97 protein-coding genes and 2 tRNA genes (2 of these 99 running past the window's edge) are annotated in these 115,343 nt (G+C 44.2%); 73 read left to right on the forward strand and 26 right to left on the reverse strand.

What is annotated here, in order from left to right; all coding sequences use genetic code 11:
* The 27 genes from K1Y79_RS18800 to K1Y79_RS18930 form a co-directional block, all read left to right on the forward strand.
* Positions 1-568: the 3' portion of an alpha/beta fold hydrolase gene (locus K1Y79_RS18800; protein ID WP_220251700.1), read on the forward strand. 236 nt of this gene lie to the left of the window's left edge; the window shows 568 of its 804 coding nt (coding positions 237-804); the start codon falls outside the window, past its left edge; its stop codon occupies positions 566-568.
* A 63-nt stretch (positions 569-631) separates the two neighbouring features.
* Positions 632-1,774, forward strand: coding sequence for a glycosyltransferase (locus tag K1Y79_RS18805; protein WP_220251701.1), 1,143 nt, complete (start codon positions 632-634; stop codon positions 1,772-1,774).
* A gap of 4 nt (positions 1,775-1,778) precedes the next feature.
* Entirely contained in the window at positions 1,779-2,924 is a 1,146-nt protein-coding gene (locus tag K1Y79_RS18810; RefSeq protein ID WP_220251702.1) for an ABC transporter permease, read from the forward strand.
* A gap of 57 nt (positions 2,925-2,981) precedes the next feature.
* On the forward strand, positions 2,982-3,404 hold the full coding sequence (locus tag K1Y79_RS18815) for a hypothetical protein (protein ID WP_220251703.1): 423 nt from the start codon (positions 2,982-2,984) through the stop codon (positions 3,402-3,404).
* A gap of 264 nt (positions 3,405-3,668) precedes the next feature.
* Positions 3,669-4,763, forward strand: coding sequence for a glycosyltransferase (locus K1Y79_RS18820; protein WP_220251704.1), 1,095 nt, complete (start codon positions 3,669-3,671; stop codon positions 4,761-4,763).
* A gap of 47 nt (positions 4,764-4,810) precedes the next feature.
* Positions 4,811-5,158 carry a gliding motility protein GldC gene (gldC, locus tag K1Y79_RS18825; protein WP_220251705.1) on the forward strand — a complete coding sequence of 116 codons (348 nt, stop codon included), beginning with the start codon at positions 4,811-4,813 and terminating at the stop codon, positions 5,156-5,158.
* A gap of 24 nt (positions 5,159-5,182) precedes the next feature.
* Positions 5,183-5,635, forward strand: a complete 453-nt coding sequence (locus K1Y79_RS18830; protein ID WP_220251706.1) for a GatB/YqeY domain-containing protein — start codon at positions 5,183-5,185, stop codon at positions 5,633-5,635.
* An 89-nt stretch (positions 5,636-5,724) separates the two neighbouring features.
* Positions 5,725-6,267 carry a CvpA family protein gene (locus K1Y79_RS18835; protein WP_220251707.1) on the forward strand — a complete coding sequence of 181 codons (543 nt, stop codon included), beginning with the start codon at positions 5,725-5,727 and terminating at the stop codon, positions 6,265-6,267.
* Between the two features lie 71 nt (positions 6,268-6,338).
* The gene (locus tag K1Y79_RS18840) at positions 6,339-7,100 is read left to right on the forward strand and encodes an alpha/beta fold hydrolase (protein ID WP_220251708.1); all 762 of its coding nucleotides are present in this window, start codon (positions 6,339-6,341) and stop codon (positions 7,098-7,100) included.
* Positions 7,101-7,312: 212 nt separating this feature from the next.
* Positions 7,313-7,972: a CBS domain-containing protein gene (locus tag K1Y79_RS18845; RefSeq protein WP_220251709.1), complete on the forward strand. Its 660-nt coding sequence runs from the start codon at positions 7,313-7,315 to the stop codon at positions 7,970-7,972.
* 231 nt (positions 7,973-8,203) lie between these two features.
* Entirely contained in the window at positions 8,204-9,091 is an 888-nt protein-coding gene (locus tag K1Y79_RS18850) for an NAD kinase (protein WP_220251710.1), read from the forward strand.
* Between the two features lie 129 nt (positions 9,092-9,220).
* Positions 9,221-10,087: a type IX secretion system protein PorG gene (gene porG, locus K1Y79_RS18855; protein ID WP_220251711.1), complete on the forward strand. Its 867-nt coding sequence runs from the start codon at positions 9,221-9,223 to the stop codon at positions 10,085-10,087.
* A 231-nt stretch (positions 10,088-10,318) separates the two neighbouring features.
* Positions 10,319-11,080: an isoprenyl transferase gene (locus K1Y79_RS18860; RefSeq protein ID WP_220251712.1), complete on the forward strand. Its 762-nt coding sequence runs from the start codon at positions 10,319-10,321 to the stop codon at positions 11,078-11,080.
* Positions 11,061-13,805 (forward strand): BamA/OMP85 family outer membrane protein, encoded by a 2,745-nt coding sequence (locus K1Y79_RS18865; RefSeq protein ID WP_220251713.1) that lies wholly within the window; start codon positions 11,061-11,063, stop codon positions 13,803-13,805. The genes K1Y79_RS18860 and K1Y79_RS18865 overlap by 20 nt, the downstream gene beginning before the upstream one ends.
* 182 nt (positions 13,806-13,987) lie before the next feature.
* Positions 13,988-14,524, forward strand: a complete 537-nt coding sequence (locus tag K1Y79_RS18870; RefSeq protein ID WP_220251714.1) for an OmpH family outer membrane protein — start codon at positions 13,988-13,990, stop codon at positions 14,522-14,524.
* Positions 14,525-14,588: 64 nt separating this feature from the next.
* Positions 14,589-15,098: an OmpH family outer membrane protein gene (locus K1Y79_RS18875; RefSeq protein ID WP_220251715.1), complete on the forward strand. Its 510-nt coding sequence runs from the start codon at positions 14,589-14,591 to the stop codon at positions 15,096-15,098.
* 178 nt (positions 15,099-15,276) lie between these two features.
* Positions 15,277-15,432, forward strand: a complete 156-nt coding sequence (rpmH, locus tag K1Y79_RS18880) for a 50S ribosomal protein L34 (protein ID WP_012788729.1) — start codon at positions 15,277-15,279, stop codon at positions 15,430-15,432.
* 99 nt (positions 15,433-15,531) lie between these two features.
* Positions 15,532-15,921 carry a ribonuclease P protein component gene (locus tag K1Y79_RS18885; protein ID WP_220251996.1) on the forward strand — a complete coding sequence of 130 codons (390 nt, stop codon included), beginning with the start codon at positions 15,532-15,534 and terminating at the stop codon, positions 15,919-15,921.
* A complete protein-coding gene (gene yidD / locus K1Y79_RS18890) occupies positions 15,921-16,151 on the forward strand; it encodes a membrane protein insertion efficiency factor YidD (RefSeq protein ID WP_220251716.1) in 231 nt (76 codons plus the stop codon). The genes K1Y79_RS18885 and yidD overlap by 1 nt, the downstream gene beginning before the upstream one ends.
* A 115-nt stretch (positions 16,152-16,266) precedes the next feature.
* Positions 16,267-17,934 (forward strand): S41 family peptidase, encoded by a 1,668-nt coding sequence (locus K1Y79_RS18895; RefSeq protein ID WP_220251717.1) that lies wholly within the window; start codon positions 16,267-16,269, stop codon positions 17,932-17,934.
* A gap of 178 nt (positions 17,935-18,112) precedes the next feature.
* Positions 18,113-18,778: an RNA polymerase sigma factor gene (locus K1Y79_RS18900; protein WP_220251718.1), complete on the forward strand. Its 666-nt coding sequence runs from the start codon at positions 18,113-18,115 to the stop codon at positions 18,776-18,778.
* A 65-nt stretch (positions 18,779-18,843) separates the two neighbouring features.
* The gene (locus K1Y79_RS18905) at positions 18,844-19,887 is read left to right on the forward strand and encodes a FecR family protein (protein ID WP_220251719.1); all 1,044 of its coding nucleotides are present in this window, start codon (positions 18,844-18,846) and stop codon (positions 19,885-19,887) included.
* Positions 19,888-19,898: 11 nt separating this feature from the next.
* Positions 19,899-23,381, forward strand: a complete 3,483-nt coding sequence (locus tag K1Y79_RS18910; protein WP_220251720.1) for a SusC/RagA family TonB-linked outer membrane protein — start codon at positions 19,899-19,901, stop codon at positions 23,379-23,381.
* An 8-nt stretch (positions 23,382-23,389) separates the two neighbouring features.
* Complete coding sequence (locus K1Y79_RS18915) at positions 23,390-25,063, forward strand: RagB/SusD family nutrient uptake outer membrane protein (protein WP_220251721.1); 1,674 nt, start codon at positions 23,390-23,392, stop codon at positions 25,061-25,063.
* A 16-nt stretch (positions 25,064-25,079) separates the two neighbouring features.
* Positions 25,080-25,886, forward strand: coding sequence for an endonuclease/exonuclease/phosphatase family protein (locus K1Y79_RS18920; protein ID WP_220251722.1), 807 nt, complete (start codon positions 25,080-25,082; stop codon positions 25,884-25,886).
* Between the two features lie 89 nt (positions 25,887-25,975).
* Positions 25,976-27,364, forward strand: coding sequence for a Gfo/Idh/MocA family protein (locus K1Y79_RS18925; protein ID WP_220251723.1), 1,389 nt, complete (start codon positions 25,976-25,978; stop codon positions 27,362-27,364).
* Positions 27,365-27,374: 10 nt separating this feature from the next.
* Positions 27,375-28,163, forward strand: a complete 789-nt coding sequence (locus K1Y79_RS18930; RefSeq protein WP_236059698.1) for a 3-keto-disaccharide hydrolase — start codon at positions 27,375-27,377, stop codon at positions 28,161-28,163.
* A gap of 77 nt (positions 28,164-28,240) precedes the next feature.
* Here the strand turns inward: K1Y79_RS18930 and K1Y79_RS18935 are convergent, their stop codons facing one another.
* Positions 28,241-28,846: a superoxide dismutase gene (locus K1Y79_RS18935; protein ID WP_220251724.1), complete on the reverse strand. Its 606-nt coding sequence runs from the start codon at positions 28,844-28,846 to the stop codon at positions 28,241-28,243.
* 392 nt (positions 28,847-29,238) lie between these two features.
* On the opposite strand from K1Y79_RS18935, the gene K1Y79_RS18940 reads away from it, so the two are divergent.
* From K1Y79_RS18940 to K1Y79_RS18950, 3 genes are all read left to right on the forward strand, one after another.
* On the forward strand, positions 29,239-29,943 hold the full coding sequence (locus K1Y79_RS18940) for a LuxR C-terminal-related transcriptional regulator (protein ID WP_220251725.1): 705 nt from the start codon (positions 29,239-29,241) through the stop codon (positions 29,941-29,943).
* 155 nt (positions 29,944-30,098) lie between these two features.
* Positions 30,099-30,308: a hypothetical protein gene (locus tag K1Y79_RS18945; protein WP_220251726.1), complete on the forward strand. Its 210-nt coding sequence runs from the start codon at positions 30,099-30,101 to the stop codon at positions 30,306-30,308.
* Positions 30,309-30,455: 147 nt separating this feature from the next.
* A complete protein-coding gene (locus K1Y79_RS18950; protein ID WP_220251727.1) occupies positions 30,456-31,382 on the forward strand; it encodes an SPFH domain-containing protein in 927 nt (308 codons plus the stop codon).
* Positions 31,383-31,445: 63 nt separating this feature from the next.
* On the opposite strand, the gene K1Y79_RS18955 is transcribed toward K1Y79_RS18950, so the two are convergent.
* The 3 genes from K1Y79_RS18955 to K1Y79_RS18965 form a co-directional block, all read right to left on the reverse strand.
* On the reverse strand, positions 31,446-31,886 hold the full coding sequence (locus K1Y79_RS18955) for a nucleoside deaminase (RefSeq protein ID WP_220251728.1): 441 nt from the start codon (positions 31,884-31,886) through the stop codon (positions 31,446-31,448).
* A gap of 14 nt (positions 31,887-31,900) precedes the next feature.
* Entirely contained in the window at positions 31,901-34,030 is a 2,130-nt protein-coding gene (gene ligA / locus K1Y79_RS18960) for an NAD-dependent DNA ligase LigA (protein WP_220251729.1), read from the reverse strand.
* Between the two features lie 1,332 nt (positions 34,031-35,362).
* Positions 35,363-38,689, reverse strand: a complete 3,327-nt coding sequence (locus tag K1Y79_RS18965) for a methylmalonyl-CoA mutase family protein (protein WP_220251730.1) — start codon at positions 38,687-38,689, stop codon at positions 35,363-35,365.
* A 176-nt stretch (positions 38,690-38,865) separates the two neighbouring features.
* Here K1Y79_RS18965 and K1Y79_RS18970 point away from each other — a divergent pair, with 176 nt between their 5' ends.
* The 6 genes from K1Y79_RS18970 to K1Y79_RS18995 all read left to right on the forward strand — a co-directional run bounded on the left by K1Y79_RS18970 (position 38,866) and on the right by K1Y79_RS18995 (position 47,947).
* Positions 38,866-40,299: a glycoside hydrolase family 125 protein gene (locus K1Y79_RS18970; protein ID WP_220251731.1), complete on the forward strand. Its 1,434-nt coding sequence runs from the start codon at positions 38,866-38,868 to the stop codon at positions 40,297-40,299.
* A 97-nt stretch (positions 40,300-40,396) separates the two neighbouring features.
* On the forward strand, positions 40,397-42,178 hold the full coding sequence (locus tag K1Y79_RS18975; RefSeq protein WP_220251732.1) for a MutS-related protein: 1,782 nt from the start codon (positions 40,397-40,399) through the stop codon (positions 42,176-42,178).
* 50 nt (positions 42,179-42,228) lie between these two features.
* Entirely contained in the window at positions 42,229-43,311 is a 1,083-nt protein-coding gene (locus tag K1Y79_RS18980; RefSeq protein WP_220251733.1) for a PA0069 family radical SAM protein, read from the forward strand.
* Positions 43,312-44,174: 863 nt separating this feature from the next.
* The gene (locus K1Y79_RS18985) at positions 44,175-44,762 is read left to right on the forward strand and encodes a DinB family protein (protein WP_220251734.1); all 588 of its coding nucleotides are present in this window, start codon (positions 44,175-44,177) and stop codon (positions 44,760-44,762) included.
* 739 nt (positions 44,763-45,501) lie between these two features.
* Positions 45,502-46,563 carry an AAA family ATPase gene (locus tag K1Y79_RS18990; protein ID WP_220251735.1) on the forward strand — a complete coding sequence of 354 codons (1,062 nt, stop codon included), beginning with the start codon at positions 45,502-45,504 and terminating at the stop codon, positions 46,561-46,563.
* A 184-nt stretch (positions 46,564-46,747) separates the two neighbouring features.
* Entirely contained in the window at positions 46,748-47,947 is a 1,200-nt protein-coding gene (locus K1Y79_RS18995; protein ID WP_220251736.1) for a sterol desaturase family protein, read from the forward strand.
* On the opposite strand, the gene K1Y79_RS19000 is transcribed toward K1Y79_RS18995, so the two are convergent.
* A complete protein-coding gene (locus K1Y79_RS19000; protein WP_220251737.1) occupies positions 47,944-48,432 on the reverse strand; it encodes an RNA polymerase sigma factor in 489 nt (162 codons plus the stop codon). The genes K1Y79_RS18995 and K1Y79_RS19000 overlap by 4 nt on opposite strands.
* Positions 48,433-49,221: 789 nt before the next feature.
* Here K1Y79_RS19000 and K1Y79_RS19005 point away from each other — a divergent pair.
* The 17 genes from K1Y79_RS19005 to K1Y79_RS19085 all read left to right on the forward strand — a co-directional run bounded on the left by K1Y79_RS19005 (position 49,222) and on the right by K1Y79_RS19085 (position 71,653).
* Entirely contained in the window at positions 49,222-51,723 is a 2,502-nt protein-coding gene (locus K1Y79_RS19005) for an SLBB domain-containing protein (protein WP_220251738.1), read from the forward strand.
* Positions 51,724-51,765: 42 nt separating this feature from the next.
* Entirely contained in the window at positions 51,766-52,851 is a 1,086-nt protein-coding gene (locus tag K1Y79_RS19010; RefSeq protein WP_220251739.1) for a hypothetical protein, read from the forward strand.
* Between the two features lie 34 nt (positions 52,852-52,885).
* The gene (locus tag K1Y79_RS19015) at positions 52,886-53,947 is read left to right on the forward strand and encodes an NAD-dependent epimerase (RefSeq protein WP_220251740.1); all 1,062 of its coding nucleotides are present in this window, start codon (positions 52,886-52,888) and stop codon (positions 53,945-53,947) included.
* 2 nt (positions 53,948-53,949) lie between these two features.
* Entirely contained in the window at positions 53,950-55,215 is a 1,266-nt protein-coding gene (locus K1Y79_RS19020) for an oligosaccharide flippase family protein (RefSeq protein ID WP_220251741.1), read from the forward strand.
* Positions 55,212-56,258: an ATP-grasp domain-containing protein gene (locus tag K1Y79_RS19025; protein ID WP_220251742.1), complete on the forward strand. Its 1,047-nt coding sequence runs from the start codon at positions 55,212-55,214 to the stop codon at positions 56,256-56,258. Before K1Y79_RS19020 ends, K1Y79_RS19025 begins: the two co-directional genes overlap by 4 nt.
* Entirely contained in the window at positions 56,242-57,396 is a 1,155-nt protein-coding gene (locus K1Y79_RS29430) for a glycosyltransferase family 4 protein (protein WP_220251743.1), read from the forward strand. The genes K1Y79_RS19025 and K1Y79_RS29430 overlap by 17 nt, the downstream gene beginning before the upstream one ends.
* Positions 57,397-57,422: 26 nt before the next feature.
* Positions 57,423-58,574: an EpsG family protein gene (locus K1Y79_RS19035; protein ID WP_220251744.1), complete on the forward strand. Its 1,152-nt coding sequence runs from the start codon at positions 57,423-57,425 to the stop codon at positions 58,572-58,574.
* A 13-nt stretch (positions 58,575-58,587) separates the two neighbouring features.
* Entirely contained in the window at positions 58,588-59,577 is a 990-nt protein-coding gene (locus K1Y79_RS19040) for a glycosyltransferase family 2 protein (protein ID WP_220251745.1), read from the forward strand.
* Between the two features lie 22 nt (positions 59,578-59,599).
* The gene (wecB, locus tag K1Y79_RS19045; RefSeq protein ID WP_220251746.1) at positions 59,600-60,730 is read left to right on the forward strand and encodes a non-hydrolyzing UDP-N-acetylglucosamine 2-epimerase; all 1,131 of its coding nucleotides are present in this window, start codon (positions 59,600-59,602) and stop codon (positions 60,728-60,730) included.
* A 1-nt stretch (position 60,731) separates the two neighbouring features.
* Positions 60,732-61,811: a glycosyltransferase gene (locus K1Y79_RS19050; RefSeq protein WP_220251747.1), complete on the forward strand. Its 1,080-nt coding sequence runs from the start codon at positions 60,732-60,734 to the stop codon at positions 61,809-61,811.
* A gap of 15 nt (positions 61,812-61,826) precedes the next feature.
* Positions 61,827-63,509 (forward strand): DUF4091 domain-containing protein, encoded by a 1,683-nt coding sequence (locus K1Y79_RS19055; protein WP_220251748.1) that lies wholly within the window; start codon positions 61,827-61,829, stop codon positions 63,507-63,509.
* A 23-nt stretch (positions 63,510-63,532) separates the two neighbouring features.
* Positions 63,533-64,720 (forward strand): glycosyltransferase, encoded by a 1,188-nt coding sequence (locus K1Y79_RS19060; RefSeq protein ID WP_220251749.1) that lies wholly within the window; start codon positions 63,533-63,535, stop codon positions 64,718-64,720.
* An 86-nt stretch (positions 64,721-64,806) separates the two neighbouring features.
* A complete protein-coding gene (locus tag K1Y79_RS19065; protein ID WP_220251750.1) occupies positions 64,807-65,643 on the forward strand; it encodes a class I SAM-dependent methyltransferase in 837 nt (278 codons plus the stop codon).
* A 10-nt stretch (positions 65,644-65,653) separates the two neighbouring features.
* The gene (gene gmd / locus K1Y79_RS19070; RefSeq protein WP_220251751.1) at positions 65,654-66,766 is read left to right on the forward strand and encodes a GDP-mannose 4,6-dehydratase; all 1,113 of its coding nucleotides are present in this window, start codon (positions 65,654-65,656) and stop codon (positions 66,764-66,766) included.
* A 6-nt stretch (positions 66,767-66,772) separates the two neighbouring features.
* Positions 66,773-67,714: a GDP-L-fucose synthase gene (fcl, locus tag K1Y79_RS19075; protein WP_220251752.1), complete on the forward strand. Its 942-nt coding sequence runs from the start codon at positions 66,773-66,775 to the stop codon at positions 67,712-67,714.
* A 147-nt stretch (positions 67,715-67,861) separates the two neighbouring features.
* On the forward strand, positions 67,862-69,433 hold the full coding sequence (locus K1Y79_RS19080; RefSeq protein WP_220251753.1) for a hypothetical protein: 1,572 nt from the start codon (positions 67,862-67,864) through the stop codon (positions 69,431-69,433).
* A 318-nt stretch (positions 69,434-69,751) separates the two neighbouring features.
* A complete protein-coding gene (locus tag K1Y79_RS19085) occupies positions 69,752-71,653 on the forward strand; it encodes an ABC-F family ATP-binding cassette domain-containing protein (RefSeq protein ID WP_220251754.1) in 1,902 nt (633 codons plus the stop codon).
* 58 nt (positions 71,654-71,711) lie between these two features.
* On the opposite strand, the gene K1Y79_RS19090 is transcribed toward K1Y79_RS19085, so the two are convergent.
* Positions 71,712-72,014, reverse strand: a complete 303-nt coding sequence (locus K1Y79_RS19090; protein WP_220251755.1) for a hypothetical protein — start codon at positions 72,012-72,014, stop codon at positions 71,712-71,714.
* Between the two features lie 126 nt (positions 72,015-72,140).
* Between K1Y79_RS19090 and K1Y79_RS19095 the strand changes: the two genes are divergently transcribed.
* The 6 genes from K1Y79_RS19095 to K1Y79_RS19120 all read left to right on the forward strand — a co-directional run bounded on the left by K1Y79_RS19095 (position 72,141) and on the right by K1Y79_RS19120 (position 81,103).
* On the forward strand, positions 72,141-72,749 hold the full coding sequence (locus tag K1Y79_RS19095) for an RNA polymerase sigma factor (protein WP_220251756.1): 609 nt from the start codon (positions 72,141-72,143) through the stop codon (positions 72,747-72,749).
* A 99-nt stretch (positions 72,750-72,848) separates the two neighbouring features.
* Complete coding sequence (locus tag K1Y79_RS19100; protein ID WP_220251757.1) at positions 72,849-73,850, forward strand: FecR domain-containing protein; 1,002 nt, start codon at positions 72,849-72,851, stop codon at positions 73,848-73,850.
* A 68-nt stretch (positions 73,851-73,918) separates the two neighbouring features.
* The gene (locus K1Y79_RS19105; protein ID WP_236059699.1) at positions 73,919-77,344 is read left to right on the forward strand and encodes a SusC/RagA family TonB-linked outer membrane protein; all 3,426 of its coding nucleotides are present in this window, start codon (positions 73,919-73,921) and stop codon (positions 77,342-77,344) included.
* A 13-nt stretch (positions 77,345-77,357) separates the two neighbouring features.
* Complete coding sequence (locus K1Y79_RS19110; protein ID WP_220251759.1) at positions 77,358-78,827, forward strand: RagB/SusD family nutrient uptake outer membrane protein; 1,470 nt, start codon at positions 77,358-77,360, stop codon at positions 78,825-78,827.
* A gap of 14 nt (positions 78,828-78,841) precedes the next feature.
* Positions 78,842-79,672 (forward strand): DUF4843 domain-containing protein, encoded by an 831-nt coding sequence (locus K1Y79_RS19115; protein ID WP_220251760.1) that lies wholly within the window; start codon positions 78,842-78,844, stop codon positions 79,670-79,672.
* A 15-nt stretch (positions 79,673-79,687) separates the two neighbouring features.
* The gene (locus K1Y79_RS19120; RefSeq protein WP_220251761.1) at positions 79,688-81,103 is read left to right on the forward strand and encodes a PKD-like family lipoprotein; all 1,416 of its coding nucleotides are present in this window, start codon (positions 79,688-79,690) and stop codon (positions 81,101-81,103) included.
* A 93-nt stretch (positions 81,104-81,196) separates the two neighbouring features.
* Here K1Y79_RS19120 and K1Y79_RS19125 read toward each other — a convergent pair whose 3' ends face one another.
* A complete protein-coding gene (locus tag K1Y79_RS19125) occupies positions 81,197-81,676 on the reverse strand; it encodes a hypothetical protein (protein WP_220251762.1) in 480 nt (159 codons plus the stop codon).
* Positions 81,677-81,734: 58 nt separating this feature from the next.
* On the reverse strand, positions 81,735-82,133 hold the full coding sequence (locus K1Y79_RS19130; RefSeq protein ID WP_220251763.1) for a nuclear transport factor 2 family protein: 399 nt from the start codon (positions 82,131-82,133) through the stop codon (positions 81,735-81,737).
* A 104-nt stretch (positions 82,134-82,237) separates the two neighbouring features.
* Between K1Y79_RS19130 and K1Y79_RS19135 the strand changes: the two genes are divergently transcribed.
* The 4 genes from K1Y79_RS19135 to K1Y79_RS19150 all read left to right on the forward strand — a co-directional run bounded on the left by K1Y79_RS19135 (position 82,238) and on the right by K1Y79_RS19150 (position 84,925).
* The gene (locus K1Y79_RS19135) at positions 82,238-83,233 is read left to right on the forward strand and encodes an AraC family transcriptional regulator (protein ID WP_220251764.1); all 996 of its coding nucleotides are present in this window, start codon (positions 82,238-82,240) and stop codon (positions 83,231-83,233) included.
* A 33-nt stretch (positions 83,234-83,266) separates the two neighbouring features.
* Positions 83,267-83,686, forward strand: a complete 420-nt coding sequence (locus K1Y79_RS19140) for a MarR family winged helix-turn-helix transcriptional regulator (protein WP_220251765.1) — start codon at positions 83,267-83,269, stop codon at positions 83,684-83,686.
* 94 nt (positions 83,687-83,780) lie between these two features.
* Positions 83,781-84,059: a hypothetical protein gene (locus tag K1Y79_RS19145; protein WP_220251766.1), complete on the forward strand. Its 279-nt coding sequence runs from the start codon at positions 83,781-83,783 to the stop codon at positions 84,057-84,059.
* 77 nt (positions 84,060-84,136) lie between these two features.
* Positions 84,137-84,925 carry a PhzF family phenazine biosynthesis protein gene (locus K1Y79_RS19150; protein WP_220251767.1) on the forward strand — a complete coding sequence of 263 codons (789 nt, stop codon included), beginning with the start codon at positions 84,137-84,139 and terminating at the stop codon, positions 84,923-84,925.
* 171 nt (positions 84,926-85,096) lie between these two features.
* Here K1Y79_RS19150 and K1Y79_RS19155 read toward each other — a convergent pair whose 3' ends face one another.
* Positions 85,097-85,696, reverse strand: a complete 600-nt coding sequence (locus K1Y79_RS19155; protein WP_220251768.1) for a hypothetical protein — start codon at positions 85,694-85,696, stop codon at positions 85,097-85,099.
* Positions 85,697-85,771: 75 nt separating this feature from the next.
* On the opposite strand from K1Y79_RS19155, the gene K1Y79_RS19160 reads away from it, so the two are divergent.
* Positions 85,772-86,560, forward strand: coding sequence for a carbon-nitrogen hydrolase family protein (locus K1Y79_RS19160; RefSeq protein ID WP_220251769.1), 789 nt, complete (start codon positions 85,772-85,774; stop codon positions 86,558-86,560).
* 39 nt (positions 86,561-86,599) lie between these two features.
* Here the strand turns inward: K1Y79_RS19160 and K1Y79_RS19165 are convergent, their stop codons facing one another.
* The 6 genes from K1Y79_RS19165 to K1Y79_RS19190 all read right to left on the reverse strand — a co-directional run bounded on the left by K1Y79_RS19165 (position 86,600) and on the right by K1Y79_RS19190 (position 91,783).
* The gene (locus tag K1Y79_RS19165) at positions 86,600-87,088 is read right to left on the reverse strand and encodes a hypothetical protein (RefSeq protein WP_220251770.1); all 489 of its coding nucleotides are present in this window, start codon (positions 87,086-87,088) and stop codon (positions 86,600-86,602) included.
* Between the two features lie 114 nt (positions 87,089-87,202).
* Positions 87,203-87,274: transfer RNA gene (locus K1Y79_RS19170), tRNA-Arg, on the reverse strand.
* A gap of 88 nt (positions 87,275-87,362) precedes the next feature.
* Complete coding sequence (locus K1Y79_RS19175; RefSeq protein WP_220251771.1) at positions 87,363-89,144, reverse strand: AMP-dependent synthetase/ligase; 1,782 nt, start codon at positions 89,142-89,144, stop codon at positions 87,363-87,365.
* 55 nt (positions 89,145-89,199) lie between these two features.
* Positions 89,200-89,490 carry a 2TM domain-containing protein gene (locus tag K1Y79_RS19180; protein WP_220251772.1) on the reverse strand — a complete coding sequence of 97 codons (291 nt, stop codon included), beginning with the start codon at positions 89,488-89,490 and terminating at the stop codon, positions 89,200-89,202.
* A 379-nt stretch (positions 89,491-89,869) separates the two neighbouring features.
* Positions 89,870-91,102 (reverse strand): MFS transporter, encoded by a 1,233-nt coding sequence (locus K1Y79_RS19185; protein ID WP_220251773.1) that lies wholly within the window; start codon positions 91,100-91,102, stop codon positions 89,870-89,872.
* A gap of 6 nt (positions 91,103-91,108) precedes the next feature.
* The gene (locus tag K1Y79_RS19190) at positions 91,109-91,783 is read right to left on the reverse strand and encodes a FadR/GntR family transcriptional regulator (RefSeq protein ID WP_220251774.1); all 675 of its coding nucleotides are present in this window, start codon (positions 91,781-91,783) and stop codon (positions 91,109-91,111) included.
* A 160-nt stretch (positions 91,784-91,943) separates the two neighbouring features.
* On the opposite strand from K1Y79_RS19190, the gene K1Y79_RS19195 reads away from it, so the two are divergent.
* The 3 genes from K1Y79_RS19195 (at position 91,944) to K1Y79_RS19205 (ending at position 93,459) form a co-directional block, all read left to right on the forward strand.
* Positions 91,944-92,594 carry a tetratricopeptide repeat protein gene (locus tag K1Y79_RS19195; RefSeq protein WP_220251775.1) on the forward strand — a complete coding sequence of 217 codons (651 nt, stop codon included), beginning with the start codon at positions 91,944-91,946 and terminating at the stop codon, positions 92,592-92,594.
* A 142-nt stretch (positions 92,595-92,736) separates the two neighbouring features.
* Complete coding sequence (locus K1Y79_RS19200; protein ID WP_220251776.1) at positions 92,737-93,303, forward strand: MarC family protein; 567 nt, start codon at positions 92,737-92,739, stop codon at positions 93,301-93,303.
* Positions 93,304-93,387: 84 nt separating this feature from the next.
* Positions 93,388-93,459 (forward strand) — tRNA-Arg (locus tag K1Y79_RS19205).
* 427 nt (positions 93,460-93,886) lie between these two features.
* On the opposite strand, the gene K1Y79_RS19210 is transcribed toward K1Y79_RS19205, so the two are convergent.
* Entirely contained in the window at positions 93,887-95,581 is a 1,695-nt protein-coding gene (locus K1Y79_RS19210) for a leucine-rich repeat domain-containing protein (RefSeq protein ID WP_220251777.1), read from the reverse strand.
* Positions 95,582-95,620: 39 nt separating this feature from the next.
* The gene (locus K1Y79_RS19215; RefSeq protein ID WP_220251778.1) at positions 95,621-96,532 is read right to left on the reverse strand and encodes a glycosyltransferase family 2 protein; all 912 of its coding nucleotides are present in this window, start codon (positions 96,530-96,532) and stop codon (positions 95,621-95,623) included.
* Positions 96,533-96,791: 259 nt separating this feature from the next.
* On the opposite strand from K1Y79_RS19215, the gene K1Y79_RS19220 reads away from it, so the two are divergent.
* From K1Y79_RS19220 to K1Y79_RS19230, 3 genes are read left to right on the forward strand one after another with little or no spacing between them, the layout of a single operon-like run.
* Entirely contained in the window at positions 96,792-98,261 is a 1,470-nt protein-coding gene (locus K1Y79_RS19220; RefSeq protein ID WP_220251779.1) for a DUF3375 domain-containing protein, read from the forward strand.
* Between the two features lie 14 nt (positions 98,262-98,275).
* On the forward strand, positions 98,276-98,875 hold the full coding sequence (locus tag K1Y79_RS19225) for a DUF4194 domain-containing protein (protein WP_220251780.1): 600 nt from the start codon (positions 98,276-98,278) through the stop codon (positions 98,873-98,875).
* Positions 98,876-98,903: 28 nt separating this feature from the next.
* Positions 98,904-102,305: an ATP-binding protein gene (locus K1Y79_RS19230; protein ID WP_220251781.1), complete on the forward strand. Its 3,402-nt coding sequence runs from the start codon at positions 98,904-98,906 to the stop codon at positions 102,303-102,305.
* An 83-nt stretch (positions 102,306-102,388) separates the two neighbouring features.
* On the opposite strand, the gene K1Y79_RS19235 is transcribed toward K1Y79_RS19230, so the two are convergent.
* Complete coding sequence (locus K1Y79_RS19235; protein WP_220251782.1) at positions 102,389-103,549, reverse strand: iron-containing alcohol dehydrogenase; 1,161 nt, start codon at positions 103,547-103,549, stop codon at positions 102,389-102,391.
* A 391-nt stretch (positions 103,550-103,940) separates the two neighbouring features.
* Here K1Y79_RS19235 and K1Y79_RS19240 point away from each other — a divergent pair, with 391 nt between their 5' ends.
* Entirely contained in the window at positions 103,941-104,303 is a 363-nt protein-coding gene (locus tag K1Y79_RS19240; protein ID WP_220251783.1) for a cupin domain-containing protein, read from the forward strand.
* A 148-nt stretch (positions 104,304-104,451) separates the two neighbouring features.
* Here the strand turns inward: K1Y79_RS19240 and K1Y79_RS19245 are convergent, their stop codons facing one another.
* Positions 104,452-105,582, reverse strand: a complete 1,131-nt coding sequence (locus K1Y79_RS19245) for an alpha/beta hydrolase (RefSeq protein WP_220251784.1) — start codon at positions 105,580-105,582, stop codon at positions 104,452-104,454.
* Between the two features lie 184 nt (positions 105,583-105,766).
* Here K1Y79_RS19245 and K1Y79_RS19250 point away from each other — a divergent pair, with 184 nt between their 5' ends.
* Positions 105,767-106,135 carry a winged helix-turn-helix transcriptional regulator gene (locus K1Y79_RS19250; RefSeq protein ID WP_220251785.1) on the forward strand — a complete coding sequence of 123 codons (369 nt, stop codon included), beginning with the start codon at positions 105,767-105,769 and terminating at the stop codon, positions 106,133-106,135.
* A 414-nt stretch (positions 106,136-106,549) separates the two neighbouring features.
* Here the strand turns inward: K1Y79_RS19250 and K1Y79_RS19255 are convergent, their stop codons facing one another.
* From K1Y79_RS19255 to K1Y79_RS19285, 7 genes are all read right to left on the reverse strand, one after another.
* Positions 106,550-107,212, reverse strand: a complete 663-nt coding sequence (locus K1Y79_RS19255; RefSeq protein WP_220251786.1) for a YceI family protein — start codon at positions 107,210-107,212, stop codon at positions 106,550-106,552.
* 15 nt (positions 107,213-107,227) lie between these two features.
* Complete coding sequence (paaN, locus tag K1Y79_RS19260; protein ID WP_220251787.1) at positions 107,228-108,886, reverse strand: phenylacetic acid degradation protein PaaN; 1,659 nt, start codon at positions 108,884-108,886, stop codon at positions 107,228-107,230.
* A gap of 39 nt (positions 108,887-108,925) precedes the next feature.
* A complete protein-coding gene (locus K1Y79_RS19265; protein ID WP_220251788.1) occupies positions 108,926-110,005 on the reverse strand; it encodes a tetratricopeptide repeat protein in 1,080 nt (359 codons plus the stop codon).
* Between the two features lie 148 nt (positions 110,006-110,153).
* Positions 110,154-111,395, reverse strand: a complete 1,242-nt coding sequence (locus K1Y79_RS19270; protein WP_220251789.1) for a DUF1015 domain-containing protein — start codon at positions 111,393-111,395, stop codon at positions 110,154-110,156.
* 438 nt (positions 111,396-111,833) lie between these two features.
* The gene (gene serC, locus K1Y79_RS19275; protein WP_220251790.1) at positions 111,834-112,904 is read right to left on the reverse strand and encodes a 3-phosphoserine/phosphohydroxythreonine transaminase; all 1,071 of its coding nucleotides are present in this window, start codon (positions 112,902-112,904) and stop codon (positions 111,834-111,836) included.
* A gap of 182 nt (positions 112,905-113,086) precedes the next feature.
* Positions 113,087-114,028, reverse strand: coding sequence for a zinc dependent phospholipase C family protein (locus K1Y79_RS19280; protein WP_220251791.1), 942 nt, complete (start codon positions 114,026-114,028; stop codon positions 113,087-113,089).
* Between the two features lie 240 nt (positions 114,029-114,268).
* Positions 114,269-114,913: a DUF502 domain-containing protein gene (locus tag K1Y79_RS19285; RefSeq protein WP_220251792.1), complete on the reverse strand. Its 645-nt coding sequence runs from the start codon at positions 114,911-114,913 to the stop codon at positions 114,269-114,271.
* Positions 114,914-115,271: 358 nt separating this feature from the next.
* Between K1Y79_RS19285 and K1Y79_RS19290 the strand changes: the two genes are divergently transcribed.
* On the forward strand, positions 115,272-115,343 hold the 5' portion of the coding sequence (locus tag K1Y79_RS19290) for a TetR/AcrR family transcriptional regulator (RefSeq protein ID WP_220251793.1). It continues 537 nt past the right edge of the window; only the first 72 of its 609 coding nucleotides appear in the window; its start codon is at positions 115,272-115,274; its stop codon lies off the right edge, out of view.

A 115,343-nucleotide genomic window follows, 5' to 3' on the forward strand; every position in this document is an offset into this window, starting at 1 on the left:
ATTACTCATGCTGCAACATTACCACTTTAAGACCTTCTCACTTGCCGGCTACAGCATGGGCGGCAGGGTGTCTCTTTGTGTAGTACAGCAACTGGCAGAAAGGATTGACAGACTTTACCTGCTGGCCCCCGATGGGCTGAAAGATAATCGCTGGCATATGTTTGCCACGCAGACCGCCCTGGGGAAACGCCTGTTTAAGTATTGTACGTACCATCCGCAGCTGTTCTACGGATTGCTGCATCTGGGGCGAAAACTCCGGTTCATCAGCCGTGGCTTCCATAAATTCACTTACAATAGCATGGATACACTGGCCAAAAGGGAACGGGTGTATTTTGTATGGACCTGTATGGGACAAATGCTGCCCGACCGGGATATCTGCAAGCAGCAACTGAAAAAATACCGTGTTCAGACATTGCTGCTCTTCGGAAAATATGACCGCGTCATACCCCCGGCCCTGGGCGTACGCTTTATGGATGGCACCTTCCCCTGTGAAATGCAGGTACTGGAATGCGGGCACCACCTCATTAACGACGATGCCGGTGACGCTATGCTCTCATTTAGTTTTTAACAAATTAATATCAACATACCATCTGCTGCAGAAAAGTAACGCTGCAGCCTATCGCAACAGTTTATGTACATTATATTATCGATCCTGTCTTTGTTAGGTGTTATCTACGGTTATCTGATGTTTCGTTACGGACAGGGTTGGAAACGTCTACAGTCTTTCAAGCCACTCAATTCTGTATCCGGCCGTACCAGGGTCACAGTCATTATTCCTGCCAGGGACGAAGCTGATAATCTTCCGCCTCTATTGCAGGCGTTGAAAGCACAGACTTACCCGGATACATTATTTGAAGTAATTGTTATTGATGATTTTTCTGCGGACGCTACTCCTGATATCGTACGTAATTTTACCGCTGCCAACGTCCATCTGCTGCAACTGAGCCAGCATCTGAGTGCAGCGCAACGTCTTAATTCCTACAAGAAAAAGGCGATTGAAATGGCGGTAGAACGCGCTACCGGGGATATTATTATGACTACTGACGCCGACTGTGTAATGGGGCCGGAATGGATCACCCGTATGGTACAGTTCTATGAAACTTACCAGCCGAAATTTATTGCAGCGCCTGTAAGTTTCTATAAGGAAGATAACTTCTTTAAAGCGCTGCAGTCGCTGGATTTTATGACGATGCAGGGCATCACCGGGGCCCTGGCTGCCCTCAAGGCAGGTACCATGTGTAATGGCGCAAACCTGGCATATGAACGGAAAGTTTTTTACGAGGTCGGCGGCTTTAAGGGAATTGACAATATTGCCTCCGGAGATGATATGCTGCTCATGTTTAAAATATACCGCGCCTATCCGGATGGCGTATTGTATATGAAAAGCGAAGAAGCAATTGTTCGTACCCTGCCCGTCGATACCTTTAGGGCATTCATGCATCAGCGTATACGCTGGTCTTCAAAAGCAGATAAATACGACGATAAACGCCTGATATGGGTGCTGGCGCTGGTATACTTCTGGAATGTAAGCCTGTTGCTGGCCGGCGTTGCCGCTTTATTCATTCCTGGCTGGTGGCCCATGGTACTCGGCCTGCTGATCTATAAAGTGCTGGTGGAATTTTACTTCCTCATACCTGTAGCCGGTTTCTTCGGCAAAACTTCTTTACTGTCAAGGTTTATTCCAGGCCAGTTGTTTCATATTCCTTACATTGTAGTGGCAGGATGGTTAGGGAAATTTGGTTCCTACCAGTGGAAGGGACGAAAAGTTAAATAATACAATGACCGATCATAACACCCATGCATCATTTGGCAACCGGGCCTGGAAACGACTGCGACGTAATAAAGGCGCTGTTGCCGGCATGGTGCTGATCCTCATCGCTGTTATAGTCAGTATACTCGCTTACATCATTGCGCCAGATGGTACTCCGTATGCCAACAGGATGATGCTGGAAACCGGCGGACAAAAACCCGGGTTCCGTATCGCATTGCTGGCCATTAAACAGGACCGGCAGGTGCCCCATACCGGCTTTTTCTCCCGGCTGCTCAACGGGCAACCGGATACCGTTACCTACATCCCTATCCGTCACTGGCGCTTTGAAGGAGCGTCGGTCATCGTAGACCGCTACCTGGACGAAGAAGAAACGATGCCCGAAACATATAGCCTTAGCCGGGTACTGTATGCACAGGAAATACCCGCAGGTACCCGTTTAAAGGAATGGCAGGAAGCAGTGACTGCGCATCACATACTTACACATACTTACCACCTGGGTTCAGACAAGTTTGGAAGAGATATCCTCAGCAGATTGCTGGTAGGCACCCGCGTCAGCCTGAGTGTTGGCTGTATTGCCGTCCTGATATCGCTTACCATTGGTATACTGCTGGGTGCAATAGCGGGTTATTTCCGGGGAATAACAGATGACCTGGTGATGTGGCTGGTGAACGTTATCTGGTCAGTGCCTACTTTATTACTGGTTTTTGCTATCACTTTGGCGCTAGGTAAGGGCTTCTGGCAGGTATTTATTGCCGTCGGCCTCACCATGTGGGTGAATGTGGCCAGGATTATCCGGGGGCAGGTGCTGGCACTGCGCGAAATGCCCTTTATAGAAGCTACTAAAGCACTGGGCTTCGGCCATACCCGTACCATCGCACGCCACATACTACCCAATATCCTGGGACCTGTGATGGTAGTGGCCGCCGGTAATTTTGCCACCGCTATCGTAGTAGAAGCCGGCCTTAGTTTCCTGGGCGTAGGCGTACAACCCCCGCAGCCATCGTGGGGGCTGATGATCAAGGAGAATTACAACTTTATTATTACACACAACCCTATGCTTGCACTCATTCCGGGACTTGCTATTATGGCAATGGTGCTGGCCTTTAACCTCTTGGGAAATGGCCTCCGGGATGCCATGGATGTGCGGCAGTAAACACTTGGATCGCATTAAAAAAACTATTAATTTTACGTTCATCCACAATTTTTTACTATGCCTTTGAAATCATATCTTTTCGTCGCCCTTGCTTTCGTAGGGCTGACTTTGACAGCCTGTAGCAAGAAAGGAGCAATTGAACCTAAACCAGAGGAAGAAGGATTGAAAGCCGTATTGGAAAATGTAGCAGAAGGTCAGTTTTCCGCAGCGCCTGGCAGCAGTTATACTTTCCAGGTGAAAGTTACCTCTAAGATGCCTGAAATGGGTGTTAACGTTAAAGTTGATGCGATTACAGATCCCGGCGGGATTGTCTTCCCACAAAATCCGGTCGCTACCTCAAAAGATAGTATTATCAACATTACCCTGGTAGGATTGGAGCCGATCCGTACAGTCAAAGTTTCCCTGACTATCACATCTGCCGGTAATGAGAAAAATTCTATTCCCAAAGTATTCTGGATTACCAACAAATCAGATGAATAACGTTTAAATAGTATCAGATATAAAATAGCTTAAAAGAGCCGGATCCTCCACCAGTAAGGATTCGGCTCTTTTCTTATAATAGGGGAGAAGACAGGACGAACAAGCGACGAACAAGCGGCGAAGAAGCGACGAACAAGTATCAGGTCGGGCAGGTGGTGCCAATGGAGATTTTTAATACTATTTTAACCACCTAAGCAATGAATTGTATCCGGGCTATACTTATTTCTCCCTAGCTTTGCACCTGCAGAATAAGTAGCCAAAATTATGCGTATAGGAGTGAATGCTTCCTGCCTGTTGCAGGATAAGCCTGCCGATACAGGTAATATAGTCAGAGAGTTATTGTCAGGGTTATGCCGGCAGCATCCGGAACACAGTTTTATCCTGTTTTTTGATCAGACGCCGCCAGCGGATTTACAATGGCCTGCCAATGTAACTACGGAGGTAATACCCGTAAAGGGACCGCAGGAATGGCGGCGGTACATCTGGCTGGAATGGAAGCTGGTTGCCGCATTAAAGAAGCATCACCTGGATCTGTTTCTCGGGTTGGATGGCCGGATACCGCTGCGTAGCAAGACGCCTGCACATCTGTTGATAACAGATATGGGTTTCCTGCACGGAGCCGCAGGTATTACCGTTGCCGAACAGCGTTTCCTGCAGAAAAACGTGATCAAATATATCCATCAGGCAAAAAAGGTAATTGTTTTATCAGCTTCGCTGAAGACCGACGTTTTGCAATATGCGCCTGAAGCAGCAGGCAAAATTGAGGTGTTAAAACCCGCAGTTGATGCCAGCTACCGCCCCCTTGAATGGGAGGAGCGGGAAGAAGTGAAGGAAACCTATGCCGGTCGGGTAGAATATTTTGCCGTAGTAGGCCGTATTCATCCCAGAAATAACCTGATGCCGTTGCTGAAGGCATTTTCAGCGTTAAAGCGTCGGTTGCATTCCAATATGAAATTGCTGCTGATCGGGTCATCTACCGCAGCCGGCCAGGAGATAACAGACGGACTGGCTAGTTACAAGTACCGGAATGACGTGGTGTTGTTGCCGGATACTGACCAGGAGACCCTGGCAAAAATTGTAGCCGGCGCATATGCACTGGTATATATGCCCCGTTTTGACGGCGTGGCAATGCCTGTATATGCCGCTATGCAGAGCGAGGTGCCGGTAATAGCGCTGGAAGGCCGTGCCGCCAGGGAAGCAGGAGGAGAGGCCGTACTGTTTGCCGACCCTGAAAGCCTGGAAGACCTGGCAGATAAAATGTGCCTGCTATATAAGGATGAACAGCTCAGAAGCCGGTTACTGGCAAATATTAAAAAGGCCGACTGGTCTGTAGCGTTTGAAGCGCTGATTACAGATTAGTCAATTAATACTAAATTTGCGGTTCTTAAAATTGAAGAATAATAATCATGGGAAAAACATCTACCATACAGATTCAGGTAGCCCTGGACGATGACAGGATACCTGAGAAGATAGAGTGGAGAGCGACTGACAGCTCTGAAGCAGACCGTTTCCAGCAGGCCAAAGCAATGATGGTCGCTTTCTGGGATGGTGGTGACAAGACCGCCCTGCGTATAGACTTATGGACTAAGCAAATGATGGTGGATGAAATGGCAGATTTCTTCTTTCAGACAATGATGACCATGGCAGATACCTATCAGCGCGCTACTCCATACAAGGATCAGGCGGATGAACTCCGTGCATTTGCAAAAGACTTCTACAAGAAGTTTGAAGAAAAGCAGAAGCTGGAAAAATAAGCCATAACCTTAAAACAACCACATATGTCATTAGAACTAAATATCAATGCTGCAATTAAGGCAGCGATGCTGGCAAAGAGTGAAGCTGAGCTGCGTGCACTGCGCGCTATCAAGGCGGCTTTACTACTGGCTAAAACAGCAGAAGGTGGTGGGGGAGAGCTGACTGAGGCAGATGAGACAAAACTGCTGCAGAAGCTGGCCAAACAGCGGAAGGATTCGCTGGAAATTTTCCGTCAGCAAAACCGTGAAGACCTGGCAGTAAAAGAAGAGGAAGAACTGGTAGTGATTGAAAAATACCTGCCTAAGCAGATGGATGAAGCTGAGCTGAGAGCTGCTATTTCAGAAATTATCGCAACAACAGGTGCCAGTTCCCCTGCCGATATGGGCAAGGTGATGGGAGCAGCTACCAAACAATTGGCCGGTAAGGCAGATGGTAAAGCTATCTCTGCACTGGTGAAAGAGTTGTTAGCCAAATAATTAGCTACAGGGCAGGGTGAGGGTAGTTTGTTATTCACAACTGCCTTTACCCGGTTCCTGTTCTTTCCCTTTTTTATCCTATTGAAATCATGGGCATAGATATAGTTTTCGCCATCCTCTTGGTCCTGGCTATTTATAAGGGATACAGCCGGGGGCTTATCGTAGCCGTTTTCTCCTTTATTGCGGTTACGCTGGGACTGGCAGCTGCACTGAAATTAACCACAGTCACTGCCCTGTATGCACAGAAGCATTGGGAAATACACACCCGCTGGTTGCCCGTACTGTGCTTTATCGTACTTTTTGTTGGCGTTGTTTTTATTGTCCGGTTCGGAGCTTCACTTATTCAGAAAATGGTGGAGGCCGCTATGATGGGCTGGTTAAACAAATTAGGTGGAATTATATTATATAGTGCTATCTTTATCACAGCATATAGTATCCTTTTATGGATAGCTAATCAACTGTACTGGTTAAGCCCGGAAATCAAGATGCAATCTGTAGTCTATCCTTACATAGCGCCTCTTGGTCCGGCTATGATGAATATCTGGGGCAAAATAGTGCCGTTATTTAAGGATATATTCGAAAATCTTCAGTCATTTTTTGACAATGCAGCTAAGCAAATTGAAGCTACTTAGCTCGCTTCAAAGATTATTTGAATTAATAAAAAGAATTATTTTAGCGCAAAATTGACTTTCAAGCTTTGGCAATGGTTTACGAAATAAAAACACAGGGAAAGTTTAAATACATCGAGGAAGGTGAGGGGGAGCCGTTGGTGCTGCTGCATGGTTTATTCGGTGCAATGAGCAACTTTGGTGGTCTGATCGATTACTTCAGGAACTACAACAAGGTTGTGGTACCGCTTTTGCCTCTGTTTGATCTGAATATTCTGGATACCTCTGTAGCAGGATTAGCGAAGTATGTGCACAGGTTTGTGGAAACAATGGGGTATAAAAACGTACACCTGCTGGGTAACTCCCTGGGTGGTCATGTTGGATTAGTGTACCTGCTGAAACATCCTGAAGCGCCCGTTAAATCATTAACGCTGACTGGCAGCTCCGGTCTGTTTGAGAATGGTATGGGGGAAACTTATCCGAAAAGGGGTGACTACGAGTATATCCGTAAGAAGACCGAGCTCACGTTCTATGATCCGGCAATGGCTACCAAAGAGCTGGTAGACGAAGTATTTGACATTACTACCAACCGCCTGAAGGTGATTAAAATTATCACCCTGGCTAAATCAGCTATCCGTCACAACCTCGGGGAAGAGCTCCGTGAGATCAAGATACCTACGCTGCTCGTTTGGGGGCTGAACGATACGGTAACTCCACCAATGGTAGGAGAAGAGTTTAAGAAACTCATACCTAACTCTGAATTGCATTTCATTGATAAATGTGGCCACGCACCAATGATGGAGAGACCAGAGGAGTTTAACAAGATTCTGCATCCTTTCCTGGATAGCCTGAAATAAACCTACATGAGATAAGATATTAAAACACGAGGCTGCACCATCAGGTGCAGCCTCGTGTTTTAATGCTTAATTCCTGAGCTGTATACCAAACCAATTCTATCCTGCGTTTCGTATATAACTACAAGTCCTCTCCACTTATCATAAATATGCTATCCCTTAACCGGGGTTCGCGATTCTTTTCTTATTATTGTATCATAATAGCTCACAACACAATGCTGGCAAGAGATCTCATATCAACCGTCGTTCCTATTCTGCATCCTTTGGATCCGGGTTCGAGAGCCCTGCGCCTGATGAATGAATATCATCTGACGCAACTGCCGCTCGTGTTGGAGAATAAGTATCTGGCACTTGTAGAGGAAGATGATATCCTCGACCTGGAAGATCCTGAGATAGCATTGGAGAATATGGAATACAATGGCCCTAAACCGGCCGTTACTGAAAACGCACACTTCTTTGAAGCCGTACGGCTGTTTCATGAAATGAAACTGGCAGTACTGCCTGTGATCAGTCACGAGAAGGAATATATAGGCGTGCTTACCAAGGATAGTCTGATGACCGCCCTTGCCCAATATAATGGCGTCAAGGAACATGGGGGTATACTGGCACTGGACCTGGATCCCCGGGATTACAGCCTCAGTGAAATAGCTCGTATAGCAGAGTCAAATGATGTGACGCTGTTAAGTGTAAATACCATCACGTATCCTTCAGGACGGCTGGAAGTACTGCTGAAGACTAACCGCCAGGAGCTACACGGGCTGGTAGCCACCTTCGAGAGATTTAATTATATCATTAAGTATACCATTACTGAAGAGCAGGAGGAAGACCTCCTTAAGAAAAACTATGATCTGCTGATGAACTATATCAGCATGTAATTGTTCTATCATGCTCAGTAAAACGTAAGGCATAGCGGTGAACCGTTATGCCTTTCATTTTTTTACCTGCCGGATAATAGCCGCTATCTGCGCGTTGGCGCTGCAACGTTATAGATTGATTGCTGTTACACATGCGTTTGCAGGCTGTATTTTAGGCTAATATACGCTTCCTGCTAATGTATCCCTGAAGAATAGCGTATCCGGTTAAAAAAGGCTAATTTTACCCCCATTATGCATATTGCTATTTACAGCCGAGGATTTGTTAAAGAAGACCTGCCCATTATACAGTTATTATTGGACGAGCTGGCGCGGGTGGAAATGGAGACGGTGCTTTATCAGCCTTTCCTGGAGTCACTGAGTCCGTATATCAACTTCGCTAAAGTGCCGGATACATTCTGCTGTGCCGGCGACCTGCATGGTAAGGCCGATATTCTGGTCAGCCTGGGAGGTGATGGTACTTTGCTGGATACAGTATGTTATGTGCGTGATACAAATGTGCCGGTGTTAGGTATCAACTTTGGCCGTCTTGGTTTCCTGGCCAGTATTGGTAAAGATGCTATCAACGCAGCTGTACAGGCGCTGAAGCAGCGTACCTATATCGTTGACAAGCGCGCGCTGCTGCACCTGGATTCTAACGTAGGCCTGTTCGGTGAAGTGCCTTATGCACTGAATGACTTTACTATCCACAAGAAGGATACCTCTGCAATGATCAAGATCCATACGTACCTGAATGGTGAATTTCTGAACACCTACTGGTCTGACGGACTGATTGTGGCTACCCCGACCGGGTCTACCGGTTATTCACTGAGTTGTGGCGGTCCGGTGGTATTTCCCGATGCGGGCAGTTTTGTGATTACCCCGGTAGCACCGCATAACCTGAACGTGCGGCCGATCATTGTACCCAACAACCATGTGATCTCATTTGAGGTAGAAGGGCGGAGTGATCAGTTCCTTTGTACACTGGATTCAAGAATGGAAACAATTGATAATACCGTGCAGCTTGCTATTAAGAAAGAAGAATTTAAAATCAGCCTGTTACGGCTGGATGATAGCAATTTTCTGCATACATTGCGGAATAAGTTGTTGTGGGGAATAGACACAAGGAATAGATTAAAATAATTATATCTATCAAGAGAATTGCAAATTAGCGCATTAAGAAATTTCATTACATTTGTTTGATTTATTTAATACCAAAAGCAGGGATAATCGCGTTTTAGGAATTATCGTCGCGTTAAGCAGTACCGATCTATGGGTAAACCTTACTTTTTCTTCAAGTGTTTCTTAAAGTCCGGCCTCGTAGCAGCAATATCCCTGTTCCTGACGCCCGCTTTTGCGCAGAATGAGCTGTCATATACCGGGGAACTGGGTATTTCAGTGGGTGCTGCTCACTATTTTGGCGACCTGAATACCAAAGGGGCGCTCAATGCAGCTAAGCCTTCTGTGGGTATTTACTACAGAAAATACATGAACGACTATATTGGCGTACGTGTACATGGGCGTTTCATGCAGCTGGGATATTCGGATGTTTATAATAAGAATGATTTTCAGCACAGACGTAACCTGAGCTTTAATACAGATGTATTTGAGCTGGGGTTGCAGGGTGATTTTAACTTTTTCCGGTTTGAGCCGGGATCCCAGATATACCGCTTTACGCCCTATTTCACAGGTGGGGCTTCCCTTTTCTACTTTAACCCCTATGCTTATCTGAATGGGTTAAAATACCGTTTACAGCCATTACGTACCGAGGGGCAGGGTAGTGCCATGTACCCGGAGCGTAAGCCTTACAGCCTTACTTCCCTGGCATTTGTGTTGGGAGGTGGTTTTAAGTATAACGTTTCTCGTAAGGTCAACGTGGGGCTGGAGGTATTGTACCGCTTTACCCAGACTGACTACCTGGATGATGTCAGCACGACCTATGCCGGTTCTGCTGTGTTTCCGCCTGATGTTCAGGGACATAGCACGGTAGCCTACCTGTTACAGGACAGGTCTTATGCTACAGGAGACCGTATCGGGGTGGCAGGGCGTCAGCGTGGAAACAGCCGGGATAAGGACCAGTTTGTCACGGCGGAGCTCACAATCAGCATTTTATTTACCTCTTACAGATGTAAATTCTGATTTCGCAGTCATAGACTGCCAGTTGGCAGTTCAATAAGGGCAATTGGCCTATTTTGTTAAATTTTTATTACCGCTGTTTCCCCCAAAACAGCGATCAGCAAAGGGTTTCGCTGTTAAAACTACGTTAAAACCCCGGTCCACTATTTGCCGGGAAAGGCATAATTCTATTTTTGTATCTTTGCAAACTTTACTAAAAATCTGTATCGATATTATAATCCGCCGGAGATACTCATGAGTTTGAAGGATAAATTAGACTTGCAACGGTTACCACGACATATTGCCATCATTATGGATGGAAATGGCCGTTGGGCTAAAGAGCGTGGCCAGGACAGACTTTTCGGACACCATGAGGGGGTCGAAAGTGTCCGTAATATTACCGAAGCCTGTGCTGAATTAGGTATCGGGTATCTGACCTTATATGCTTTTTCAACAGAAAACTGGGACCGCCCCGTTTACGAAGTAAACGGTATAATGGAATTACTCGTAAATACCATCCGAAGTGAGGTAGGCACTCTCATGAAGAACAATATCCGGCTGCATGTCATTGGAGACATGGATATGCTGCCCGGCAATTGTAAAACTGGTATGGAAGAAGCCATGTCCATTACCAGTCAGAATACTGGTCTCAATCTGGTGATGGCGCTTAGCTATAGTGCCCGCTGGGAGATCGTTAATGCCGCAAAGAACATCGCTCAGGATGTTAAAGATGGTAAGCTTGCCCCTGAAGCAGTAACCCCCGATATGTGGCAGAAATACCTTTGTACAGCTACATTGCCCGATCCGGAGCTGATGATCAGGACAAGCGGAGAATGCAGGATCAGCAACTTCCTACTATACCAGTTGGCGTATGCGGAATTGTATTTTACCGACACCCGTTGGCCGGATTTCCGCAAAGAACACCTTTACGAAGCCATCCTCAATTATCAGAACAGAGAAAGGCGCTTTGGTAAAACAAGCGAACAAATACAGCAGAATGAAGAAATTATTTCCTAAGAGCCTACTGGCCATAGTATTATGTTGCAGTGCAGGCATTCGTGTGTCCGCTCAGACCAGAGACACCCTTCCTGCACCTGTACCAACACCTGACCAGCAAGCGGCGGGATTGAATTTATCAGGTCCGTTACAAGCACAACCCTACGAAATCGCTGATATCACCATCGTAGGTACCCAGTATCTGGACAAATCACTGCTGATTTCCCTGTCTGGTCTGAATATTGGCGATAAAGTGGTATACCCTGGTGGCGACCAGTTCGCAAAAGCCATCCAGAGCCTCTGGGGCCAGCGCTTGTTTGCTAACGTTGCTATTTATGTTACCAAAATACAAGACGGAAAGATCTGGCTGGAAATAGAACTCCAGGAACGTCCCCGTCTGAATAACTTCGTTTTCAGAGGTGTTAAAAAGTCTGAAACAGAAGAACTGATCAAAAAAGCCGGCTTACGTAAAGGAGCAGTAGTGACCGAAAGCATGAAACAGAATGCAATCGGCATTATCTCAAAACATTACGCTGATAAAGGCTTCCGCAGTGCCGCCGTCACCATCAACGAAAGAGTAGATACCTCTCAGGTAAATGCCTCTGACCTGGTGATTACTGTGGTGAAAGGTGGTAAAGCCAAAGTAAATGATATCTACATTGTAGGTAACCAGAATATCAAGGATGCCAAGGTGAAAAAGAGAATGAAAGGTACAAAAGAACGTACCCGCCTCACCCTGCACCCTGTTTATGAACCGGTTTATGTGGATTCTACTGAACTGCAGGAAAACTATTGGAAAACCTTCGGGTTCCTTTACCCTTCCCGCACCCTCGATCAGTTAGATCCTTACTTCCGCTTCAAATTGTTCGCTTCTGCCAAATTCAACGAAAACAAATACGAAGAAGATAAAGAGAAAGTAATCGCTTTCTATAATACACAAGGTTACCGTGACGCGGTGCTCGTAAGAGACACTACCTACCGTTCCAGTAACGGTGGCGTTAACGTGGCCATGCAGATCGCTGAAGGTAAAAAGTACTATTTCGGTAACATCTCCTGGAAAGGGAACAGCCGTTATAACGACTCCCTGCTGACCCGTGTACTCGGTATCAGAAAAGGAGATGTGTATAACCAGGAGCTGCTGCAGAAACGCTTACTGTCTTCTGAAGGTGGCGATATCGGTGGTATGTACATGGACTTCGGTTACCTGTTCTTCCGTGCAGACCCGGTGGAAGTTGCCATCCATGGCGATACCATTGATTATGAGATCCGTATCTCTGAAGGTCCGCAGGCAACAATTAAAGATGTACGTATTGCCGGTAACGAAAAGACCAATGAACACGTTATCCGTCGTGAGCTCCGTACACTGCCAGGTGAGAAGTTCAGCCGTACTGACCTGATCCGCTCTAACCGTGAGATCGCCAACCTCGGTTTCTTCAACCCTGAGAAAATCGGTATGGACCCGATTCCTAACATCCAGGACGGTACCGTAGATATTAACTATACTGTAGAAGAGAAAGCAAATGACCAGCTGGAACTTTCTGCAGGATGGGGTGGTTACATCGGTCTGACCGGTACTTTAGGTGTGACCTTTAATAACTTCTCCCTCCGTAACATCTTCAGTAAAGAAACCTGGGATCCTTTGCCAAGTGGCGACGGACAGAAACTTTCTGTACGTATATCCTCCAACGGTAAAGCATTCCGTTCCTATAACTTCTCTTTCACTGAACCATGGTTAGGTGGTAAAAAGCGTAACCAGTTCTCTGTCAGCTTCTATAGCAGCTACCAGAACCCGAACGCTTATTCTGCCTATATATATGGTAGCACCCTGTCTAACGACGCATACTTCAAAGTATTGGGTGGTTCCATCTCCCTGGGTAAACAGCTGAAATGGCCGGATGACTTCTTCACCCTGATCTACTCGCTGAACTATCAGCAGTATAAACTGAAGAACTACAACTATTTCAATATTCCAGGTTTCTCCAGTGGTACTTCCAACAACGTCAACCTGAAACTGACCCTGTCACGTTCTTCTGTTAACCAACAGATCTATCCAAGCAGTGGTTCAAACTTCATGTTGTCTGGACAGTTTACACCACCGTACTCTATGTTCAATCCGGACAGAGATTACAAACTGGAATCCATCAAAGATCAGTTCAGCTTCATCGAATACCAGAAATACCGCTTCAATGCTGAATGGTATGTACCATTGAGCAGACCTAAAGGCTCTGACAACAAGGTGTTTGTAATGAAAGTAGCTGCCAAGTTTGGTTACATCGGACGTTACAACAACCGCACAACGTTGTCTCCGTTCGGCCGCTTTGAACTGGGTGGTGATGGTCTGAGTAACTTCGCAATCTATGACCGTGATATCATCTCTCAAAGAGGTTATCCGGTATATTATACCTCCGATCCTAGGATGAATGCTGAAACCGGCCAGCCAAGCGGCTACGAAGGTTTCACTGTGTTCAACAAGTATGTGATGGAGTTACGTTATCCGTTCTCACTGAACCCAAGTTCTACCATCTTTGGTCTGGCATTCCTGGAAGCCGGTAACGGTTACCGTGATGTGAAAGACTTCAATCCGTTCAGATTGCGCCGTTCCGCAGGTCTTGGTATGCGTTTCTACCTGCCGATGTTTGGTCTGCTTGGATTTGACTACGGTATAGGTTTCGATCGTCTGCAATCAGGCAACGGTCTGAAAGACGCAGCGAAATTCACCTTCATGTTAGGCTTCGAACCGGAATAATAGTCAGGCGGCTGGCTGAGTATATTGTAACAGTTGATATTCAGCCAGTCGCATGATAAAATGAAGCAGATAGAATGGACGTAAAGTAGTAGAAGGAGATTGATGTTAGAATAAACTTTAAATTATATATTGCAATTTCGGACCCTGGTATCAATTTGGCAGGTAATTTGAAAACGACAAGTATGAAAAAAATATCCCTCATCGCCGCCGTTCTGTTCAGTTGTACGATTTCGGCCTTTGCGCAACGTTATTGTGTGATCGATACAAAATACATCCTGGACAATGTGCCTGATTATAAGGAAGCACAAGGTAAGCTGGATGCTGTGGCTGAACAGTGGCAGAAAGAAATAGATGCTAAGTTCCTGGAAGTAGACAAGATGTATAAATCTTATCAGGCAGAACAGGTTATGTTGACTGAAGAACTGAAACACAAACGTGAGGAAGAAATAATAGCAAAGGAAAAAGAAGCAAAAGACCTGCAGAAGAAACGTTTTGGATATGAAGGCGATCTTTTCAAGAAACGTGAGGAGCTGGTAAAGCCCGTTCAGGATAAAGTCTATAATGCCGTACAGAAACTGGCAGCGCAGAGAATGTATGACTTTGTATTGGACAAATCAGGTGGTATTACCGTAATCTTCTCCGACCCTAAACTGGATAAGAGTGACGACATCCTCCGTTCCCTGGGTATCAAGAAAGACGCACCGGCTACAGGCGAGTAAATCTTAGCAACCATTTTATAACCTTTGTATTAGTATTAAAAGTTTTTTAAACACAGACAACATCATGAAGAAGTATGTAATTATTGCTTTCGTGGCAGTTTCAGGATTGTTCAGCGTAAATGCAATGGCTCAGTCCAAGGTTGGACATATTAACGCTCAAGCTCTGATCGAGGCTATGCCAGAGGCACAGACTGCACAGAAAACACTGCAGCAGTTTGCAGAGGAGCTGGATAAAGATGGTAAAGGACTGATCGAAGAATATCAGAAGAAACTGGCTGAATTTGACAAAGGTGCGGCTACTATGACTGATAACATGAAGGAGATCAAAACCAAAGAGATCCAGACTGCTCAGAAAAACATACAGGACTACCAGGAATCTGCTCAGCAGAAGATCGAACAGAGACGTGGTGATATCCTGAAACCAATCTACGATAAAGCCCGTAAAGCAATCGAAGATGTAGCTAAAGAAAAAGGTTACGCTTATGTAATCGACAGCTCTGTAGGTGTACTGCTGGTATCTCCTGCAGGCGATGATCTGTCAGCTGCTGTTAAAACCAAACTGGGTATCAAATAATTCGTTATAAGAGTTATTAAACTTTGTATGTCTGCCCCGGAGGCCTTCCGGGGCAGATTTTTTTAGAAAACACTTTACTATTTGATATTTTTCCCTACCTTTGCCTTCCGTTTTAAAAACAGGATTCCGCAATACGGGATAGTGTTTAGTATAGTACAGGTAAAAACAAAATATTAAAATGAAACGTACTTTTCAACCGCATAACAGACGCAGAAAGAGCGTTCATGGTTTTAGAAAGAGAATGGAAACTGCTAACGGCCGTAAAGTATTAGCTTCCCGCAGAGCTAAAGGACGTAAGAAATTAACTGTTTCTGACGAGCGGAAGCTGAAATAAGAACCGCTGTTACTGCGTAAACAACACGAGCGCAGGCTTTGAGGCTGGTTCTTGATAGAACAGAATGTATCGCTATTGGGTTGATAAATCGAACTTGCCATAAAAACTTATTCTTTTAACAAGGAAGAAAGGTTAAAAAGCAGAAAACTCATTGAAACGCTTTTTCGGGAAGGAAAAGCGTTTTCTGTTTTTCCCTACCGTGTAGTTTACATGACGGTAGATCAACCTGGAAATAAATATCCCGTACAAGCCGGTTTTAGCGCTTCTACGAAACGGTTCCCCCATGCCGTAGACCGTAACCGTGTAAAACGCCTTACACGCGAATGCTGGCGCCTGCAAAAGCAGGACTTTTACAACATACTGCAGCAACACTCCCGTCAGCTGCTCGTATTCTTTATCTATACAGATAAGAAAATCGCTCCCTACGCTACCCTGCACCATAAAATTTCGGTAATTTTAAAGAAGCTGGAAAAAGAAATGGTGCAATAATGAAAGTCTTACGATACTTAAGCTACCCGTTTATATGGCTCATCAGGATCTATCAATGGGGGCTATCCCCACTGCTCGGTGCTAATAAATGCCGCTATACCCCCACCTGCTCACAATACGGTGTGGAAGCCCTGCAAAAACATGGGCTGCTCAAAGGCGGTTACCTCACCATTAAACGGATATTGTCCTGCAACCCCTGGGGTGGCCATGGACACGACCCCGTACCTTAAGCCGGAGATGCTCATCTATTAGGATAGATTCCAATGTTTTAACAGTTTATGTTTAATAGATTGACTAAATTTCACAGCAGAAGACTTTTCTCTGTAACAGATAACTGAATGACCTATGCGTGAATTTTTTCGCAGAAAAAGAAGAATAGTGCTGGTATTAGTCCTGCTGATAGGCGGTGGCATGAGTATCATGGCCTATAACGAGAAGGATAAATACTTCGAGATCGCCAAGAACCTCGACATATTCGCCGCTTTCTACCGCGAACTGAACACCTACTACGTAGATGAACTGCCGCCGGAAAAAGTCATGCGTAAAGGCATCGACGCTATGCTGGAAGAAACTGACCCTTACACAGACTTCATCGCAGAAGAGAACCTCGACGAACTCAAATTCATGGCTACCGGTAAATATGGCGGCGTAGGCGTATCTGTCAATACAGACAGTGAAAGAACGGTCATCACCGATGTCTATGAAGGTGGCCCAATGGATAAAGCCGGTGTTAAACCCGGTGATATCATCCTCTCCCTCGACGGAAAAGATATCAAAGGGCTGGACCAGGAAGATATCAGCCGCCTGCTGAAAGGCGCTCCAGGATCCTCCCTGGATATGGTTACCAAACACCCCATTACCGGCGATCAAAACAATAAAAAAATCATCCGTGAAGAAATCAATGTCAAAGCTGTCAGCTTCTCAGGTATGACCAGCCAGGATATCGGTTACATCAGGATGACCCAATTCACTGAAAACAGTGGTGAACGTGTACAGAGCGCCTTTACAGAACTAAAAAAACAATACCCGGGCATGAAAGGCCTCATCCTTGACCTCAGAGGTAACCCAGGTGGGTTACTCGACGAAGCAGTGATCGTAGCCAACATCTTCGTGGATAAGAATAAAACCATTGTCAGCACAAAAGGAAAGGTAAAAAGCTGGGACCGGGAATATAAAACTGAATCGCCCGCTGTAGATGCACACATGCCGCTGGTAGTACTGACCAACCGCTCCTCAGCCTCCGCCTCCGAAATTGTTGCAGGCGCTATTCAGGACCTCGACAGGGGCGTTATTATCGGACAGCGCTCCTTTGGTAAAGGACTGGTGCAAACGACCCGCCCGCTGCCTTATAATGCAAAACTTAAGGTAACTACCGCCAAATACTATACTCCCAGCGGACGCTGTATCCAGGCGATCGACTATTCCCACAGAAACAGCGATGGCGAGGTAGAACTAACAGCCGATTCACTGCGTAAGTCATTCAATACCGTTGCCGGCCGTAAAGTAAGAGACGGCGGCGGTATAGAACCGGATAATGCCGTAGATCCGACCCTGCTTAGCCAGGTAGCCATTACCCTGCTGCGTAAACAGTATATCTTTGACTTTGCCACTCAGTACTATTACAGCCATCCTAAAATTGCTGCTGCCAGTACCTTTGCCCTCAGTGAAGAAGATTTCGCCGACTTTATCAAATATCTCGATGGCAGAAACTATAATTATAAAACCCGTAGCGAGGAAGCACTGGAAACATTCCAGGCTACTGCCAGAAAAGAAAAATATTATGATGCTGTAGCAAAAGAGTTTGAAGCACTGCAGGTAAAGATGAAACATGACAAGAAGCAGGATCTGCTGAAGAATAAAACAGAGATCAAACGCCTGCTGGAAGAAGAGATTGCCAGCCGCTACTATATGCAGCGTGGCCGTATCGAAAAGTCGCTCTCCAGCGATAATGAGGTAACAACTGCCATTGCTGTACTGCATTCACCGGAACGTTATCAGCAGCTGCTGAAATAATTATACTTAACTGACTATCATCAAGTCCATAGATGTGAGCGCCTGGCGAACGTCTATGGACTTTTTTTATGTCATACCCTTGCACAATAGCGGTATATTTAGTTAATTGAATGATAACATAACAAGCAGGTCATTATCAATAATTTTACGTCTTTCCGTCAAGAATGAGATGTATGCTATGCTACACATAGACGCCGCTGTATGGGAAGCCTGCCAGGCAGGAGATAAAGGAGCCTACGCTCAGATCTACAGGCTGTATTATCCCCGCTTGTATAACTATGGCTGTAAGTTGACAGATAATGTTGTGCTGATTGAAGACAGCATTCAGGAAATCTTTGTGCGTTTCTGGATCAACCGTGAGCAGCTATCTGCTATACGGGAGTTCAGAAGCTATCTGTTTGTGTCCTTTCGTAACTATCTCTTCCGGCTATTATCCCAAAGCAGAGAGTTACACGCTGACCTGCCCGATGAAGAGCGATATGTGTTTGCCCTTGAACTGTCTGCCGAGCAGCAACAGATGGCAAAAGAAGAAGAGTACCAGCAACATCATATGCTGAGGAGCGCACTTGAAAGTCTTACCCCCAGACAAAAAGAAGCTATCTTCTTCCGCTTCTATGAAAACATGGAATATGACGAAATAGCCGCCATTCTCCAGATCTCTGTAAAAGCTACATATAAACTAATGGCCCGCGCTATTGAAGTATTGCGTAATGCCTACCATACTATGCCGTTGGTAACAGCTATGATGACATTTGCTACACTGGTCGCTGCTTTAGGCAGTGTGCAATTGTCTGCCGCTATTACGGGCACAACGCTATTTCCACTACCTGAAAACTTTTTATAAAAAAAGTTACCACTCCATGGGGTAAAATAAATACCAGCTGGCTCCTATGATTGTAACAGGCAAACATGGAGCTACCTAAACACTACGACGACTACACAACAGACGATTTTATCAAAGACGACGCCTTCCTGCATTGGGTTCATTATCCCGATCAGGCAAGTGACGAACTATGGCAAACATGGCTTGCCACTCATCCGTATAAGCGGCAGCAGGTAGAAGAAGCGCGTAACTTAATTATACAGCTGCAATTCAAAGAGCAGCTGCCCGATGAATCGGCGATAGAAATGTCACTTGGCCGCAACCTGTTATTGCTTGAAGCTGCTGAAAGAACGATAGTTCCGGTAGCCAAACCTCGTAGCATAAAGCGTCTGCTATGGTGGGCAGCCGCGGCTGCTGTAATTGCGGGTATAATCATCACTGCCGGTTACCTGTTACGCCCGGCTCCGATCACGACTATACAAGCTTATGCCGCCGATGTAAGGACGGTATGGCTGCCCGATAGCTCAATAGTCAGACTAAACGCAGGTGCGGAGATATCTTATCATTCAGACTGGCGGAGTGGTAGTCAACGAGAGGTATGGTTGAAAGGAGAAGCCTTCTTCGATATCAAACCTTCTTCAGCGGGTATTCATGCACCTGAAGAATTTATTGTACACAGCGGCAACGTATTGATTGATGTATTAGGTACTTCATTTAATGTCAGAGAGAATAAGGTATTTACAACTGTTACCTTAAATACCGGTAAGATCAAACTACGTTTTAAAGATCTGCCGGAAACTCCTATGGTGTTAACTCCCGGAGATTTTGTCAAATATGATGTTACCGGAAATAAAATTATCCGGAAGAAAGTAAATCCTGCATTATATGCCGTCTGGAAAGAAAATCATCAGCACCTGGAGAAAATAAAACTACAGGAAATAGCCAGTTACATAGAAGATACTTACAACTACCATGTGAAGATCAGCAGCAGGCAACTGGCACAGCAGGAACTGTCCGGAAGCCTGCGTGTAAAAGATGAAGCTTCTTTGCTGGAGACATTAGCATTTGCATTAAGCCTGAAAATAGAAAAGGAAGCAGATACACTTTTCATACGATCCAGTAACCAATAAAAATATCAGATATGCTCGCAAATGTACCTATTAAAAAGTTGGGCAGATGTACCTTGCTATACGCCTGCCTGATAGGGCCGCCTGCCTATGCGCAGGACCTGGCGCTCGCCAATGATGCTGTACACGCCTCTTCCTCCGGACAAGGCCAGGTACAGACGCTGGGACAGATATTGCAGGATATAGAAAAGAAGCATGCTGTCAGTTTCCTTTGCAGATCTGAATTGCTGCAGATGAAGATTAATAAGGGCAGAGAAAGTTTCAGAGATAAGACTTTTGCCCGTATACTGCAATCGCTTATCAAACCATATGGTTTGGAGATGAAACAGATTACGCCACAACAATTCGCTATCTCTGCTGATGACATTAATACAGCGCCTGTATCTGCTGATGCAGCAACTGTATCAATCGGAGACATCAGGAATGTATGGAGTGGTAATAGTACAGCCACTGGTAATACATGGAAAAGTATAGCGTTTGTACGTGTAACTGGTACTGTAAAGAGTGCCACAGGTGTACCATTGCCCGGTGTTACTATCATGGTCAAAGGCGCTGCTAACGGCACCGTTACTAATGCTGATGGCCGCTTTGAGATCAGTGTGCCAGGCAATGATGCTGTGCTTGTATTCTCTTACATCGGATACTTCCCTAAAGAAGTAACTGTTGACGGTCAGCAAACTATTGATGTAGTATTAAGTGAAGATTCCCGCCAGTTAAATCAGGTGGTAGTGGTAGGTTTTGGTACGCAAAAGAAAGTGAACCTTACAGGCGCTGTGAATATGATAGGGGAGAAGGAGCTGGAAGGAAGACCGGTTACTTCTATGTCCAATGCCTTACAAGGCTTAATGCCTGGTCTGACGGTAGTAAGCAACAGTGGGTTCCCCGGCGATCCGAAAGCAACAATCAGGGTGCGTGGAATCGGTACTACCAACAACTCAAATCCTTTTATACTGATTGATGGTGTGCCGGGTGATCTCAACTTTCTGAATCCGACAGATATTGAAAGCGTATCTGTATTGAAAGACGCTGCTTCCGCAGCTATATATGGGTCGCGCGCAGCAAATGGTGTGATACTTGTCACGACAAAAAAAGGCAAGCTGAATCAGGCTCCTACAGTTACTTACAACGGCTTCTATGGTATGCAGCGTCCTTATGCGCTGCCTAAGATGGTGGGCGCAGCAGAATATATGTCTATGCTGAATGAAGCACAGCGTAACGTAGGTTTGCCCGAAACATATACATCAGCTGATATTCAGAAAGCTATAGATGGCACTGACCCTGACTTCTTCGCAAATACAAACTGGCCTAAAACCCTGATTAAATCACATACGCCCTTACAGGAGCACAACCTGAGTCTGAACGGCGGGGCACAACATTTATCTTACTACCTGTCTTATGGCAGGATGGACCAGAAAGGCTTGGTAGTAGGAGATCAGTATAAAGCCCTGCGCAATAACCTGCGTGCTAGAGTAAATGCATTGACCTTGTTCAATGTACTTGATCTGGATGCCAACATCGGTTACATTGACCGTACGCAGAATCAGCCGGCAGGTGGTACCGATGAAAACTCAGGACCTATTTATACCGCGCTGACGATGTCGCCGCTGAATCCTGTTAAATTCAGTAACGGTACCTGGGGATATGGAGGCGGCTCGAGCAACCCTGTAGCCATTGCTACAGATGGCGGCTATAACAACTTCAAGTCGCAGGAACTGACAGGCAATGTCTCCGGAAAACTCCACCTGACGCCTAACCTGGATATCACCGGACAATACGGTACTAATATCATTAATCAGCGACGCGCTACCTTCAGTCGTAAAATAGATTACTACTATCCTGATTCAGGAGAGTTCTGGTATACTAATGCTACCAGTAATAGTCTTGAGATGAGAGACTATACCAGCCGTATGAGCAATCTCTCGTTACTGCTTAATTATAGCCTCCAGGTACAGCACCATCATGTGAAATTATTGGGCGGTTACCAGCAGGAGACCTTCAGATATGAGTCCTTTGCTGCCAGCAAACAGAACTTTGTAAGCGATGATGTACCTGTGTTCAATCTGGGCTCTGATAATCCTAATTCATCAGGAGATGGCTACCAGTACGCGTTACGCTCCTGGTTTGGTCGTATGAATTATGACTTCAAAGAAAAGTACTTACTGGAGTTCAACTTCCGCTATGATGGTTCGTCCCGGTATGCAAAAGATGAGCGGTATGGCATATTCCCATCGGCTTCTGCCGGCTGGCGCTTTACACAGGAGAATTTCCTGAAAGAAAATACTGCTATGCGCTGGCTGAATGAAGGTAAGCTGAGGGTGTCTTACGGTAACCTCGGTAACCAGTTTGGCGCAGACGGAACAGCTTATTCCGAATGGTACCCTTACCAGCAGGTGGTGACAGGGGTAGGTACTATGCCTATCGGTAATATTCTTACCAGAGGCCTGGCGCAGACTAACCTGGCTAACCCGCTGTTGAGATGGGAGAAAGTAAATATGCTGAACATCGGTGTAGATCTCGCCTTCCTGAATAACCGGCTGACAGTTAGTGCTGACTGGTTCAACAAGCGTACGATGGATATACAGCTGAAGGTGCCGCAACCAGACATCCTCGGACTGGAAGTACCTGATCAGAATGCAGGGAATGTTTCCAATAAGGGCTGGGAAGTGATCCTGGGCTGGAATGATCATATCAGCGACTTCTCTTACGGACTTACTGCGCAGTTATCAGACGTAAGAAATAAAATAGAGAATCTGGGTGGTGCACCGCCGGTATTGGAAAACAGGATCCGTCAGGTAGGATATCCGATTGATGCGTTTTATGGTTACAGAACGGATGGGCTGGCACAGGAAAGCGATTTCACTAAGGATCCTGCTACGGGAGCGCTTACGCCTAATTTCGCCATCTTCGATGCTGACCGTGGTAAAGTAGCGCCTGGCGACCTGAAATACAGAGATCTGAACAATGATGGTAAGATCACGGCAGATAAAGACCGGGAAGTAATAGGTAATGCTTTCCCTCGTTATACTTACTCGCTGAGAGGTAATATGAGCTGGAAGAACTTTGACTTCTCTTTCTTCCTTCAGGGTGTTGGCAAGGGTAATGGCTACGTGGGAAGTATAGGCATACATACTTTCCAGGCCTACGGGTCTTACCCGCAGGAAGTACATAGAGACCACTGGACGCCAGAGAATCCGGATGCATGGTATCCTCGTTTTACTTTCCTTGATACACGTAACACCACCGCCAGGCAGTCAGACTACTGGATGCAGAACGCTGCCTACCTGCGCCTCAAGAATATACAGCTGGGATATAACCTCTCAGCACCATGGCTTAGCAAAGCCAGGATACAGCGGGTAAGAGCGTACGTGTCTGCAGACAACCTGCTTACAAAAACCAACTTCTTCTATGCATACGATCCTGAGACAGTATCTACCAGCGGAGGCGAGTATCCACAGGTAAAGACCGTCGTGTTTGGTATTAATGTCAACTTTAAATAATTACAGTAATGCGTTGTAAATATATTGTATACGGTATCCTGCTACTGGCGGTAACAATTGCCGGCTGTTCAAAGGATTTTCTCAACCGCTCTGCACTGGACGCTATTACCAGTGAGCAGTTCTGGAAAACAGAGCCCCAGTTGAAAATGGCTGTTAATGCCTGCTATGATTACCTGAAAGGTAAGAATGTGGTGGATATGGAGAACATGGGAGATAACACTATTTACCCACCATTAAGCGACTATCAGAATATCTCTACCGGCAACTTTGATTTTACATTGAATACCCTGAATAACGAATGGGTCAACCAGTATAAGGGTATCCGCCGTTGTAATCACTTCCTGGAAAACTACCAGAAAGCAGAAGGTATTAGGGAGGCTACTTTAAAGCAGTATGCTGGTGAGGCGCGTTTTCTGAGAGCTTTTCTGTATAGCTATCTTACATTCTTCTTCGGAGATGTACCGCTGGTTACTAATACCCTCAACATCGGCGACGAGCAGGTATATGGTCCGCGTACGCCAAGACTGGAAGTAGTTGATTTTATACTCCAGCAGCTGGATTCAGCCGCTGCCGAACTACCACTTAGTTATGGTGCTGCCGATCTGGGACGCATTACTAAAGGTGCAGCCCTGGGGTGGAAATCCCGCGTAGCATTGTTCTACGGCAGGTATGATGTGGCAGAAGCAGCCGCAAAAGCGGTAATGGATCTGAATGTATACCAGTTGTATGATAATGGAAATACAGCCACCAGCTATAATGAGTTGTTCTCCCACAAAGGTAAGCTGGCTGCAGGCGCTAACAAAGAGACGATTCTTGCCCGTTTATACCTGTTGAATGTGTCAATGCACAATATGAGCCGTGAAGCACAGGTGCCGGATCAAACGTCCCGTTTTAATCCTACCAAATCGCTGATAGACGCTTATCTATGTACCGACGGAAGACCTGTGGATAAGTCACCGCTGTATAATGAAGCTGCGCAGACAGCCTACGCCGATGTGTTTAAAAACAGGGACCCCCGTATGGTGCAAACCATACTGGCTCCTGGCAGTACATGGGGCGGTAAGGATGACGGAGATGCAGACGCAAATCCAAGTGATATCTATAACCTGCCAAAGTTCAACTCTGATAAAAAAGGCAGCGTGACAGCTACTGGTTATTATTTTACCAAGTATGTTGAAGTATCTGCTGTGGCCACTTACAATAAAGATCCTAATGATATTCATATCATGCGTTATGCCGAAATATTGCTCAATTATGCAGAAGCCAGGGAGATGCAGGGTAAACTGACCCAGGCCGATCTGGATATGACGATTAATCTGCTCAGGGACCGTGTAGGTATGCACCATATTATTATGACAGAGCTGGCCAGCTGGGGTATGGACCTGCGGGAGGAGATCCGCAGGGAGAGAAGAGTGGAGCTGGCGCTGGAAGGGCAGCGTTACTTTGACCTGCTGCGCTGGAAGAAAGGCGCATTGCTGGCTGAAGATGTTAAAGGAATGAAGAAGTCATTCATACCTGATTATATGCAGCCGTATGTAGCAGGAGTAGCAGTGGATGCAAAAGGATATATGATCATCAATACTAACCGCCGTTTTGTAGATCCTAAAAACTATCTCTGGCCGGTGCCGTTGACGCAGGTACAGCGTAACGTACAGTTAGGACAAAATCCTGGTTGGGAATAATTAAATCATGTGAAGTATGAAATTATGGATAGCATGCGCCACTATGCTGGCATTCGCAGGATGCATGGGAGGCAGAACACTTAAGGGGCAGCGTGTCAAAACGCCGGATACCCTGCGGATATTAAGTTATAATATTCATCACGCCAATCCTCCTTCCCGCCCGGAATATATAGATCTGGATGCCATTGCTCGAGTTATTAATGAGCAGCGGCCCGATTTTGTAGCCCTGCAGGAAGTTGATGTGCGTACAGGGCGTTCGGGTAAAGATGTTGATCAGGCGGCTGTATTGGCGCGCAAAACAGGAATGCACAGCTTTTTCGCAAAGGCAATTCCATATGATGGAGGAGAATATGGGGTGGCAGTGCTATCCCGGTATCCGGTAAAGGAAGGGAGGGCTTATGCGCTTCCTTCCGTACCAGGCGTAAAGGCCGAGCAGCGGGCATTATGTACGGTGGCAGTCACATTGCCTGACGGGCGTGAGGTGATGATGGCCAGTACCCATCTTGATGTTACTAGAAGCGATAGTAACCGGGTATTGCAGACAAGGGAAATCAGCCGCATTCTGGGGCAGGCAGGTATGCCGGTGATACTGGCAGGAGATATGAATGCGAAAGCAGGCAGCAGGGCGATAAGTATACTTGATAGCACTTTTACGCGTACCTGTACCGAGTGTCCTTTCACCATACCTGTAGATACGCCTAAAAGGGCTATTGATTTTATCATGTATGCGCCGGCATCAGTATTCCGGGTAATAGGTCACCAGGTAATTACAGAGCGTTACGCCTCTGATCATCTGCCCGTGCTGGCCACACTTGTATTTTAAGAGAAACGCAGGAAAATTATGATTTCCGGCTTTTTAATTATAAATTAAGCATCTCTTCACGTTATCTAAAAATTAAAATAAAGAACCGCATGCCTGACAATGCTAATAACAACTCTCGCAGAGGATTTATTACGAAAGTGGCAAAAGGAGTAGTAGGTGCTTCCATATTTCCCACTATCATCACCGCAGCTGATCGTAAACGTAACCTGGAATCACTCTCCCGTGTTAATGAAAAATATAGTGCTAATGATCAGATACAGGTTGCTCTGATTGGCGCAGGAGGTATGGGTACAGCAGATGCCAATACTGCCGTTACAGTACCAGGTGCAAAACTTGTGGCTGCCTGCGACCTGTATGACGGCCGGCTGGCAGATGCAAAAAAGAAGTGGGGAAATGATATTTATACTACCCGCGACTACAGAGAGATCCTTGAGCGTAAGGATATAGATGCTGTTATCATTGCAACACCCGACTTCTGGCACAAGGACATCTCCGTGGCTGCAATGAACAAAGGCAAATCTGTCTACTGCGAAAAGCCAATGGTACACGATATCTCTGAAGGACCTGCCGTAGTAGCAGCCCAGCAGAAGAACAATAAAGTGGTATACCAGGTAGGCAGCCAGGGTATGAGCTCCTTAGGTAATGAAAAAGCAAAACAGTTACTGAAAGATGGCGCTATCGGAAAACTCAATTATGCTGAAGGTTTCTGGGCACGTATGTCTCCTTTCGGAGCCTGGCAATATCCTATTCCTGCTGATGCCTCTCCGCAAACGGTAGATTGGGCCGCTTACCTGGCAAATGCACCTAAAAGAGACTTTGACCCACTACGCTTCTTCCGCTGGCGCAACTATAAAGATTACGGTACCGGTGTTTCCGGCGACCTTTTCGTACATCTTTTCTCCAGCCTGCATTTTGTAACAGGTTCTATCGGGCCGGATAAAATCATGGCTACCGGCGGACTCCGTTACTGGAAAGATGGTCGTGAGGTGCCAGATATTATGCTGGGAATGTTTGACTATCCTGAGACAGAGGCACATCCTGCATTCAACCTGTCACTGCGTGTTAACTTTGTTGATGGTACCGGTGGCACCAATTACCTGAGAATGGTAGGTAGTGAAGGCTCCATGACTGTTGAGTGGGATAAGGTAACGCTTTATAGAAACAAGAGTTACGCTGCTTCAGACGATCCTTTATTGCAAAGCAAGAAAGAAGCAGATCATGGTAAACAGTATGTATATGACCGCAAGGAAATGTTATCGCCAGATAAGCTGGAGTATGCAGCAGAAGAAGGTTACAAAGGCGCGCACTTCGACCACTTCTACAACCTGTTCAACGCAATGCGTACCGGTGGTAAGGTAAGTGAAGATGCCCTGTTTGGTTACCGTGCAGCTGCACCGGCATTATTGTGTAACGATAGCTATTTTAATAACCGCATTATTCAATGGGATCCGAAAGCCCTGAAATTGATAAACAAATAAACTAATGATCATGATGAAGAAATTATTTGTTCCTGCATTGTCAGTAATGGCCATCGGCGTAATAGCATGTGGCGGTAATTCCAATTCCACCACCCAGGACAGTACAACTGTAACTGCAGATACCTCCTCTGCGGGAGCGCTGGTAACAGATGGCGCAGATAATCTTCTTTCTGATAGCGAGAAGTCAGAAGGCTGGGTATTACTTTTCAATGGTCAGAATCTGGATGGCTGGCATATTTATAAGGGCAAACAATCCAATAGCTGGGTAGCCGAAAATGGTACGCTACACTGCCTGGGAAGTGAGAAAGATAAAAGTGATAAACGTGCCGACCTGACATCTGACAGCACATATGAGAATTTTGAGTTCATTACCGATTGGAAAATAGCTCCACAAGGTAATAGTGGTATTATATACCTGGCGTCAGAAAAATATGATGCAGCTTACCTGAGTGGCCCTGAGTACCAGTTGATCGATGATGAGAACTTCCCTGAAAAACTGGAAGGCTGGCAGAAGACAGGCGCTAACTATGCCATGGATGCTCCGTTGGTAGCTGCAGCAAAACCGGTAGGTGAGTGGAATCATACCCGCATTGTAGTGGATAAAGGACACGTAGAGCACTGGCTGAATGGTCAGAAAACCGCTGATTATCAGATCGGATCACCTGAGTGGACGAAAGCAAAGACGGAAGGTAAATGGAAAGATGCAAAAGGATATGGGGAAACAAAGAAAGGCCATATCGACCTGCAGGATCATGGTAGTGAAGTATGGTTTAAAAACATGAAGATCAAACAGCTCTAAGCGGATCTATGTTCACAGGTATAAATAAAAAGAGGGTGTATAACGCACCCTCTTTTTTATTGAAACGCTGTTAGTAATTACTTGGCAGCTTCGTAGTTTTTAGCAACTTCGCTCCAGTTAACCACGCTCCAGAAAGCTTTCAGATATTCCGGACGACGGTTCTGATATTTCAGGTAGTAAGCATGTTCCCAAACGTCGATACCCAGGATTGGTGTACCTTTTACTTCAGCAACATCCATCAGTGGGTTGTCCTGGTTAGGAGTGGAAGTGATTTCCAGTTTACCGTCTTTAACGATCAGCCATGCCCAACCTGAACCAAAACGGGTAGCGCCTGCGTTAGCAAACTTTTCCTGAAATTCTGCAAAAGAACCAAAGGTACTTTTGATAGCGTCAGCCAGTGCGCCTGTAGGTTCGCCACCTGCGTTAGGACCAATCACTTTCCAGAAGAAACTGTGGTTCCAGTGACCACCACCGTTGTTTCTTACAGCAGGGCTGATCTTACCGGCGCTAGCAACCAGTTCTTCCAGGGATTTATTTTCATTTTCAGTACCGGCAATCGCTTTATTCAGGTTGTCTACATATGCCTGATGGTGCTTACCGTGGTGAATTTCCATTGTCAGTTTATCAATATTTGGCTCCAGTGCATCGTGTGCGTACGGTAAGCTCGGAAGTGTAAATGCCATAACTTATGTTTTTATTGCGTTAATGAATATGTGTCTCTAAAAAGAGTTTTCAAATTTACTGCCTAATATCATAAATATCAAACACAGAAGCGGCCGGTAACTGACTGGTTAGCCTCGCAGCATCCGGCTGCGCATGTGCCTGTTTCGCAGTGTGTGCCCTGCTGAGCGCGTATATGGGTGGTTTCGCCCAATTCGCATACCAATTGTATTGGATATATGCTTTTTTATTTTATATTTACATTAAGCGTTGTAACAAATTTCGTGTTACCTTCCTGTTCGTTTAAACGTGAAAGTTACAATACTATACAATCCTGCGCTAACCGCGGGGTAAGGAGTTTTTACGCCATTCCTGACGAGTTGGTTTCAGCTATTGTTTGTATAAAACTTAATGTATGTTGACAGATTCGGACATGGGCCAGCACTATTCCCTCAACGCCCTACAGAAAGAAAATGAGCTGCTGAAGGCGCGTATTAAGTCACTGGAAAGTCTTTTGAACCACGTCCCCGCCATGTTATATACGCATCAGAACAATACAAAGACAATCAACTGGTGCAACCGCTATATGGAAGATGTAACGGGTTATACAATGGCCGAAATGAATGGTCTGGGATTGGAATTTTTTAAGAAGATCATGCACCCGGATGACTTTGAACTGGCTGTCATAGCCCAACAGTCATTCAAAGAAAACAAAAACATATTCGGGGGAGTTTTAAGATTTCGTAAACGGGGCGCTGATAACTGGCGCTGGCTGACAGGTATTGCCATTCCCTATTCCAGGGATGATGCAGGCGCTGTTCAGGAAGTGATCTGTGCCTTTGTGGATATGACCCTGGCAATGGATACCAATGACCAGCTCACAGAAGCGATGCTGGATGTAATGCGTCGTAAAAATGAAGACCTGATCAATAAACTTACTCCACGGGAAAAAGACATCCTGAAGCTATCAGTCAAAGGGCTGAATAATAAAGAAATTGCTGCTGAACTCAATCTAAGCAGGTATACTGTGGAAACTCATCGTAAAAATATCAGGATCAAGCTGAAAGTTAGAAATACAACTGAATTAATCGCTTTAGCGAGAAAGGTTGGTTATCAGTAATTTATATTTTTCAGCGTATTCAGCAACAACAGGTAAGTTGGTAAAAATACCCAAGCTTGGGTATAGGATGCCTGCGTGAAGTCCACTAATTTAGTGGCATTAAGAAAAACAAAATTTACTAAACGTTAGAAAGACATTCTGAAACCCCTATTGCTATGATTACAGATGAGAGTGCGTTAAGTATTCTGCAACTTGACCGTTCCGCTTCAGCAGAGGATATAATTGCGAGATACGAAACGTTGAAATTTCAATATAAAAAAATCAAAGATGAGACAGGCGATCTCAAAACACGTCTGGCTTATCAGTTAAAGCAAATCGAACTTGATGATGTATATATTTATTTCAGAAGGAAACAAGTAATATAACCCAAACGAATTTAACATTCATTCGTTGTGTTTTTAACTCGGCTTTCGTCCGTTGTTTGTTTCTTTATATAATCTTAACGGTCTCAGACAAAGCTATTTCCATATTGTCGTCTTTTATCATACATTTATACTCATAAACTCCAGATTATGGGTACTGTATACATCATAGCAGGCGGCATCCTACTGCTCGTCATTTTCACCAGTTTCGTAACCGTACAGCAAGGTACGATAGGTGTCACCACAATTTTCGGTAAGTATAACCGGATCTTATTCCCTGGCCTGAACTTTAAAATCCCCCTCATTGAAAAGGTATTTAAACGCATTTCCATCCAGAACCGTTCTGTAGAGCTGGAATTTCAGGCTATCACGGTTGACCAGGCCAACGTTTACTTTAAAGCCATGCTGCTTTATTCCGTATGGAATCAGGACGAAGAGACCATCAAAAATGTCGCCTTCAAGTTCCTGGACGAGCGTAGCTTTATGCAGGCGCTGGTTCGTACCATCGAAGGCTCCATCCGTGGCTTCGTAGCCACCAAACGTCAGTCAGAAGTACTTGGCCTGCGCCGCGATATTACTGAGCACGTTAAAGAGCAGATTGACCAGACGTTGGAGGCCTGGGGGTATCACCTGCAGGATCTTCAGATGAATGACATCACTTTCGATGATGCGATTATGAAATCCATGGCGCAGGTTGTAGCGTCCAATAACCTGAAAGCAGCTGCTGAAAATGAAGGTCAGGCGTTATTGATTACCAAAACCAAAGCTGCTGAAGCAGATGGTAATGCCATTAAGATTGCCGCGGAAGCAGAGCGTCAGGCAGCACAATTACGTGGTATGGGCGTGGCCCTGTTCCGTGAAGAGGTAGCTAAAGGTATGACCATGGCTGCTAAGGAAATGCAACAGGCTAATCTCGATACTTCTGTAATATTGTTCTCTATGTGGACAGAAGCGATCAAGCACTTTGCAGAAAACAGTAAAGGAAACGTTCTCTTCCTGGATGGCTCTTCAGAAGGGATGGAGCATACCATGCAGCAGATGATGGCGATGAATAAACTGATGGAAAAGAAAAACTAAAACAATTATCATCATTGATAAACAAAAGCGGCGTTGTCCTTTAAAGGCAACGCCGCTTTTGCTTTATTTTCTTCTCTGCTCGAAAAAGGTCTTTACCAGCTGAAGACTCTCTTCTTCACAAGGACCTTGCTCTACTTTCGTCTTAGGATGAAAAGGAGAAGCGTCGCCCGCTACTCTGCGGTAACTGTTTTTATCATCTTTTGCCGCATAGACGATCCGGCCTATTTTGCTCCAGTAAAGCGCGCCTGCACACATCAGGCAAGGCTCCAGTGTAACGTATAGCGTTGCCTCCATCAGGTATTTGCTGCCCAGGTAGTTAAACGCTGCCGTTAATGCCAGCATTTCAGCATGTGCAGTGCAGTCATTTAGTTTCTCTACCTGATTACTGCCTTTACCTATTATCTTATCGCTAAGTACTACTACTGCCCCAACTGGTACTTCACCGTCGTCAAATGCTTTACGCGCTTCTCTCAGCGCCTGCTGCATATAATATTTATCATCCATGCTGCTCTTATGCTTTATTCTTCAGCAACCGGTGTTGCCGAGGCTATCATTTTCAGGAAATCATCCTCACTCAGAATGCGGATAGTATTAATCTTCTTAGCTTTTTCGAGTTTGCTGCCCGCATCATCTCCTACAATAAGGAAATTCAGTTTGCTGCTCACTCCACTCAGTATCTTGCCACCTTGCTGCTCTACCATAGCTTCTGCATCGTTGCGTTTCAGCTTGTTCAAAGTACCGGTGAACAGGAAAGTCTGGCCTTCCAGGTTTCCGCCTGAAGGATGATCCGCTTTGGTACTTTTCAGGTTCAGCCCTAATGATTCCAGTTCCTGCAGCATATGGATATTATCATCCAGACGGAAGAACTGACTGATGCTGCCTGCCACTTTAGGACCGATATCTTCCAGTGCAAGCAATTGTTCGGCAGTCCAATCTTTGAAATCCAGGAGGTGATGTACTGCATTGGCCAGCGTTTTTGCAGTTGTCTCGCCTACATAACGGATGCCCAGACCAAAGATGAGTCTATGTAAAGGTTGTGTTTTAGACTGCTCTATAGCGGTTTGCAGGTTGGTCAGCGACTTTTTACCGAAACCTCCTTCCTGTTCCAGCCTACTGAAATCTATTCTGTAGATTCCAGGGATGTCTTTCATCAGTCCGAGATCGTAAAACTTACGGACGTTGCTTTCTCCCAGACTACGGATGTCCATGGCATCTTTACTTACAAAGTGTATCATCCTTTCCAGTACTTGTGCCCGACAACTCAGATTGGTGCATCGCCATACACTTTCGCCTTCAGGTTTGAACAGCTTCTCATTACACACCGGGCACTCTGTCGGGAATTTAATATCTTCTTCAGTGCCATCGCGCATATCTGCGAGTGATTTCACTATATAAGGTATCACATCGCCCGCTCTTTCGACGAGTACGGTATCTCCTCTTTTCAGATCTTTTTCTTTGATTACATCTTCATTAAACAGGGAGATGGAGCCTACAGTCACACCACCAATAGGTACAGGGTCTATTTTCGCTACCGGAGTAATAGAGCCGGTACGGCCTACCTGAAACTCCACATTACGTAGTTTACTGGTAGCCTGCCTGGCTTTGAACTTATAGGCCATTGCCCAGCGAGGGTGATGGGTGGTCATGCCCAGTCTGTCCTGCAACGCATAGTCATTAACTTTGATCACCATACCGTCGATCTCGTAAGGAAGATTATCTCTTTCCTTTTCAAATTCGAGTACATAATCAATAACAGCCTGTATGCCTTTAACCACTTTCATTTCCTTTGCAGGAGACCGGAAGCCGAGGCTGGCCAGTAGCTGGAGTGTATTGCTGTGTGTTCTGATTTCGCCGGGTTCTGTCTTTCCATCTTCCATCACGTGATAGCTCATGTGGTAGAGGAACGCTTCCAGGCCGCGTTTGGCTACTTCCCGCGGATCTACCATACGTAAGGAGCCAGAGGCAGCATTGCGTGGGTTAGCCAGCGGAGGCAGATTGTCAGCTGCGCGCTGATCATTGTATGCTTTGAAAGTATTCTTATTAATAAGTACTTCCCCTCTGATTTCTATGGATTGAATACCGTGGGCAGCAAAGTTAGCACTCAATGGAATAGAGCGTATCTGGCGGATGTTCTGCGTGATATCCTCTCCGGATACACCATCTCCACGAGTGGCACCACGGGTAAACTTATCATTTTCATATATCAGAGATATACTTGCCCCGTCAAACTTTGGTTCAATACAATACTCAATTTCTGCGAGTTTGCTTAGTTCGCGGGCTTTACGATCCCAATCATACAGGTCGTCTGCATTATAAGAGTTTTCCAGACTCAGCATCGGCACCAGGTGCTGTACTGTCGGAAAGTTTTTGGTAATGCCCAGTGCGACCCGCTGTGTAGGGGAGTCGGCACTAATTTTGTCTGGATTGGCAGTTTCCAGTTCTTTCAACCAGGCAAACAACTGATCGTATTCGTAATCGCTTAGTACAGGATCGCTTTGCACATAATAACGCCAGTCATTATAAATAATAACACGGCGAAGGTTTTCCAGGGTCTCATCGAGCTCCTGGATACTTTCTTTTTGCTGCAATTTCCGTAACAGGTCCTTTGCTAATTGAAGCAAAGTGATTTCTATTTCTTTCGTATACATATAAAAATGCTATCAGGACGTAAAATACAAATAGTTTGAAAGTATTGGCCGAAATCATTGAAATTCGCTACTGTGGCTAGTTTGTGTATAATTTCGTACTTTTTACACTTATTATTTTTTAAAAAAAGATGTTAAAAATGTTTTTTATTAACAAAAATTTAATTAAGATTGTGTAACGAAACGAAAGTATCTGAAAGGCCAAAATTTAAGTCTGAATTTCTAAGGTAGCAATTGCCAATTTGAAAACCCGCTAACTAGAAATTCAAAAGAACGAAGAAATGTAGATTTTCAACATATTGCTTTTATATTTTTCCATGTTACGTTAAAACGAAGCTTTTATAATATTCCATGTTGCTTTTATAAATTTCCATGTTAATGCTTTTATGATTCTACGTTAATGCTTTTATGTAATTCCATGTTAGAATATTAGCTTTTATAAGTTCCACGTTTTATAGATTCCACGTAAAATATTATCTAATTCCACGTCAATGAAATCTCTCGATGTGTTTTTGATTCGGTGAGATTTTCTTCCCCTGCATAAATTTTTTATGCAGGGGCATTTTGTTTTAAGGGGTTCCTGAATGCTACTGTAGAATCCGCTGCTCACTTAAGAAACATATCGTAACATTCTTTTCACATATAGATACTTCGTATATGACGCCTCCAATGTTGCTCTTGGCAGGTCAGCATTTTATTTCTTGTAAAACTATGATCGGATATTGTACGGGAAGTGGGAATCTCTTCACGATGAAGTTATGGTGCAGGTCATTTAATATAATATCGGTTGAAAGCTTGTTGCATGAAATCCATGCACATATTATCGACCTGTTTCGGGGAGATCCAGCCTGATTGTTTGATTTTGCCTGTTTACACTTTTCAATGAATGTAAACCTGTTTCAGGACGATTCTATCTTCATCATCTTACGTTCATCCTACGTTCATAAACGTAAGATGAACGTAAGATGATTGAGATAGGATTAGCTATGAAAATCGCGATGCCGGCAAGTAAAATGCCGCCAGAACTACCATTCAGCAGTATGCCTGCGCCGGCGCCGCGTTTGATAAATGTATTTTTGTTAAATGATTGTTTATCAATTATTTATGGAGTTTTGTCTGAGGTAAAAATCAGTAGTTTCCGCATAGATTTCCACCGGTTTTTTACATAGCTTTGTACTGTTGTACTTAACAAAATACATCAGTATTATTGTAAAAATCCGCGTTTGTTAACGCGTCCTTATACATAACTATTCCGTGATTGCCTGGTAGAGTAACCCACTTTGAAAGACAACACGAAATAGCAACGGGTGCAATGCCAGGTACCGGAAAATCGGCTTACATATTCCTCCTGTATTGTCCTCCTACTTCATACAGCGCATGCGTGATCTGTCCGAGTGAACAGTGTTTGACCGTTTCCATCAGCGCTTCAAAGAGATTACCGTTATTGATGGCTACCTGCTGCAATTGCTGTAACGCCGCTGAACTACGTTGTTCATGTCGTGTATGAAAGGCAGCAAGGGTGTTGATCTGAAACTCTTTTTCTTCTGCAGTGGAACGGATCACTTCCTGCGGAATAACAGTAGGGGATCCTTTTTTATTCAGGAAGGTATTCACGCCAACAATAGGATAATCGCCGGTATGCTTCAGTGATTCATAATACAGACTTTCTTCCTGTATCTTATTACGCTGATACATCCTTTCCATGGCACCTAATACGCCACCTCTTTCAGTAAGTCGCTGGAACTCTGCCATGACAGCTTCCTCTACCAGGTCAGTCAGTTCTTCAATAAAGAAGGAGCCTTGTGTAGGATTTTCGTTTTTGGAAGTACCAAGTTCCCGGTTGATGATCAGCTGGATAGCCATCGCCCGGCGTACACTATCTTCTGTAGGCGTTGTAATTGCCTCGTCATAAGCATTTGTGTGCAGGGAGTTACAGTTGTCGTAAATGGCATACAGTGCCTGAAGCGTAGTACGGATGTCATTGAAGTCAATCTCCTGTGCATGCAGGCTACGTCCGGAAGTTTGAATATGATATTTCAGTTTCTGGGAACGGTCATTGCCTTTGTATTTATACTTAATGGCTTTGGCCCATATACGACGGGCTACTCTTCCGATCACTGCATATTCCGGATCCATGCCGTTGCTGAAGAAGAAGGACAGGTTGGGTGCAAAATCATCTATGTGCATACCCCTGCTCAGGTAGTATTCAACATAGGTAAATCCGTTGGCGAGCGTGAAGGCCAGTTGCGTTATAGGATTGGCACCTGCTTCTGCAATATGATAGCCGGAAATGCTGACAGAGTAGAAGTTGCGCACTTTTTTACTGATAAAGTACTCCTGTACATCGCCCATTAATTTAAGGGCAAATTCGGTAGAGAAAATGCAGGTATTCTGTGCCTGGTCTTCTTTAAGAATATCAGCTTGTACGGTGCCTCTTGCAGTAGATAGTGCATGTGCTTTAATTTTTTCGTAAACGTCTTTTTCCAGCACTTCATCACCGGAAATACCCAGCAGCTGCAGGCCGAGCCCATTGTTGCCCGCTGGTAGTTCTCCGTTGTAATGAGGTAATGGATTATCACTGAATTTCTGTTGGATGATGGCAGTTACTTTATCCGTCAGCCCGTTCTCTGCGATATACTTTTCACATTGCTGATCGATGGCTGCATTCATGAAGAAAGCCAGTAGTATTGGTGCCGGACCATTAATGGTCATAGATACCGATGTTTTCGGATCACAAAGATCAAAGCCGCTGTATAGCTTTTTGGCGTCATCGACGGTAGCGATGCTTACCCCGGAATTACCTACTTTTCCGTAGATGTCCGGGCGATGCGCTGGATCTTCTCCATACAGCGTCACACTGTCAAATGCAGTACTGAGACGTTTGGCTGGCTGGTCGATGGATACATAGTGAAAGCGTTTGTTGGTACGTTCCGGTCCGCCTTCGCCGGCAAACATGCGGGTCGGGTCTTCGCCTTCACGTTTCAGCGGAAATACGCCGGCTGCATAAGGAAATTCACCGGGTACATTCTCGGTGAGTTGCCAGCGCAGGATGTCTCCCCAGTCGTTGTATCTCGGCAAACTGATTTTAGGTATGGAAGACTGGGAAAGGCTTTCACTGTAAAGCGGCAGTTTGATGACTTTGTCACGAACCTGGTATTCATAAAAGGCAGCTGTATATTGCTTTTTCAGATCAGCCCATTTATCGAGTAACTGGCGGCATTCCGGATGTAATTGTGTACGAAGGTGGTCGGCAATGTCTTTGAGCATGTTTTGCTGACTTTCATCCAGCAGCTTTGCTGTGCCATCAAGCTGGTACAGACGGGATGCAGTACTACATTGTTCGTCCACCCATTTCCCATAGTCCCGGATGCTTTCATTGATTTCTGCAAGATAGCGTACGCGGGAAGGAGGGATAATCTGTGACTTAGTGGTAGTAGCGTCTGTGGTTTCATGCGTTACATTGCCAAAGCGTACCCCGGTTTTCTCATCAATGACTGCCAGTAGCTTTTCAAATAGCTGGTTGATGCCATGATCATTGAACTGGGAGGCGATGGTACCGATTACAGGGACCTGGTCGTCTGTGGCAGTCCAGAGATGATGGTTGCGTTTGTATTGCTTCCGTACATCGTGCAAGGCGTCAAGTGCACCAGCTTTATCAAACTTGTTGATGGCGATAACATCCGCATAGTCTAGCATATTAATCTTTTCAAGCTGGGAAGCGGCACCATATTCCGGCGTCATTACATAAAGGGCTACATCACAGTGTTCGGTAATAGCCGTGTCGCTTTGTCCGATACCGGAGGTCTCAAGTATGATAAGGTCAAAACCGGCAGTTTTGCAGATGTCGAGCGCTTCCTGTACGTGGGCGCTGACAGCTTTATCACTTTCCCGGGTAGCCAGGGAGCGCATATAGGCCCGCGGGTGGTGGATGGCATTCATACGGATGCGATCACCGAGTAGGGCACCGCCGGTCTTTTTCTTGGACGGATCTACAGAGACGACGGCAATGGTTTTTTCCTCAAAGTTGTGTAGAAAGCGGCGGACCAGTTCATCGGTTACACTGCTCTTGCCTGCTCCGCCGGTGCCGGTAATACCCAGAACAATGCCTGCACCTATTGTTTTGGAAGGGAGGGGCTGCTTCAGGGCGTCGTTTTCTGCAATGGTAATAGCCTGGGCAATCAGTTTGTCATTGCGGGAGGGTAACTCCTGCAAATGGCCGTTCAGTCCCTGGGTAGTGGCAAAGTCACACTGCCGGATCACGTCTTCGATCATCCCTTCGAGGCCCATTTGCCGGCCATCGTCGGGGGAATAGAGGCGGGTGATGCCATAGCTGTGTAATTCTTCGATTTCGGTGGGAAGGATGGTACCACCTCCTCCGCCAAATATTTTGATATGGCCGCATCCTTTCTCGCGGAGCAGGTCATACATGTATTTAAAAAACTCGATGTGTCCGCCCTGATAAGAGGTAATGGCAATACCTTGAGCGTCTTCCTGGATAGCGCAGTCCACAATTTCTGCGGCAGAGCGGTTATGTCCCAGGTGGATCACTTCCGCCCCTTTTGCCTGCATAATACGCCGCATGATGTTAATAGCTGCGTCATGGCCGTCAAAAAGGGAAGCTGCCGTTACAATTCGGATCTTGTTTGATAGATTATCAGTCATATTGTTCTGGTGTTTGAACGTGGTTACGGCAACGTGGAGCCGGTAAAGTTTGTAATTTACGAAAATCGTAACTGTGGAATATTGCCGTATTTTTTTATTTTCACCCCATTATTCACGTTTATGAGTTGCAGGTCGTAGAAACAGAATGCAATCGTAATAGAAAATCTATACTAGAAATGGTGGCAAGAAGAGATTTTATCAGGAACAGCAGTTTGCTGGCCGGCGCAGTAGCGCTGGGTTTTCCAAAAGCGGTATTCAGTAATCCGGTAGGTTATGTATCTCAGCGTCCTCCGCTGGCACAACGTAAATTTACCAGTCAGGCGGTAGAAAAAGCGATCACTGCAATCAAAAAAGAGATCGCAGATCCTAAACTGGCCTGGATGTTTGAGAACTGTTTCCCAAACACCCTGGACACTACCGTACAGTTTAAGACAGAAAATGGTCGTCCGGACACCTTCGTACTGACCGGTGATATCCATGCTATGTGGCTGCGTGACTCTACCGCACAGGTATGGCCTTATCTGTCCCTGATAAAAGAAGACGATAAACTGAAACAACTGATTGCAGGTGTCGTGAACAGGCAGACAAAATGCGTATTGATCGATCCGTATGCAAATGCCTTTAACGAAGGACCAACCGGAAGCGAATGGGAGTCCGATCTGACAGAGATGAAACCTGAACTGCACGAGCGCAAATGGGAAATCGATTCTCTTTGTTACACCGTGCGTCTGGCATATAACTACTGGAAGGTGAGCGGCGATACAAGTGTGCTGGATGATACGTATAAAAAAGCGGCAAAGCTGATCGTAAAAACCTTCAAAGAGCAGCAGCGTAAAGAAGGTAAAGGCCCATACAAGTTCCAGCGTAAAACTCCGATCCAGTCAGATACTGCGCCAAATGGCGGTTACGGTGCACCAATGCAACCTGTAGGTCTGATCGTTTCATTGTTCCGTCCTTCAGATGATGCGACTGTGTTTCCATTCCTGATCCCGTCTAACATGTTTGCAGTAGTATCCCTGCATCAGTTGAGCGAGATCAGTACAGCAGTATTCAAGGATGCAGCTTTCGCAAAAGAGTGTACAGAACTGGCAGAGGAAGTAGACAGAGCCATCAAGGCTTATGCTATTGTGGAGCATCCGCAGCTGGGTAACATGTATCCATTGGAAGTAGACGGTTATGGAAACCGCCTGTTCCTGGACGATACCAACGTACCAAGCCTGTTGTCTATCCCTTACCTGGGTTATACTACAGCAGATGATCCATTGTATCAGAACTCCCGCCACTTTGTATGGAGCACATTCCATTGCTGGTTCTACAAAGGCAAGTATGGTGATGGCGTAGGTAGTCCGCACACTGGTCCTGACTATATCTGGCCAATGAGTATCATTATGAAAGCGCTGACCAGCAGCAATCCGGAAGAGATTGCAGAATGTCTGAAAACGCTGCGTAATACAGATGGAGAAACCGGCTTTATTCATGAGTCTTACCATAAGGATGATCCGACCAAGTATACCCGTAAGTGGTTTGCCTGGGCTAACACACTGTTTGGTGAGCTGGTAATGAAAGTAAGCCAGGAATATCCTCAGCTGCTGAAGAGACAGTACGCTTAATTATTATCTGATAAAACGTCTTTCAATATATGCATCCTTCGTAGTGATACGAAGGATGTGTATTTTTGGGACTATTCATAACTAATCCGGACAACTAATGTCTCCACTGGCTTTATACGAACAAAAGATCTACGATTATAAAAAAGAGATAGCAGGCATTCAGCGTCGTCTGAGTGTACTGGGCTGGATAAGGCTGGCTTTCTTTGCCGCTGCACTGTACTTTGTTTATAAATTTCTCAGTACAAGTTTTGATACAGGGTGGTTACCGGGTATCGGACTTACACTGGCGGGATTCATAGCAATGCTGATCAGCTATATGGTGCAACAGGATAAGTTGGCGCTGCTGAAAGCCCTGCTGGAGCTAAATGAAAAGGAGTGGCAACTGGGGGCAACAGGCCAATCCGGATTTGACGATGGGCAACAGTTTGCAGATGAGCAGCATCCTTTTACCGGAGACCTTGATGTATTCGGGCATGCTTCCCTGTACGCACATATTAACCGTACTGGTACACTGATGGGCGCGAAGGCATTGTCTGATGCGCTGAAGGCCCCGTTACAGCAGGAGCAGTTAATCCATCAGTATCAGGATGTGATCAGGGAACTGACGCCTAAGTTTAAGTTCAGACAGCACTTTGCAGCACATGCTGCCCTGACAGCAGAGCAGCCTGAGGATGTTGCAGAGTTACATAAATGGTTGTCGCTCCCTGTTGAATTTGTGAATAACCGTTTCATCCAGGTGGCGAGATGGTTAGCGCCGGCATTATTGATTGGCGGCATCGTGTATTATTTTATAACAGATCAGTACTCGCTGGTATCCTTATTCTTTTGTCTGAACCTGTTAATACTGGGAATGAATCTGAAGAAAGTGAGCAAGCAGCACCAGCTGATCTCTAACAAAGAAAAAACATTTAAGAAATTTGCCTTCCTACTTCGCCTGATCAGTGAAGAAAGTATGGAGCAGGCTGCGTTACTGAAGGAAGAACAGCAGAAAGCGACGATGGCCAACGCGGCTCTGCACCAGCTGGCAAGAATCTGCAATGCTATGGACCAGCGTATGAATCAGCTGGTAGGAGTGGTATTGAATACGTTGGTACTCTACGACCTGCATTGTGTAGTTGCTCTTGAAAAATGGAAGTTAGCGAATAAGGATAAGGTGAATGAGTGGCTCGATATAATAGCGCGGATGGAAGTATGGAATAGCATGGCCACATTTGCCTATAATCATCCGGAGTATATTTACCCGGTGGTAACTGACGATAAATCCAGGCTGGTAGCCACAGGAGTCGGTCATCCGTTAATTCCTGCCGACGAATGCATTCGTAATGGTATCAGTATTGGTGATCCGCAGCAGTTCCTGATCATAACCGGCTCTAATATGAGTGGCAAGAGTACGTTCCTGCGTAGTGTAGGTAGTAACCTGCTATTAAGTTTATGCGGAATGCCGGTATGTGCGGAGCGTTTCAGTTGCAGCCCTATGCAGATCATGACATCCATGCGTATTAAGGACTCTATTGCGAAGCATACTTCCTATTTTCAGGCAGAGCTGCTACGGTTGCAGCAGATAGTGGAGGTATTAAAAGGAGGTAGCAGGGTGTTTATTTTGCTGGATGAGATACTGAAAGGAACGAACTCAGAGGATAAGTTGTCGGGTTCACGCCGGTTGATTGAGCACTTTTTACAGTATAACTGCCTGGGAATGATTGCGACGCATGACCTGGAGCTGGGGCATCTGGAGGATACCTATCCTCAGCGGATACGGAATTATTGTTTTGAGAGTACCATTAAGGATGATCAGCTGTTTTTTGATTATAGGATAAGAGAGGGTGTGGCGCGGAATAAGAATGCTACTTTCCTTATGCAGAAGATGGAAATAATATGATTTGGCAAATAGCTAATTAATTTAGTAATTTTACTAAAAATGTTAGCTGTATGACCTTGCCATTTCAGGAGGGGATACCTGAAAATCCCTACTATAAAGGACGTGGAGCCCAATTGAATCCGAAGAACAGATTTCTCAGGAATGAGTATGTTCAGGAGCATTCGGAGGGTATTGACGAGTGGTGGCAGGCCGATGTGCCTACACAGATCCTGGAAGAGCATGCAAAAACGCTGGTGAACAAGGTAGACAGCCCGGATGTAGGGATGTGGTATTCTATGAATCCATACCAGGGGTGTGAGCATGGCTGTATATATTGTTATGCGCGCAATGCTCATCAGTTCTGGGGGATGAGTGCAGGGTTGGACTTTGAGCGTAAGATTGTAGTTAAGCGCAATGCGCCTGAGTTATTAAAGAAGTTTCTTGATAATAAGAGCTGGGTACCCAAACCTATTTCACTTTCAGGTAATACGGACTGTTATCAGCCGTTGGAGCGGAAGATGTTCCTGACCCGCCAGTTGCTGGCAATAGCGCTGGAGTACAAACAACCGGTTGGCATTATCACCAAAAATTCATTGGTTTTGAGGGATAAGTACATCCTTCAGCAGTTGGCGAAACAAGACCTGGTATGCGTATACGTTTCTATTACAACGATGCAGGAAGATCTGAGGCAGAAGATGGAGCCGCGTACCACCACCGCAGCGCAGCGATTGAAGATTGTGAAGGAGTTGAGCGAACTGGGTATTCCGGTAGGAGTGATGACAGCGCCTATGATACCTGGGTTAAATGATCATGAAATGCCTGCATTGCTGGAGGCAGCTGCAGAAAATGGTGCAAAGTTTGCAGGGTATACGGTCGTTCGCCTGAACGATGCAGTGAAAGTCATATTTAATGACTGGTTATACAAGAACTTTCCGGATAGGGCAGATAAGGTTTGGCATCAGATAGAGGGGCTGCATGGAGGTAATGTAAGTGATAGTGACTTTGGCAGGAGAATGAGGGGAGAGGGCAATATAGCTGACATTATCAGGCAACAGTTTAAGGTACATACAAAGCGCCTGGGTATTAACCAGGAGCGTTTTGAGTTCAATACGTCTTTATTTGAACGTCCGCAGGTGCAGTTAAAACTGTTTTAGGGGGAGCGGGTATATGGGGGATGGTGAGCAGGCGGTGATGTGTGAGTACCGAAGGACGTTCAGGCAGAGAGAAGTAAGTGTATTTGCAGGGCTTTGTGTGTAGGTTACAGTTCTTTCAGGATAGGATAGCGGATCTTTTGTTGGATTATTGGAAGACACGAACGGTAAATTAGTGCGTAATAAGTGCTGTAAGGGGCATCTGAAAGATATCGAAACAGGCAAATGCCAGTGCTTTGGTGGTCCAGGTTTGACGTTTGAGTAGTAATGGGGTAACAGGCATTGAGCGCATACAAACTATAATTCATTGATATGCATAGTGATTTGAGATATACTTGCCTGTTAATAAAAAATTGATGCGGGTATAGAAAAAGTTTATTAAGAAAAATGCGGAAATAAAAGAAATAAAAAATATCTTTGTGCAAGCAATAAATGAAATGAAACGCAATCTTAAATATACTATTTCGGCGATGTCCTGTAAGCAAAAGCAGGTCATAAGTGGTTTGCGGGTATGTTGCACCAATTGTTAACAAAGATAGTTATCAAATGATATAACAAAGGTCCCGCAGGAATTGCGGGACCTTTTGCTTTAGAAGAATCTAAACAATGATTGAGCAAGACAACTGTGAGATAACTGTGATGTATACGTATCGCTTGGTAAAGCCGGCGATCATAGTACGAAAGGAAGGCTTCTCCTTAAGGAGGCTTAATGGGCATCGTATGTAGCCAACATAAACTTATGTATATGCTACCCGGCCCATTCGATGGAGCCGGGTTTTTTATTTTTATTTTATAAATACTGTTATGTGCCATAGCCGTACAGAAAGTGGAGCTGGTTCAGGTACATAACCCCAAATTGACAGATCATGAGAAACGTAATTCAATCAGTAAGAGAGGCATTGCTTACCAACTTCAGGGAGTTAGATACCTGGTTCGAAAAAGATTTCGACCTGTTACACTTTAAACCGGATACAGACCAATGGAATATCCGGGAAGTGCTGGAGCACATTAGCCTGACCAACTATTTCCTGTTACTTATTATTAATAAGAGCACACGTAGAGCACTTGACCGTAAAGCTGCCGCTAATTCAATTATTATTCCGGCAGACTACATGGACAAGTTTGACAAGATTGATGTGATAGGCAGCCGTGCGTTCCAGTGGGTGAGGAATGAGCACCTGGAACCAAGTGGTTTGCAGGATATGAGAGATATCAGAACACTACTGAAACAACAGTTTGCGCAGTGCATGTATAATCTGAGCTTGTTGAAAAACGGCGAAGGAATGCTGGTGCTTACTAATATGTCTGTCAATCATCTGGGTAAACTGGATATCTATCAGTATATCTATTTCCTGACTAAACATATCGAGCGTCATATTGGCCAGATGAAACGTCTGGAAAGGGAGTATGCAGGCGTAGTAGAAGAGGATGCAGAAGATATGGTGCTGATCTGAAATGAATTAGGAATTAGTACGGCGGTATTAAAGATTACGCATCCGGCTACAATCTAAGTCAGGATGGAAGTAATTGGCTATAATGTTCCCTGATTCCTGATTAATTTCTCGTTTCTCTTAAGAAAAAATGTGCAAAAAAATTGTTAAACTCCAAATAATCTCTATATCTTTGCACTATCATTAACGAATAAACTATTTAAAACATGCTCAATAAACAATATCAAATGAACACAGCGCCAGCATCCTTCGCGGAGGGTCGTGGCAACGGGTTCCGGGCATGTTATAGTTTTATATGAGGAAGATTAATTCGTATATATAACAAGCCCCGGGACAAGCACCCGGGGCTTTTTTTTTCAGCAAAACTGAATGAAAGGCAAACGGATAAAAAGATATAAAAGCCAGGGCCATTCAATTGAATGGAGCATAGTACTGATGTTGTCAGGACTAAACAGACCAGGTATGCGGTAATGTAGTATATACGTTAGCGTTATATGACCCGGTTTGCTGTATGCTGACCGGGTTTTTTTATGAGATTTTGGATTGAGTAGGTACAATTAGTTAACGTAAAGCGGGGTAATCCTGCCCCGCTTAAATATGAAAAAAGAGATGTTCAATCAAGATATTTTGTTTCATCTTAATTTGCATTAACCCCCCAATTGTTGTCATTACCGGACGCTTAGCGCGTTCCGGTACATGATAACCGACTAAACATGTACATTTGCACACTTATTTGAACAGCATGGAGAATATTTTACAGCAGCGGGTGATTGGAGGAGATAATATTTTCGGGAACGGATTGCTGGAAAGCAGACCTTTCTACCTGTATTATTTTAATGCATTGCCTAATGTTAGCTTTGTTTATACTATAAATGGAGAAAAAGCACTGGCCGCTTTTAGAAAGGCCTACGAAAAGCAGATAGTAAAGATATACAGCAGGGAAGAGATCGGGGATAAAGACACGGAATATAAACACGATCTGGCCCTGGTTGTATTGGATAATGAGTGTGTCATCGAATTTGGTGATGATTACTGCGAAATTCTGCACAACGGCAAGTCAGATACTTTTGTAAAAGAAGTCACTGCCGTGGTACGTAAATACCGGACCCGCGAGAAGCGCAAGAAGTTTGAGATCAACCTGATTACCTCTGGTGAACGCGGACTAACCTTGAAGGCAATGGAGTTCAAGAAAACCAAGCTTGATTTATCCCTTTACTATGAGGATGATTTCGTAGCAATAGATCAGATGATCTATAAGCGTCTGAATACCAACGATGATAAGGGTATCGTGCTGCTGCACGGTGTGCCGGGTACCGGGAAGACCACTTACCTGCGTTACCTGATAGGCAGGCTTAAAAAGCGAGTGCTCTTTTTGTCGCCCTCAGTCGCAGCCAACCTGATGCAACCTGACTTTATTGATCTGCTGATTGACAATCCGAATACTATTCTGGTTGTTGAAGATGCAGAAAATATTATCATGGACAGGAAGACTACTGGTAACTCGTCAGTATCAAATCTGTTAAACCTCTCTGACGGTCTGCTTGCAGACTGTATGAACGTACAGGTGATCTGCACATTTAATAGTGACCTTTCCCAGATAGACAGTGCGCTGTTGCGTAAAGGAAGGTTAATTGCCAAATACGAGTTTGGTAAACTGTCTGTACCGAAGGCACAGAAACTTTCCGGAAAGCAAGGCTTTGAAACAGTGATTAATCAGCCTATGACTATCGCGGAGGTAATGAATCAACATGAGCCTTCCTTTGAGAAGAAAGAGATTCCAATAGGTTTCCGCGCCAGACTCTAAATACCTGATACCAATTGCAGATGTGTGCTTAGGTGCACGTTTGTAATTGGTTCTTTATTGTCTATAAAAATGATAGACTAATGTGATGAAAATACTGTAATATTGTTTTGATTTAGCTCCGTTGGCCACCAAACAATAGAGGAAACCCGTAATTCGAAACTTTATTTGCGTGCATTTAAATCACATGGCGTGGGCAGTCCCGCTATTTCTGGCACTGATGGGAATTGAATACCTGGTGGCCAGGAAGACAGGGAAGAACTATTTCGGCTTCAGCAGTTCTGTAAGTAATATTAACGTTGGTATTGCAGAACGGCTACTGGATACCTTCACAGTAGGTATTTTCTATTTTATTTACGACTATCTGCATTCACATTTCGGCGTATTTAATATCCGTTCGAGCGTACTGCTATGGGTAACACTCCTTATTATTACAGATTTCATCTGGTACTGGTACCACCGGTTAGCTCATGAAGTGAACGTCTTATGGGCGGCGCACGTTGTGCATCATCAGAGTGAGGACTTTAATTATACAGTATCTGCACGCATTACAGTATTCCAGGCATTCTTCAGAATGTGTTTCTGGTCTGTACTACCAATAATGGGATTCCCGCCGGCAATGATTATTAGTGTACAGCTTGTACATGGCATCTACCCGTTTTTTATACATACCCGCACGATAGGGAAACTGGGTATACTGGAATATATACTGGTTACTCCGTCTCATCATCGGGTACACCACGCCTCCAATGAAAAGTACCTTGACAAAAACTATGGTGATGTCTTTATTATATGGGATAAATTGTTTGGCACCTTTGTCGCCGAAGACGAAGAACCTGAGTACGGACTGACAAAGCCGCTGGACAGTCATAGCTTCTTGTGGCAGCATTTTCATTTTATCCTGGAAATAATCTATACCCTGAAGCAGACTAAAGGCTTCAAGGCACGCTGGAACGTAATATTCGGACGCCCCGATCATATTGATCCGGATATTCGTCCTAAGCTGGAAGAGCGTTACCTGTTTCGTACTACGGCGGAAGCCGCTTCAAATAAACTGCAGCAGTATGTTGTTTGGCAGGTAGGTATTATCCTGTCAGTATTATTCTTCTTTTTGCTGTTTGAGCACTATATCCCGGTGTTTGTACAGGCATGCATTTCCCTGGTCATATTTCTGACCCTTATTAATAGCGGCGCTATCCTGGAACAACGGCGCTGGGTGTTCTTCCTGGAGTATGCCCGTTTACTGGTAACCTTTTCAGGCCTTTTCTACATGTGGCCTCATCCGGTATTGTTACTGGTATTTGCTATTGTACAATTGCCGTTTTTCCTATATAGATCAACCCTGGAGAGGCGATATCTCAGATTGGTGTATGGTACAAGAGGCTAGTGGCGTGGCATACTTGTATACAATAACTTACGGGCCAGGTGAATGCGACTTTTGATAGTACCCATTGGTTCATGCAGTATCTCAGCTATTTCATGATATTTGAAACCATCGCAATACAGCAATAGCGGTTTCTTGAACGATACAGGGAGCTTGTAAAGGGTTCCCTTTATCTCTTTTGTGCATAACATGTTTTCGGCATTTACTTCAGCAAGTGTGTTATTAGTGATGTTGGGTGTGATTTCGCAGGCAGTTGAAAACTTTGCAGCTCTACGGTATTCGTTAATGAACAGGTTGCGCATAATGGTATAAAGCCACGCCCGGATATTGCTACCTTCTACATACTTGTCTTTATTCTTCAGTGCCTTATACAGTGTCTCCTGGTATAAGTCTTTGGCTGCTTCGGCATCTTTCGTTAACGACATGGCAACAGGCATTAGAAAATCTGCGTTTTCCAGTAAATGAGCTTGGAATGTTGAGAAACTCATGAAATTGGGGGTATGTGGTTTGGGATTGATGTACAGTTGTGCTGACGGCAGGACCGGCATATGAAAGATACAAACGTATAAATAGCAGAAGATGGATTGACTTGATCGAAATAATTATCACCCTGATATCTAATCTGATCGATGTGTATGATTTTCAATGAAGGAACATTTGTCTCTTATTTTTAATAGCTTTGCTACCCGAAGTTTATAAGGGCAACTGTCGCTTCGCAGGCGAAGCAGTTACGTTAACCAGGAAGGATACAGTTGTGAAAGGGGGTATGCTGGCGCAGTGTTAATGCCGTCAGGGCTGTTATCGTCAAGCATATGATATACCAGAGCAAAAATGGATGTGTCCTGATAAGGGAAGTGATAACGAGGAAAGAGTTAGAATTATTGAGCGCCTTCATAAACAGTTGTAAATGAGCCTTTAGAATGTCAATAATGAGATAATGATACGGAAGGGGACGGAAAAGTCCCCTTTTTTCATAATCACGAATTGGGAAAAATAAAGGTAAAAAGTATATGGTATACGCAGGAAGAGGTGTATATATATCGTGAACTATTCGCAATTGTTGAGCTTTGAGAATTAGGTTTTAGCAAGTGATAATCACTATAAAACAGTATGTCAGGGTATCATATGACAATTATTTAATTGGTTTCCATGATGTTAATATTTATATGTTATTTTTAATAGATTTGCACCGGATTTTTTCCGGGCAAGAAATTTGCTGAGGCGACGAGCTTAGAATCGATATTTTATAATCCGAATATTTGTTATCCAAGAAATTCATGTTGAAAAAAGTATTACTGCTGCAACTGTTATTGTTAGTGATGGGCTATTGTGTACAGGCACAGGTATCTGGCATTTCTCAATCCCAACTTAGTCAGGTGAAGGTTGACAATCTTTCGGATGATCAGATCCGTCAGATCGTTGCGCAGATGAAGAATAATAATGTCAGCTTCTCTGAAATAGATAGCTATGCAGCGCAGAGAGGGATATCTTCTACTGAAACAGCTAAGTTAAAAGCACGTATTCAGCAATTAAATCTGGATAAAGAGCTAACGAGCACACCTGCAAGCGGTGTGTTTGCTGGTGATTCATCCGGTCGTCAATACAATATCTCTAATGGAGACCAGGATACGGCACAATATTATCAGGATAGATATAAGCAGATAAAGAACAGAGAAGACTATGAGCGGGAAATGAAACGCCGTAGAATATTCGGTATGGAACTGTTCAATACGCAGAATCTGACCTTTGAGCCAAACCTTCGTATGGCAACTCCGGCCAATTACAAAATTGCTACTGATGATGAAATCATCATTGATGTATATGGATATTCTGAAGTACAACACTCACTTAAAGTAACTCCGGAAGGTTACATCAGGATACCTTATGTTGGCCCTGTATATGTGAACGGCCTGACAATGACTGAAGCTAAGAACCGTATTACCACACAGCTGAGCACGATATATCCGGGTATCAGGTCTGGAAATACCAACGTACAAGTTTCTTTAGGAAATATCCGCAGTATCAAAGTTATTATGATTGGTGAAGTGGTACGTCCAGGAACCTATACACTTCCTTCCTTAGCAACAGTGGCGAATGCTTTATATGTCTCAGGAGGCCCTAACGAAAATGGTTCACTCAGAAATGTTGAAGTAGTAAGAGGTGGTAAGAAAATTACATCCTTCGACCTGTACGATTTCCTGATGAACGGAGATCTGAAAGGGAATGTTGTATTGCAGGATCAGGATATTGTACGCGTAAGCCCTTACAAGAAAAGAGTGGAACTGTTGGGTGAAGTAAAACGTCCCGCAATATTTGAGGCAAAGGATAACGAAACACTGCAACAGATCATTGACTTTGCAGGTGGTTATACCGATAACTCTTTCAGAGACGTGATCAGAGCTCTGAGAGTTACTAACAAAGCAAGAGAATATGTAAATATACCGGGAGACTCTATCGCCAGCTTCCGCCTGAAATCGGGTGACAGATTCTATATAGACTCAGTAATTAACAGGTATACTAACAGAGTAACTATTTCCGGTGCCGTATTCCATGCCGGAGACTATGCACTTGAGCCAGGCATGACTGTAGCCGATCTGATCAAACGTGCAGACGGTATTCAGGAAATTGCGGCTACTACAAGAGGTATTATCAGAAGGCTACAGGACGATTATACACCTTCCATAATCAACTTCAATGTTCAGGAGGTTATTGCTGGTAAAAGTAATATTCCGTTACAACGTGAAGACAGCGTGATTATCTTCTCAAAACTTGCTATCCGTGAGCAATTCCTTGTGAAGATCGGGGGAGAAGTTAATCAGCCCGGATATTTCAGCTACGCGGACAGTATGCATCTGGAAGATCTGATCATGATGGCAGGTGGCTTAAAAGATGCGGCAAGTCTGAAACATATTGAAATATCCCGCCGTATCCGTACAGGTGGAAACTTTGATTCCAGCGATGTGAGAATGGCGATTACTGAACAATTCGATATTAATTCTGATCTGTCATCCAACACAGCTGCAAGTGCATTTATGTTACAACCATTTGATGAAGTAGTGGTACGCCGCTCACCATCTTATAGTGAACAGGCAAATGTAACCCTGGATGGTGAAGTTGTGTATCCTGGCACTTATGCTATCAATACAAAGAAAGAACGTATATCTGATGTTATCAAACGTGCAGGCGGTCTTCGTCCTGAAGCTTCATCAGAAGGAGCAGTTTTGCTACGCAGAACATACACCAACGCACAGGACAGTTCTTTCCAGCTCAGCAAGTTAGAGGTATTCTACAATAAAGCGCAGGACACTTTTGACGTGGCAAAAACCCGTGCTAGTATAGAGCGTAATGAGCAGTTGCTGGGTATTGAACTGAACACCATTTTGCAGAATCCGGGATCAAAATATGATCTATACCTGGAAGAGGGAGATGTGATCAGAATACCTAAAAAGCTGCAGACAGTACAGTTGTTCGGTGAGGTGTATTTCCCTAAGAAAGTACGTTTTGATAATAATTTCTCTTTCAGAACTTACATACGTGGTGCAGGTGGTTTCACCTCACAGGCACTGAAAAGAAGAAGTTATATCGTCTATGCGAACGGCGAGGTAAAAAGTACCAGGAAGCTATTGTTCTTCAACAGCTATCCTAAAGTAAAGCCGGGTTCAGAAATTTATGTTCCTGCTAAGCCTGAAAGAAAAGGACTGACACCAGCAACAGTAGGTATTGCCAGTGGACTGGCATCCGTTGCGCTTATTATTGTAACGATTCTGGACAGACTGTAATAGCCACAGATCACTATAAAGAAGATAAAAAATATCAAACAGATGCAGCCAGACAATACGTCCCGTAGTAATCAGCAGGGAGAAATCTCAGTTAGAGAGATTTTTTATAAACTGATAGACTGGTGGAAATTTCTATTAAGCAAGTGGTTAATCATTCTTCTTATAGGCATTTTAGGAGGTGGAGTAGGCTTGTTAATGTCTTACATTAAGAAACCTAAGTATGCAGCAGCGCTCACCTTTATTCTTGAAGAAAGCAGCTCTAATCCCCTGGGCGCTTACATGGGTATCGCGAGTCAGTTTGGTATTGATCTTGGTTCAGGTGGTGGAGGGGGAGGAATATTCAGTGATGATAACATCATGGAATTTCTGCAATCAAGGTTAATGGTCGAAAAAGCGTTACTGTCTACTTGTAAGGTTAATAATCGTGAGCTGACATTAGCAGAGCTATATATCGATTTTAATGAGTATCGCAAAGGCTGGCAGAAGATACCTGAGCTGGCTAACCTGCATTTCCCTCCAAATGCAAAACGGGACCAATTCACATTAAAGCAGGATAGCGTACTGGGATCAATCTACGAGCGTATAGTAAAAGGCGAACTGGAAATAGAAAAACCCAACCCTAAAGTGAGCTTCATTGCTGTAAAGACTGTTACAGGAAATGAAATGTTTTCCAAAGTATTCACTGAAACACTGGTAAAGGAAGCCGTGGACTTTTATATCAATACGAAGACCATGCGCAACAAGATCAGTGTAGACAGGTTGCAGGGACAGGCAGACTCAATCGAACATTTGCTCAACAGGCAAACATATTCTGCTGCATCAGTACAAGGCTTCAATATTAACCCAGCCAAACAGGTTGCCGGAGTTACCAGCGAACTTGCTCTTAGAGATAAAGTAATTCTGCAAACGATGTATGCTGAAGTAATCAAGAACCTCGAACTGAGTAAGATCGCCATGACACAGGAAATGCCGGTTATACAGATAGTAGATAAGCCAATATTGCCACTGAAGAAAGAACGACTGGGCAAGGCGAAAGCATTAATAGTTGGTGCATTTCTTTTTGGCTTCCTCACGGTCATATTCCTGATCGGAAGAAGAATCCTCCGTCAGATACTGGATCAGAGATAACCTCAATATATATAACATATCAAGTGAATTTAAAATGAAAATATTAGTTACCGGAGCTGCTGGGTTTATTGGATTTTATGTTGCAAAGAGACTTGCGGAAATGAACTTTGATGTTGTTGGATTGGATAATATCAATGAATACTATGATATCAATCTGAAACATGCACGTTTGGCTGAAGCGGGTATCGATATTAATAAAATCGTCTACAATAAATTAACAGACAATGAAAAGTTCGGAAACTATCGTTTTATCAAATTAAACCTTGATGATCAGGAAAACCTGGCTGCGTTATTCAGTCAGGAGCAATTTGATGTAGTATGTAATCTGGCCGCACAACCAGGAGTACGTTACTCACTGGAAAATCCTTTTGTGTATGTGAATAGCAATGTTGTAGGTTTCATGAATATCCTGGAATGCTGCCGTTATAACAAGGTGAAACATCTTGTATATGCAAGCTCCAGCAGTGTGTACGGGATGAGTAAGAAAGTGCCATTTGAGGAAACTGATAATGTAGATAATCCGGTTAGTCTATATGCAGCGACGAAGAAAGCAAATGAGTTATTTGCACATACCTACAGCCACCTGTATGGACTGAAAACAACTGGATTAAGATTTTTCACTGTATACGGTCCGTGGGGACGTCCTGATATGGCCCCATTCCTGTTTACAAATGCCATTCTGAAAGGTGAACCTATAAAGGTGTTCAACAATGGCGACCTTTCCCGTGACTTTACTTATGTAGATGATGTAGTAGAAGGAGTGATCAGAATCATAACTAGGGAAGAGGTGGAAGAAGTGAAACAAAACTCAGAGAACACGCATAGTGAGTTTTCCGGGCTTTATAAGATATTCAACATTGGTAATTCATCGCCTGTACAACTGATGGATTTTATCCGGTGTATAGAAAAAGCAACGGGTAAAGAAGCTGTATTAAAAATGTTGCCTATGCAACCAGGGGATGTAGTGTCTACCTATGCTGACACAAGTGAGTTGGCTGCTTATGTTAACTATAGACCAGGAACCCCATTGCAGGAAGGTATTGACAGATTTGTTTCCTGGTTCAAAGCCTATACATCGAAAGCTCAGCAGGTATAAATATGAGCGAAAAAACAGACTGGTTTAAAAAGGCTTTTAGTGTGGTAAAGGAGCAGCGAAAGAGTTCGCTGGTGAAAAACTTCTTTTCGCTGTCCATATTACATGGACTTAATATCGTATTGCCATTTATAACATTACCATATGTCCTGCGTGTTGTAGGTGCAGAACACTATGGTATAATTGTAATGGCGAACGCACTATTACTATACTTTGACAAATTCTCAGAATATAGTTTTAATATCTCTGCCACAAGAGACGTTGCTGTGAACAGAGATAACCATGCGGAGCTGTCGAATATCTATAGCAGGGTATTATCTACAAAGTTCATACTATTGTTCTTTTCCGGATTGGTTTTTTTTTCTGTGGTGTTTCTGGTACCAAAGTTCTCAGCATATTGGGGGATATATGCAATCTGTTTTGTTCAGCTGATCGGAACAGCTCTTTTCCCTGAATGGTTTTTCCAGGGGATAGAGCAGATGAAATACATTACCATCATCAATGCTTCTATAAAAATCTTCTTTACTATTTGTGTTTTCTTTTTTATCACATCAAAAGAGGATTATTACTACCTGCCATTATTGAATATGTTAGGCTTTTTGCTGGCAGGCATCTACGGGCAACTAGTCCTGATGATCAAATATAAGCTGCGGTTTTCCTTCCCAGGATTTGCTGTAGTAGGAAATACATTAAGAGCTAACTTTAATATCTTCATTAACCAGTTTGTACCAAATTTATATAATAATTCCACCACATTTATTCTTGGCTTACTAACCAACAATAGTACAGTCGGTATTTACGGAATATCAAAAAACATCGTAGAATATGGTATTGAGGTAATCAGTATTATGTCCCGCGTGTTTTTCCCGCATCTTAACAGGAACTTTCAGTCTTTCGACAAATTTGTAAAATTGATACTCTCAATTGGACTGCTCATCGCAATAGGTTTCTGCGCTTCTTCTTATCTTATAGTATGGATATTGAAGCTGCCGATGATCGGGGTACCAATTATCTGTATCCTTGCGCCTAGTGTCTTCATGTTTGCTATGTATTGTTGTTACGGTACAAACTACTTTATCGTGAAGCGGCAGGATAAATTGGTAATGAAGAATACTATGCTGGCTTCATTTACGGGCTTCCTATTGTCATTTCCGCTTATTCTTTCGCTTGGAGCAATAGGAGCTGCTATCAATCTGACGTTAGCCAGAGGTATACTCGGAATGGGATTATGGAGGAAATATAAAATAGCTACTAAAACTGTAATTGAATGATAGCAATACACTTTGATGACAGGGGACACAGCTTTAGTAAGCGGTGGATTGAATACTGTAATACTCACAATATTCCTTACAAGCTGGTTAATTGCTACAGTAGTGACATCCTTGAGCAAATAAGCGATTGTGATGGTCTTATGTGGCATTGGTATCAAGGGGATATTGTCGCTTTAAGTTTTGCCATACAACTCACAACTGCAATAGAAATGATGGGCAAAAAGGTATTCCCTAACAGCAATACCGGCAGCCATTTTGACGATAAAATCAGCCAGGGATATTTATTTGCTGCGCTTGGCGTTCCTATGGTGCCTTCATATGTATTTTACGAGCAGCAGGAAGCTGAGAAGTGGATCAGAACAACTACTTACCCTAAAGTCTTTAAACTCAAAGGGGGTGCATCATCTGTTAATGTAAAACTGGTAAGAGATGCAGCTGGCGCTTTCAAGCTTATGAGAACGGCATTTGGAAAAGGCTTTCCCTCTTACGACAGAACCGCGCTATTCAAAGATAGCCTGCTCAGGGCTAAGCGAAATCCTGGTATAAATACATTACTCGACGCTGCTAAAGCATTCGCGAGAATATTCATCCGGACTGATCTCGAAAAGAACAGTCCTCGTGAAAGAGGGTATTTGTACTTCCAGGAATTTATCCCGGATAATCAGTATGATACCCGCCTTGTAGTGATAGGTAACAGGTGCTTTGGATTAAGACGCTACAACAGAGAGAATGATTTCAGGGCTTCAGGAAGTGGTAAATTTGACTACGCCAAGGAGTTGTTTGACCCGCGTTGTATAAGTCTGGCGTTTGAAGTATCTGACAAACTTGGTGCGCAGTCAATGGCATACGACTTTATCATGGATAAAGGAAACAATCCCTTGATAGTTGAAATGAGCTACTGCTTTTCTATACCTGCGTATGATCATTGTCCGGGGTATTGGGATAAACACCTGGTATGGCATGAAGGAAACTTTAATGCACAACATTTTATGGTAGAAGACTTTTATAACAGCATTAATAAATCAAGTGGCGCTAACCAATAAAAACATCGTATTTGTACTTGCTTCGACTGAGCTTGGCGGAGCGGAGCGGCAGAGTATTCTGCTCGCCCGCGGACTAAGAGAACAGTGGAAGAGTAATATTTCATTTATCTGCCTGGGCAAAGGTCCCGGCCGTTGTACGGAGTTATTAGAGCAGCATAGGTTTGAGTATACAATTATCAGGAAGTACACCTTGTATAAGTTCCTGCACTTACCTTTTGCCTTACTATCGTTATTGAAGTTTTTACTTGTATTGAAACGCAGGAAAACAGATATCATAATGCCTTATTGTTATGAGTCTAACGTATGGAGCGGCCTGGTGCGTCCCTTTATGAAAAAGGGTGTTGATGTAATCTGGAATCAACGTGATGATGGAAGGGGAATCATGTCAGACAGTATTAACAGAAGAGCAATCTCCAACTGCTCACACTTCATTGCCAATTCTGACGCCGGTGCAGACTACCTGATAAAAGATCTCTTCGTAAGAGAAGAAAAGGTCAGCGTAATTTATAATGGTGTTGAAGAAGTGACTCCTGCCTTGTCCAGACACCAGTGGAGAGAACAACATGGCTTTACAGATACCGGGCTACTGGTTTGTATGCTGGCAAATCTCCATGTGCAGAAAGATCATGAGACGCTGATAAAAGCCTGGGCAAAACTAATGAGCAATTCACCAAACATTGAAGGTGACTATCTCTTGCTGGCAGGCCGGCCACAGGATACGGAAGAAAAGCTCAAACGTATGGTTGCCGAATATGGAATTGAAAATAGTGTTGTGTTTATGGGTGGAGTTAAAGATGTTCATTCGATGCTAGCAGCCATAGACATATCCGTCCTCTGTGCCTTTGAAAAGAGTGAAGGGCTTCCTAATGCAGTGTTAGAATCAATGCTTCATTCATTGCCGGTCCTGGGTAGCGATGTGGCAGCATTACACTGTGCATTGGGAGCTGAAATGAAAGCTTATTTGTCGCCTGTAAGCAATGCGGAAGTGCTTGCTGACAATCTTCAAAAGCTATTCATATCTGCGGCTTTAAGGACAGAGCTAGGCAAGAAGAACAAAGAAAGGCAGCAAAAAGTGTTTTCAGTAGATGCGTTAATCGCTAATAGCGCTAAACTCATCATGAACGTCATTAGGCATTAGTCTATATATGGTATAAAAACAGGTATATGGCCTATGTATTAGTATTCTTATTATTTGCAGTGTTTGGTTGCTACAACCTTACCGAACAGTATAGGCAGAATAAAGAATCGCAGGCATTTATGTATGTGATTGCCTTTATTGTGCTTGTCTGTTTTGCCGGTTTGAGATATCATACTGGTGCCGACTGGCCGAATTACGAATACCATTTCAATTACATTCTGCCTAAAGTTCATAAATTCTTTGAGTTTAAATACACCTACTTTGACCCGGTTGCATTTGAGATGGGATATGTCTATCTGACGTCCATTGTCAAGTCATTGGGTGGTGAAATGACTGCTGTCTTTTTCATAGCTGCGCTGCTTAACATTATCGGCGCATTCCTCTTAATCAGGCAGTTTTCTCCATATCCTTTCGTAGCTATGTTAGGATTCTATTCCTACAACTACATGCAGTACAATTTCGCAGGAGTAAGACAGGCAGTTGCTTTTTTCTTCCTCGCTCTTGCCGTTAAGTATCTGTATACAAGGAATTTTTGGAAGTATACAATGTTCATCATTCTGGGCTATTTCTTCCATTCTTCTATTGTCGTATTCGTCTTTTTATATTTTATACCCTTACAGAAAGAAACCAATATTAAGCTTGTGCTTATAGCCTTGTTTCTGGCGTTTATGATGAACGTCCTGTTCCCAATCAATGAGCTGATTCCAATAATGTCCCGCTTAGGTCTGTTGCCTGAGTTTGTGAATAACAAGCTGCTGTCCTATCTGCATCGTGATGATTATGCCCGGGCACGTGGTTTTGGGATAGGATTTATGCTCAAATTCCTCATCCTGGTTGTTGGCATTAAATACCGGCACTATCTCAGAGAAAACACCCCATACTTTGATTTTGTCTTTAACCTGTTCTGTATGTATTTCTTCATATGGATCATCACGAACAGTTTTGAGGTATTGGTTGCCAGATATAGCCTGTATTTTCAGATCTTCCAGGATATCATACTGTCCTACTTCCTGCTGGTAATACCGGCAAGGAAAGCAATGCGCCTGGTGTTCTTTGCCGTATTGCTGGTTGGTGTGAACTTTTACTTTATGAGCGGCTTGTATAAAGGAAAGGTAAAAGAAGAATACAATCCGTATAAGAACTATTTATTTCATAAGTGGCCTGTTGAGTCAAATTAATTGAGACTGTTTGATGAAAGTAAGTGTAATTATTCCTGCTTATAATGTAGAAAACTATATTAAAGAATGTGTTTTATCTGTGATCGCGCAGACGCTGAAGTCAGTTGAGATCATTGTTGTTAATGACCAGTCTTCAGACGGTACACTGGCCGTACTTGAGAGCATAAAAGCTACTCATCCGGAGGTGGATCTTAAGATAATTACACAGCCTAACCAGGGGCTGAGCGGTGCACGTAATACAGGATTAAAGGCCGCGACCGGTGAATACCTGAGTTTCCTTGACGGAGATGACTGGTTAGAGAAAGAGATGCTTGAAGATCTTTGTAACGCAGCTTCGGCTAATAATGCAGAAGTAGTGATCTGCGATTATACCAAGGTCTATGAAGATCGGGAAGAGGTTCTATCAGGTGGACAAATTCCTGGTAATATATTACACAATAGAAAGGATATCCTCGAAGGCTTCCTCTCAGGCAGAATTGCTATATCTGCCTGTAACAAGTTATTTAAACGCTCCTTTATACAAGGTTGGCAATTCTCCTATCCTGTCGGATACCTGTATGAAGATATTCCTACCGTAATGCTTATCGCTGATGCTTCAACAGTCGTAAAAGTAGATAAGTCGTACTACAAATACAGACAGCGTGGCGGCTCTATCATGAACTCCATCTCGCCTAAAATGATCAATAAAATTGTACTGATCAAGCAGGTGATAGACTATATCAAGCAACATCAGGTACAGGGCTTGGATGAGGTACTGCAGAGCTTTTATCTGAATGCCTATGTACTGCAGCTGGCTAATCAACTTTCCTTACATGGAAGCCACCAGATCAGTCAGCGCAATGAGTATTTCAAGTATATACTGAGACGCGAAGAAACACGCTTCTTCTTCAAAAACTATTTATCTAACAAGTATATAAATACCAGGGACAAAATAGGACTCTTCCTATTGAGACTAAGTCCGGCCCTTTATGCGTTCCTGTATAAGAAGTATAAACAGGCATAAACACTAATTAAGAATTGTACGTATGAACAAGATACTGCTCGTATTCGGGACAAGGCCGGAAGCGATTAAAATGGCACCACTGGTAAAGAAATTCAAAGAAGAGTCTGACCTGTTTGACTGTAAAGTATGTGTCACCGCACAACATCGGGAGATGTTAGATCAGGTGCTGCAATGGTTTGAAATCACACCGGATTATGATCTGAATATTATGCGTCCCGGGCAGGACCTCTACGATATTACTTCTAATGTAATGCTGGGTATGAGAGATGTGCTGAAGGCCTACCAGCCCGATGCCGTGTTAGTACATGGAGATACAACTACCAGCTTTGCTACAGCCCTCGCAGCCTTCTACCAGCAGATTCCTGTAGGGCATATTGAGGCAGGCTTAAGAACATACAATCTGTCAGCGCCGTTCCCTGAAGAACTTAACAGGCAACTAACCGGTCGCCTCGCGCAATGGCATTTTGTACCAACCTCACTGAATAAAAATAACCTGCTGAGTGAAGGTGTTGACGAAAAGACAATCCATCTTACCGGGAATACAGTCATCGACGCTCTATACTGGACTACTGATAAAATAAAACGTCAGGCGTTATCTGCAGGAAATGTGGATGCTAATGTAATCAGTGTGCTGAAAGATCCTTCCATACAGACTATACTTGTTACTGCACATAGAAGGGAAAGTTTCGGACACGGGTTTGTTAACATCTGCGAAGCATTGTCCAAACTAGCCCGTATGCACGAGCATGTAGCTATTATATATCCTGTGCATCCAAATCCGAAGGTGAAAGAACCGGTAGAAAGATATCTGAAAAACATACCTAATATACACCTTATAGAACCGCTGAACTACCAGGATTTTGTATATGTTATGGAAGCAGCGGATATCGTGCTGACAGATTCCGGTGGAGTTCAGGAAGAAGCACCCAGCCTGGGTAAACCTGTACTGGTTATGCGTGATGTAACTGAACGTGTCGAAGCGCTGGAAGGTGGTACCGTCGAACTGGTAGGTACTGATGTAACCAAGATCGTAGACAGGATCAACCACTACCTGACGCCAGAAAATAACTTTATATCAAAAGTGAATCCTTACGGAGATGGCAAAGCCGTAGAACGTATCGTCAGCACATTCAAAGCTCATTTTAATAACTAGTATGATCAAAATTTTACTGATAGATAGTACTTACCCTATCAATACCAGAAACGAACGTATTTTATCTTCTCTCAAAAAACTGTTAGGAGAAGCTGCAGACGTCAGATTACTGGTCTGGAACAGGGATGCATCTGAGGTAGCTGTCTCAGGATTCCATACTTATGTTTATAATGAAGCAGCTGCTTATGGTAACGCATTAGCAAAACTGTTGAAACTGAAGGGCTTTGGAGATTATATACGAAACGTCAATAAAGAATTTAAACCCGACTATATTATCGCTTCCCACTGGGAAGTACTATTACTTGCATCCCGGGTCACAGGTAAAGGCCAGCATCTGATCTATGAGAACCTGGATATGCCCACTGCCGGCAATCCATTGGTACTTAAAGTATTACAAGCCATCGAGCGCCGCTCTTTGAAGAAAACTTCTGCCATTATTCATGCGTCAAGGTTCTATCCTGACAAGTACCGGTTCTTCCCAGGAAAGCAGATACTAGTCGAAAACCGACCTCAACGTGCTGCTGTGACTGCCACAGATGTCCAGACTATAGTAGAAGGCAGACTGAAAGTGGCCTTTATCGGAATACTTCGATATTTTGATGTTTTGAAGAACCTGATAGATGCGGCAGAGAATTTGCCTGTAGACATATTATTTTATGGAGACGGCCCTGATATGGGCAGGCTGAGAGAATATACCACTGGTAAAGAATATGTACAGTTCTTCGGCCGGTATAAATACGAGGAAATCGCTGGCATATACGCCAGTGTTGATCTTATCTGGGCCGTATATCCGTCAGATGACTATAACGTTAAGTATGCTATCTCTAATAAGTTTTTCGAGAGCATGATGTTAAATAAACCCGCTGTATTTGCAGAAAATACAGAATTGGGTAAGATGGTTTTATCGAAAGGTACAGGCTTTGCAGTAAATCCTTACGATAAAACGGCTATCAGAGAATTGTTGCAACATGTGACCAGTGACTTGTCAAGGTTGAATGCCATGAATCAGAATATTGCTGCTTCCGGAGAAAAACTTTACTGGGAAGATGAGGATCAACGTTTGCTGGAGCTGTTTAACTAACTAAATCAATTTGCTATGAAAGCATTCTTTTTGTTGTTATTGGGAAGCCTGACGCTATCAGGCTTACAGGCACAGGACGCAAGTCGTAAGAAAGGTGGTGAAACAGCCATCTTTGTTGACCCGCTTATTAAAGTATTTAAATATTCTACCGATCTTAAGGAAGTTAAGCCCGTAGCAGATGTAGCAAGAGGTGAAAACGCTTCTTTTCAGTTTGTATACCGCTCTGGTAAACAAATTAAGTCATTATCTGCAAAAATAACCAGCCTCAAAGGTGAACGTGGCGGTACTATCAGTAACGGTGCTGTAAAATTTGTAGGCTTTGTAAAACAGGGCCGCTATGCAGAGCACCCGGGCACTGATGCACTGAAATCTAAAGATGGTACCTTTCCGGACCCCTTATTTGAACAGGAAAGTATTGCAGTAAAAGCAGGTGATAACCAGTCCATCTGGCTGACGATACCTATAGCCGACAATCAGCAGGCAGATACTTACCATGGAGAATTACTGGTTACTGCTGTAAGCGCAGATGGCAATCAGCAATCATATAAGAAGAATTTTGATATTACAGTATACCCGGTATCAGTTGCAAAACAGACATTATGGGTCTCTAACTGGGCAGCCTTCCTGAACCCATGGTCACTTCCTCTTAAGAAACCTGCCGCAACCACTATGTACTCCGACGAGTACTGGGCTGCCCTGAAGAAGTTTGCTGACAAACTCACGGAATACCGTCAGAATGTAATCAGGATTGAAATGTTGAAGGTCATCACTTTTACAAAGGGAAACAATGGCCGCTATGATTTCAATTTTGACCGCCTGGATAAAATGATGAACATCTTCATGCAGAGCGGAATTAAACGCTTTGAAGGTGATTTTGTTGCGCAGAAAGTGTCTGACTGGGCCGGACCTTTGGGCTTCATGATGCCTACGGATGCAGGTGCTGCTGTAAGCAGGAAACTGGTTACAGTAGATAAAGATGATAACAATGCCAGGCAGTTCTACAAAGAATATCTGATAGCCCTGTACAATCACCTGAAAGAAAAGAAGTGGGATGATATCGTATTCCTGCATATATCAGATGAACCAACCCAACAGAATCCTAAAGCCTACAGAGATATGCTGGCTTTTGTTAAATCTGTTGTTCCGGATATGAAGACAATTGAGGCCATCAATCAGCCTGTACCTGAAGATGTAGATATACAGGTACCGCTACTGTCTTACTACAGATACGGTAATAGTGCCCGCTTTATCAAACAGCAACAACAGAATAAAGGCGAGATATGGTTCTATGTATGTGTGTCTCCACAATACAATTACCCGAACCGATTCCTGGAAAATCCGCTCATTAAAACACGTTTCCTGCACTGGGCAAACTACAAATTTAACCTGACCGGTTTCCTTCACTGGGGTTTCAATATCTGGAGCGGTAATGCCTATGACTTTTCCACCAGTAACAGCGTAGGCGGCGATGCCTGGGTTGTATACCCTAAAGATGGCAAAATAATCAGTTCCATCAGACTGGAGGCAGAGAGAGACGGTATAGTGGACTATGAGTTACTGCGACTGCTGGAAAAGAAAAATCCTTCCATGGCTAAGCAGATTATTGACGCCACAATGATGGATTTTGATAAATTTAACAGCGATATAGATACCTTTAGAGCTAACAGAAGAAAAATATTAACAGCGCTCTCTAAATAAGAGAGCGTTGTGCATATAACTATATGATAGAACAGAAAAGAAAATGTCTGCTTTTACTTTCGAGAATCCCTTATCCGCCGGTAGGCGGGGATAAGCTGAAAAGCTACCATCTGATCGGTATTCTGAATAAGCATTATGACCTGAATGTTGTGATTATAACAGACGAGAAGGCAGATAATGCAGCGGCTAACGCATTCCTGAAAGAACATACATCCGGATATAAAATCTTCTCTTTTCCCAAACACCGCTTTTACATCAATGCACTGGCAGGTGTACTTGGAAAAGAGCCCTTGCAGGTAGCCTATTATTACTTCCGTGAAGTACAGAAGTATATTGATGGCCTGCTGCCGCACACAGATTTTATCATAGCAAACCTGATCAGGACTGTTAAGTATATAGCAGATTCAGATAAGCCGAGGTTCCTGGATATTGTAGACTCTATCGCTATTAACTATAAGAACGCAATCGATAAGGTATCCTCTGTATTCTGGAAAAGTATCTATAAAGTAGAGACGCCACGTATCTCTGCCATAGAAGAACGGTCTATACGTACCTTCAATGCTACCTTCTTCGTAAACCGGCAGGAATCAGAACACTGGAGCCATGTAGGCAAGGTGCGCTGGATCCCTAATGGCGTAAATCCTAAGTTGTATAATTATCAGCAGACTAATCCAAAATACCGGAATGCCATAGTCTTCTTCGGAAAAATGGACTATCAGCCGAATATCGATGCTGTAACATGGTATCTGAAACATGTACACAGCCTGGTTAATCAGGATATAACGTTTTATATTGTCGGAGTACATCCTGCGCCCGCTGTAAAGAAACTTGCAGAAAAGAACAGGAATGTAGTGGTAACAGGCTTCATAGAAGATCCATACGAAATCATTAACTCTGCACGCGCTGTCATTGCTCCTATGCAGACCGGCGCTGGTATCCAGAACAAAATTCTTGAATCTATGGCTCTAGGAAAGGTAGTTGTGGCTACCTCTCTGGCAGCAAAACCCATCGTAGGTGCAGAAGATGGCGTACACCTGCTGGTAGCTGATGAACCAGCCCGTTTTGCAGCATACCTCAATGCGCTCTGTAAAGATGACAATCCATACCAACCGGTTGCAGATAATGCCCGTACCCTGATGCAGGAATATACCTGGGATCGATATGAGCGCTCTTTGGTACAGCTTATAGAAGAGGAATTGGTAAAGAAATAAGTAAAATAGTACTGCGGCGCTAAGACTAGCGAAATATTCCTATCTTCAGAAGGAATTTGCAAACTACCCATACTTATCTTAACCTCATGGAAGTAGAAGTATTTTTCCAATTGTTTCTCAAAGAGCTGGAGCAGCACAAGGCAATGCAACAGTATTATAAATTTCTGAATGGTGAAAAGAGCTTCAATTTCAGAAAGAACTATTTTGTTCAACGGTTGCAATATATCTATGATACGGTAAGGGAAAGAGGAAATGTTGATCTTAATATATGGGATTGTGGATGTGGCTACGGTACAACATGCCTGTTTCTGGCCATGAACGGATATAAGGTATACGGCAGTACCCTTGAGTTCTACATCGATGAAATTGAAAAAAGAAAATCATACTGGCGGCAGCATGGTAACGTCGATCTTTTCAGATATGATTACAAAAACCTGTTTGAAGAAGCTCCGGTAAAGGAACACTTCGATTTCATCATCGTACAGGATACCTTGCACCATCTCGAACCAATCAATGACGCCCTGTCTATCTTTCAGCATGGCCTCGCACGAAATGGCAAACTGATCGCAATTGAAGAGAATGGAGACAACATCATACAGAGTATGAAGCTGTATAAACTCAGAGGTAATAAACGTATCATCACTATCTGGGATGAGCGCCTTCAGAAGAATATACTGCTGGGTAATGAAAATATCAGAGGTCTTGATTCATGGAGACAGTTATTCACAAAAGCTGCTCTCCCGGTCAATGACCAATCTATTAAGTACATCCGCTACTACCTGCCATTTTATTACAAACAGAAAAATGATGTACAGGTCAGAGAACAGGAACAACAACTTGCTGTAAAAAGCCGGCTCAGAAAAAAGTACTTCTTCTTTGGCCTCAACTTTACAGCCAGTCCGCAACATACTTCTCATTCATAATTCCACCGATATGAAGACAGCCTTAGTTACAGGTATAACCGGTCAGGATGGTGCATACCTCAGCGAATTACTGCTGGAAAAAGGATATAACGTTCACGGTATAAAACGCCGGAGTTCCTTATTCAATACAGATCGCATTGATCATCTCTACCAGAATCCGCAGGATGAGGATGTACGCTTCAGACTTCATTACGGAGATTTAACCGACTCTACTAACCTTATCAGGATTATTCAACAGGTACAACCTGACGAAATATATAACCTTGGCGCAATGAGCCATGTGCAGGTAAGTTTTGAAACACCTGAATACACCGCCAATGCCGACGGTATAGGTACCCTCAGAATACTGGAAGCTATCCGGATATTAGGGCTGACAGCAAAAACAAAGATCTATCAGGCTTCCACCTCAGAACTGTATGGACTGGTACAGGCAGTGCCTCAATCAGAAACCACTCCCTTTTATCCCCGCTCGCCATATGCAGTTGCTAAAATGTATGCTTACTGGATCACGGTCAACTACAGAGAAGCATATAATATGTACGCCTGCAACGGTATCCTGTTTAATCATGAAAGTCCGCTGAGAGGAGAAACCTTTGTTACCCGCAAGATTACCCGTGGGGTAGCCCAGATAGCCCTGGGTATGCAGCAAAAGCTGTATATGGGTAATCTCAATGCTCAACGCGACTGGGGACATGCAAAAGACTATGTGGATGCTATGTGGCGGATATTACAACAGGAAAAAGCGGAAGATTATGTCATCGCTACAGGTATAACAACGCCCGTACGCGATTTCATCAGGATGGCTTTTGCGGAAGCAGGCGTTGAAGTTGAGTTCATAGGTGCCGGCATAGAGGAAAAAGGCATCGTGAAAAGTACTGCTGCTCATGTTACCGCCTTATCTCCCGGTCAGGAAGTTGTCGCTATCGATCCCAGATACTTCAGACCAACAGAAGTAGACCTGCTTATAGGCGACCCTACAAAAGCACAGACTCAACTCGGTTGGCAACCAAAATATAATCTCGCAGCATTAGTGAAAGATATGGTACACGCCGATCTCGAATTGTTCCGCAGAGAAAAACTACTTAAAGAAGCAGGGTTTAAGATACTTAATCAATACGAATAACAGGATATGGAGCAGCAGTCAAAGATATATGTGGCGGGCCACCGGGGAATGGTGGGATCCGCTATCGTAAGAAGGCTACAACAGGATGGATTTAATGAGATTATTACCAGAACCTCTGCGGAGCTGGACCTGCGCGATCAGTCAGCAACAGCTGCCTTTTTCAAAGAAGAACGTCCTGACTACGTATTTCTCGCTGCAGCAAAAGTTGGAGGAATTATTGCTAATAATACGTACCGCGCAGACTTTATTTATGAAAACATGATGATACAAAGTAATGTTATCCATCATGCTTATCTGAATAATGTGAAGAAACTGATGTTCCTCGGTTCGTCCTGCATCTATCCCAAGCTGGCCCCACAGCCACTAAAGGAAGATTATCTGCTTACCGGATTACTGGAACCGACCAATGAACCGTATGCCATCGCCAAAATTGCCGGGATAAAGATGTGCGACGCTTACCGCGCACAGTATGGATGTAACTTTGTGTCCGTGATGCCAACAAATCTATACGGACCTAACGATAATTATGACCTGAACAACTCTCATGTATTGCCTGCTTTGTTGCGCAAGTTTCATGAAGCCAATCAGCATAATGTGGAAGAAGTAGTCGTATGGGGTACAGGTACACCAATGCGAGAGTTCCTGCATGCAGATGATATGGCAGACGCCTGCTTTTACCTCATGCAGCATTATAATGAGGAAGGACTTATAAATATTGGTGTTGGAGAAGATATCAGTATCAAAGACCTTGCGCTGCTGATTAAAAAAATTACCGGTTATGAAGGCCGCCTTGTATTTGATACCACAAAGCCTGATGGTACTCCCCGTAAGTTAATGGACGTGACCAAATTGCAAAATCTTGGCTGGAAAGCTAAAATTGGTCTGGAAGAAGGAATCACCAGCGTCTATAATACGGTCAAAAAACAAGGCATTTTAACCGTCTTTTAATGCATGTTTAATCAATAGTTCATACAGGATCGGAATATGTCAACATTTTTGGTAAATTATGCCATAAATATTCATAATTACAGAATAAAGTACTATTCCAGCTGATCTAATCTCTTATATTTGCAACTGGCAAGCAAATTATTCTTTATGTTCAAGAAATGTATTACCCCTGTGTTTGTTCTGGTTTGCTTAGGAATATCATTAAGCTCTACCGTTCGTGCACAAAGTATCGGCCGTCAGTATTCCCTTGGATTTTATCAGGCAGTATCTGACAGTAATGGCTACCACTCTTCACAAAGAGATTATTCAATTGAGCCTAGCTTTGATCTCCCTAAAGGAGACACGCTCCGTAAGCAAAGCTGGCTTTATCGCAAGTTATTCAGAGAACACCTGGTAGAAGTGAATGGCGATGACTATACCTTCTACGGTAGCATCCTGCCCGATCTGATCGTAGGACGTAGCAATGATAATGGTACTGTATGGATCAACACCCGCGGGGTCGTTGTAGGCGGTACTATCGGAAAAAAGCTCTCCTTCCGCTCAGAGTTTTATGAAAACCAGGCAAAGATGCCTGCTTACCTCGACGCATTCGGACGGCAATACCAGATCGTACCTGGGCAGGGCGAATGGAAACCATTTAACGAAACCAAGTTTGACTACGCCTATGCTTCCGCATTAATCGACTATAAGGCCAGTAAGCACTTCACCTTTCAGTTAGGGTATGACAGGAACTTTATTGGTGATGGTTATCGTTCCATGCTGTTATCTGACGCACCGTTCAACTATCCTTTTCTGAAGATAATTGCCAATGTGGGTCGTATACAGTATACTACCATGTGGGCACAGTTCATTGATATGAAGTATCCAAAAGCGTCTTATGACAATGGATACCGTAAAAAATGGGGTGTATTCAACTACCTTGACTGGAATGTTACCAAGAAATTATCCGTCGGATTATTTGCGTCAGTTATCTGGCAGGATTCCGACTCCACAGGAAAACGTGGTTTCGATGCAAGTTATCTGAACCCAATCGTATTCCTCCGTCCTGTGGAATTTTCTGTTGGCTCTCCCGATAATGCCATCCTGGGTCTGAACCTGAAATACGCTGTATCCCGCAATAGTACTTTCTATGGACAGTTCATTCTGGACGAGTTTAAACTGGAGCAGATCACTAATGGTAATGGTTGGTGGGGTAATAAATATGGTGGCCAGGTAGGTTTCCGCTCCAATAACCTGTTCACAGTTCCTAATCTGAATATCCTGACAGAGGTAAATGCTGCCCGACCATACACTTATTCACAGCGTAATACCCTGAATAACTATGGGCATTATAACCAGTCATTGGCTCATCCGATGGGTGCCAACTTTGTAGAGTGGGTGAACATTGCAGATTACCGCTATAAGCGCCTGTTCCTGCGTGGGCAGATCACAATAGCCAAATATGGCCTCGATACTGCTGGTATCAACTATGGAAAGGATATCAATCAGTCCTACTGGACCCGTGCAAAGGATTATGGCAATAAGATCGGCCAGGGGCTGAAAACCAATTTCTTATATGTACAGGGTACAGCAGCCTACCTGCTGAATCCTAAATATAACCTGCGCCTGGAAGGTAGCGTTACTGCCAGAAGGGAAAGCAACAGTAACTGGACTAAGAACGAGCTGATCTTCCAGATTGGTCTGAGAAGTTCATTCCGCCAGTTGTATTATGATCTTTAATTGTGTATTTATTTCATATGAAAGCCTCCCGGTATTGCCGGGAGGCTTTTTTGTTTTACACCGTCAGCATGCCGGCTGAATATGTCAGGAAATAACCCTTTGGTCCCGGTTAATGCCTTATATCATCCCGCTACCAATAGTACACCAGAAGGGCACCTCAATATCCCCGGGATATTGAGGTGCCCTTCTGGTGTACTATTAATGCCCGGCTGGAATGAAGAATAAACCGGGAGCATTACTACAGATAACGACACCTTCTCCAATCACCCAGATTCCCCCTGAGTTCTCAACTTGGTCCCATTTTACTAACTTCGCGCCATGCATTATGTTACGGTAGAAGGACTCACAAAATCTTACGGCGCAGGGCCGCTTTTCAAGGATATTTCTTTTCACATTGAAGAAGGGGATAAAATAGCGCTGGTAGCCCTGAACGGAGCCGGTAAATCTACACTGCTCCGCATACTCTGCGGACAGGAGTCTCCCGACGCGGGAACCGTATGGATCCACAAGGATGTAACGGTAGTAATGCTGGAGCAACAATCTGCTTTTGACCCGCTGAAAACTATTTCTGCAAATATCTTCTCCCAGAGCCATCCTGTTCTGGCTGCTATCAGAGATTATGAACTGCTGACCAACGACCAGGATGAAGAGCCGGATGTGGATAAACTGACGGCTGCCATCGAGCGCATGGATGAGCTGAATGCCTGGCATTTTGACTCTAAAGTGAAGCAGATACTTGGTAAACTGAATATTCACCACCTGGAGCAGAAAATGGGTAGTTTGTCCGGCGGACAATTGAAACGCGTTGCCCTGGCTAAGGTGTTGATAGACATAGGTTTTGAACACAGGCATACCCTGCTGATTATGGATGAACCTACCAACCATCTGGACATCAATATGATCGAGTGGTTGGAGAATTATCTTGACCAGGAAAATGTGACCTTATTACTCGTAACGCACGACCGCTACTTCCTGGACAGCGTGTGTAATGAGGTAATGGAACTGGATCAGCAACAGCTGTTTATCTATAAAGGAGATTATGAAAATTACCTGGAGAAGAAGGCCGCCCGCGATGAAAGTGACCGCGCCAGTGTAGAGAAAGCCCGTAATACTTACCGCAAAGAGCTGGAATGGATACGTAAGCAGCCAAAAGCGCGTACGACCAAATCAAAATCCCGCATTGACGCCTTTGAGGACGTAAAGGAACGGGCCAGTGTAAGGCTGGAAAAGCAACAGCTGGAACTGAACGTAAAAATGAGCCGTTTGGGTGGTAAGATCATTGAACTGAAGAAAGTATATAAATCCTTTGGTGATCTGAAAATCCTGAAGGGCTTTGATTATACCTTTAAGAAAGGCGAAAGGGTAGGTGTAGTGGGTAAAAATGGGGTGGGTAAATCTACCTTTCTGAATATGCTGCAGGGCCTGGAAGAACCAGATTCCGGTAAAATTAATACCGGCGAGACGGTGATCTTCGGTAACTACGACCAGCGTGGTCTGATTATCAAGGAAGATATGCGCGTGATCGAGTTTGTCAAAAATATTGCCGAAAACTTCCCACTGGCTGATGGTACCAAGGTCAGCGCCGCCCAATTCCTTCAGTTATTCCTGTTCTCTCCGGAGAAACAATATACCTACATCTCCAAGTTGAGTGGTGGGGAAAAAAGAAGACTGCATCTGCTCAGTATCCTGTTCAGAAACCCCAACTTCCTCATCCTCGATGAGCCTACCAACGATCTGGACCTGCCAACACTGAGTATATTGGAAGATTTCCTGTTGTCTTACCAGGGCTGTATTATCATTGTAACGCACGACAGGTACTTCATGGATAAACTGGTAGATCACCTGTTCGTATTTGAGGGAGATGGTGAGGTGCGTGACTTCCCGGGTAACTATACCCAGTACCGTGAGTGGGAGAAAGAACAGTCTGGTAAAGAAAAAGAGGAGACTAAAAGTGAGCCTAAACAGGTACAGACGCCTGTAGAAGAGGTAAAGCCTGCAGCGCCGGCTAAGAAGATGTCTTTCAAAGAGAAGCGGGAGCTGGAACTGCTGGAAAAGGAAATTGCATCTCTGGAAGCAGAAAAGAAGGATATTGATGATAAAATGGCCGCCGGCGCTCTTCCATATGAGCAGCTGGAGCCACTCTCAAGAAGAGCGGGAGAGATTATTCAGTTGTTGGATGATAAAGGCATGCGCTGGTTAGAATTAAGCGAAATGTCTTGATTATAAATGTATTATAAGAAAAAGGGACGCTATTATGGCGTCCCTTTTCTTTTGCTGCTTAATTCTCTTGTTTGTCCCGGATCTCAGAAGGCTTCAGGTAAACCTTTTTACCTTTCTCGTCCACATAGTACTTACGGTCTCTTTTATCAATGTAAACCGTCTGTCCGCCAGGTCCTTCTTTCCCCTTATATGTTTTATCAGTAATCTTCATAGCTCCCTTTACAGCTACGGAAGCTGTTTTGTTGCCTATTTTTTTAGCAGTGCTGTCTACGCCCTGTGCCATGCCTGCCTGGCCAAATAAAACGGCGGCAGCGGTCATGGATACAGCAACTAATCCGGTGCGCAATGTTCTTGAGATCATAACAATAGATTTAAAGTTGTGTAAAGTCACTTTGATTTATTATTATTCAATTTTGATGCCAGCAACATCTTCCATATTTTTAGAGGCCACCGTATATATTTTAGTTTAAAAGGTAAACAGTATTAGTTGGAAGAGATCTGGTATAAGGACCTTTCAGATCAGGAGCTTTGGAGCAGGCTGATAGATGGCGATGAAGGCGCGCTTGCCTTCATTTATGATACGTGGTTCGTATCACTATACAGATATGGAATGAAGATTCAGGCCGATAGCGGTCTGGTAAAAGATTGTATACATGATCTTTTTACCTCTTTGTGGCATAGCCGCCAGCGTCTTTCTGTAACAGACAGTATCAAGTTCTATCTGTTTGCCAGTCTCAAGAGAAATATTGTCAAAAGTACCCGGGCTGAGGGGGTATTTCGGCTGTTCAGCCAGCAATCTGTCCAGCATGAACCGCATATGCCTTCCTATGAGGAGCGGTTGATCAGTCAGCAGAGCGATGATGAGCGAAACCGAAAATTGGCCAAAGTCATTGATAAACTGCCCAAGCGGCAGAAAGAGATCCTATACTTAAGATACTATGAGGGGCTTTCCACCCAGGAAACAGCCGAAATTATGTCATTGAGTGTAAATTCTACATATGTACTGCTATCGAAAGCATTAAATTACTTGAAAAGCCATAGCGGTGAGTTAATGACACTTATCGTAATATGGGGCAATAGCCCCAAAGGTTTCTAAAGATTTTATAGTTTTTTTAAAAAAATGTCTAAAAAGACGCTAAGATTTTTTGATTTCATTGCTTTATCTCATTAAAGCCTATCAGGAGTAGTACTGATTATGGATTATAGACAATACACAGTAACCGATTTTCTTCATGATGAATTGTTTCGTAAATGGATTATACATCCGGAACACGATACTACCGTCTTTTGGGAAACCTGGCTGCGGGAGAATCCAGACCATCGTACTACGGTAGAACAGGCAAGAGACGTACTGCTGCTTATCGGGCCGGAAGAATACATGCCAACAGAGGATGATAAAACGGAAGTCTGGAGCCGTATAGCCTATTCCATACGGCAGGCCCCGGAGAGGAAAAGGATGTTCGTATCGTGGCGGTATGCAGCTGCTTTTGCAGGCGTACTGATTGCTTCCGCTACCGGCTGGTATCTGTTTAACCGCCCCAGTCCGGTAATGCTCAACTATGCCACCGCCTATGGTGAAGTCAGGAAAATTACCCTGCCGGATAGCTCAGTTGTGCGTATGAATGCCAACTCTACGCTTCGGTTCGCCATGGATGCAAGTGGCAAACGCGAGGTTTGGCTGGATGGAGAGTGTTTTTTCACCATTCTTCCTGAACACAGTAATGCACCATTTGCGGTGCATACTTCTGATGTAGATGTGAAGGTGATAGGCACAGAATTTAATGTCAACACCAGACGCGTAATGACGCGTGTGGTACTGAATAATGGCGCTGTGCGCCTGAAACTAAACGGCGAAGACCAGCCGGAGGTGAGTATGCGTCCCGGAGAGATGGTGACGTTTTCAACCAAAACAAATCAGCTGTCACGTCAGAAAGTAAATCCTGCTGACTACAATGCATGGCTTGACAATATGTTTGTCTTCAATGAAGCGACGATTGCCGAAGTAGCTGCAGTATTAAACGAGAACTTAGGAATCAACATTAAGATAGAAGATCAGGAACTACGGAAGGAACTGTTTACAGGTAGTATACCAATGTCAGGTGTAGAAATATTTTTCAAAACTTTGTCAAGGTCCTTACATGTGGTTATCGAAAAAAAGGACAATAATAACTACAGCATCAGGAGAAAGAAAACCTAGTAGCGTTTAGTTTATAAAAATCAACCAACCTTAATCTATTGCTTATGCCTGGAAATTACTTTAGGTGTATGGGGAGTCGTGCTGCCCTGTTGTTACTGTTGCCAGCCATGGGATATGCTGCTTCGGATAACATACGCCATCACCCGCAGCAGCAACTGCTGGCTGCAACCGGATTAAATCAGTCCGCCGCCGGAAAACAAACATTGAAAGACATCCTTGTCTCTCTGGAGACAAGATACAAGGTCCGTATCAACTACGTAGGCCAGGCTATTGGCAATATGCAGGCAGAGCCGCCCTCCGCAAAAGGGTCAGCCGTAAAGTTTATTCAATACCTGAATCAATACCTGAAACCGTTAGGGCTGGAGGCCGAAGAGGCGGGGTCAAACCTGTTCATTATTTATAAACAGGAAGGTGCTGCACCTGTTCAGAGATCAGCTGCCGCAACTGAAGGTAGGCAAGCTGCAGAGCAGGCAAGGCCAGCTGTTATTACAGTATCAGGTAGTGTAACTGATGATACCGGCGTACCCCTGCCAGGTGTGACAGTTGTGGTAAAAGGTACCTCCAATGGCGTACATACTTCAAATGATGGTAAATATGAACTGAGAAATGTGCCTGAGAATGCACATATCCTGTTCAGCTTTATTGGTTATAAATCTCAGGAGATAACGCTTAAGGGCCAGGCAAAGCTGGATGTTCGTCTGAAAACGGATGTACAGGCAGTGAAGGATGTAGTTGTAACAGGTTATTACGAGATTAAGAAGGAAAGTTTTACCGGTATTGCCACGGTATTAACTTCTGATGATATCAAGCGGGTCAATCCACAGAATATACTAAGCAGCCTGCAGGCATATGACCCTTCTTTTAAGCTGGTGGAAAACAACTTGCTGGGGTCTAATCCAAACAGGATACCCAATATCAATGTAAGAGGTACTACCGCCCTGCCAAGTGCGGATGTATCCAAACTGACCAGGAATAGTATGCTGACTGGTGTTACCAACCAGCCTACCTTCATCCTGGATGGGTATGAAGTAAATGCACAGACAGTATTTGACCTGGATCCTAATAGGATTGCATCCATGACGCTGCTGAAAGATGCGGCTGCGACAGCAATATATGGTTCAAGAGCAGCAAATGGCGTAGTAGTGATCCGTACCAAAGCGCCAAAGGAGGGTAAGCTGGCAGTAAACTATGGTTATGAAATGACCATGAATGCGCCAGATTTATCTGATTATCAGGTGCTGAATGCAGCAGAGAAACTGGAATATGAGCGGCTGGCTAAGCTGTATGAGGCTAATAACGTAGATGCGCCCATGGACCTGGAAAAGCTGTATTACCAGAAAAAGAAGAATGTATTAAGCGGAGTGAATACCTATTGGTTATCACAGCCATTGCAGGTAGATCTGGGGCATAAACATTCCATTTACCTGGAAGGAGGTACACCGGTAGTTAAGTATGGCCTTGACGTACGTTATCAGTCCAACAATGGCGTCATGAAAGGCTCTTACAGAAAACGTTATGGCCTTGCCGCCTCCCTTTCCTATAATGTACAGAACAAGATCCAGTTCAGAAACCAGATGTCTATTACGCAGGTTGATGGCAGGGAGTCTCCGTACAGAGAGTTTTCCAGGTATGTAAGAATGAATCCTTATTACCCTAAAACAGATTCAACAGGCAGATTGCTGCGGGAGGTAGACAAGTGGAGCTATCGTACAGGAGCAGAGTCCAGAACACAGACAGACGCTGTGCTGAATCCGATGTATGAGGCTACACTGGGAAGCCTGGAAAAGAATGATTATGTGGAGTTTATGGATGCCTTCTCTGGTGAGTGGACTATTAACCCGGCGCTGAGACTAAGGGGCCAGATCTCGTTGACGAAAAGAAAAGCTACAGCAGACAAGTTTGTGTCTCCTTTCAGTAATGAATACTATACCGTTACAGGTAATGACATGAAAGACCGTGGTATGTATACTTACTCGGACGAAGATTTCTGGCAGGCCGATGGAAGCCTTACCTTAAGCTATGCAAAGCAGATACGGTCCAACTTCCTGAATATCTCACTGGGTACAAACATTCAGGACAGAAGTAATGACATGAAGACCTTCAAGGCACAGGGCTTTTCCAATGACCGGTTTTCACAGATTGAATTTGCACGTATCTATGAAAGAGATAAATCTCCTGAGGGCGACTTCGCACAGGACCGCCTGATAGGGTCCTTCCTCTATGCTAACTATTCCTATAAAAACAAGATCCTGATGGATGGAACTGTTCGTCTGGACGGGTCTTCCAAATTTGGTACAGACTCCCGTATGGCAACGTTCTGGTCTTATGGACTTGGATGGAATGTACACAACGAAAAGTTTATTCCGCGTAAGGTGATTTCTCAGTTGACCCTGAGAGCTACTACCGGTCTGACAGGAGATGTGTCTTTCCCGGCTTACTTGTCCAATACCACCTACCAGTACTATAGTAATGACTGGTATTCTACAGGAGTAGGGGCTATTTTCAGAACATATGGTAACGCTTCCTTAAGATGGCAGCGTACTAAGAACTATGACGCAGGTATGGAACTGGACCTGTTTAACGGAAGGTTCTACATTGCTCCTCGGTACTACTATAAACTGACGAAAGATCTGTTAGCAGATATCATTGTGCCACCTTCAGCAGGTTTTACAGATTATAAAGCTAACCTGGGAGAAATGGTCAACAGAGGGTTTGAAGTGAATGTGCGTAGTAACGTGTTAAGAGGTAAGAATTGGTCATTTAATTTGTTTGCCAACTTTGTAACCAATAAGAATAAGATTACCAAAATCTCTAACGCGCTGAAGAGCTATAATGACAAGGTAGATGACAAGCAGCAGAATGATCCGGAGCTTAACTCTGTGCCATTGCTGCGTTTCCAGGAAGGACAGTCGCTCAATACTATTTACGCGGTGAAGTCAATGGGTATAGACCCGGAGACAGGTAAGGAGATATTCATGAAGAAAGATGGTACCTATACGCATACATATAGCGTAAAAGATATGGTGCCTGTGGGAGATATGACAACCAGAATTGAAGGCACATTTGGCGGTAGCCTGTATTATGGTAACTGGGTTGCAGAGGTTAGATTCTACGCAAAAGGTGGAGGAGACCTGTACAACCAGACGCTGGTAGACCGCGTGGAAAATGCTGATCCACGCTATAACGTAGACCGTCGGGTACTGGAATCAAGATGGAAGCAACCGGGAGACAAGGCATTGTATAAGGATATTGCTGATCAGGGATCTACCCGTACCTCTTCAAGGTTTGTACAACGTGACAATGTGGTAGAGCTGAAGTCAGTTTATCTGGCTTATAACCTTCCGATGGAGATCGCAAAGCGTTACAGGATGAACAACCTCAGATGTGCAGTAAATATGAACGACATCTGGAGAACATCCAGTATACAGGCAGAAAGAGGAATTGACTATCCGTTTGCGAGAACGTTCACCTTCTCATTATCTACTCAGTTCTAAAAAAAGCAGCAAGATGAAGAAATATTATATACTTATAATAGTGATGATGGCTACCGGTCTTATATCCTGCAGTAAATGGCTGGATGTTACACCTAAGTCTGAAGTATCGCAGGGCGCTTTATTCAGTACACAATCTGGTTTTGAAGAGGCGCTGAATGGGGTATATAGTCGCTGTACCCAGGAAGATAGTTACGGCCGGGAGATTACATGTGGTTTCCTGGATGTACTGGCGCAGAACTATGTAATTACCAGTGATGATCCACAGGGATACAGACAGACCTCGCTGTACAATTATGAGGAGGAACAATTTATTAATAGAAGAGATAATGTATGGAAAGCATTGTATGCCGCTATTGCAAATTGTAACCTGATCCTTCACCATCTGAAGGGGCAGGAAAACCTTTTTGTTGGCAGAGAGTACGAACTGATCAAAGGAGAGGCCCTGGCATTAAGAGCCTACCTGCATTTTGATCTGCTGCGCATGTTTGGACCATCATATGTAAATGATCCGGGGGCTAGTGCAGTACCCTATGTAATGAGCTTTACCAAGAATATTACCCCGATGGCTACCGTTCGCGGTGTACTGGATTCCGCCATCCTGGATCTGAATGAAGCCAAGGCATTGCTGAAGATCTCTGATCCTATACTGAATGAAGGCTATAAAGTAGGTTATCCGGCCAAGGATTCCAGTACTGAAGAATCCAATACCCTGTTTATGCAGAACCGCCGTCACCGCATGAACTACTATGCCGTGTGTGGTGAGCTGGCAAGAGTTTATCTGTATAAAGGAGATAAGGCCAATGCGCTTACAAACGCCCTTGAAGTAATCAATGCCAGGAAGTTCCCATGGACCCGTCAGAACGACTTCCTGAATCCTGATGACGAGAAGAAAGACCGCATTCTGTACAGAGAGCTCCTTTTTGGATGGTATGTACCTAATATGTCAGGCAGGCTTAATGAGCGGTTCAGGAATGGGGAAAGTGCGCTTTTTGTAACGACCACTGAAGGGCAGAATATATATGAGACAGGCGGCGTAGGCGGTGATGACTTCCGGTATAAGCAATGGTTCAGCGAAAAGAGCGGAGGCCTGGGTACACGCCTGCAGCTGGAGAAGTACTATCGTGACGGGGATGCCAATATCCACTATCAAATGGCACCTGCCATCAGGCTGAGCGAGATGTATTATATAGCAGCGGAGTGTACGTTTGATACAGATCCGGTTAAAGCCTGGGACTACTTTAATGAAGTGCGCTTACATCGTGGTATCGGCGCACGTATTACAGAGGAAAGGTCGAAGGACGTGTTTATGAACGAACTGGTGAAAGAATGCCGGAAGGAGTTCTATGGAGAGGGGCAGATATTTTATATGTATAAACGTCTTAACAGGCCAGTAAACGGATTGGCAGGTATACAGTATCCGGCTACCAACAAACTGTTTGTACTGCCTCTGCCTGACGATGAAATACAATTTGGTAACAGATAAAATCCTACAGCCCGATGAAAAAGATATTTTTATTCAGTGTTCTTTGCTGTACGGTATTAGTTGCCTGCAAGAAAGACGAAATAACAGTATTTGATACAACAGAGAATGTCTACTTTGACTTCCATCCTGAGGATCCGGATGATAAGACAGATAGCCTGTTATATTCATTCGCCTACTTTCCCGACAAAGGAGAGGATACCCTATACATACCGGTGAGAATTTCTGGTTTCCGCACAGCAGGCGAGCGCAGATTTGTGCTTGAAACTGTTGATAGTTCAACAACTGCTAAGCCGGGTATTCATTTTAAGGCACTGGAGAAAGAGTACGTCATGCAGCCGGATTCAGGTCTTTGCCAGGTGCCGTTAATCATCTACAATAAAGATACAGTACTGAAGTCCAAAACCCTGACAATCGGCCTTACGCTGAAACCTACTAAAGATCTGGGCGTGGCTTTTACATTGCAGAACAAGGGAATTGTAAAGTTCTCTAACAGGCTGGAAAAGCCAACCTGGTGGAATACCTGGGCTGGTGAGCTGGGTGATTACTCCAGGGTTAAGCATGAGCTGTTTATCAGAGCCTCAGGAGCAACAGAGCTGGGTACAAATATGTCTGACTTTAACACAATACCTAAAGCGCTTTATCATACTAGAAGGTTTAAGTCTTTCCTGCTGGATCCTTTTAAGTGGGTAGAGCAGTTTGCAACAGAAGGCTATATTATCACGAAGGAGGCAGACGGTTTCTTCTATTTCTACAGCAGCAGGAACCCTGGTAACAAATACAAGCTGGAGTTAAACCCTGATGATGGCAGATACTACTTCAGGGATGAAAATGGTAAACGTGTCTAAGTTAAAACCTATACAATGAAGAGATCATTTCTATATATACTCACTGCATTACTACTCCCTTTTATATCATCCTGCTTTAAGGATAAGGGGAACTATGATTATACAACGCTTGGCACGCCGGTTATAACCAACCTGGATACCGCCTATACTGTTTTTACAGGAGACAGTCTGATTATCACGCCTAAGATAGTATTGCCTGAAGGCCGCACCGATCTTACCTGTAACTGGAAGATAGATATACCGCAGGAAGCACGTTCAGAGGATTTTGAGGGGCTGTCACTGCGTATGTTGTACGGGCTAGGCTCCAAAAGGTATAATGCGACGCTGATTGTCAGTGATAATGGTATTGGTATGAAATACTATTACAAGTTCGTTATCAACGGAAAGACTGAATTTACAACAGGAACAGTTGTACTGTCAGACGATGATGGACAGGCGAAGCTTTCTTTTATCAAGCCGGATGGGACAGTACAGCCAGACCTGTATGCTGCCATTAATGGCGAAGACCTGGGTAAGAAGCCGCTGCAGATAGTGCCTTTGCGGAACCAGTACTATATGAATGTGAACTTTGCTTACTGGATAGTATGTGCTGAGGGAACAAACCCGGCCGTACAGGTAAACAGTGATGACCTGAAGAAGATGAAATACCTGAAAGAGAACTTTTATGATCCTCCGGGGGATATACATCCTTCTTATTTTCAGCGGTTATATGATGGTACAACAACGGCTATCCTGAATGATAAGATGTATGTAGGTACTATAGAAACAGCGCCGTTCGGAACATACTATGGTTATTTCAGTAACCCGATTGGCGGTAACTATACCTTAGCGCCGGATCTGATCTATGCAAGTACCGACAGGGGGTTGTATTACCTGGGATTTGACAAGGTAAAAAAGAGCTTCCTGCGTTTTGACCGTACTACCTATTTTGGCACGGACTATACCCAGCAGGATTCGCTGTTTAATCCTAAAGACCTGAAAATGGACCTTATTGAGATGGAAAAGCTGACTGAGAATGATGTGTATGCCTTCTGTGACAGCGTAGGAAAGGTATTTGAGTTGAGGTTTGCGCTGGAGTTCCTGGATGGTAAGTCCAGGTTTATTACTACCTCTAAACGCAGGTTTAAAGGTGATAGCCTGCTTACAGCAGATACGAAGTGGCAGTCCTCGACATTGGGTGTATTCTATTTCACTTCTAATGATAAGATCTACAGGTATAACCCTTTGAACCAGGAGCTACGCCTGCTGGATGCTAATTTTTCCGGTAAGGCTGTTACTATGATAAAAGTAATGGACGATGTGAACAAGCTTGTTGTGGGTACACAAGGCAGCCTGTATGTACTTGATGTAAGTACCGGTAAGAATGGCAATATTGTTAGCCAGTCGCATAATATCCCCGGAAAGATAGTTGACGTTTTTATAAGACAATAGCATCTATATCCTATGACCCTGATTAACCAGCCATTACCATAAACAAAACGCCCCGCGATCATGTCGTGGGGCGCTGTTTTGGCAAAGCCGGTGTTATTTACAAGCTCCTTTTACAAAGGCAGTTTCTTCAAACTTCAGTTTAGACGGATCTTTATCAAATACCGGTACTCCCTGGCTATCTAATGAAGAGGGAATTGCTTCCAGTATCCTGTCATTTTCCACTTTGAATACAACAGGTCTTACGCTGTTTACGCCTTCACTCATAAAGCGGTATTCTGCTTCAATAATATTATCTTTTATAGCGCCGGAAATAGCGCCCTGATTCTTATCCTTTTCAAACAGGCGGTATTCCAGCTGTCCGTTGATCACGTCATTGGTGGCTTCAAACTGCAGGTAAGAAGTGTCTTTACCCGAGATGCGTGTAAAGCATTGTGGGCCAGTAGCGATAGCTGCACTTGCAGGCGTACCTATGCTGCTGTCTGCCGAAGTTGTAGTTGTATCAGAGGATGTGTTGGAGGATTGCTGGCAACCTGCCATTGTCAATAAGGCTGCAGCTGCAAAGAATAGTTTCATATAACTGGTTTTGCCATATAGAACGAATAGTGTGCCAGTGTGTTACTTTTTAGTTTAATTATTTCCCCCAGAACAGGTCTTCTTGTGTTGGATCACAGGTATAAACTTTCGCCTTGACGATCTTGCCGGCGGTGACGGTGTAAACGTCAATGTTATGCACATCCAGGGTGCCGCCATCAGGACGCTGTGCTTTCCATTGGATAAGGCAGGCCACACTGTTACCACTAACAGCAATATCTTTAATGGCTGACAATTGCAGTGTATTGCCAGTATGCTCAAACATACCGCCTACCATTTGAAATACCTGTGTAATATCTGACTTGAAACCGGAGAAGCGGTTGTTGCCGGGCTGTTCCCATTCGATATGCTCATCAAGTAAAGCTGCCAATGTTTGATTATCGCCCTGTTGAACCGCAGTCAGAAATTGAATCGCTACCTGTTTTGTCTGATTTTCCATGTTGTATGTATTTTTTTGGGTGATTGTATGCCACAAAATTATTCCGGGTAAGGCCGTGTATGATTATCTTTATGCGACAAACAATTACCATTTCGCGACATGTTATGGAAAACATTCAGCGGCGTTTCGTATTGAACTTTCTGGCCTATGCAGCCTTGCGGGATGCGCCGGTTATACAGCTAAGCCAGCTGGCAGGGATTGATCTTTCTGCTTTACAGGAGCAGCAGGACTATGCTATCAGCAATCAACAGCTTAGCCACCTCTGGAAAGAGGCGGCTGCCCTTACCAGTGATAATCTGTTCGGGCTTCATTTCGGAGAGTCGCTACAACTATCCGCCCTAGGGATAGTAGGAGAGATTATCCGAAGCAGCGAAACAGTAGGAGAGGCGGTAACACAAGCAGCCGCACTGGCTCATCTGATGACAGGGCTTTTTCGTCTGCATGTAAGCGATGACAAAAGCCGTTTTACAGTAAGCTTCCATCCTCTAACAGATCATCCAGAACGTTTCGAGTTCAGGCAGACATTAGAGCTATTTATGGTATTTGTGGTACACGAAATAGATGGACTACTTCTGAAGAAGATTAGGCCGCTGGCAGTGCAACTTCCATACAGAATAGATAATGCTGTGGAATATGCAAGAGTATTCAGATGTGAGGTAGAAAAAAGTACGGATACCTATGCTTTGGTATTTGATGCGCATTACTGGAATGAACCCCTGTTGACAGCCAATTATGAGATACAGCGCACGCTGTTGCAAAGGGTGACGCAGCAGGGCAATGTTCACGGTAATTCATTGAAAGATAGGATACATCAGTATCTGCTTACAAATGCCTATCTCGGTATCAGGTCGCTTGGAGAGATTGCATTAAATTTTAATATCAGTCCCAGGACATTACAGCGTAAACTTAAGGAAGAGGGTATCAGTTACCAGGACGTAGCCGATGACGTAAGGAAGTCGTTAGCGTTACATTACCTGGAAGATGGCGCATATCCGGTAAAGACCATCTCCTATATGCTCGGGTACAATGAAATAAGCGCTTTTACAAGAGCATTTAAGAGATGGACAGGCAAGACACCTGTGAATTATCAGAAAAACTAAGGTCTTCAACTTACTATTTATAACACCTATACTATGGAAATGGATAAGCCGCTAGGCTGGTATCTTAAAGAGGCTGATAAACGTATCACCGCTTTTCTGGATGATGAACTGAATGACCTTGCTGTATCCCGTTATCACTGGCGGGTGATGTGTGCAATTGCAGCACAGGGCAGTATTAACACCTGGCAGTTTTATCAGGAGCTGAAAGCGTTTATCGGTGTGCAGCAATATGGAGAGTTATTACAGTCTCTGACCGAACGTGGGTGGGTAACTGTTTCTGTGGAAGACAAATGTGTCTTCACTGCGTCAGGGAAGGAAGCCTATGAGAACATGCGGATGCTGCAAAAGGAGAGAACAGCCCGAATGATGCAGGGCATAACCGAAGAAGAGTATAATCTGGCCGTCAGCGTATTGAACAGAATTATAGAAAATACAGGGCAACATCCGGTCTGAATATAGAAAAACTGTTTTTTGGCTGTAAATGATTAATCGATACTTTTGTCTGGTCCAGCAAGGACACTGATTACTAAAATAAAACAGTATTAATATGGCAAAGTTACCCAAGTTTATGATTGCTGATGATCCAGTTACGGATCCTGATAATGAATATATATTTCATACCGAGCAACCCCGTTTCTTCGCTAAACGTGTAGATGAAGATGAGGAAAATGGTCATATTGATATCGTCGAAGAACTGGACAATGTGGATGAGTTCTTTAAGAACGATCCGGCTAAAAAAGAAGCCTTGCTCGACGAATTGGAAGAATGGTATTATTCTTATCTTGAGTGGCTCGAGGAAGACGAGTTTGAAGAAGATGAAGAGTAATCAATCAATATTATTGCAATCAAGTATGTAAAGTCAGCCGCAAGCTGGCTTTACATGTTTTTATACTACAGTTATCAATGACAGAACTGAACTTATACCAGGTTGATGCATTTACCGAGCATGTGTTTGGAGGTAATCCGGCGTGCGTCTTGCCACTGGAACATTGGCTACCCGATGAGCAGCTCTTACTATTGGCACGTGAAAACGCAGTAGCAGAGACCGCCTTTCTCATCCCTTCCGGGGATGGATATCACCTTAGATGGTTTACACCAGAAATTGAGATGGACCTTTGTGGCCATGCTACATTAGCAGCAGCTCATGTAATTAAAACTTTCATGGACTATAGGGGAAGCAGTGTCCGGTTTGAGTCAGCTAGTGGTACATTGTATGTCAGCTTTGATAATGGGCTATATGTGCTGGATTTCCCTTCCAGGAAGCCGTTTTCTGTAGAATTGCCCGGTGAAATAAGGCAAGCGTTCAGCAAGGAGCCGGTTTCAGTATTAAAGGCCAGAGACTATGTATTGGTCTATGAACGTGAAGAGGATATCAGGCATATGCAGGTTAACAGGCAACTGCTTGACCAGATTAACCTTGATCCCGGGGGAGTGATTATTACAGCGCCTGGGAATACCTGTGACTTTGTCTCCCGCTTTTTCACGCCACAGGCATCTATCCTGGAAGATCCGGTAACAGGCTCTGCGCATTGTTCTCTTATACCTTATTGGAGTGAACGGTTAGGTAAGAAGGAATTAAAGGCCCAACAGCTATCCGCCCGACTAGGCACTTTATTTTGTACTGATAAAGACACACGGGTATTGATTGCAGGGAATGCCCGCACTTATTCGGTTGGGAAATGCTGGATCTAATTTGCTTTTCAGTATGTTATAAGAGTCATTGACAATAAGAAATTTGTAGGTACAGTTGTTATCACCTGCTAACAGGCATAGCTTTTAGGAGTTGAAGATATTTGCCGGCCTAAAGCTACTCTATCTGGTTATACTAGTCCAAAACAGCCAGGGTGTAGCAGACAACATGCTTTATTTAACCTCATCAATACTATGCAGGGTATAAAGACGGCCGAGGCTGGGCAGGTAATAGTAACCATCCTGCTTCAGCTTACATAGCGCAGTATAGCTCTGCTCATTGCTTACCTTTTGGAGCGTATCTGACGCATAATAATAAATACCTGTGCCATTGACAATGGGTATTCGCACTGCCTGTTCAGGCTTTTTGTCTATCTCCAGTTGTGGCTTATTCTTTTTGAACTTTACAAGTACCCATACACCCTCATCGTAATACCTGCTTGACGAAGTATTTTCAGGGATAAATGAGTATTCAATCAGGGTAGAATCATTTAAAAAATCGACATTCGTATTCAGCTGGTAGAAAACTTTCTTGTCATCTATTGTTTTCTCCAATAGAATTGTATTCAGAGCGCTTGACTGTCCGCAGTAATGAACGCCCTTTTTCCCTGAGCCGGTATTCAGATATACCCTGATATCCCCAATACTCATACCCGCTGTATCCATTGCCAAATGGCGCATGTCTTTGTCTCTTAGCCTGACATAAAAAGAATGCTGAGCCATGGTATTAGTACTTACGAGTATAAGTAGCAGGGGGAATAAGAGCTGACGCATAGGCGAGATTGTGCATCTAAATATACTAAAAGTAGTGGCAGCGATTAGTTAGTTTTGAGGACTAATTATCTACTTATGAAAATAGCATTGGCATCACCCCCTTTCCCTGCCTCCCTGGCGGATGGCCTGTTATGGCTTGAAAAACTAGTAAAAGATGCAGCTGTAGAAAATGCGGCGATCATTTGTTTTCCTGAATCTTATCTACCGGGGTATCCGGGAATGGGCTATCAACCAGAAGACCGTACTCCCGAAACGCTGCAACATGCTCTTGAAAAGGTCTGTGACATTGCGGCCAGCAATAATATTGCGATCATTATACCTATGGACTGGTATGAGGACGGAAAGCTGCTTAATCTTGCCTTTGTTATATCGGAAGAAGGTAAGATATTAGGTAGTCAGACTAAAAATCAGCTGGACCCTACTGAAGATAATCTGTGGGTGGCTGGTACGGAACGTAAGGTATTTGAAGTGAAAGGAGTGAAGTTTGGTATTACCATCTGTCATGAGGGGTTCCGCTACCCTGAATCTGTCAGATGGGCTGCACAGCAGGATGCTAAAATTGTCTTCTTCCCGCACTTTGTGGGAAGTAATACGGCAGGCGTGGAACTGAAAGAGTGGTGTGCCCGGGAAAACCCATACTATGAAAAAGCCGTTATGCTCAGGGCAATGGAGAATACTATCTATGTAGGTAGTTCAAATTACTCTTCCCGCTACCCTGAGTCAGCCTCTACCCTGGTAGGACCGGATGGCAGCTGCATTGTGCATGGGGCTTACGGACAGGCAGGGGTGGTTGTAGCAGAGATTGATCCGGCAAGAGCTACTGGTTTACTGGCAAAGCGATTTAAGCAGGCATTATACTACTAATAAAGCTGAAAAGCCGGTGTTGTAAAAGACTTCGGCTTTTTATTCTTTAGAGAAGATCATGACTTCTCCCGCATCCGGGTCGCCGAGTGTGACCAGGATCTCATATGGGGGCTTATTGCCCATAAGCCCTATACTGGCATATTCCTTATCGAACCCTGTCAGCAGCAGGCCCCAGTGTTTATCCAAACCGCTACCATAGTCAACGCTGCCAACACTGCTGATCTCCCATTTCCCATGAGTGGAGTAATACCCTGTTAAATTGATCTTTCCTGTAGCCGAGTCGGTATTGAACACGTCGGGTATATTCTTGACTTCATAGGTACTATCTGCTTTCAGACTAATGTAACTGTCTATGCCGGCTTGACCAATCGGATCATTTGTGGCAGTCTGTTCGTTGAACCTGTATATGCCGGTAAGATCTTCAAATGCTGGCTTGCTGGTGGTAAACCTATGGGCATAAGGATCATATTGGCATCCGGCAATAACGAATAGGGAAAGTACTACTAGTGGGGTTGTAAGGCGTCTCATGTGGAATTGATTGGGGGTAAATGGTTAACTAGGCGCGCATCACTTTGTCCGGGGCTAAGGTAGTATAATATAACGCAAAAAAGTCAGCACCTGAATGCTGACTTTTCTCTTTTGTAGCCCGGACAAGAATCGAACTTGTATCTAAAGTTTAGGAAACTTCTATTCTATCCATTGAACTACCGGGCCATAGGGCTAAACCCTAAAGTGGAGTGCAAAAGTAAACGTTTTTTACATATTTCAAGCAAACCGTTTAAAATTTGCGCTCCACTATCTGTTAATTATATATTTTCTCTATCTGTTGCTCATATTGCTGAACGATCACTTTCCGCTTTAGTTTCAATGTAGGAGAGAGCTCTCCGTTGGCGATTGTCCATTCTTTAGGCAAAAGCTCAAACTTTTTGATCTGTTCAATATGACTGAAATACTGATTATACTTCTCAACGACCTGTTTATAAAGCTGTTGTATGTCAGTGTTTTTCAGCAGTTCTTCATGTGTACCTGTTTTAATGCCTTTCTTGGCTGCCCAGCTGACCAGCTGAGGGAAGGAAGGTACAATCAGGGCACCGGTAAACTTCCGGTTTTCTCCTACCACCATAATCTGCTCAATGAAAGGAGATTCTTTGAACTTGTTTTCGATAGGCTGAGGAGCAACAAACTTCCCACCGGAGGTTTTAAAGAGTTCCTTTTTGCGATCAGTTATCTTCAGAAATTTGTTATTGACCAGCACACCTATATCTCCTGTATGAAACCAGCCGTCGGTGATTGACTCTGCAGTCAAGTCCGGACGTTTGTAATAGCCCGGTGTGATATTAGGACCTTTACAACAGATCTCTCCATCTTCAGCCAGCTTTACTTCAACATTACTGATCAGGGGGCCAACAGTACCGAACATGCGGTCTTTGGCATCTACCCTGTTTACACTGATTACTGGTGAGGTTTCTGTTAAGCCATAACCTTCCAGGATCGGTATATTGGCTGCAGTGAATATTTTCAGTAGTCTGACCTGGCAGGGTGCCGATCCGACGACTATAGCGTCAATATTCCCGCCAAGGGCTTCCCGCCATTTCTTAAACACCAGTTTATTGGCGATGGACAGCTGGAAATCGTACCACCAGCCCATGGATTTGTTGATTTCATATTTCTTACCCAGTTCCACTGACCAGAAGAACAATGCTCGTTTAATACCTTTCAGTTCCAGGCCTTTAGCCATGATCTTTTCGTATACCTTTTCCAGTAATCTGGGTACAGTAGTAAAGATGCTAGGCTTTACCTCGCGCAGGTTGTCGGCAATGGTTTCCATGCTTTCTGCATAGTAGATAGGTACTCCAGCGGTTAGATATACATAGGTCACCATGCGTTCAAATACGTGGTTGAGTGGCAGGAAACTCAGCGCCCTTGCTTCCTGGCTTACAGGAAGGTAAGGTATACAAGCAGTAACGTTACTCATGATATTATCATGTGTAAGCATCACACCTTTAGGCGTTCCAGTAGTACCTGACGTATAGATGATGGTGGCCACCTGTGTAGGTTTAACAGCATCTCTGATAGCGGGTATACGGTCTGTATATTCTTTGGTGGCCATCTCCGGAATCTCCAGCCAATGGCGCACGCCTTCAATTTTGTTGAAAGAATAGATCTCTTTCAGGTGGGTTAGCTTATGCCGGATAAGACGAACCTTATCAAACATATCCTGTCCGCTGATGAACAATATGGCAGCTCCTGAATCATTCAGGATGAACTCCATTTCGTGTTCGCTCAATGTAGGATATAGCGGAGCCAGAATAATACCTGCCTGCTGGCAGGCAAGATCAGTGATCACCCACTCAGGACGGTTGGGAGATATGATAGCTATTTTATCACAACCTTCAGGAGTTGCATCCCCCTTATCAAGGCCCAATTGCAGCAGTCCGGCGCTAAATCGCAATGTAAGATCGGCTACTTCCTGTGTATTATATTTTCTCCAGACATTGTTTTCTTTTCCTACCAGCATGTCTGTTTTCGGGAAATTTCTTAGCTGGTGTTCGATTACGTCAAATAATCTTCGTGGCTGCTCCATAGATTGTAGATAATGCTTTGGTGGTATGCTTTACCCCGTGTGAAGGTAGTGGAATTTAGAGGCCTCTGCGTTGTTTTTCGGCCTGTAGTTTTTCATATTCTCTCACCGCATCGCCGAAAGGATCGTGATGCCATGCATAGAAATACTGGAATGCAAGACCGAGTGCCCAGCCCAATGAAGGCCATATCGGCCATGGAATACCATGGTGAGATGGTCCTTGTGTAATGAACCATAGCGCCCAGAGAAAGGCATTGATAACAAGATAGACGAGCAGGGACGTTCGGAATGAAGCCCTCGCCTTGGCTATTTTCCAAAGGCGTTCGTCGCGTTGCGAAGTTGTTTCCATATGCAATAAGTATTAGAAGGCATGACTAAATATAATGTTTTTTCCCGAAAAGTGTAAGTCGGAACAAGGAGGGGAGATGGGATTAAAAACAGCTTGTTAAAATCATGGAACAGCCTGCAACTGCTATGTGATTTCAGCATCACCAGCTAATTTTGAGACAAGACCTGAAGAACAGACTACGTTACGCGATACAAAACATCCCGGCATTCCACGATTCACATATAAACCTATTGCAACAATATTATCACGCTATTATATCAAAGATTGTGTCTTAATGGTTATTTAATTGATGAAACCCAGAGCGTTTTATCCAATAATGCACTCACCAGTCTCTGGTGATAAAGTTCCTTTTACCAACAGAGACCGGTGAGCTGGTTTTTTATTTCTTTTGCCCTGAACGTTCTACGTTAGGCAGAAAGCCCGTAAGTAATCCAATTAGCGGCAGATAAGCACATACATCAAACACATAAGAGATGCTGGTGCTATCAGCCAGTTTACCTAACAAAGCAGAACCAATACCACCCATTCCAAACGCAAGGCCGAAGAACAAACCGGCAATCATGCCCACTTTGCCTGGCACAAGTTCCTGCGCATATACTAGAATAGCAGAAAAAGCAGAGGATAATATGACCCCGATGAAGACACTCAGTACCGCTGTCCAGAACAATGTCGCATGTGGCAACAGCAATGAGAACGGCGCTACACCCAGAATAGAGATCCAGATAACATATTTCCTGCCTATCCTGTCTCCTACAGGGCCGCCTATAAAGGTACCCGCTGCAATAGCAAACAGGAATATAAACAGGTATACCTGCGCACTTTGCACTGAAATATTAAACTTGTCAATCAGATAAAAGGTATAGTAGCTGGTCATGCTGGCCATGTAGAAGTACTTTGAGAAAATCAGTACCAGCAGTATACTCAGCGCAAAGGTTACCTTTCCTTTGGATAGGCGTACCTGTTGTACGCTTTCGGCCGACTTTGACTTATCGCGAATACGGTGTGTATTGTTTCTGTACCAGGTAGCAATATTCATCATTACCACAATAGCCAGCAATGCCGCCAGTGCAAACCAGCTGATGCTGGACTGCCCCTTGGGTACAATGATCATAGCAGCAAGTAATGGCCCCAGGGAGCTACCTGCATTGCCTCCCAGCTGGAATAGCGACTGTGCCATGCCATGCTTACCGCCTGAGGCCATATATGCCAGCCTGGAAGCCTCGGGATGAAATATAGAAGATCCTACACCAACCAATGCTACCGAGAATAATACCAGGTAGAAATGATGCGCCTGCGAAAGACTGATCAGCCCCAGTAGGGTAAAGCCCATGCCTATTGCCAATGAATAGGGCTTAGGATGTTTATCCGTATAAAGGCCTACCAGCGGCTGCAGTAACGAGGCCGTTAGCTGATAGGTAAGAGTAATCAGCCCTATCTGGCTAAACGTCAGTTTAAGGGAGTCTTTTACTATCGGATAAATGGCAGGGATCAATGACTGTATGGTATCATTGATCATATGTGAAAAACTCAATGCCAGCAATATAGAGAATACGGTATTAGTAGCTGCCTGCTGTGCCTGTGCTGTAGCAGTCTCCTGTAAGGTTTTGTCCATAACAATTTACTTTGTAGGCTCGTCTTTGATGTGTTGTGCAATACGTTGCGCCCATTGCCACGCTTTCTGCGGATCCTGAGCGCTGATACTATTCAGCAGGTTCTTATGTAGCTGCTGGGTTTCCCTGAAGTTGGCAGCATCTTTAAACTGCGCCAGAAAGTGGTTTTTCAGATGATAAGCCACTGTCTTATAGAGATCTGTCAGAATACTATTACCAGATGCCTCTGCAATACTAATATGGAAATTGATGTCTGCTTCGATGGCTGCAGGAGTATCATCTATCAGCGCTGACTCTTTGCGCTGACGAAGAAATGATTCCATCTTTTCCAGATCGGTAGCTGACCGGTTTAACGCAGCCTTCTGAGCAATCTTGATCTCCAATAATAATCTTACCTCGTCCAGGTCGTCTGCTGTAGCTCTCTTGAGGCGCTGCGGCAAAGGCTCGTCAATGCCAGTGCAGGCCTCAACAAATGTTCCCAGCCCCTGTTGTACTCGAAGTACGCCACTGTTGGCCAGGATGCGCACGGCCTCCCTGATGGAAGACCTGCCTACTCCGAATGCCTGCATCAATGCCGGCTCGGTAGGCAGCTTTTCTCCGGGTTTATATGCGCCAAGTGAAATCTGTTCCTGCAGCCGCTGGGCTACTTCTTCTGCCAGGCTGCTTTTTCTTATTGTGGTCATAGTATTAAGTCGTCATATCATCTGATGATTCAAAGGTAGAAGAATCTCTTAATATTGACACACCTTTTTTTATTTATCTTTGCGCCTCTTATAAGGAAGTAAGCTATAAAACGTGCAACTTTGTAAGGGTTCCACCTGATTTTTAAAACAAGATTCGCAAATGAAAGCATTTAATTTTTTTATTCTATATCGTCTGCCATTAGGGATCCTTTTCCTGGTGGGTGGTGTAGCACTGGGTATTACTGTAGGATGGTGGGAAGCAACTATTCCTTTACTGATAGCTGTAATATGCATTGTTACGCACTTTATGTTCGGACCAATGAGACTTGTGCAGGAAGCGGTTGAAGCCGGAGATATTGAAAAGGCGATGGGAATGATGAATAAGATTGCTTTCCCTAAACTGCTGTACAAACCAATCCGCTCTGTCTACTATTTCATGCAGAGCAACATGGCTATGTACAACAAAGACCTGGATAAAGCAGAAGCTACCATCCGTCAAAGTATCGCTTCGGGTAGCCCGATGAAAGAATACGAAGGCATGCAGTATTTCCAGCTGGGTACCATCGCTTACCAGAAAAACGATCTGAAAGAAGCTGATCAGAACCTGAAAAAGGCAGTGCGTATGGGTCTTCCTGATAAGGAAAATACGGCAGCAGCCTTACTGACGCTGGCCTCAATTGCTATGAGCCGCCGCGACTTTAGAACAGCTAAAGACTACCTGCGCAGGGCAAAAGCGTTAAAAGCGACTACTGCTCAGATAGTTAGCCAGATTAAAGAAATGGATAAATACCTCTCCCGTATGCCGGGTTGATCTGTCAATAAAGAATTAAAAGGCGTTCTGCATGATGCAGGACGCCTTTTTTTTATGCAGTTGATTACTATATTTATGACAGTATATTTCCATATGTAATAACCAATTAAACCGTTATTTTTGTTGCAAACACGTTACTCCTATGTTCAGTTTTGACCAGATACTGGCTATCACCTTCACGCTATTCGCGGTTATTGATATTGTCGGTTCCGTACCCGTTCTTATTTCGCTGAAAGAAAAACTGGGCCATATCGATTCCGGAAAAGCCACAATTGCCTCCGGCTTTCTCATGGTATTATTCCTGCTGGTCGGAGAGCCTTTCCTGAACCTCCTCAGCGTAGACGTACATTCATTCGCAGTAGCCGGTTCAATTGTGATCTTTGTAATCGGTCTGGAAATGATCCTGGGAGTAGAGTTCTTTAAAAGTGAAAAGGATACCAAGACAGGTAGTCTGATCCCTATTGCCTTCCCGCTCATCGCCGGATCAGGCACCCTGACCACCATTATGTCGTTGAAAGCCAACTATGAAGAAACGAATATCCTTGCGGGTATCTTGCTGAATCTGGTGATTATCTATATCGTTTTACGCTCCCTGAGCTGGATTGAGCGCATCCTGGGTAAGGCGGGTCTGATGGTGGTGCGTAAGTTCTTTGGAGTAATCCTTCTGGCTATCGCTGTAAAGATCTTCAAAAGCAATCTTAATATGTGATCGAAAATAAGCATAAACCGCTTTTGTAATTGATCATTAAATACCTTAGTTTTGCCTTCCTCTCCTGATGAGCAGGAAGGCTTTGGCCTCGTAGTACAATGGATAGTATAAGAGTTTCCGAAGCTCCAGATACAGGTTCGATTCCTGTCGAGGCCACAAAAGCGACCTAACAGTTACTGTTAGGTCGCTTTTTGCATATAATATCAGTAGTGTTGATCAAGTCCACCTCTTGTTCGTCGCTTGGCCGTCACTAGTTCGTCGCTTGGCCGTCACTAGTTCGTCGCTTGGCCGTCACTAGTTCGTCGCTTGGACTATTCAAGTCCACCTCCTGTTCTCCGCTTGGCCGTCGCTAGTTCGTCGCTTGGACTATTCAAGTCCACCTCTTGTTCGTCGCTTGGCCGTCGCTAGTTCGTCGCTTGGACTATTCAAGTCCACCTCTTGTTCGTCGCTTGGCCGTCGTTAGTTCGTCGCTTGGACTATTCAAGTCCACCTCTTGTTCGTCGCTTGGCCATCGCTTATATAGGCAAAACCATTCCGCCGGACCATGTCCCGCCGCCCCGCTAAGCCATCCATCACTGACGCACTAAAACTCGATTTTTACACCCGGGAACTGCTGCACGATCTTATTTTGCTCAGCTTCCGAGAAACAATTATATCGTAAATCAATGTATTCCAATGATTTCAATTCATAGATAGTCTCCGGGAGATATGGCAGTTCATTAAAAGATATATCCAGGTACTTCAGTTTTGGCAGCCTATTAAGCTCTCTGATATCATCAGGAGTAATACCAGGAGTTACGATAATAGAAAATCTGCCATCCGGTTCCTGCCGCTTCCTGTCCAGTAGTGCCGGCAGGTGACCAAACTTTTTAGGGTTCTCTTCTGCCATTTCTGACCATATATCAATGGTAAACTCGTCAATATACTCTTTCTCTTCCCTGTTCCGGTCTATTTCCAGGTGCTCCAATGTAGGAATGTTAAATACATCTTCCTTCCAGCTTAATAACTTGCGACTGATCACCAGCTTTTTGAGATTGGAAAACTTCGTAAAATCAGGAAAGTTGTTAGCATCAGTACGGCTGCCCGTCCACAGAAATGCCTCCAGCGATTGTATATTCAATATTGCGTCAGGTAGTTCGTGAAAATAGTTCTCCCGCAGATCGAGCGACTTCAGATGCTTCAATTTAGTCAGCGCCATCGGAAACGAAAAGGCCTTGTTCAGATCTTTATAACTTCCGAATAAACTGATTTCTTCGAGGCTGTCAGGTAGTTGGAATGTTTCCGGCAGCCGTAGCTGCACATGGTTTGCAAGTAATACTTTGAGACCAGGCAACTGCCCGAATGTTGCAGGAAGTTCCCGTAAATTATAGTTACTGCTGATGTCCAGTATCCGTAGGTGCCGTAGTTGACTGATAGCCGGAGAGATCTGTTGAAGATCGCAATTACGGATGTATAATTCCTCCAGCTGTTCCAGCCTACCTATTTCCTCAGGCAATGTTTCAATGTTATTATCTGATAACACCAGTTTTCTGAGGTTCACCAGTTTTGTGATGGCTACCGGAAATGCATCCAGCTTCTTATCCGTCAGGTCAAGTTCAGTAATATTATTTCCCCCGTTTTTTAGCAGCTTCCCTATCTGTTCCTGGTAGATGACTTTAGGTGGTTTCGCAGTTTTCTTAAAGGGAGACTTACCTGCCTTCAGCGCGGCTATAAACTTCCATACATTTACTGACTCACTATCTTGCATCACGGATTTCAGCAGTGCAGCCGCGAGGTCTTTGGTAGTATAGTCGTATTCAAAGAAATCGTTGTCATCACTGTAGACGTTGATAAGTATTGCATCTTCGGGCGTGATGGCTGAGTGGTGGTCTGAATTAAGCACATATGGCACGTTAGTCGTTCCTTCGACGGTGATACTTCCATCATTGTAATATCCGTAAAAGGCGTGTTTTACAGCTGCATTTCCGGTGATATGAATGATGTTATCTCCACTATACAATACCTCGCACGAAACATCGCCGGTAACAAGTAGCCACGGTTTGTAATCTCTGATAATAATATCGCCATTGACGGTCAGATTACCATGTACAAAAACTAATACGGCCTCCGTATCAATAGCATCGGTGTAGTTTGTATCAAGGTCGCCATCGATCACTGTTTCACCGTCAAGGAATATGACATTTCCTTTATCAAGATTACTGATCACATCGTATTGTGACAGGTCAAATTTCTCTTTAATTGCAGAAAGAGCAACAACTTTTGGAGTAATGGAGTTCATAGGTAATGATATGTTGTGTTAACTATTACAGGTTGGAAGTTATGGGTGTTTGCGCATCTGGAAAAACATTTTGATACAATATGTAAATATCTTGAAGGGTTTACCTTTCTTCATTGCAAGCAGGTACTTCTTGTAAGTGAAGTAAAGTCGCATACGGTTAAAGTTATTGACCAGCGAATAGCTGTCATACGTTTTCAACAGTGCGTCGAACACCGCTTTCTCTTTTTCAAATGCGGGCGGACAGGTATCGCGGAAGGTTCTTAACTTGAATTTTGTGACCTCAATCTTCTGCTGTTCGTCTGATTGTGTAGTGGTCACATTCCTGCCATGCTGCCGCCATTTAACAAAGGCTTTATCAAAGTACTTTACAGTACCATGTAGCGTGCCAAAGAAGCCCAGCCAGAGATCATGAGCCATGTCAGGAAATGGAATGGCTGCTTCTACAACTGCACGCTTTATAATCAACGAATGACCAGTTACGCAGTTATCCGTAGCAAACATCAGCGGATTATAAAAGTCCTGTATTACTTTAAGATCAGAATGGTTGCAGCGTTTCTCAAGATTTTCGGTAACAATCTCTGAGTCTGAGATGATCATCGGATGATCACCAATAGCAGCCATCAGTTCAGCAGTCTTTTCCGGCAGCCAGATATCATCCTGGTCAGAAAAAGAGACATATGCACCTGTAGACAGGGTTACGCCTCGCTCAAAGTTTTTGACGTATCCGAGGTTCACTTCGTTTTGATATACATGTACGTGACTGTATTGACGGGCGTACCTTTGCAGTATTTCCAGGGTGTTGTCAGTACTGCGATCATCCACAACGACGATTTCTGTATTAGGATATGTCTGCGCAATCAGCGAATCCATTTGTGCCTCAATATACTTTGCTCCATTATAGGTAGCCACCACAATCGATACCAGTGGTTGCGCTGCTGTTTGGCTTGACATAGAAATATGCAGTTAAAAAATTAGCCACCAGGGCTTTAAAGGTGTAAAAATATTGATATTATTCAGAATTACACAAAATTAGACGCCTCCGGGCTGTCTGACCTGGCCAGGATCCAGTATCAGTGCAGGGTAGCTGATCTGACAATAGATATATTAGTGCTGGAACTTACTGATAATAAGCCCAATCAGCATTCCCATTATCCACAACCGTTCACAAATCCATTTTTTTTCTCCAAATTACAGCCCTTTGGGGATTTATATGAATAAAGACGATCTATATTGGTTAATATCCACCTCGCCGGCCATACAGATGTTACGCTTGCGGAATACACAATGGATTTTACCTTTCCTATATGGTGTTTTTAAGGAAGAGAACCGGTTTTCTATATCTGAAGGCCAGCTCACCCGTTTGCTTGCGGAGACCCTTGGCCAGCAGGACGATGGTACGGAAGACCTGGAAGAAGCAAAGATCAACTTTGGAGAGGATGAAGAAACCCGCGCCAGGAAATACATCCTGAACTGGGTACAGAAGAGGCTCTTGCAGGATTTGCCGGACGCCGAAGGAAATACCCAGTACCAGCTGAGCGCCTACACAGAAAAAGTGTTTCAGTGGATGCAGACATTGCAGCTGCGTCAGCACGTAGGTACAGAAAGCCGCTTTAAGCTGCTTTTTAACTCTCTCCGGGATATAGTAGAGAACACAGAAGATGATCGGGTAAAGAAGCTGGAAATACTCAAGAATAAAAGATCGGAACTGGATAAAGAGATCAAAGCACTGGAACTGGGTATCGTACCTGACAGGTATAATAATGCCCAGGTGGAAGAACGCCTGGAACTGTTTACCCGGCTGTGTTATGAACTGATCAGCGATTTCCGTGAAGTAGAAGATAACTTCAAAGCTATACACCGTACGATTGTTGAACAGCACACAAAAGCTGAACAAAACAAAGGTGCTATCATTGGCTTTGCATTTGAAGCCTATGATTCACTCCGTAATAGTAACCAGGGTAAGAGCTTCTATGCTTTCTGGGACTTCCTTATTTCACGCGCAGGGCAGGAGGAGTGGCGTGAACTGACGGAACAGCTGTTGCACACTGTGTCTGAAAGGAATATTACTGCTGATGATCATTTCCTGCAGAATATAAAATCCATGCTCTTGCAGCAGGGGAAAACTGTATATGATGCTAATGATAAAATGGCGGAAAAGCTCAGCCGTATTATCTCTGAGAAGGAAATTGCCCGTCACAGACGCTTGCGCAAACAGATCAATAATATCAAGGAATTTGTCTTCGATCTGATAGAAAAAGAACAGGATGTCGATTGTGGTATTACCATTGACGACAGCGCACAGATCAAGATGGTCATGGAAAAGAAACTATCGCTGGAGCAAAAGAAATCAACGGTAGAAGTAAAGCAACCATCCAATGCTACTGAACAGATAGCAGACGTGGAGCGCTTCAGCCGCTTACTGAATACATCTTTTATCAACAGGAAACAGTTATGGCAGAAAGTTGAGCACGTACTGAAAGATAAACAGACGGCCACATTAAAAGAAGTGCTGGAACAGTCTCCACTGGAATACGGTCTGGCGGAAGTGATCAGTTACTACGACTTCCTGCGTGAGAAATCCAGCAGGGCTTACATTGTAAAGAATACTACGGAACTGATCCCGTTAAATCAGGAGCAGACAAAATTTGTAGAAGTTCCATATCTATTATTTGGTAAATAACAGTACACACTATTATGAGCACAGCGAAAATACTACCTTATGCAACAGTAGTGGTAAAACTGTTGAAAGGCCCGGTGGAATATGTGGAGAAAGGTGCCTGGGAAAAACTACTGCAATACAAGGTTGAACTTACCGGTTTTCTGCAGCAGCTTGGCTTATACCTCGTGCTGGATGAGCAGGACGGATATGCCTTTGTAAAGCACGCCTTGTCTGAAGATGATGAAGCCTATGTAAGCTGGATACATCGCCGTTCATTCAGCTATGAAGAGAGCGTGATGCTGGTACTGCTGCGTGAAATGATGGCCGAATTTGAGATCAGTGAGTCAGGATCAAGAGAATTAATCAAGAAGCGTAGAGAGATAAAAGAATATGCAGAACTTTTCTTCAAGGAAGGTGCCAGCCGTATCAAATTCCTGAAGGAAATAGACAGGCTCGTGGATAAAGTAGAAGAAAGCGGCTTCCTGCATCGAATAGAAAATCATGAAGTACCAGACGAGCAGAAGTTCAGGATAAGAAAGATCATCAAAGCAAAGGTAGATAGTGAAGCGCTGGATACCTTCCAGCAGCAGCTGAGTGAAATGGCTATTGGTAGCGCTAATGTGGAGGCGGAATAACACACCATAAAATTTTTTGTTAGAAACAATGCAGTTAAACGTTTTCAGTACTGATAATCATAAAAGTGGCTTCCGCCTGCAATACCTTGAGGTATTGAACTGGGGTACATTTGATGAGCATATACATAGTATCAAGCCAAACGGAGAAACCAGTCTGCTGACAGGTGCTAATGGTAGTGGCAAAACGACATTTATTGATGCGCTGCTGACGCTGATGGTACCTGAAAAAAGGTACCGGTTTTATAACCAGAGTAGTGGTAGTGAGAAGAAAGGTGACAGAACAGAAGACTCCTATGTAATGGGAGGGTATGGTATGGTCAACAACGAGGCGACCGGTATTACCAAAACACTTTACTTAAGAGAAAACAAAGAAGATGCATACAGCATTCTGCTGGCCAACTTCGCTAATGAAGCAGATCAGTATGTAACACTGTTTCAGGTGAGGTACTTCGTCAATGGCGACATGCGTAAGATATTCGGTGTTGCTCACCGTGCGATGCATATTGCCGATGACTTCAGTCCGTTTGACATGGGTGGTACCTGGAAGCGCCGTATCGATCAGCTGTACAATAAAGGCGGTCGCAGGCAGGTAGAGTGGTTTGATGCAGCCAGCAAATACGCACAGCGTATGGTGGAAGCGCTGGGTATGCAAAGTATACAAGCAGTACAGCTGTTTAACCAGACGGTAGGTATCAAAGTACTGGGTAATCTGGATGATTTCATTCGTACCAACATGCTCGAACCACGTAACATGGAAGAGCAGTTCCAGGAACTGAAGAAACACCTGACCACGCTGCTGGATGCACAGCGGAACATTGAAAAGGCAGAAGAACAGATACGTTTGCTGGCACCTATCAAAGAGCACCATGAGAATTTCTCTTCATACCTGACCACCATCATGCAGTTGAAGCAGGAGCTGAATACTGCTACCATCTGGAATAGCTTCACGCGTAATCAACTGTTAACACAGGCATTGCTGGAACGTCGTCAGGAAGTAGATTCACTGCAACGCAAAATCGAGGATACCAAGGTTAACATGGCTGATCTGCAGGAGCAGGAGCGTGTTACCAAAAACCTCATGGAGCAGAATAAGGCGGGTCAACGGCTGCAACAGCTGGAGAAGGAAATACAAGAGCTGGAAAAGAGGAGAGCTACCGCAGAAGAGAACCTGCGTGAGTTTGCGTCCTGGTGCGATACGTTGCATGTAAAGGAAGATGAAATCAACGATGACGCTACCTATCAGCGCGTACTGAAAGAAGCCAGTCGAGCAGCCCTGAAATTGGAAACAGAGCAACGCCTGAATGAAGAAGATGAGTACAGTGCCAAGCGTGTGAAGGAACGTGCAGTGAGTGAAAAGGAAACGCTTGAGAAAGAGATCGAATTATTACATCAGTCAAGAAATAACATCCCGTCACACCTGGTAGACCTGCGTAAAGAAATATGCAGTAGTCTTAGAATTGATGTGGGTGAAATATTATTCGCAGGAGAACTCATACAGGTTAAAGCAGAAGAAATCGAATGGCAGCCGGCGCTAGAGAAGCTATTACACTCATTTTCGCTGCGATTGCTGGTACCGGAGAAGCACTATAAAAAGGTGACATCCTATGTGAATAACAATAACCTCCGCACCCGCCTGATATACTATCAGATCAAGGAATCAGCGTTGACGCTGTATCCGGATGATGATACCGTATATCATAAACTGGATTTCCACCCCGACCATAAACTGAGTCCCTGGGTGCAGCAACAGATCATTCAGCAGTTCAGCTATGTGTGTGTGAATAGCGAGCGTGAGCTGCAACGCAATGATATGGCTATTACAGTAGAGGGGCTTATCAAGAATCGTGACAGGCATGAAAAGGATGACCGGGCGAATAGTAACGATGCCTCCCGTTATGTAATGGGCTGGAACAACGAAAGGAAAAAGGATGCCCTCATCTTAAAGCGAAGTAAGCTGAATGAAGCAATCACATCCTCCAACGAGATACTGCAGACCTGTAAGTCAAGGTCTGCCAGATTGCAGAAGCAGTTCTATGCAGCCGGCCGCCTGAAAGAGCATAAAGGCTTTGATGAGATCAATATCGGAAAGTTACAAAAGGCCATTCGTAAGGCACAGGATCAGATAGGTTCATTGACTGATGAAAACCAGGAACTGGATGCACTGAAGCAGCAGCTTATAGATATTGAACGGCAGAAGGAAGATAATCAGGAGGCGCAGGCCATGCTGATCAGGAATGAGGCGCTGGAGCAACGTAATATTGAGGATATGGAGGAGGAGCAGCAGGCAATGCAGCACCTGTTGCAGCATGTTACAGAAGCAGATAAGGATGAACTGCTTAATTTCCAGCAGCAGAATAGTCACCTGTTAGGAAATGTAACACTAGAGAACGTAGGCGCGATATATAAATCACTGCGGGAAAACAAAGAGCAGGACCTGAAATTGGCAGAAGATGCACGTCATAAGGAGGAAGTGATGCTCAACAGAAGCATTAACCGTCTTAAAAATCCACCGGCAGACGTATTACAGCGTTTCCCTGACTGGATATCAGATGTGCATACTTTAGCTGATGATGCAGTAAATGCAACAGAATACATTGAGTGGCTGGATAAACTAACTACTGATAACCTGCCGGGTTATAAGAAGGATTTTGAAAGTTATATCAATGTCACCATCACTTACAAGATTGGTGGTCTGAATGAGGAGATGGAGAAGTGGGAACGTGACATCAGTAACACTATTCAGAAGCTGAATCATTCGTTGAGCGGTATCAACTTTAACCGTTTGCCGGATACATTTATTCAGCTGGTGAAACGTCCTGTAGCTTCAGGATCTGAAGCGCGTGAGTTCAAGACCCGTTTACTCGATGCCTTGCCGCAGGCAGCAAACTGGCAACAAAGTACCTTTGAAGAGAAAGCACAGCACTTCCGTGAGAAAGTACAGCCATTGATAGCTGCACTGGATGAAAGCGAGGCATATCGTGCGCGGGTGCTGGATGCCCGTAACTGGTTTGAATTTTGGGCCGATGAACGTTTCAGGGAAACAAACGAATCCAAGAAGATCTATCGTCAGATGGGACAGTTGTCAGGCGGTGAGAAAGCGCAGCTGACCTATACCATTCTTTGTAGCGCTATCGCTTACCAGTTTGGTATAACAAGGGAGGGTAAGAATGCAAGAAGTTTGCGGTTCATTGCTGTAGATGAAAGCTTCAGTAACCAGGATGAGGAGAAAGCTACATATCTGATGGAGCTGTGTAAGCAGTTACATCTGCAATTGCTGGTGGTAACACCAAGTGATAAGATCCAGATTGTTCAGCATTTTATTGCCCATGTGCACCTGGTACAGCGTGTGAATGGCCGGAATAGTATACTGTATAATATGACAGTAAAAGAGTTACAGAACAAGATGGAAGACAGCGAAGTAGCTGTGTAGCCTTCTATGAAAATATGTTAAAAATGAAACCGCTTCAGTAGTCAGCTGAAGCGGTTTTGTTTACATCTATATTTGAGTTGACCTTAATAGCTCATTTCTACAATTTTCTCAACATCAGCAGGGGTCAGGGCTTTCCTTTCACCGATCCCATTCCATCCACGCTCTGTAAATTTGCGGGAAATGACTTGTGCCGTGCCGGGAAACTCACCGGTATATGCTGATAACCTGGTATCGATCTCCAGGGAATGGAAGAAGTCTTCCGTAGCTTTGATAGCGGCATTTGCCTTTTCTTCCATCGTACCTGATGTAACATTCCAAATGCGTTCAGCATACTGGGCCAGCTTTTCCTTTTTACTGTTGAAGTTATAGCGGTAGTGGGAAGGAGTGATGATAGCCAGTGTTCTTGCATGGTCTATACCGAATAAAGCAGTCAGCTCATGACCCATTGCATGCACCGCCCAGTCGGTAGGCACGCCTTTCTGAATCAGGCCATTCAAAGCCATGGTGCAACTCCACATAAAGTTGGCCGCTGCTTCATAGTCTGATGGATCTTTAATTACTTTAGGTGCTACCTCTACCAGTGTCTGCATAATGCTTTCCGCTATTCTGTCCTGCAACAATGCTCCAATCGGGTAGGTCATGTATTGTTCCAGCACATGAGTAAAGGCATCTGTGATACCATTTGCCAGCTGGCGTTTCGGAATGGAAGCAACTACCTGCGGGTCCAGTACTGAGAACTGCGGGAAGAGGCCTGGTCCGCCCATGGAGAACTTTTCCTGCGTTTCCTGACGACTGATTACTGCGCCGGAGTTCATTTCTGATGCCGTGGCAGGTAACGTTAATACAGTACCAAATGGTAGACCTTTTTTGGTTACGATCCTTTGGGAGAGAATATCCCATGGACTATCACCTTCATATAATGCTGCAGCAGAGAGGAACTTCACACCGTCAATGACAGAGCCGCCACCAACTGCCAGCATAAAATCAATCTTTTCTTCTTTTATAACTTTCAATGCCTTAAGTAACACCTCATACTCGGGATTTGCGGGGATGCCGCCAAATTCCAATACAGTGAAGTTTTGCAAGGCGGCCTTTACCTGATCATAAATCCCATTCTGTTTAATACTGCCACCACCATAAAGCATCAATAGTTTTGCGCCGGAAGGTATCTCTTTCGCAAGATTGGCAATCTGTCCTTTGCCAAATAAGATCTTTGTCGGGTTCCTGTATTCAAAATTTAGCATGTCGATTCTGTTTGTTAAAGTAAGTTCACAGCTCTTTCTCTGCAAAGCAAAAGTAACTACCTGCGCAGTATCATTAACATGCTATTAGAGGAAATAGTTTGGTTTACAGTGTTAAAGTGTAGTGTATGAGCAGGCTTTCCGGGTTGCTGAAATACACAATAACTCCGTTGACAAGGTCAATTACTGGTAGTGAGATCTAGTTTTGATAGCAGTTAAATATATGATAACCAATTACGTAAAATATTGACTTAAGCAATTATGTAAGCAGCCTGACTATAGTAATGGTCATATCCATATAATACCCAGCGGGGGGACTATTACTACCTGATGTTTTAGCAAAACTTTAAGGTTAACAGTCATATCTTGTGAGTGAAACAATGAAACAATAGACATGATAAGAGCAATTAAGTTATACACCGGAGAAGACGGTCACTCACATTTCACAATAGGGACAGTAACACACAGGGATGTCAAAGAAGCGGCTTCCATTATGTTTAACGAAACGGCACCTCATTCAGTGTATGACTGGCATCCTGCCCCTACCACCCAGTATGTTATTACACTGTCAGGTACATTGTTGTTTGAGACTTATCATGGTGAACAGTTCACCCTGAATCCAGGAGATATACTGATTGCTATGGATACGCATGGCTCAGGTCACAAATGGGAAATGCTTGGTGATGATCCCTGGAGGCGTGTGTATGTTCCCTTTAAAGACGTTGCGGATATCAACTTCGTTCCAGATGCGCAGTAGCCAGCTCTGAAATATAGCTTTTACATAGCAGGATATCATGACACGCTACCTATCCGGCTATATAGTACTGAAGGAAACTTTGCATTGCATGTAGTGTTTATTTCTTTTTCCGGCTGGTCTGGCTGAAAGCGTCCACAGAGGTCCTTCTCTACTCAGCCACATTCCGCAGGAACCGCTCTACAGCGTAAGTAGACAGCTGCCCACCGGGGCCTTTCAGGTTATAGTCAAATCCATGTGTAGCCCACGGCAGCGACAAAAAGAAGTGTTTGATACCATTGTCTGCCAGTTTCTTATTCAGCCTGGTGCTATGTTCATAAGCTACCAGTGCATCTTTTTCACCGTGTATTATTAAAGTCGGAACAGCATCCTGACCTGCAAATTCTATCGGTGAACTGGCAGCATAGCTGTCGGGTACAGCTGTATAGGTTCCACCTAAGTAGTCTTCCAGCACTTTCCGGGAATCCATCACCAGCGGATTAGCCGGCAGGGAATAGCCCCATACCATATCTGCTGGCCCATAAAAGTCAATGACACCTTTCAGGCCGGGAACCTCTTGGCGGTAAGCCGCCAGTAAGGCTATCTGTGCACCGGCAGAGCGCCCCAGGAGTACCAGGTTATTGGTATCTATCTGTAAGGTAGCCGCGTTTGACCGGAGGTAGTCCAGTGCGGCATATACATCTTCAATGGGTGCGGGACAAAGATTCGCAGGTGCTAACCGGTAGTTAACAGCAGCTACATGGTATCCGGCATGTGCCAGGTAGCTGTTCAGTTCGGGGAGTTGTTTGCTGTCGCCACTTTTCCAGGAGCCGCCGTGTACTACAATCACACAAGGGCGTAATCCGGGTTGTTGTGCAGGATAATAGTCCAGGGTAGAAGACAGCAGGCTATCTGTACGATAAGCATATGTTTTAGCTGTGACCTTCGGCTGCGGATAGTCAGTCAGCATTGTGAGAAAGTTAAAAGGGGCCGCTCTGATAGCATCGTCGTTGGTTTCACCCAGGGCGGCATCCATTGCGGCAGGCAGGCTCCTGGAAATGTACCAGGCCCTGATAACCGGAGAAATGTAGAAGAGCAGAGCAGCAATGCCTATGATAGTGCCCGCCAGCTGGTACTTACCAGGATAGAGTCCTGCTACCAGCAGCACGAATGTGAAAGTTATAAACACCCAGGCAAATTCTGCCACGCCTATTGCCAGCATCCATAGGTGATAGGTAGGTGCCCGGATAACTGTTAATAGTGATACTAAGAAGGCGATGATAATTAGAACTAAACGGATCATATTCAAATTTTGCTAACGGGCAGGGAAGTGTATTCTTCGGGCATAAAGATAGCAATGCTATGTGTATCATCGAAATGTCAAAGGAATTGTTGCATTAGCAGGAACGTGGCCATCCATCCAAAACTGCTTTGACATCTTGGCCAATAGCAGTAATTTCAGTTCACTGAATAAAATTGTGTTGTATATGGCAGAAAGAAAGACAAATTCATCTAACTATCAGAATCAGTCATACCTTGAAAATAAATGTCCGCTGAATGAGCTGTTGTTCACCATGAGCAGACGTTGGACGACAGATGTACTTTTTTGTATTGAAGAGGGTAATAACCGGTTCTCTGGTATCCGGGAGGAGTTGGCGTATATTACCGATCATATCTTGTCTGACAGGCTGAATACACTGGAAAAGACAGGTCTCATCACCCGTCATCAGTTTCCGGGCATGCCTCCGAAGGTAACCTATGAACTGACTGCTCACGGTGTTGAGTTGTGTAGTCTGCTGGGCAAATTATGTGACTTTTCCAGCGTAATATATGAAGACAAGGCTGTTACTGCCTGAGCAGGAGCATTCCACGTTATGAAGAAGCCACTGTTTGCTTACCAGTCTGCAATTACCTGTCTTAACCTGTATCCTGTAATAAGGGCCTCGATTATCCATTCACACTCAGCGCTTTAATGGGGCGCGGCAGGGGGGTATCTTTACGATTTTCCCTGGTATTTATCTGGAGCTACCTCCAGAGATACGCTACTATCTCCTCATCAGTAAATGATTATTCCACCGCGATGCTGTACTAAACAGTAATACGATAAATCCATGTGTATGGCAAAGTCTACAGCGGCTAGGCAGCTTGCACATTGCGAGTGAGTGAATAGTATACAGCCTGCAAATTTGATGGTGTGGCTGGAGATTATATAAAATAAGGGCATCCCAATGACAGGAGATGCCCTTATTTATTATCAAAATCAGTTAGTACTATCTGGCAGCAGTAACCCGAAATTCGATATTTACAGCTGAATTAATCAGCTTATCCTGCATAGACTTATCAGCTCTGTAGGTCATGCCCCACAGTGTTCTGTCAATATTGAAGTTAGCCATCGCTGTGATGGTTCCATTTTCCAATTTGATAATGGCAGGGAAAGAGATATTCTTGGTAATATTCTTAATTGTCAGATTACCTTGTACCGTATAATTTGCGTTCTTCATTAATACTTCATTCCCTACTGACGGTGTGAAATTGGTAACATTGGTGATCTCGAAAGTAGCTACCGGAAAGCTTGCCACATCAAAGAACAGCGGGCCTTTCAGCTCATCTTCCAACTTACGTTTCAGGGAGGTATCCGATTGAGACAGGTCCAGGTTTTCCAGTGAGTTCATTTTAACAATGATATTTCCACCGGTAACCGTTGTGTCCTTCACCAGCAATGTCCCTTCCTGTACTTTGAAGCTGCCGGTATGTTTACCTGTTGGTTTAGTGCCTATCCAGCGCACTTCGCTGGTAGCAGTATCTACCAGGTAGCGACGGCCTTCCGCCTCTTTCACCGGGTGTGCTTCAGTAATGGTTGCTTTATCGGCTTTGGGCGCCTGTTCGCAGGCCGCAAGCAAGGCGATGAGCATGAAAGAAAGTATATATTTCATAATCAAATTATTCGGTCAGCTTCCGGCTACTTCCCGGTTTCCTACCCACACAAACCTGCGTAAGATAAATTCCGGATTGGTGAAACTGGCGTTGCCGGCAGGATTGCCTCCTGTAACATGGAAATCAGAAAATGCAGCATGCTGGTTTACCCAGATGAATCCGGTAAAGTTAAAGGATACCGGAGTAAATACACTGTTCATTTCCTCGGTAATTTTCTCTTTCACATCAGGATTAGTCGTATAAGCTGCACAGGTGATAGCACCGTGTTGCTGTGCCATCTGTCTGGCCAGCTGTATAGATTCGCTGGTATCCTTTGTTTTGATAAGTAATAAAACCGGGCCAAATAATTCCTGTTCAAAGATGTGTTTATCTGTGCTGCTGGCTTCCAGTATAGCTGGTGTACAGCCGCGTACGCGTGTAAACTCTTCGTTGACCAGTGGCTGTCCTTCAAGGATGACCTTCGCACCAAGTTTCGCTGCATTATGCGCTCTTTCAAGCGTATGCTCGTTTTGCAGTGCTCCTAATGTGCCAGCACCCATCTTAGGATTGTTCACAAGGCTTACCACCGCATCCTTGAATTTCTGTACTACCTCATCGAATGACAGCTTTCCACTGTTGGTAGTAATGCCATCAGCCGGAATGAAGAAATTCTGTGGAGCAGTACACATCTGTCCGGAATATAATGATACTGAAAAAGCAAGATTCTGCAATACTGCATCAATATCTGCCACGCTATCCAGTATAACGGAGTTGACCCCGGCTTTTTCTGTGAATACAGTTTTGTTTGGTAGCGACTCTACATAGTTGCCAAACTGGCTGCCGCCGGTATAGTCAATAAGCTGAATACCAGGATGCTCGCACAATGTTTTTGTAATCGGAGCAGCAGATGTATCAGCGGCCAGCTGACACAGGGCCGGACTGAACCCTTTTTCCTGCAATACCTGTTGTATAGCCGCCACAACAATCGCTATGGGAAGGATAGCTTTAGGATGTGGCTTAACAATCACAGGATTGCCGGTTACCAGGTCAGCATAAATGCCAGGTAACGAGTTCCATACAGGGAACGTGGAGCAACCTATTACCAGACCTGTTCCTTTCGGAATAGCGCGGAACTGCTTGTTCAGCTGAAGGGACGTTTTGCCCATCGGCTTTTCCCACATCATAGAGGCGGGGTAGCGGCTACCTTCATGATAACCCATGGCAATTGCTTCCAGTGCCCGGTCATTAGCATGCGGACCAGAAGCCTGAAAGCTCATCATATAGCTCTGGCCGGTTGTATGCATGGTGGCGTAGGCAATATCAAAAAAGCGTTCTTTCACAGCTTCCAGCGTCTCTACAAGTATATCTGCACGAACATCTACAGTAGTATTGCGCCATTGCGGAGCAGCAGCAACCGCTCTGTTTACCAGGTCATCTGCAGGGAAAAGGGGATAGGTAACACCTAATTTTTCCTGGGTATAGGGAGACACTTCTTCTCCTGCCCAGGAAGATTCTCCTGTTTGCAGTAACTGCCCGAAGGGTTTTTGCAGCAGTGCTTTATAGCGGGCTTCGCCCTGTTCTGCTGCGTTCTCGCCATAGGCCTTGGGGTGTTCCGGGTATTGCGAATAGAATGCCCGTTCATGATTCGCCTTTACAGCGTTCTCAATTGTGTTTTGGTGTTTAATGTTTAACATATGTGGAATTTGTGAATTGATTACCTGCTAATGGTTCAATCACCTCACCAACGAAAACTTATTATCGTTGTAATATTCATCCTCTCTTAATTTCAGTGGGTGATTACGTTGATATTGGAGAAAAGTATCGTATTCTGTTTTATGCATGGTCGTCCATGCTCTGTATGCAGGCTGGTTAGCCACAGGGCCAAACATCCATTGATTATAGGCTTCAAACATCCCTTGTTTCAACAGCGTGCGCTGATAGTCAAACAAGGCATATGGGAACCGTACACCTGAGAAGTTAAACCAGTCCAGCAGGAAGCGGGTACGAAGCATGATCAGCGTTTCAGGGTCTATACCAGCCATCACAACACTGACCTGTTTACCCATTGCTGCTTTAAAAGCAGCCGCAAAGTCAGCAGTCACTTTCTTTTTGCCTTTCTGTTCTGTTTCTGCTTCTATCGCTTTATTCAGCTGGGCCGGATTATTATACAAAGATTTATAAGCATCCAGCAGGAGTGTTCTTACTTCCGCTGTGCGGGCAGTGTAGCTTTCCAGGTTGACGAATATTTCCCCGTAGATAATTACCCAAACGGGGTTGTTCATGTACACATATGCTTTGACCGCGTTGTAATAATTGCCAGAGTAGTTAGGTGCTTTTTCGATGCCTTTCAGATAACTTCCCATGCCACCTTCAAACACTTTCAGGAACATGAGCAGTTGTCCATTGTCGTTATAAAGCTCGCCGCTTTGAGGGAACTTACGCAGTGCTTTTTCATACAGCTTCTGCGCAGACTTCCATTCCTGGCGGGACTGATAAATATTGCCGGCTATCTGAAAGGTCTGTTCATCTGCTTCTTTTTTGCTCAGCAGCGGCTCAATCACATTCTTGGCTTTGTTCATATCACCCTGGAGGTAATAAGCAAAACCCAGTTGTTTTTTGAAGTCTATATTATCGGGCTCCTGTTGTAATGCCTGATTCAGTACGAGTATAGCATTGGAATAATCGCCATCGCGGATGAAACCTGTTGCGGTGGTGTATAATTCCTTTGCATCCTGTGCGGAAGTAGTTATTACGAAAGAGAATAATATAGCAGTAAACAAGCCTGCTTTCAATAAAGAAACCCTCATATTCATTCTGGTCAGACGTTTGGTGTAAAAATAAAGAAAAAATGTGCCAAAGATGCAGACGGCCGCTGGAATTGGTATTTCGGCTGATGGAGCTTTACTTAAAAACAAACGCCTGCCGGTGAAGGCAGGCGCTTACAGCATATACTGAAAAGGCTTAAATTATTTGAGAGATGAGACCATCGCGCAGTTTAGGCTCAAACCAGGTACTTTTTGGCGGCATTACATTGCCACTGTCTGCGATATCAAACAGCTGCTGGATAGTAACAGGGTAAAGTGCGAAGGCAACTTTCATTTCTCCGCTATCGACTCTTTTTACCAATTCCTGCAAGCCACGGATACCTCCTACAAAGTCAATACGTTTGTCTGTACGCTGATCTTTGATACCCAGTATCTTATCCAGTACATTATTAGACAGAATAGTGACGTCGAGGATGCCAATAGGATCAGTTGTATAGGTACCTTCTTTTGCTACCAGGCGGTACCAGTTACCTTCAAGGTACATACTGAACTCGTGCAGCATGCTTGGCTGCTGTGGCAGATGGCCGATGGATTCAACGGTAAAGTCATATTCCAATCTGGAAAGCAGTTCTTCCTTGCTTAGGCCATTCAGGTCTTTTACCAGTCGGTTGTAATCCAGTATTACCAGCTGGCTGGCAGGGAAGATGGTTGTCAGGAAGAAGTTAGCCGGATCGTCGATGCCGATCATCTGTTTTTCTTCAAACTCTTTCTGTACCAAAGATGCGGATGCTGCACGGTGGTGACCATCAGCAATGTAAGTATGCGGTACTTTATTGGCAAAGAGGGAAGTGATTTCATTCACTGCAGCTTCTTCACTTACTACCCATACTGTATGCTGGATGCCATCGGTAGCTGTAAAGTCATATGCTGGTGCATGTGTATTGGTCCAGCGGTCTATCAATGAGTTCATTTCAGGAACGTCATTGTAGGCGAGGAACACGTTACCTGTCTGGGCACGGGTAGTTTTAATATTGTTAATACGGTCCAGCTCTTTATCAGGACGGGTAAATTCATGCTTTTTAATTATACCCTGGTTGTAGTCAGATACAGAAGAGGCACATACCAGCCCTGTCTGCGTACGGCCATTCATAATCAGGCGGTAAATATAGTAGCTGGGTGTACCATCCTGGAATAGTATACCTTCTTTGATGAACTTCTGCAGGTTTTCCGCAGCTTTATCGTATACGGACTGACTGTACACATCGGTACCTTCGGGAAGGTCAATTTCCGATTTGGAAACATGGTAAAACGAGTACTGGTTACCGGCAGCTTCTGCCTTAGCCTCTGCTGCGCTGAGCACATCGTAAGGGCGGGCAGCAACTTTTTCTGCAAGTTCCGGAGTAGGTCTTAATCCTCTGAACGGTCTGATGATTGCCATGATATTAGATTGTTAGGCCGCAAAAGTAGTTAATTAATTTGTCCCGTCTAAGCAGGGGTATTTGAAATTAGAAATTATCAAATACAGGTAAATATTCGGAGCGTTTTGTTGAGGGTAAGTGTATTGATCAAACTATTGCAGATAAATTTTATACATAACTCTTACGGTGATGGTACTGATCAGGGTTTGGTATTCATATCATCCTGCTACCAAAAGGGCACCAGAAGGTCACTTCAATATCCCGGGGATATTGAGGTGACCTTCTGGTGCCCTTTTGAATGCTTGACGGTATAAAAGGTGAAGCCTGTTTTAAGCGAAAGAAATACAATCACTGGTGGCTTACATATGTAAAAATGTCTAGCTATAAGGATGATATAAATAAAAACAGGAAAGGGTGTCGCACTTGCGACACCCTTTCCTGTTTTTATCTTATGAGGTTTAAGCTTTTTTGAGGCTGAAATACTTCATAGCTTCTACGAGCACTTCTACGCTTTCGTAGGGGAGTGCATTATAGAGGGAAGCGCGGAAACCGCCTACGAGGCGATGGCCTTTGATGCCTACGATGTCTTCTTTCTTGCAGAATTTCAGGAACTCTTCTTCCAGTTCAGGCTTATCCATGATAAAGGAAACGTTCATACGGCTTCTGTCTTCTTTCTGTACTGTACCGCGGAAGAGTGGGTTCTGGTCGATCTCACTGTAAAGCAGGGCAGCTTTTTTCTCGTTTTCTTTTTCCATAGCGGCAGCTCCACCCTGTTCTTTAAGCCAGCGGAGTGTAAGCATGGAAATGTAGATAGCGAATACGGGAGGGGTATTTAACATTGAGCCATTCTCAACGTGGTTGCGGTAATCGAGGATCGTTGGGATCTTACGATTTACTTTGCCCAGTGCGCTTTTGCGAATTGCAACAAGGGTTGTACCTGCAGCGCCCATATTTTTCTGTGCTCCTGCATAGATGAGTGTGAACTTGTTAAAGTCCAATGAACGGCTGAGTATATCGCTACTCATGTCAGCAATCAGCGGAACATCTGTTTCCGGCATCTTCTGCCACTGCGTACCATAAATGGTATTGTTAGTGGTAATATGCAGATAACTGGATTTTGGAGAGATGTTAAACTGCTTGGGGATGTGATTGTAGTTGCTGTCTTTTGAGCTGGCAGCTACATCAACGAAGCCGTATTGTTTAGCTTCTTTTATTGCCTTATTACTCCATACGCCAGTGTCTATATAAGACGCTGTACCATCATTTTCGAGGAAGTTCAATGGTACCTGCATGAACTGCGTGGTAGCGCCTCCATGTAGATACAATACTTCGAAATCGTCATCAAGTTGCATCAACTCTTTGACAAGATTCCGTGCCTCATCCAGTACAGCCTGAAACAATGGTGTTCTATGCCCTATTTCCAAAATAGACATTCCTGAACCTTCAAAGTCAATCAAAGCTTTGCTGGCCTTGTACAGCACTTCATTCGGCAATATGGAAGGCCCTGCGTTAAAATTGTGCACCTTCATAGGTCGTTCTAAGTTAAATAAATTGTTTGCTTGTTCCACTTTGTTTGGTTTTGTCAGAGGAATGGAAAAAAAGTATGGCATTTCACATATGATGCTGAACGCGCGTAGGATAAGGCTAAAAAGATAGTACTAACAAAGATAATTTATATTTTTTTAAAATCGAAATTAATTGAAAGGCCGTTTTAGCCTTCCTGACGTCCTATCATTCTGTCTTTAGCTGCAGGAAAAGTATCCTGTATGATGTACCCTTTTAGCAGTTTCTCTAATGCTGGCATTCCTGCGTTGGCCCAGGCTGTGTACCAGTAGTTGGCGGTAGCATGTATTGCGGCTATCATTCTGCGCTCTACCATATTTCCCAGAGCTATATGATATGCCCTGGCGTAAGCTGTTGAGTAGTTTCTGACCAATTTTCCGTTGCGTTTTTCATACGCAAATTTCCTGCCGGAAGGGAAGCCGTTGCTCACTATTTTCTCCTGCTGTAATACTGTATCCGCTGCTACGGCGCTTTCCAGCACAATATGCCATGTATATGTTCTTACATCTTTTATATAAACAGCTTTGCCGGCGAGGTAGGAGAAGGTCTTATCTGCCATCAGTTCGGGGATTCTTGATTCCCACAATCCGTGTATTCCATGCTGACCGGTGAGTTGTCCGTTATGATTAGAACAGGCATGAAGTGGCACATGGGCATCGCCTGCATAGTGACCAATGTCAGCGCTCAGTTTTAGTATGGTGGCGGCATCACCTTCCCGAAATGCATTAGTGAGGCGGTGCATCATCTGTTCAAGGTACCAGGGCAGTATGCCGTAAGTGTTAAGTGTATCCGCACTATAACACCCTATTGCTTCCTGCCAGGATCTGGGCAGTTCAGCGAATGGCGGCCGCCCGTAATGATCAATGTCTATATAGTGCCGGGGACCTTCCTCCGCAATGATATATCTTCTTTTATCCGCATCTGTTGCATGTGCAGTGATATATTCAATATTAGCTTTATAAAAAGCGATCATTTCCGGCGGTAGCGAAAAGACAGCCAGCCGGTTAATACGTTGATGAGCAAAGAAGCCCCAGCTGTAAGCGGACAATGGTAAACAGGTAAGGCAAAACGCCAGTAAGATAAGGTGCATATAATGGTTGGTTAACTCACAATGGTAACAGGCAGGATAATGATCAGTAATGAATGATCATCGTCCCTTCTACGTATGATATGTTCCTGTGCGGCAATGCATTTCCTACATTCATCTTAGGCTGATTGTTCGCAGCGGATATAAGAAATGCATTGTCCGACAAAGATCTGAAGATATGAAATACTCTTTATGCTTAGACCGGATAAATTGTAAAAAGTGGTCGGCCTTATAGTAGTTAGTTTAGCGGGCTTCCTTCTTCTCCGGCTTTTCGTGCACCTCAATATTGGTAACGCCGCCACTTACTGCAAACTTCATTGCTTCACCGGCAGGCACATTGGTAAGGGGTTTAACCTTCGTTACCGGCACCATAAAGACTTTACCAGTGATGGCGTATGCATGCGGTACGTAAACTGCAGTGTAGCCCTCCAGGCCAAGATTGGATACATCCTGCTGGGTGATGAAGCCCATTTCCCATACATCCACACCATAGACCTGTACCAGTACAGGATGATCAAATTTCTTCTTTTCACCAACAAAGGCGTCAAATACGTCTTTTACAGATGTGTAGATATATTTAATGAAAGGTGTTCTTTCCAGCAGATGGTCAAATAATGCGAAGATGCGGCTTACGATAAAGGAGGAACTCAGGTACCCTACTACAATCACCAGCAGTAACACCAACACAAAGCCCACACCTTTGTAGCGGAGGTATCGCAACGGTGTTTCAAGCGGAAGAATTTCTTTGGGAATGATGTTGTCAATAGTTACAAAAACCCAGTACAGTGTCAGGGCGGTCACGCCCATAGGAGCAAGTATCAACAATCCCTGGAAGAAGTACCTTAACAGCTTTGCAGCCAGGAGTTTGATGCGATTTTTAGGAGACATATTATTAAATGCAGATACGTGAATAAACCGGTAATCCCTGGTTCTGATACCTGACAGGGTGCAAAGTTACATCGTTTATTTTATCCCCGAAGGGAGATTCCTTTGAACAGATATGATGAATGATCTGATTACCAGGGCCGGTATTTCACCTGGAAGGTGGGTTAATGATCAACACAGGATAAGTATATTAAAATAATTCGCTTTGGAAACTTTTATAGTTTAAAAAGTTTCCATAGTTTTGTCTCAGCATCGCAAATCGACTTGAGACCACCAAAGAACTATGAAGCCAGGAGGAATTAAATAGCCACCACAGAAAGGATTTGCAGAAGAAATAAGAATCATTACATACTGTCAACCAATGGATATACAGGAACGTATTCTGGATACTGCATTCAGTCTGTTCTGTCAATTCGGAACAAGATCAATTACA

The organism is Chitinophaga rhizophila (genome assembly GCF_019492185.1).
Lineage (GTDB): Bacteria > Bacteroidota > Bacteroidia > Chitinophagales > Chitinophagaceae > Chitinophaga > Chitinophaga rhizophila.

Bases quoted from the DNA above. Each gene is read 5' to 3' on its own strand.
- K1Y79_RS18805 (WP_220251701.1), top strand. From the start codon at position 632: ATGTACATTATATTATCGATCCTGTCTTTGTTAGGTGTTATCTACGGT.
- K1Y79_RS18810 (WP_220251702.1), top strand. From the start codon at position 1,779: ATGACCGATCATAACACCCATGCATCATTTGGCAACCGGGCCTGGAAA.
- K1Y79_RS18815 (WP_220251703.1), top strand. From the start codon at position 2,982: ATGCCTTTGAAATCATATCTTTTCGTCGCCCTTGCTTTCGTAGGGCTG.
- K1Y79_RS18820 (WP_220251704.1), top strand. From the start codon at position 3,669: ATGCGTATAGGAGTGAATGCTTCCTGCCTGTTGCAGGATAAGCCTGCC.
- gldC (WP_220251705.1), top strand. From the start codon at position 4,811: ATGGGAAAAACATCTACCATACAGATTCAGGTAGCCCTGGACGATGAC.
- K1Y79_RS18830 (WP_220251706.1), top strand. From the start codon at position 5,183: ATGTCATTAGAACTAAATATCAATGCTGCAATTAAGGCAGCGATGCTG.
- K1Y79_RS18835 (WP_220251707.1), top strand. From the start codon at position 5,725: ATGGGCATAGATATAGTTTTCGCCATCCTCTTGGTCCTGGCTATTTAT.
- K1Y79_RS18840 (WP_220251708.1), top strand. From the start codon at position 6,339: ATGGTTTACGAAATAAAAACACAGGGAAAGTTTAAATACATCGAGGAA.
- K1Y79_RS18845 (WP_220251709.1), top strand. From the start codon at position 7,313: ATGCTGGCAAGAGATCTCATATCAACCGTCGTTCCTATTCTGCATCCT.
- K1Y79_RS18850 (WP_220251710.1), top strand. From the start codon at position 8,204: ATGCATATTGCTATTTACAGCCGAGGATTTGTTAAAGAAGACCTGCCC.
- porG (WP_220251711.1), top strand. From the start codon at position 9,221: ATGGGTAAACCTTACTTTTTCTTCAAGTGTTTCTTAAAGTCCGGCCTC.
- K1Y79_RS18860 (WP_220251712.1), top strand. From the start codon at position 10,319: ATGAGTTTGAAGGATAAATTAGACTTGCAACGGTTACCACGACATATT.
- K1Y79_RS18865 (WP_220251713.1), top strand. From the start codon at position 11,061: ATGAAGAAATTATTTCCTAAGAGCCTACTGGCCATAGTATTATGTTGC.
- K1Y79_RS18870 (WP_220251714.1), top strand. From the start codon at position 13,988: ATGAAAAAAATATCCCTCATCGCCGCCGTTCTGTTCAGTTGTACGATT.
- K1Y79_RS18875 (WP_220251715.1), top strand. From the start codon at position 14,589: ATGAAGAAGTATGTAATTATTGCTTTCGTGGCAGTTTCAGGATTGTTC.
- rpmH (WP_012788729.1), top strand. From the start codon at position 15,277: ATGAAACGTACTTTTCAACCGCATAACAGACGCAGAAAGAGCGTTCAT.
- yidD (WP_220251716.1), top strand. From the start codon at position 15,921: ATGAAAGTCTTACGATACTTAAGCTACCCGTTTATATGGCTCATCAGG.
- K1Y79_RS18895 (WP_220251717.1), top strand. From the start codon at position 16,267: ATGCGTGAATTTTTTCGCAGAAAAAGAAGAATAGTGCTGGTATTAGTC.
- K1Y79_RS18900 (WP_220251718.1), top strand. From the start codon at position 18,113: ATGCTACACATAGACGCCGCTGTATGGGAAGCCTGCCAGGCAGGAGAT.
- K1Y79_RS18905 (WP_220251719.1), top strand. From the start codon at position 18,844: ATGGAGCTACCTAAACACTACGACGACTACACAACAGACGATTTTATC.
- K1Y79_RS18910 (WP_220251720.1), top strand. From the start codon at position 19,899: ATGCTCGCAAATGTACCTATTAAAAAGTTGGGCAGATGTACCTTGCTA.
- K1Y79_RS18915 (WP_220251721.1), top strand. From the start codon at position 23,390: ATGCGTTGTAAATATATTGTATACGGTATCCTGCTACTGGCGGTAACA.
- K1Y79_RS18920 (WP_220251722.1), top strand. From the start codon at position 25,080: ATGAAATTATGGATAGCATGCGCCACTATGCTGGCATTCGCAGGATGC.
- K1Y79_RS18925 (WP_220251723.1), top strand. From the start codon at position 25,976: ATGCCTGACAATGCTAATAACAACTCTCGCAGAGGATTTATTACGAAA.
- K1Y79_RS18930 (WP_236059698.1), top strand. From the start codon at position 27,375: ATGATGAAGAAATTATTTGTTCCTGCATTGTCAGTAATGGCCATCGGC.
- K1Y79_RS18935 (WP_220251724.1), bottom strand. From the start codon at position 28,846: ATGGCATTTACACTTCCGAGCTTACCGTACGCACACGATGCACTGGAG.
- K1Y79_RS18940 (WP_220251725.1), top strand. From the start codon at position 29,239: ATGTTGACAGATTCGGACATGGGCCAGCACTATTCCCTCAACGCCCTA.
- K1Y79_RS18945 (WP_220251726.1), top strand. From the start codon at position 30,099: ATGATTACAGATGAGAGTGCGTTAAGTATTCTGCAACTTGACCGTTCC.
- K1Y79_RS18950 (WP_220251727.1), top strand. From the start codon at position 30,456: ATGGGTACTGTATACATCATAGCAGGCGGCATCCTACTGCTCGTCATT.
- K1Y79_RS18955 (WP_220251728.1), bottom strand. From the start codon at position 31,886: ATGGATGATAAATATTATATGCAGCAGGCGCTGAGAGAAGCGCGTAAA.
- ligA (WP_220251729.1), bottom strand. From the start codon at position 34,030: ATGTATACGAAAGAAATAGAAATCACTTTGCTTCAATTAGCAAAGGAC.
- K1Y79_RS18965 (WP_220251730.1), bottom strand. From the start codon at position 38,689: ATGACTGATAATCTATCAAACAAGATCCGAATTGTAACGGCAGCTTCC.
- K1Y79_RS18970 (WP_220251731.1), top strand. From the start codon at position 38,866: ATGGTGGCAAGAAGAGATTTTATCAGGAACAGCAGTTTGCTGGCCGGC.
- K1Y79_RS18975 (WP_220251732.1), top strand. From the start codon at position 40,397: ATGTCTCCACTGGCTTTATACGAACAAAAGATCTACGATTATAAAAAA.
- K1Y79_RS18980 (WP_220251733.1), top strand. From the start codon at position 42,229: ATGACCTTGCCATTTCAGGAGGGGATACCTGAAAATCCCTACTATAAA.
- K1Y79_RS18985 (WP_220251734.1), top strand. From the start codon at position 44,175: ATGAGAAACGTAATTCAATCAGTAAGAGAGGCATTGCTTACCAACTTC.
- K1Y79_RS18990 (WP_220251735.1), top strand. From the start codon at position 45,502: ATGGAGAATATTTTACAGCAGCGGGTGATTGGAGGAGATAATATTTTC.
- K1Y79_RS18995 (WP_220251736.1), top strand. From the start codon at position 46,748: ATGGCGTGGGCAGTCCCGCTATTTCTGGCACTGATGGGAATTGAATAC.
- K1Y79_RS19000 (WP_220251737.1), bottom strand. From the start codon at position 48,432: ATGAGTTTCTCAACATTCCAAGCTCATTTACTGGAAAACGCAGATTTT.
- K1Y79_RS19005 (WP_220251738.1), top strand. From the start codon at position 49,222: ATGTTGAAAAAAGTATTACTGCTGCAACTGTTATTGTTAGTGATGGGC.
- K1Y79_RS19010 (WP_220251739.1), top strand. From the start codon at position 51,766: ATGCAGCCAGACAATACGTCCCGTAGTAATCAGCAGGGAGAAATCTCA.
- K1Y79_RS19015 (WP_220251740.1), top strand. From the start codon at position 52,886: ATGAAAATATTAGTTACCGGAGCTGCTGGGTTTATTGGATTTTATGTT.
- K1Y79_RS19020 (WP_220251741.1), top strand. From the start codon at position 53,950: ATGAGCGAAAAAACAGACTGGTTTAAAAAGGCTTTTAGTGTGGTAAAG.
- K1Y79_RS19025 (WP_220251742.1), top strand. From the start codon at position 55,212: ATGATAGCAATACACTTTGATGACAGGGGACACAGCTTTAGTAAGCGG.
- K1Y79_RS19035 (WP_220251744.1), top strand. From the start codon at position 57,423: ATGGCCTATGTATTAGTATTCTTATTATTTGCAGTGTTTGGTTGCTAC.
- K1Y79_RS19040 (WP_220251745.1), top strand. From the start codon at position 58,588: ATGAAAGTAAGTGTAATTATTCCTGCTTATAATGTAGAAAACTATATT.
- wecB (WP_220251746.1), top strand. From the start codon at position 59,600: ATGAACAAGATACTGCTCGTATTCGGGACAAGGCCGGAAGCGATTAAA.
- K1Y79_RS19050 (WP_220251747.1), top strand. From the start codon at position 60,732: ATGATCAAAATTTTACTGATAGATAGTACTTACCCTATCAATACCAGA.
- K1Y79_RS19055 (WP_220251748.1), top strand. From the start codon at position 61,827: ATGAAAGCATTCTTTTTGTTGTTATTGGGAAGCCTGACGCTATCAGGC.
- K1Y79_RS19060 (WP_220251749.1), top strand. From the start codon at position 63,533: ATGATAGAACAGAAAAGAAAATGTCTGCTTTTACTTTCGAGAATCCCT.
- K1Y79_RS19065 (WP_220251750.1), top strand. From the start codon at position 64,807: ATGGAAGTAGAAGTATTTTTCCAATTGTTTCTCAAAGAGCTGGAGCAG.
- gmd (WP_220251751.1), top strand. From the start codon at position 65,654: ATGAAGACAGCCTTAGTTACAGGTATAACCGGTCAGGATGGTGCATAC.
- fcl (WP_220251752.1), top strand. From the start codon at position 66,773: ATGGAGCAGCAGTCAAAGATATATGTGGCGGGCCACCGGGGAATGGTG.
- K1Y79_RS19080 (WP_220251753.1), top strand. From the start codon at position 67,862: ATGTTCAAGAAATGTATTACCCCTGTGTTTGTTCTGGTTTGCTTAGGA.
- K1Y79_RS19085 (WP_220251754.1), top strand. From the start codon at position 69,752: ATGCATTATGTTACGGTAGAAGGACTCACAAAATCTTACGGCGCAGGG.
- K1Y79_RS19090 (WP_220251755.1), bottom strand. From the start codon at position 72,014: ATGATCTCAAGAACATTGCGCACCGGATTAGTTGCTGTATCCATGACC.
- K1Y79_RS19100 (WP_220251757.1), top strand. From the start codon at position 72,849: ATGGATTATAGACAATACACAGTAACCGATTTTCTTCATGATGAATTG.
- K1Y79_RS19105 (WP_236059699.1), top strand. From the start codon at position 73,919: ATGGGGAGTCGTGCTGCCCTGTTGTTACTGTTGCCAGCCATGGGATAT.
- K1Y79_RS19110 (WP_220251759.1), top strand. From the start codon at position 77,358: ATGAAGAAATATTATATACTTATAATAGTGATGATGGCTACCGGTCTT.
- K1Y79_RS19115 (WP_220251760.1), top strand. From the start codon at position 78,842: ATGAAAAAGATATTTTTATTCAGTGTTCTTTGCTGTACGGTATTAGTT.
- K1Y79_RS19120 (WP_220251761.1), top strand. From the start codon at position 79,688: ATGAAGAGATCATTTCTATATATACTCACTGCATTACTACTCCCTTTT.
- K1Y79_RS19125 (WP_220251762.1), bottom strand. From the start codon at position 81,676: ATGAAACTATTCTTTGCAGCTGCAGCCTTATTGACAATGGCAGGTTGC.
- K1Y79_RS19130 (WP_220251763.1), bottom strand. From the start codon at position 82,133: ATGGAAAATCAGACAAAACAGGTAGCGATTCAATTTCTGACTGCGGTT.
- K1Y79_RS19135 (WP_220251764.1), top strand. From the start codon at position 82,238: ATGGAAAACATTCAGCGGCGTTTCGTATTGAACTTTCTGGCCTATGCA.
- K1Y79_RS19140 (WP_220251765.1), top strand. From the start codon at position 83,267: ATGGAAATGGATAAGCCGCTAGGCTGGTATCTTAAAGAGGCTGATAAA.
- K1Y79_RS19145 (WP_220251766.1), top strand. From the start codon at position 83,781: ATGGCAAAGTTACCCAAGTTTATGATTGCTGATGATCCAGTTACGGAT.
- K1Y79_RS19150 (WP_220251767.1), top strand. From the start codon at position 84,137: ATGACAGAACTGAACTTATACCAGGTTGATGCATTTACCGAGCATGTG.
- K1Y79_RS19155 (WP_220251768.1), bottom strand. From the start codon at position 85,696: ATGCGTCAGCTCTTATTCCCCCTGCTACTTATACTCGTAAGTACTAAT.
- K1Y79_RS19160 (WP_220251769.1), top strand. From the start codon at position 85,772: ATGAAAATAGCATTGGCATCACCCCCTTTCCCTGCCTCCCTGGCGGAT.
- K1Y79_RS19165 (WP_220251770.1), bottom strand. From the start codon at position 87,088: ATGAGACGCCTTACAACCCCACTAGTAGTACTTTCCCTATTCGTTATT.
- K1Y79_RS19175 (WP_220251771.1), bottom strand. From the start codon at position 89,144: ATGGAGCAGCCACGAAGATTATTTGACGTAATCGAACACCAGCTAAGA.
- K1Y79_RS19180 (WP_220251772.1), bottom strand. From the start codon at position 89,490: ATGGAAACAACTTCGCAACGCGACGAACGCCTTTGGAAAATAGCCAAG.
- K1Y79_RS19185 (WP_220251773.1), bottom strand. From the start codon at position 91,102: ATGGACAAAACCTTACAGGAGACTGCTACAGCACAGGCACAGCAGGCA.
- K1Y79_RS19190 (WP_220251774.1), bottom strand. From the start codon at position 91,783: ATGACCACAATAAGAAAAAGCAGCCTGGCAGAAGAAGTAGCCCAGCGG.
- K1Y79_RS19195 (WP_220251775.1), top strand. From the start codon at position 91,944: ATGAAAGCATTTAATTTTTTTATTCTATATCGTCTGCCATTAGGGATC.
- K1Y79_RS19200 (WP_220251776.1), top strand. From the start codon at position 92,737: ATGTTCAGTTTTGACCAGATACTGGCTATCACCTTCACGCTATTCGCG.
- K1Y79_RS19210 (WP_220251777.1), bottom strand. From the start codon at position 95,581: ATGAACTCCATTACTCCAAAAGTTGTTGCTCTTTCTGCAATTAAAGAG.
- K1Y79_RS19215 (WP_220251778.1), bottom strand. From the start codon at position 96,532: ATGTCAAGCCAAACAGCAGCGCAACCACTGGTATCGATTGTGGTGGCT.
- K1Y79_RS19220 (WP_220251779.1), top strand. From the start codon at position 96,792: ATGAATAAAGACGATCTATATTGGTTAATATCCACCTCGCCGGCCATA.
- K1Y79_RS19225 (WP_220251780.1), top strand. From the start codon at position 98,276: ATGAGCACAGCGAAAATACTACCTTATGCAACAGTAGTGGTAAAACTG.
- K1Y79_RS19230 (WP_220251781.1), top strand. From the start codon at position 98,904: ATGCAGTTAAACGTTTTCAGTACTGATAATCATAAAAGTGGCTTCCGC.
- K1Y79_RS19235 (WP_220251782.1), bottom strand. From the start codon at position 103,549: ATGCTAAATTTTGAATACAGGAACCCGACAAAGATCTTATTTGGCAAA.
- K1Y79_RS19240 (WP_220251783.1), top strand. From the start codon at position 103,941: ATGATAAGAGCAATTAAGTTATACACCGGAGAAGACGGTCACTCACAT.
- K1Y79_RS19245 (WP_220251784.1), bottom strand. From the start codon at position 105,582: ATGATCCGTTTAGTTCTAATTATCATCGCCTTCTTAGTATCACTATTA.
- K1Y79_RS19250 (WP_220251785.1), top strand. From the start codon at position 105,767: ATGGCAGAAAGAAAGACAAATTCATCTAACTATCAGAATCAGTCATAC.
- K1Y79_RS19255 (WP_220251786.1), bottom strand. From the start codon at position 107,212: ATGAAATATATACTTTCTTTCATGCTCATCGCCTTGCTTGCGGCCTGC.
- paaN (WP_220251787.1), bottom strand. From the start codon at position 108,886: ATGTTAAACATTAAACACCAAAACACAATTGAGAACGCTGTAAAGGCG.
- K1Y79_RS19265 (WP_220251788.1), bottom strand. From the start codon at position 110,005: ATGAATATGAGGGTTTCTTTATTGAAAGCAGGCTTGTTTACTGCTATA.
- K1Y79_RS19270 (WP_220251789.1), bottom strand. From the start codon at position 111,395: ATGGCAATCATCAGACCGTTCAGAGGATTAAGACCTACTCCGGAACTT.
- serC (WP_220251790.1), bottom strand. From the start codon at position 112,904: ATGAAGGTGCACAATTTTAACGCAGGGCCTTCCATATTGCCGAATGAA.
- K1Y79_RS19280 (WP_220251791.1), bottom strand. From the start codon at position 114,028: ATGCACCTTATCTTACTGGCGTTTTGCCTTACCTGTTTACCATTGTCC.
- K1Y79_RS19285 (WP_220251792.1), bottom strand. From the start codon at position 114,913: ATGTCTCCTAAAAATCGCATCAAACTCCTGGCTGCAAAGCTGTTAAGG.